The 115,343-nt window shown below is 62.4% G+C and carries 99 protein-coding genes, 2 tRNA genes and 1 pseudogene (2 of these 102 only partly in view); 37 read left to right on the top strand and 65 right to left on the bottom strand.

What is annotated here, in order from left to right; translation table 11 throughout:
* Both ACFQ6Y_RS11985 and ACFQ6Y_RS11980 read right to left on the bottom strand, forming a co-directional pair.
* Positions 1–551, bottom strand: the beginning of a protein-coding gene (locus tag ACFQ6Y_RS11985) for a cystathionine gamma-synthase (RefSeq protein ID WP_378539521.1). The gene continues 622 nt to the left of window position 1, outside the view; the window shows 551 of its 1,173 coding nt (coding positions 1–551); it begins with the start codon at positions 549–551; its stop codon lies beyond the left edge, outside the window.
* Positions 552–595: 44 nt separating this feature from the next.
* Entirely contained in the window at positions 596–1,981 is a 1,386-nt protein-coding gene (locus ACFQ6Y_RS11980) for a cystathionine beta-synthase (protein ID WP_003943292.1), read from the bottom strand.
* A gap of 80 nt (positions 1,982–2,061) precedes the next feature.
* Here ACFQ6Y_RS11980 and ACFQ6Y_RS11975 point away from each other — a divergent pair, with 80 nt between their 5' ends.
* Entirely contained in the window at positions 2,062–3,024 is a 963-nt protein-coding gene (locus ACFQ6Y_RS11975) for an SGNH/GDSL hydrolase family protein (RefSeq protein WP_378450101.1), read from the top strand.
* Positions 3,025–3,145: 121 nt separating this feature from the next.
* Positions 3,146–4,363, top strand: a complete 1,218-nt coding sequence (locus tag ACFQ6Y_RS11970) for an acetyl-CoA C-acetyltransferase (protein WP_019744600.1) — start codon at positions 3,146–3,148, stop codon at positions 4,361–4,363.
* A gap of 66 nt (positions 4,364–4,429) precedes the next feature.
* On the opposite strand, the gene ACFQ6Y_RS11965 is transcribed toward ACFQ6Y_RS11970, so the two are convergent.
* The 8 genes from ACFQ6Y_RS11965 to ACFQ6Y_RS11930 form a co-directional block, all read right to left on the bottom strand.
* Positions 4,430–5,185 (bottom strand): enoyl-CoA hydratase/isomerase family protein, encoded by a 756-nt coding sequence (locus ACFQ6Y_RS11965; protein WP_378632371.1) that lies wholly within the window; start codon positions 5,183–5,185, stop codon positions 4,430–4,432.
* A gap of 120 nt (positions 5,186–5,305) precedes the next feature.
* Positions 5,306–6,157, bottom strand: a complete 852-nt coding sequence (locus tag ACFQ6Y_RS11960) for a Bax inhibitor-1/YccA family protein (RefSeq protein WP_007728810.1) — start codon at positions 6,155–6,157, stop codon at positions 5,306–5,308.
* Between the two features lie 194 nt (positions 6,158–6,351).
* Complete coding sequence (locus tag ACFQ6Y_RS11955; RefSeq protein WP_378632368.1) at positions 6,352–7,488, bottom strand: class I SAM-dependent methyltransferase; 1,137 nt, start codon at positions 7,486–7,488, stop codon at positions 6,352–6,354.
* Between the two features lie 107 nt (positions 7,489–7,595).
* Entirely contained in the window at positions 7,596–8,282 is a 687-nt protein-coding gene (locus tag ACFQ6Y_RS11950) for a nitroreductase (protein ID WP_378632365.1), read from the bottom strand.
* A 68-nt stretch (positions 8,283–8,350) separates the two neighbouring features.
* Entirely contained in the window at positions 8,351–9,256 is a 906-nt protein-coding gene (locus ACFQ6Y_RS11945) for a TIGR03619 family F420-dependent LLM class oxidoreductase (protein WP_378632362.1), read from the bottom strand.
* Between the two features lie 3 nt (positions 9,257–9,259).
* Positions 9,260–10,111 (bottom strand): SDR family NAD(P)-dependent oxidoreductase, encoded by an 852-nt coding sequence (locus ACFQ6Y_RS11940; protein WP_378539514.1) that lies wholly within the window; start codon positions 10,109–10,111, stop codon positions 9,260–9,262.
* A 46-nt stretch (positions 10,112–10,157) separates the two neighbouring features.
* Positions 10,158–12,548 (bottom strand): putative bifunctional diguanylate cyclase/phosphodiesterase, encoded by a 2,391-nt coding sequence (locus tag ACFQ6Y_RS11935; RefSeq protein ID WP_378632360.1) that lies wholly within the window; start codon positions 12,546–12,548, stop codon positions 10,158–10,160.
* A complete protein-coding gene (locus tag ACFQ6Y_RS11930; protein WP_378632356.1) occupies positions 12,541–14,763 on the bottom strand; it encodes a putative bifunctional diguanylate cyclase/phosphodiesterase in 2,223 nt (740 codons plus the stop codon). The genes ACFQ6Y_RS11935 and ACFQ6Y_RS11930 overlap by 8 nt, the downstream gene beginning before the upstream one ends.
* A gap of 380 nt (positions 14,764–15,143) precedes the next feature.
* Between ACFQ6Y_RS11930 and ACFQ6Y_RS11925 the strand changes: the two genes are divergently transcribed.
* The 3 genes from ACFQ6Y_RS11925 to ACFQ6Y_RS11915 all read left to right on the top strand — a co-directional run bounded on the left by ACFQ6Y_RS11925 (position 15,144) and on the right by ACFQ6Y_RS11915 (position 17,917).
* A complete protein-coding gene (locus tag ACFQ6Y_RS11925) occupies positions 15,144–15,821 on the top strand; it encodes a tellurium resistance protein (RefSeq protein ID WP_378632353.1) in 678 nt (225 codons plus the stop codon).
* A gap of 287 nt (positions 15,822–16,108) precedes the next feature.
* The gene (locus tag ACFQ6Y_RS11920; protein ID WP_378539510.1) at positions 16,109–16,303 is read left to right on the top strand and encodes a hypothetical protein; all 195 of its coding nucleotides are present in this window, start codon (positions 16,109–16,111) and stop codon (positions 16,301–16,303) included.
* Positions 16,304–17,230: 927 nt separating this feature from the next.
* Positions 17,231–17,917 (top strand): ammonium transporter, encoded by a 687-nt coding sequence (locus ACFQ6Y_RS11915; RefSeq protein WP_214885212.1) that lies wholly within the window; start codon positions 17,231–17,233, stop codon positions 17,915–17,917.
* A gap of 91 nt (positions 17,918–18,008) precedes the next feature.
* On the opposite strand, the gene ACFQ6Y_RS11910 is transcribed toward ACFQ6Y_RS11915, so the two are convergent.
* From ACFQ6Y_RS11910 to ACFQ6Y_RS11885, 6 genes are all read right to left on the bottom strand, one after another.
* Positions 18,009–18,085: transfer RNA gene (locus ACFQ6Y_RS11910), tRNA-Leu, on the bottom strand.
* A 34-nt stretch (positions 18,086–18,119) separates the two neighbouring features.
* Positions 18,120–19,085, bottom strand: a complete 966-nt coding sequence (locus ACFQ6Y_RS11905) for an exopolyphosphatase (RefSeq protein ID WP_378632349.1) — start codon at positions 19,083–19,085, stop codon at positions 18,120–18,122.
* A complete protein-coding gene (locus ACFQ6Y_RS11900) occupies positions 19,082–19,627 on the bottom strand; it encodes a DUF501 domain-containing protein (protein WP_214885201.1) in 546 nt (181 codons plus the stop codon). The genes ACFQ6Y_RS11905 and ACFQ6Y_RS11900 overlap by 4 nt, the downstream gene beginning before the upstream one ends.
* Entirely contained in the window at positions 19,624–20,349 is a 726-nt protein-coding gene (locus ACFQ6Y_RS11895; protein WP_378539507.1) for a septum formation initiator family protein, read from the bottom strand. The genes ACFQ6Y_RS11900 and ACFQ6Y_RS11895 overlap by 4 nt, the downstream gene beginning before the upstream one ends.
* A gap of 20 nt (positions 20,350–20,369) precedes the next feature.
* Positions 20,370–21,656, bottom strand: a complete 1,287-nt coding sequence (gene eno, locus ACFQ6Y_RS11890) for a phosphopyruvate hydratase (RefSeq protein WP_347874312.1) — start codon at positions 21,654–21,656, stop codon at positions 20,370–20,372.
* 213 nt (positions 21,657–21,869) lie between these two features.
* Complete coding sequence (locus ACFQ6Y_RS11885; protein WP_378632345.1) at positions 21,870–22,682, bottom strand: lytic transglycosylase domain-containing protein; 813 nt, start codon at positions 22,680–22,682, stop codon at positions 21,870–21,872.
* Between the two features lie 140 nt (positions 22,683–22,822).
* Here ACFQ6Y_RS11885 and efeU point away from each other — a divergent pair, with 140 nt between their 5' ends.
* The 4 genes from efeU (at position 22,823) to ACFQ6Y_RS11865 (ending at position 27,105) form a co-directional block, all read left to right on the top strand.
* Positions 22,823–23,725, top strand: coding sequence for an iron uptake transporter permease EfeU (gene efeU / locus ACFQ6Y_RS11880; RefSeq protein ID WP_378543862.1), 903 nt, complete (start codon positions 22,823–22,825; stop codon positions 23,723–23,725).
* Positions 23,726–23,739: 14 nt separating this feature from the next.
* On the top strand, positions 23,740–24,870 hold the full coding sequence (efeO, locus tag ACFQ6Y_RS11875; protein ID WP_378539505.1) for an iron uptake system protein EfeO: 1,131 nt from the start codon (positions 23,740–23,742) through the stop codon (positions 24,868–24,870).
* The gene (gene efeB / locus ACFQ6Y_RS11870) at positions 24,871–26,157 is read left to right on the top strand and encodes an iron uptake transporter deferrochelatase/peroxidase subunit (protein WP_378632342.1); all 1,287 of its coding nucleotides are present in this window, start codon (positions 24,871–24,873) and stop codon (positions 26,155–26,157) included.
* Between the two features lie 120 nt (positions 26,158–26,277).
* Positions 26,278–27,105 carry a glycoside hydrolase family 16 protein gene (locus tag ACFQ6Y_RS11865; protein WP_378539503.1) on the top strand — a complete coding sequence of 276 codons (828 nt, stop codon included), beginning with the start codon at positions 26,278–26,280 and terminating at the stop codon, positions 27,103–27,105.
* A gap of 9 nt (positions 27,106–27,114) precedes the next feature.
* Here the strand turns inward: ACFQ6Y_RS11865 and ACFQ6Y_RS11860 are convergent, their stop codons facing one another.
* The 7 genes from ACFQ6Y_RS11860 to ACFQ6Y_RS11830 form a co-directional block, all read right to left on the bottom strand.
* Positions 27,115–28,359 (bottom strand): hypothetical protein, encoded by a 1,245-nt coding sequence (locus ACFQ6Y_RS11860; RefSeq protein WP_378632339.1) that lies wholly within the window; start codon positions 28,357–28,359, stop codon positions 27,115–27,117.
* Positions 28,360–28,368: 9 nt separating this feature from the next.
* Positions 28,369–29,097 carry a glycoside hydrolase family 16 protein gene (locus ACFQ6Y_RS11855; protein WP_378539501.1) on the bottom strand — a complete coding sequence of 243 codons (729 nt, stop codon included), beginning with the start codon at positions 29,095–29,097 and terminating at the stop codon, positions 28,369–28,371.
* A 107-nt stretch (positions 29,098–29,204) separates the two neighbouring features.
* Complete coding sequence (locus tag ACFQ6Y_RS11850; RefSeq protein WP_378539500.1) at positions 29,205–30,362, bottom strand: glycosyltransferase family 4 protein; 1,158 nt, start codon at positions 30,360–30,362, stop codon at positions 29,205–29,207.
* Positions 30,355–32,130: a hypothetical protein gene (locus tag ACFQ6Y_RS11845; protein WP_378632336.1), complete on the bottom strand. Its 1,776-nt coding sequence runs from the start codon at positions 32,128–32,130 to the stop codon at positions 30,355–30,357. The genes ACFQ6Y_RS11850 and ACFQ6Y_RS11845 overlap by 8 nt, the downstream gene beginning before the upstream one ends.
* On the bottom strand, positions 32,127–33,836 hold the full coding sequence (locus ACFQ6Y_RS11840; RefSeq protein ID WP_378539566.1) for a glycosyltransferase family 2 protein: 1,710 nt from the start codon (positions 33,834–33,836) through the stop codon (positions 32,127–32,129). The genes ACFQ6Y_RS11845 and ACFQ6Y_RS11840 overlap by 4 nt, the downstream gene beginning before the upstream one ends.
* Before the next feature lie 82 nt (positions 33,837–33,918).
* Complete coding sequence (locus tag ACFQ6Y_RS11835) at positions 33,919–35,193, bottom strand: lipopolysaccharide biosynthesis protein (protein ID WP_378539498.1); 1,275 nt, start codon at positions 35,191–35,193, stop codon at positions 33,919–33,921.
* Positions 35,190–36,146 carry a glycosyltransferase gene (locus ACFQ6Y_RS11830; RefSeq protein WP_378632333.1) on the bottom strand — a complete coding sequence of 319 codons (957 nt, stop codon included), beginning with the start codon at positions 36,144–36,146 and terminating at the stop codon, positions 35,190–35,192. The genes ACFQ6Y_RS11835 and ACFQ6Y_RS11830 overlap by 4 nt, the downstream gene beginning before the upstream one ends.
* A gap of 427 nt (positions 36,147–36,573) precedes the next feature.
* Between ACFQ6Y_RS11830 and ACFQ6Y_RS11825 the strand changes: the two genes are divergently transcribed.
* The 3 genes and pseudogenes from ACFQ6Y_RS11825 (at position 36,574) to ACFQ6Y_RS11815 (ending at position 39,283) form a co-directional block, all read left to right on the top strand.
* Complete coding sequence (locus tag ACFQ6Y_RS11825; RefSeq protein WP_378632330.1) at positions 36,574–37,302, top strand: endonuclease/exonuclease/phosphatase family protein; 729 nt, start codon at positions 36,574–36,576, stop codon at positions 37,300–37,302.
* A 136-nt stretch (positions 37,303–37,438) separates the two neighbouring features.
* Positions 37,439–37,999, top strand: a pseudogene (locus ACFQ6Y_RS11820) (serine aminopeptidase domain-containing protein); the annotation flags it as partial.
* A 375-nt stretch (positions 38,000–38,374) separates the two neighbouring features.
* Positions 38,375–39,283, top strand: a complete 909-nt coding sequence (locus ACFQ6Y_RS11815; protein WP_378632893.1) for a hypothetical protein — start codon at positions 38,375–38,377, stop codon at positions 39,281–39,283.
* Positions 39,284–39,523: 240 nt separating this feature from the next.
* Here ACFQ6Y_RS11815 and ACFQ6Y_RS11810 read toward each other — a convergent pair whose 3' ends face one another.
* The 11 genes from ACFQ6Y_RS11810 to ACFQ6Y_RS11760 all read right to left on the bottom strand — a co-directional run bounded on the left by ACFQ6Y_RS11810 (position 39,524) and on the right by ACFQ6Y_RS11760 (position 53,483).
* Positions 39,524–40,309, bottom strand: a complete 786-nt coding sequence (locus tag ACFQ6Y_RS11810; protein ID WP_378539495.1) for a glycosyltransferase family 2 protein — start codon at positions 40,307–40,309, stop codon at positions 39,524–39,526.
* A 276-nt stretch (positions 40,310–40,585) separates the two neighbouring features.
* The gene (locus tag ACFQ6Y_RS11805) at positions 40,586–41,539 is read right to left on the bottom strand and encodes a MazG family protein (RefSeq protein WP_378632327.1); all 954 of its coding nucleotides are present in this window, start codon (positions 41,537–41,539) and stop codon (positions 40,586–40,588) included.
* A gap of 4 nt (positions 41,540–41,543) precedes the next feature.
* On the bottom strand, positions 41,544–45,170 hold the full coding sequence (mfd, locus tag ACFQ6Y_RS11800) for a transcription-repair coupling factor (protein ID WP_378632323.1): 3,627 nt from the start codon (positions 45,168–45,170) through the stop codon (positions 41,544–41,546).
* A gap of 128 nt (positions 45,171–45,298) precedes the next feature.
* The gene (locus ACFQ6Y_RS11795; RefSeq protein ID WP_378632318.1) at positions 45,299–47,902 is read right to left on the bottom strand and encodes a glycosyl hydrolase; all 2,604 of its coding nucleotides are present in this window, start codon (positions 47,900–47,902) and stop codon (positions 45,299–45,301) included.
* A 2-nt stretch (positions 47,903–47,904) separates the two neighbouring features.
* Positions 47,905–48,891, bottom strand: a complete 987-nt coding sequence (locus tag ACFQ6Y_RS11790) for a DUF1839 family protein (RefSeq protein WP_378632315.1) — start codon at positions 48,889–48,891, stop codon at positions 47,905–47,907.
* Positions 48,891–49,847 (bottom strand): amino acid--[acyl-carrier-protein] ligase, encoded by a 957-nt coding sequence (locus ACFQ6Y_RS11785; RefSeq protein WP_378632310.1) that lies wholly within the window; start codon positions 49,845–49,847, stop codon positions 48,891–48,893. Before ACFQ6Y_RS11785 ends, ACFQ6Y_RS11790 begins: the two co-directional genes overlap by 1 nt.
* Positions 49,844–51,034, bottom strand: a complete 1,191-nt coding sequence (locus ACFQ6Y_RS11780; protein ID WP_378632307.1) for an acyl-CoA dehydrogenase family protein — start codon at positions 51,032–51,034, stop codon at positions 49,844–49,846. Before ACFQ6Y_RS11780 ends, ACFQ6Y_RS11785 begins: the two co-directional genes overlap by 4 nt.
* Positions 51,031–51,273, bottom strand: coding sequence for an acyl carrier protein (locus tag ACFQ6Y_RS11775; RefSeq protein ID WP_283301892.1), 243 nt, complete (start codon positions 51,271–51,273; stop codon positions 51,031–51,033). The genes ACFQ6Y_RS11780 and ACFQ6Y_RS11775 overlap by 4 nt, the downstream gene beginning before the upstream one ends.
* Positions 51,266–51,712 carry a holo-ACP synthase gene (locus ACFQ6Y_RS11770; protein ID WP_378539488.1) on the bottom strand — a complete coding sequence of 149 codons (447 nt, stop codon included), beginning with the start codon at positions 51,710–51,712 and terminating at the stop codon, positions 51,266–51,268. Before ACFQ6Y_RS11770 ends, ACFQ6Y_RS11775 begins: the two co-directional genes overlap by 8 nt.
* Before the next feature lie 286 nt (positions 51,713–51,998).
* The gene (locus tag ACFQ6Y_RS11765) at positions 51,999–52,640 is read right to left on the bottom strand and encodes a ScbR family autoregulator-binding transcription factor (RefSeq protein ID WP_378632302.1); all 642 of its coding nucleotides are present in this window, start codon (positions 52,638–52,640) and stop codon (positions 51,999–52,001) included.
* Between the two features lie 189 nt (positions 52,641–52,829).
* Positions 52,830–53,483, bottom strand: coding sequence for a TetR/AcrR family transcriptional regulator (locus ACFQ6Y_RS11760; RefSeq protein ID WP_095972137.1), 654 nt, complete (start codon positions 53,481–53,483; stop codon positions 52,830–52,832).
* A gap of 154 nt (positions 53,484–53,637) precedes the next feature.
* On the opposite strand from ACFQ6Y_RS11760, the gene ACFQ6Y_RS11755 reads away from it, so the two are divergent.
* The 6 genes from ACFQ6Y_RS11755 (at position 53,638) to ACFQ6Y_RS11730 (ending at position 59,709) form a co-directional block, all read left to right on the top strand.
* A tRNA-Gln gene (locus ACFQ6Y_RS11755) sits at positions 53,638–53,708 on the top strand.
* Between the two features lie 90 nt (positions 53,709–53,798).
* Positions 53,799–55,289, top strand: a complete 1,491-nt coding sequence (gene glmU, locus ACFQ6Y_RS11750) for a bifunctional UDP-N-acetylglucosamine diphosphorylase/glucosamine-1-phosphate N-acetyltransferase GlmU (RefSeq protein ID WP_378539487.1) — start codon at positions 53,799–53,801, stop codon at positions 55,287–55,289.
* Positions 55,286–56,266, top strand: coding sequence for a ribose-phosphate diphosphokinase (locus ACFQ6Y_RS11745; protein WP_003946284.1), 981 nt, complete (start codon positions 55,286–55,288; stop codon positions 56,264–56,266). Before glmU ends, ACFQ6Y_RS11745 begins: the two co-directional genes overlap by 4 nt.
* A gap of 239 nt (positions 56,267–56,505) precedes the next feature.
* Positions 56,506–57,162 carry a hypothetical protein gene (locus tag ACFQ6Y_RS11740; RefSeq protein WP_378539486.1) on the top strand — a complete coding sequence of 219 codons (657 nt, stop codon included), beginning with the start codon at positions 56,506–56,508 and terminating at the stop codon, positions 57,160–57,162.
* Between the two features lie 79 nt (positions 57,163–57,241).
* On the top strand, positions 57,242–58,822 hold the full coding sequence (locus tag ACFQ6Y_RS11735) for an SLC13 family permease (protein ID WP_378632299.1): 1,581 nt from the start codon (positions 57,242–57,244) through the stop codon (positions 58,820–58,822).
* Positions 58,822–59,709, top strand: coding sequence for a cyclase family protein (locus tag ACFQ6Y_RS11730; protein WP_378632295.1), 888 nt, complete (start codon positions 58,822–58,824; stop codon positions 59,707–59,709). The genes ACFQ6Y_RS11735 and ACFQ6Y_RS11730 overlap by 1 nt, the downstream gene beginning before the upstream one ends.
* Before the next feature lie 3 nt (positions 59,710–59,712).
* Here the strand turns inward: ACFQ6Y_RS11730 and ACFQ6Y_RS11725 are convergent, their stop codons facing one another.
* The 6 genes from ACFQ6Y_RS11725 to ACFQ6Y_RS11700 form a co-directional block, all read right to left on the bottom strand.
* The gene (locus tag ACFQ6Y_RS11725) at positions 59,713–60,918 is read right to left on the bottom strand and encodes a PQQ-dependent sugar dehydrogenase (RefSeq protein ID WP_378632290.1); all 1,206 of its coding nucleotides are present in this window, start codon (positions 60,916–60,918) and stop codon (positions 59,713–59,715) included.
* Positions 60,919–61,050: 132 nt separating this feature from the next.
* Positions 61,051–62,022, bottom strand: a complete 972-nt coding sequence (gene egtD, locus ACFQ6Y_RS11720) for an L-histidine N(alpha)-methyltransferase (RefSeq protein WP_378632286.1) — start codon at positions 62,020–62,022, stop codon at positions 61,051–61,053.
* Complete coding sequence (gene egtC / locus ACFQ6Y_RS11715; RefSeq protein WP_378543697.1) at positions 62,019–62,765, bottom strand: ergothioneine biosynthesis protein EgtC; 747 nt, start codon at positions 62,763–62,765, stop codon at positions 62,019–62,021. Before egtC ends, egtD begins: the two co-directional genes overlap by 4 nt.
* 1 nt (position 62,766) lies before the next feature.
* Positions 62,767–64,074 (bottom strand): ergothioneine biosynthesis protein EgtB, encoded by a 1,308-nt coding sequence (gene egtB / locus ACFQ6Y_RS11710; protein ID WP_378632282.1) that lies wholly within the window; start codon positions 64,072–64,074, stop codon positions 62,767–62,769.
* Complete coding sequence (gene egtA, locus ACFQ6Y_RS11705) at positions 64,071–65,294, bottom strand: ergothioneine biosynthesis glutamate--cysteine ligase EgtA (RefSeq protein WP_378632278.1); 1,224 nt, start codon at positions 65,292–65,294, stop codon at positions 64,071–64,073. Before egtA ends, egtB begins: the two co-directional genes overlap by 4 nt.
* A gap of 78 nt (positions 65,295–65,372) precedes the next feature.
* A complete protein-coding gene (locus ACFQ6Y_RS11700; protein WP_378632273.1) occupies positions 65,373–66,647 on the bottom strand; it encodes an APC family permease in 1,275 nt (424 codons plus the stop codon).
* A 14-nt stretch (positions 66,648–66,661) separates the two neighbouring features.
* Between ACFQ6Y_RS11700 and ACFQ6Y_RS11695 the strand changes: the two genes are divergently transcribed.
* Entirely contained in the window at positions 66,662–67,843 is a 1,182-nt protein-coding gene (locus ACFQ6Y_RS11695) for an aminotransferase class V-fold PLP-dependent enzyme (protein ID WP_378632270.1), read from the top strand.
* Between the two features lie 82 nt (positions 67,844–67,925).
* Positions 67,926–69,386 carry an FAD-dependent oxidoreductase gene (locus tag ACFQ6Y_RS11690; protein WP_378632267.1) on the top strand — a complete coding sequence of 487 codons (1,461 nt, stop codon included), beginning with the start codon at positions 67,926–67,928 and terminating at the stop codon, positions 69,384–69,386.
* Here ACFQ6Y_RS11690 and ACFQ6Y_RS11685 read toward each other — a convergent pair.
* The gene (locus ACFQ6Y_RS11685; RefSeq protein ID WP_378632264.1) at positions 69,383–70,588 is read right to left on the bottom strand and encodes a GAF domain-containing protein; all 1,206 of its coding nucleotides are present in this window, start codon (positions 70,586–70,588) and stop codon (positions 69,383–69,385) included. The two genes, ACFQ6Y_RS11690 and ACFQ6Y_RS11685, sit on opposite strands and share 4 nt — an antisense overlap.
* Positions 70,589–70,878: 290 nt before the next feature.
* Between ACFQ6Y_RS11685 and ACFQ6Y_RS11680 the strand changes: the two genes are divergently transcribed.
* Positions 70,879–71,487, top strand: coding sequence for a 50S ribosomal protein L25/general stress protein Ctc (locus ACFQ6Y_RS11680; protein WP_230814263.1), 609 nt, complete (start codon positions 70,879–70,881; stop codon positions 71,485–71,487).
* A 108-nt stretch (positions 71,488–71,595) separates the two neighbouring features.
* Positions 71,596–72,168 (top strand): aminoacyl-tRNA hydrolase, encoded by a 573-nt coding sequence (gene pth, locus ACFQ6Y_RS11675; protein WP_317554351.1) that lies wholly within the window; start codon positions 71,596–71,598, stop codon positions 72,166–72,168.
* A gap of 3 nt (positions 72,169–72,171) precedes the next feature.
* On the opposite strand, the gene ACFQ6Y_RS11670 is transcribed toward pth, so the two are convergent.
* Positions 72,172–73,806 carry a fatty acyl-AMP ligase gene (locus ACFQ6Y_RS11670; RefSeq protein ID WP_378543676.1) on the bottom strand — a complete coding sequence of 545 codons (1,635 nt, stop codon included), beginning with the start codon at positions 73,804–73,806 and terminating at the stop codon, positions 72,172–72,174.
* A 352-nt stretch (positions 73,807–74,158) separates the two neighbouring features.
* Between ACFQ6Y_RS11670 and ACFQ6Y_RS11665 the strand changes: the two genes are divergently transcribed.
* Together ACFQ6Y_RS11665 and pnuC are read left to right on the top strand one after the other, a co-directional pair.
* Positions 74,159–75,763: a peptide chain release factor 3 gene (locus ACFQ6Y_RS11665; RefSeq protein WP_378632864.1), complete on the top strand. Its 1,605-nt coding sequence runs from the start codon at positions 74,159–74,161 to the stop codon at positions 75,761–75,763.
* Complete coding sequence (pnuC, locus tag ACFQ6Y_RS11660) at positions 75,763–76,419, top strand: nicotinamide riboside transporter PnuC (RefSeq protein ID WP_378446474.1); 657 nt, start codon at positions 75,763–75,765, stop codon at positions 76,417–76,419. The genes ACFQ6Y_RS11665 and pnuC overlap by 1 nt, the downstream gene beginning before the upstream one ends.
* A gap of 87 nt (positions 76,420–76,506) precedes the next feature.
* Here pnuC and ACFQ6Y_RS11655 read toward each other — a convergent pair whose 3' ends face one another.
* The gene (locus tag ACFQ6Y_RS11655) at positions 76,507–76,683 is read right to left on the bottom strand and encodes a hypothetical protein (protein ID WP_378543673.1); all 177 of its coding nucleotides are present in this window, start codon (positions 76,681–76,683) and stop codon (positions 76,507–76,509) included.
* Positions 76,684–76,738: 55 nt separating this feature from the next.
* Between ACFQ6Y_RS11655 and ACFQ6Y_RS11650 the strand changes: the two genes are divergently transcribed.
* Positions 76,739–77,047, top strand: coding sequence for a hypothetical protein (locus tag ACFQ6Y_RS11650; protein WP_283301934.1), 309 nt, complete (start codon positions 76,739–76,741; stop codon positions 77,045–77,047).
* Positions 77,048–77,077: 30 nt separating this feature from the next.
* Here the strand turns inward: ACFQ6Y_RS11650 and ACFQ6Y_RS11645 are convergent, their stop codons facing one another.
* From ACFQ6Y_RS11645 to ACFQ6Y_RS11615, 7 genes are all read right to left on the bottom strand, one after another.
* On the bottom strand, positions 77,078–77,752 hold the full coding sequence (locus ACFQ6Y_RS11645) for a pyridoxal 5'-phosphate synthase (protein WP_378543670.1): 675 nt from the start codon (positions 77,750–77,752) through the stop codon (positions 77,078–77,080).
* A 25-nt stretch (positions 77,753–77,777) separates the two neighbouring features.
* Positions 77,778–78,278: a nuclear transport factor 2 family protein gene (locus ACFQ6Y_RS11640; protein ID WP_283301938.1), complete on the bottom strand. Its 501-nt coding sequence runs from the start codon at positions 78,276–78,278 to the stop codon at positions 77,778–77,780.
* 97 nt (positions 78,279–78,375) lie between these two features.
* Positions 78,376–79,017, bottom strand: coding sequence for a TetR/AcrR family transcriptional regulator (locus ACFQ6Y_RS11635; protein ID WP_378446472.1), 642 nt, complete (start codon positions 79,015–79,017; stop codon positions 78,376–78,378).
* A gap of 21 nt (positions 79,018–79,038) precedes the next feature.
* Positions 79,039–80,775: an ABC transporter ATP-binding protein gene (locus tag ACFQ6Y_RS11630; protein ID WP_378632252.1), complete on the bottom strand. Its 1,737-nt coding sequence runs from the start codon at positions 80,773–80,775 to the stop codon at positions 79,039–79,041.
* Positions 80,772–82,637: an ABC transporter ATP-binding protein gene (locus ACFQ6Y_RS11625; RefSeq protein WP_378632247.1), complete on the bottom strand. Its 1,866-nt coding sequence runs from the start codon at positions 82,635–82,637 to the stop codon at positions 80,772–80,774. The genes ACFQ6Y_RS11630 and ACFQ6Y_RS11625 overlap by 4 nt, the downstream gene beginning before the upstream one ends.
* Positions 82,634–83,629 carry an ABC transporter substrate-binding protein gene (locus ACFQ6Y_RS11620; RefSeq protein WP_378632242.1) on the bottom strand — a complete coding sequence of 332 codons (996 nt, stop codon included), beginning with the start codon at positions 83,627–83,629 and terminating at the stop codon, positions 82,634–82,636. The genes ACFQ6Y_RS11625 and ACFQ6Y_RS11620 overlap by 4 nt, the downstream gene beginning before the upstream one ends.
* A gap of 51 nt (positions 83,630–83,680) precedes the next feature.
* Entirely contained in the window at positions 83,681–85,063 is a 1,383-nt protein-coding gene (locus ACFQ6Y_RS11615) for an MFS transporter (protein WP_378632237.1), read from the bottom strand.
* An 84-nt stretch (positions 85,064–85,147) separates the two neighbouring features.
* Between ACFQ6Y_RS11615 and ACFQ6Y_RS11610 the strand changes: the two genes are divergently transcribed.
* Together ACFQ6Y_RS11610 and ACFQ6Y_RS11605 are read left to right on the top strand one after the other, a co-directional pair.
* Complete coding sequence (locus tag ACFQ6Y_RS11610) at positions 85,148–85,789, top strand: TetR/AcrR family transcriptional regulator (RefSeq protein WP_378632233.1); 642 nt, start codon at positions 85,148–85,150, stop codon at positions 85,787–85,789.
* A gap of 71 nt (positions 85,790–85,860) precedes the next feature.
* On the top strand, positions 85,861–86,835 hold the full coding sequence (locus ACFQ6Y_RS11605) for an ABC transporter substrate-binding protein (protein ID WP_378632229.1): 975 nt from the start codon (positions 85,861–85,863) through the stop codon (positions 86,833–86,835).
* A gap of 1 nt (position 86,836) precedes the next feature.
* Here ACFQ6Y_RS11605 and ACFQ6Y_RS11600 read toward each other — a convergent pair whose 3' ends face one another.
* From ACFQ6Y_RS11600 to ACFQ6Y_RS11580, 5 genes are all read right to left on the bottom strand, one after another.
* Positions 86,837–87,877 carry an ABC transporter substrate-binding protein gene (locus ACFQ6Y_RS11600; protein WP_378632224.1) on the bottom strand — a complete coding sequence of 347 codons (1,041 nt, stop codon included), beginning with the start codon at positions 87,875–87,877 and terminating at the stop codon, positions 86,837–86,839.
* On the bottom strand, positions 87,874–88,725 hold the full coding sequence (locus tag ACFQ6Y_RS11595; protein WP_378446466.1) for an ABC transporter ATP-binding protein: 852 nt from the start codon (positions 88,723–88,725) through the stop codon (positions 87,874–87,876). The genes ACFQ6Y_RS11600 and ACFQ6Y_RS11595 overlap by 4 nt, the downstream gene beginning before the upstream one ends.
* Before the next feature lie 23 nt (positions 88,726–88,748).
* A complete protein-coding gene (gene fepG / locus ACFQ6Y_RS11590) occupies positions 88,749–89,798 on the bottom strand; it encodes an iron-enterobactin ABC transporter permease (RefSeq protein ID WP_378446465.1) in 1,050 nt (349 codons plus the stop codon).
* The gene (locus tag ACFQ6Y_RS11585) at positions 89,795–90,775 is read right to left on the bottom strand and encodes a Fe(3+)-siderophore ABC transporter permease (protein ID WP_228118027.1); all 981 of its coding nucleotides are present in this window, start codon (positions 90,773–90,775) and stop codon (positions 89,795–89,797) included. Before ACFQ6Y_RS11585 ends, fepG begins: the two co-directional genes overlap by 4 nt.
* A 173-nt stretch (positions 90,776–90,948) precedes the next feature.
* On the bottom strand, positions 90,949–91,836 hold the full coding sequence (locus tag ACFQ6Y_RS11580; protein WP_378543648.1) for a siderophore-interacting protein: 888 nt from the start codon (positions 91,834–91,836) through the stop codon (positions 90,949–90,951).
* 257 nt (positions 91,837–92,093) lie between these two features.
* On the opposite strand from ACFQ6Y_RS11580, the gene ACFQ6Y_RS11575 reads away from it, so the two are divergent.
* The gene (locus ACFQ6Y_RS11575; protein WP_378632219.1) at positions 92,094–93,752 is read left to right on the top strand and encodes an ABC transporter ATP-binding protein; all 1,659 of its coding nucleotides are present in this window, start codon (positions 92,094–92,096) and stop codon (positions 93,750–93,752) included.
* Entirely contained in the window at positions 93,749–95,506 is a 1,758-nt protein-coding gene (locus tag ACFQ6Y_RS11570; protein ID WP_378632217.1) for an ABC transporter ATP-binding protein, read from the top strand. The genes ACFQ6Y_RS11575 and ACFQ6Y_RS11570 overlap by 4 nt, the downstream gene beginning before the upstream one ends.
* Before the next feature lie 43 nt (positions 95,507–95,549).
* On the opposite strand, the gene ACFQ6Y_RS11565 is transcribed toward ACFQ6Y_RS11570, so the two are convergent.
* Positions 95,550–96,374: an AraC family transcriptional regulator gene (locus ACFQ6Y_RS11565; RefSeq protein WP_003946247.1), complete on the bottom strand. Its 825-nt coding sequence runs from the start codon at positions 96,372–96,374 to the stop codon at positions 95,550–95,552.
* 139 nt (positions 96,375–96,513) lie between these two features.
* On the opposite strand from ACFQ6Y_RS11565, the gene ACFQ6Y_RS11560 reads away from it, so the two are divergent.
* Complete coding sequence (locus ACFQ6Y_RS11560) at positions 96,514–98,004, top strand: acetyl-CoA acetyltransferase (protein ID WP_378632213.1); 1,491 nt, start codon at positions 96,514–96,516, stop codon at positions 98,002–98,004.
* An 80-nt stretch (positions 98,005–98,084) separates the two neighbouring features.
* Here the strand turns inward: ACFQ6Y_RS11560 and ACFQ6Y_RS11555 are convergent, their stop codons facing one another.
* Positions 98,085–99,323: a DUF222 domain-containing protein gene (locus tag ACFQ6Y_RS11555; protein ID WP_378632208.1), complete on the bottom strand. Its 1,239-nt coding sequence runs from the start codon at positions 99,321–99,323 to the stop codon at positions 98,085–98,087.
* A gap of 289 nt (positions 99,324–99,612) precedes the next feature.
* Here ACFQ6Y_RS11555 and ACFQ6Y_RS11550 point away from each other — a divergent pair, with 289 nt between their 5' ends.
* Positions 99,613–100,110, top strand: a complete 498-nt coding sequence (locus ACFQ6Y_RS11550) for a TetR/AcrR family transcriptional regulator (RefSeq protein ID WP_378632203.1) — start codon at positions 99,613–99,615, stop codon at positions 100,108–100,110.
* Here ACFQ6Y_RS11550 and ACFQ6Y_RS11545 read toward each other — a convergent pair.
* From ACFQ6Y_RS11545 to ACFQ6Y_RS11530, 4 genes are all read right to left on the bottom strand, one after another.
* The gene (locus tag ACFQ6Y_RS11545) at positions 100,107–101,915 is read right to left on the bottom strand and encodes an ABC-F family ATP-binding cassette domain-containing protein (protein ID WP_003946255.1); all 1,809 of its coding nucleotides are present in this window, start codon (positions 101,913–101,915) and stop codon (positions 100,107–100,109) included. The two genes, ACFQ6Y_RS11550 and ACFQ6Y_RS11545, sit on opposite strands and share 4 nt — an antisense overlap.
* The gene (locus ACFQ6Y_RS11540) at positions 101,915–102,850 is read right to left on the bottom strand and encodes a 4-(cytidine 5'-diphospho)-2-C-methyl-D-erythritol kinase (protein ID WP_378632198.1); all 936 of its coding nucleotides are present in this window, start codon (positions 102,848–102,850) and stop codon (positions 101,915–101,917) included. The genes ACFQ6Y_RS11545 and ACFQ6Y_RS11540 overlap by 1 nt, the downstream gene beginning before the upstream one ends.
* An 81-nt stretch (positions 102,851–102,931) precedes the next feature.
* Positions 102,932–103,708, bottom strand: a complete 777-nt coding sequence (locus tag ACFQ6Y_RS11535; protein ID WP_378632194.1) for an ABC transporter permease — start codon at positions 103,706–103,708, stop codon at positions 102,932–102,934.
* A 37-nt stretch (positions 103,709–103,745) separates the two neighbouring features.
* Positions 103,746–104,726 (bottom strand): ATP-binding cassette domain-containing protein, encoded by a 981-nt coding sequence (locus ACFQ6Y_RS11530; protein WP_378632191.1) that lies wholly within the window; start codon positions 104,724–104,726, stop codon positions 103,746–103,748.
* 97 nt (positions 104,727–104,823) lie between these two features.
* Between ACFQ6Y_RS11530 and ACFQ6Y_RS11525 the strand changes: the two genes are divergently transcribed.
* Positions 104,824–105,792, top strand: coding sequence for a helix-turn-helix transcriptional regulator (locus ACFQ6Y_RS11525; RefSeq protein ID WP_378632187.1), 969 nt, complete (start codon positions 104,824–104,826; stop codon positions 105,790–105,792).
* A 96-nt stretch (positions 105,793–105,888) separates the two neighbouring features.
* Here the strand turns inward: ACFQ6Y_RS11525 and ACFQ6Y_RS11520 are convergent, their stop codons facing one another.
* Positions 105,889–106,092 carry a cold-shock protein gene (locus ACFQ6Y_RS11520; protein ID WP_003946232.1) on the bottom strand — a complete coding sequence of 68 codons (204 nt, stop codon included), beginning with the start codon at positions 106,090–106,092 and terminating at the stop codon, positions 105,889–105,891.
* 314 nt (positions 106,093–106,406) lie between these two features.
* Here ACFQ6Y_RS11520 and ACFQ6Y_RS11515 point away from each other — a divergent pair, with 314 nt between their 5' ends.
* From ACFQ6Y_RS11515 to ACFQ6Y_RS11505, 3 genes are read left to right on the top strand one after another with little or no spacing between them, the layout of a single operon-like run.
* Positions 106,407–106,616 carry a heavy-metal-associated domain-containing protein gene (locus tag ACFQ6Y_RS11515; protein WP_003946267.1) on the top strand — a complete coding sequence of 70 codons (210 nt, stop codon included), beginning with the start codon at positions 106,407–106,409 and terminating at the stop codon, positions 106,614–106,616.
* Between the two features lie 7 nt (positions 106,617–106,623).
* Positions 106,624–107,538: a hypothetical protein gene (locus ACFQ6Y_RS11510; RefSeq protein WP_378632184.1), complete on the top strand. Its 915-nt coding sequence runs from the start codon at positions 106,624–106,626 to the stop codon at positions 107,536–107,538.
* Complete coding sequence (locus tag ACFQ6Y_RS11505) at positions 107,538–109,799, top strand: heavy metal translocating P-type ATPase (protein WP_378632180.1); 2,262 nt, start codon at positions 107,538–107,540, stop codon at positions 109,797–109,799. The genes ACFQ6Y_RS11510 and ACFQ6Y_RS11505 overlap by 1 nt, the downstream gene beginning before the upstream one ends.
* Positions 109,800–109,860: 61 nt before the next feature.
* On the opposite strand, the gene rsmA is transcribed toward ACFQ6Y_RS11505, so the two are convergent.
* From rsmA to ACFQ6Y_RS11490, 3 genes are read right to left on the bottom strand one after another with little or no spacing between them, the layout of a single operon-like run.
* Positions 109,861–110,760, bottom strand: a complete 900-nt coding sequence (rsmA, locus tag ACFQ6Y_RS11500; protein WP_003946263.1) for a 16S rRNA (adenine(1518)-N(6)/adenine(1519)-N(6))-dimethyltransferase RsmA — start codon at positions 110,758–110,760, stop codon at positions 109,861–109,863.
* Between the two features lie 9 nt (positions 110,761–110,769).
* Positions 110,770–111,897 (bottom strand): resuscitation-promoting factor, encoded by a 1,128-nt coding sequence (locus ACFQ6Y_RS11495; protein WP_214885100.1) that lies wholly within the window; start codon positions 111,895–111,897, stop codon positions 110,770–110,772.
* A gap of 33 nt (positions 111,898–111,930) precedes the next feature.
* Positions 111,931–113,055: a transglycosylase family protein gene (locus ACFQ6Y_RS11490; protein ID WP_378632175.1), complete on the bottom strand. Its 1,125-nt coding sequence runs from the start codon at positions 113,053–113,055 to the stop codon at positions 111,931–111,933.
* A 236-nt stretch (positions 113,056–113,291) separates the two neighbouring features.
* Here ACFQ6Y_RS11490 and ACFQ6Y_RS11485 point away from each other — a divergent pair, with 236 nt between their 5' ends.
* Both ACFQ6Y_RS11485 and ACFQ6Y_RS11480 read left to right on the top strand, forming a co-directional pair.
* Positions 113,292–114,740, top strand: coding sequence for an amino acid ABC transporter substrate-binding protein/permease (locus tag ACFQ6Y_RS11485; RefSeq protein ID WP_378632171.1), 1,449 nt, complete (start codon positions 113,292–113,294; stop codon positions 114,738–114,740).
* On the top strand, positions 114,737–115,343 hold the 5' portion of the coding sequence (locus ACFQ6Y_RS11480; protein ID WP_378632167.1) for an amino acid ABC transporter ATP-binding protein. It continues 161 nt past the right edge of the window; the window shows 607 of its 768 coding nt (coding positions 1–607); its start codon is at positions 114,737–114,739; the stop codon falls past the right edge of the window. Before ACFQ6Y_RS11485 ends, ACFQ6Y_RS11480 begins: the two co-directional genes overlap by 4 nt.

The raw sequence follows: 115,343 nt of genomic DNA, 5'->3' as shown, positions 1-115,343 counted from the left end.
ACCACGATCTTTGCGTTGCCTTCGTGGGCGACCTCGGTGAGGAGCTCGATGTCACCGATGTTGAGCAGCGGGTTCGTGGGGGTCTCGACCCAGACCAGCTTGGTGTTGGACTTCATCGCCGCGCGCACCGCATCGACGTCGGACACCGGAGCCGGGGTGTACTCGATCCCCCACTGCGTGAAGACCTTGTCGATGAGACGGAAGGTTCCGCCGTACGCGTCGTCGGGAATGACCAGGTGATCGCCGGGTCGAAGTACCGAACGGAGCAGGCAGTCGGTGGCCGCCATTCCCGAACTGAACGCTCGACCGTAGGTTCCGGATTCGAGCGCGGCGAGGTTCGCCTCGAGTGGGCGACGGGTGGGGTTACCCGTTCGCGCGTACTCGAAGCCACTGCGCATTCCACCGACGCCGTCTTGGGCGAAGGTGGAACTCGCGTAGATCGGCACGTTGACCGCACCGGTCAGCGGATCGGGTTCGTAACCCGCATGCACCGCTTTCGTGGAGAAACCCTGCCAGCTGATGTTGTCGGCCTTGCTGCGTTGCTCACTCATGGTCCCCAGCCTAATGGCGCCGGTGCCGGCGCAGGAATCCGAACTCAGGAATCCGAACTCAGGAAACCCAGGAGATCGTGGCGCGTGATGACACCGACCGGCTTGCCGTCGTCGACCACCATGAGTGCGTCGGTGTCACCGAGCGCCTTCGTGGCCGCCGAGACCGGCTCGCCGGAACCGATGAGCGGGAACGGCTTGCTCATGTGCTTCTCGACGGAATCCGCAAGGTGCGCACGGCCTTCGAACACCGCGCTCAGCAGATCTCGCTCGGACACACTTCCGGCGACCTCGCCTGCCATGACCGGCGGTTCCGCACCGACGACGGGCATCTGGGACACGCCGTACTCGCGCAGGATCTCGATCGCGTCGCGCAGGGTCTCCGACGGGTGGGTGTGAACGAGATCGGGCAGCTCGCCCGACTTGCCGCGCAGGACGTCGCCGACGGTGGGGACGTTGGTCTTGCCGTCGAGTGGGGTGCGCAGGAATCCGTACGACGCCATCCACTGATCGTTGAAGATCTTGGACAGGTAGCCGCGGCCACCGTCCGGGAGGAGGACGACGATCAGGGCGTCGGGGCCCTCGCGCTTGGCTACTTCGAGGGCAGCGACGACGGCCATACCGCAGGAACCGCCGACCAGCAGTCCCTCTTCACGGGCGAGGCGACGCGTCATCTCGAAGGAATCGGCGTCCGAGACGGCGATGATCTCGTCCGGGATGGACGGGTCGTATGCCGACGGCCAGAAGTCTTCGCCGACGCCTTCGACCAGGTACGGGCGACCGGTGCCGCCGGAGTAGACGGAGCCTTCGGGGTCTGCGCCGATGACCTTGACCTTGCCGCCCGAAACTTCCTTGAGGTAGCGGCCGGTGCCGGTGATGGTGCCGCCGGTGCCGACGCCCGCGACGAAGTGCGTGATCTTGCCGTCGGTGTCGGCCCAGATCTCGGGACCGGTGGTCTCGTAGTGGCTCTCCGGTCCGCCCGGGTTGGAGTACTGGTTGGGCTTCCAGGCGCCGGGGATCTCACGGGTGAGGCGGTCGGAGACGCTGTAGTAGCTGTTCGGGTTGTCCGGTGCGACGGCCGTGGGGCACACGACCACCTCGGCGCCGTAGGCACGCAGGACGTTGCGCTTGTCTTCGCTGACCTTGTCGGGGCAGACGAAAACGCACTTGTATCCACGCTTTTGCGCCACGAGTGCCAAGCCGATTCCGGTGTTGCCCGAAGTCGGCTCGACGATGGTGCCGCCGGGCTTCAGTTCACCCGAAGCCTCGGCTGCGTCGATCATCTTGACGGCGATGCGGTCCTTGGAGCTACCGCCAGGGTTGAGGTATTCGACCTTGGCTGCCACCGTGCCGAAGTTTTCGCCCGTGACGGACGTGAGCTTGACGAGTGGGGTGTTGCCGATGAGGTCGACGACGTGTTCCGCGATGCGCATTCGTCCATGTTCCCAGATAGAAGAAAACGGTGCGCGCGGACGTCGGGCGAAGGCGGTGCAATCCGGCTAGATTGGCAAGTGTGAGTCGAACCGGACTGAAAGCGTCGGTGGCCACGGTGGTGGCCGGATCGAGTGCAGGCACGCTCTCCTGGTTGGGCTACAACTATCTGATGTCGCAGGCAGGTGCGGCGCGTGGGGTGATCGGTCGCAATATCGCCAAGCCACCCGAGGCGGACGGGGTGTACGCACCCGGCGCCGACAACCCGGAACTCTGGTGGCGGGCCGTGCCCTTCGATCTCCACTTGATGATCTTCGGCGATTCGTCTGCGGCCGGCGTCGGCGCTCTGACGGCGTCGGAAGTTCCGGGTGTGCAGGTCGCGAAGCAGCTCGCGAGTGAAACCGGGAAACGAATCCGCTTGAGCACCAAGGCTATCGGCGGCGCCACCTCACGCGGGTTGAGTGGGCAGGTCGACGCCATGTTCGTCGCCGGCCCTCCCCCGGATGCTGCCGTGATCCTGATCGGCGCCAACGACGTCACGGCCAAGAACGCAATTCATGCTTCGGCAAAACGCCTCGGCGACGCGGTACGACGGCTCCGCGAGAGCGGCGCCGTCGTTGTTGTCGGCACCTGCCCGGATCTGGGGGTGGTCACGGCAATCCCGCAACCGCTGCGCTCCGTGGTGCGTGAATGGGGCCATCGCCTCGCACTCGCCCAGGCGGCCGCGACCAGAAACGCGGGGGGTCATCCCGTTCCACTAGCTGACCTGCTGGCCAAGGAATTCCTGGCCTCGCCCGACACGATGTTCTCGGCCGACCGTTTCCACCCGTCCGCGGCCGGATACGAACTCGCGGCGAAGCAGATCGTCCCGGTTCTCGCGTCGGCTCTGGGCGAGTGGCAGGGTGGCCCGCTACCTGAACTCCCCCACGTCTCGGAGGCGGCGCAAGCTCGCACCGTCGCGGCCCGACTGACGGCGGCGGCAACCCAATGGAAAGCCTTCGCACGACGCACCAAACCTGCAGGTCAGCGCCACGACGTCAACTGAGTGAGACTGCGTGACCACCATCTGGGAGTGGCAACGTAAATTGTAAGTCGAAGCTGCATTCAACTTGCCCTGCTCGACGGCGTTTCAAGCCGCCCCCGAGCAGTACACAAAAGGAGTTTTCATGCCCGAGGCAGTAATCGTCTCAGCAGTACGGTCGCCCATCGGCCGCGCAATGAAGGGTTCGCTCAAGGACATCCGCCCGGATGACCTCGCAACTCAGATGGTTGCCGCCGCGTTGGCAAAGATCCCCGAGCTCGACCCCACCGAGATCGACGACCTCATGCTCGGTTGCGGCCAGCCCGCCGGTCAGTCGGGCTTCAACATCGCCCGCGTCGTCGCCGTCCAGCTCGGCTACGACTTCCTCCCCGGTGTCACGGTCAACCGTTACTGTTCTTCCTCGCTGCAGACCACCCGCATGGCTCTGCACGCCATCCGCGCAGGCGAGGGCGACGTCTTCATCTCCGCCGGCGTCGAGTCCGTCTCCAGCTTCATCACGGGCAACGCCGACGGCCTCCCCAACACCAAGAACCCGCTCTTCGACGCAGCGCAGGCCCGTAGCGCCAAGCTCGCCGAAGGTGGAGTCGCCTGGACCGATCCTCGCGAAGAGGGCCTGATCCCCGACGTGTACCTGGGCATGGGCCAGACCGCGGAGAACGTCGCTTCCGCCACCGGCATCACCCGCGAAGACCAGGACCGCTGGGCAGTTCGCAGCCAGAACCGCGCCGAGGAAGCCATCGCTCGCGGCTTCTTCGAGCGTGAGATCACCCCCGTCACCCTCGCCGACGGCACCGTCGTCTCCAAGGACGACGGCCCCCGCGCCGGCACCACCTACGAAGGCATCAGCGGCCTCAAGCCCGTCTTCCGCCCCGACGGCACCGTCACAGCGGGCAACGCCTGCCCGCTCAACGACGGCGCAGCCGCACTGGTGATCATGTCCGACACCAAGGCAAAGGCACTCGGCCTGACCCCGCTCGCCCGCATCGTCTCCACCGGCGTTTCGGGCCTGTCCCCCGAGATCATGGGCCTCGGCCCGATTCAGGCCGTCAAGAACGCCCTGAAGATCGCCGGCAAGTCGATCTCCGACATCGACCTGTTCGAGATCAACGAGGCATTCGCCGTGCAGGTCCTCGGATCCGCTCGCGAACTGGGTATCGAAGAAGACAAACTCAACATCTCCGGTGGTGCGATCGCACTGGGCCACCCCTTCGGTATGACCGGTGCCCGCATCACCAACACCCTGATCAACAACCTGCAGGAGCAGGACAAGACCTTCGGCGTCGAGACCATGTGTGTCGGCGGCGGACAGGGCATGGCAATGGTGATCGAGCGCCTCAGCTGATCCCCTGAGCACGTCGAAAGCGGCCGCCCGGCTTCTGCCGGGCGGCCGCTTTCATGTTGTGGTGTTTCAGGTAGTCGTGAACTTCTGAGCAAAACTCCCCAACTCGCGAATCAGCTCTCGCGCAGCATCGTCCTCACGCTGCACGGCGGCGCGAGCCTCTTCTGCCCAACCCTCACGGAGCAGTCGTTTGGCGGCCAAGACTGCCGGACCGACGTTGGCGGCAATCTGCTCGGCACTCTCGCGGGCGCGCGCCTGAACCTCGTCGGCAGCTACGGCCGCGGTCGCCAAGCCGTAGTCAGCCGCCTCGATGCCGCTGAGCCACCGGGCCGACAGGATCAGCTCGCCGGCGCGCTGTGTTCCGATCACCTTGGGCAGCAACCAACTACTGGCAGCTTCGGGTGCCGTGCCCAGCGAGGTGAACGGTGCCCGCAAGCGTGCGTCCTCGGCAACGTAGACGACGTCGCAATAGAGCAGCATGGTCAGGCCGATGCCGACGGCGGCGCCGTGCACCGCGGCGATCAAAGGCTTCGGAAACTCCACCAGCGCAACGATCAGCGGCGCAAATGCGTGGCCGAAGTCGGTATTGTCCGTGCCGGGTTCGGCCAGTGCGCGTAGGTCGACACCACTGGAAAATGCCTTGCCCGCGCCCTCGAGGATCACCACGGCCACGGCATCGTCCGACGCCGCGTCGTCGAGCGCCTTGGTGAGCGCTCGAAAGCCGGCCGCGTTGAAAGCGTTCAGGCGGCTCGGATTGTTGAAGGTCAGCGTCCGCACTGCTCCGGCATCCGCGACCAGGACGGGTTCAGAGGTGTTTGTCGACATTCGCTCCCCTTCGTTCCAAACCAAGCAGTTGCTAGGCATCCAAGCACCGTAACCGCCCACAGACGACAAAAGAAGGGCCCCTCGCGGGGCCCTTCTTCGTGTTCCGGAACGACTCGAGAACTAGTCGTTGTTGAAGTAGCTCAGCAGACGCAGGATCTCGACGTACAGCCAGACCAAGGTGACGGTGAGGCCGAATGCGACGCCCCAGGCTGCCTTCTCCGGCGCCTGTGCACGGATCAGCTGATCAGCTGCGTCGAAGTCGAGCAGGAAGCTGAAGGCTGCGATGCCGATGCAGACGAGGCTGAAGATGATGGCGAGCGTACCGCCGTCACGCAGCCCCAGTCCGCCGTCGACGAAGAAGCTCGCGACGAGGTTACCGAGCGCCAGAACGACAACGCCGATCAATGCGCCGATGATCATTCGCGTCAGACGCGGTGTCACACGGATCGCACCGGTCTTGTAAACGACCAGCATGCCGAAGAACACGCCGAACGTTCCGAGGACTGCTTGCGCGATCAGTGCAGATCCGCCGACGCCACCGAATTGAATATCGGTGAACATGAACGACAGCGCACCGAGGAACAGACCCTCGGCGACGGCGTACGCCAACACGATTGCCGGGTTGTCCATCTTGCGGCCGAACGTCGCGACCAGAACCAGAACGAGGCCGACGAGACCGCCGCCGATGACCAGCGGGGCTGCGAGGTCGGCGTTGTTGTTGACCAGGAAGTACGACACCAATGCCGAGATGGTCAGCACACCGAGCGTGATGCCTGTCTTGGTGACGACGTCGTCGATCGTCATGGCCCGCGAGGTGGGACCGGTCTGGTACGGCTCAGCCGGAGCGTACTGCGGCTGACCGAACTGCTGGGTTGCCTGCGAGGCGCCCGCCGTCGCAGATCCGAACGAGGCGTATCCGTTGCCCTCTTGCTTGGGCAGATTGCGGAACACCGGGTTGCTGGTGGTGCGCACCGTGATCATCCCTTCATCGTGGTGGCCTACGACGGGTGCGTCGCGGGTTCGCCGGACGGATCCGAGTTTCCGACACGGTCCGTGTACCTAACTAAAAGTAAAGCACTCGTAATTTACAACGTCGAAGCATCCGTTGTAGTTCCCGGCGCGTTTCCGGAAGGTCAACACTCTTCGATACTCGTCCCTTTTCGATACTAGGACGGTTTGATCGACTTCATCACGATGAACTTCGCGTTCTTCGCCATCGCCTCACTGGGACCCACCGCGGCTTTCAACGGTTCGCGATAACCCAGATGCGCGTTGTGGACAGTCCACAGCTCCCCGCCGGGGCGCAGGACGCGACCGGCGGCTTCGAACATCTTGAGCGCTCCGCCGGTGTGAACCGCCGCGCCGACGTGGAACGGCGGGTTCAACAGAACCAGATCCGTGCTCGCGTCGGGCAGCGAGCTCATCGCGTCGTCGCGCAGACCGCTCACCCGATCGCCGACGCCGTTTGCGGACGCGGTCGCCAGTGCCGAAGCGACGGCTGCCGAGGACTGATCCGTCGCGATCACGTGCACGTCCGGGAACTTGCGTGCGATCGCCGTCGCGAGAATGCCGCTGCCACAACCCAGATCGATCACATCGCTCAACGGGTCGACCGCTATCTTGCCGAGGTTCTCCAGGAGCAACCGGGTGCCGATGTCCAGGCTCGCACCGGCAAACACTGCGCCGTGAGCAACGACGTCGAGATCGAACTCGTCGAGGCGTTCGGTCAACGGGAACGTGATCGCAACATCGGCCTTGGGTTCCGACGCCTTGAGTACGCGCGACTTCTGACGCCCACGTGAGGCGCTGACGTCGGAAAACGATTCGCCGAGAACCTTGTTCATCGCCGGGGTGATGTGCTTGTCACGCCCACCGGCGAAGACCCGTACTGCCGGGTCGGCATGGAGTGCGATCAGTTGAGCGATCTCGGCGAGTTCGGCGAGACTACGCGGCAATTGCATGAGCACGACGCGGGCGCCGCTGAGCAACTCCTCGTCCAGTCCGTGGGAGGTGAAGGCGTCACTGAAACCTAGTTCGCGCGCATTGTTCGCGAGTGCCAGTTCTCCGGTGAGCGGATCCTGATGAACCCGCACGCCGGCAATTCCGTGAACGAGCGCAACACCGGCGGTCAGCGCACCGTAGTGATCGCCGATCACGACGACGGAGTCCGCCGGCGCGGCGGCCAGAGCGTCGGCGGCCTCGTCGAGGATCAGGCGATCGGCCGCATCGACGGCAAAGAGATTGGGTGCCTCGACATCGGGGAATCGGCGCAGACGATCGAACAGTTCGGGTGTGTCGGACATGCCACCAGTCTTTCAGGTGGAACTACGCAACACTCAATCCCCGGACCAGCAGGTGATCAGTTCGACATCCCGATCAGTTCGACATCCCGATCAGTTCGACATCCCCGTCAGTTCGACATCCACTGCACGACGTTGTCGACGGTTTCGCGTTCGGTGCGGAATCCGTTCACCGGGTGGTCGGTGTCGGCGTATCCGAACGAGATAGCGCAGACGACCTTGCGGGTGTCGTCGATGCCGAAGTGTTGGTGAATGAACTTGGAACTGCCTGCGAGTGCCGCCTGCGGAATGGTGGCCACACCCAGACTCTGGGCCGCGAGCAAGAAGCTGTTCACGTACAACCCGCAGTCGACGGCTCCATAGGTGCCCAATTCCTCGTCGGTGGTGATGATCGCGACGTGGGGAGCGCCGAAGAGCTCGAAATTCTTCATCGTCTGCGCCGCGGACCCGGCGCGGTCACCGTGCTCGATTCCGACGCTCGAATAGAGCGCCATCGCGCAGTCGAACCGACGCGACTTGTAGATGCCCTGGTATTGGCGTGGGAACTCGAAGTCCGACTCCTGGGCGTTGGCGATCACGTACTCACCGAGGCCGGCGCGGAATCGTTCGGTGCCCTCCCCTTCCGTGATCGCAACCTGCCACGGTTGCGTGTTGCACCACGACGGCGTCTTCTGCGCCAGCCGAAGGATCTCCTCGATCACCTCACGCGGCACTTGGCGGTCCTGGTAGGCGCGGCAGCTGATCCGGGCATCGAGCAAGGCTTCCAGGCTCGTATCCACGACGATGCTCTCGGTCATGTGTTCTCTCCTCGATCAGGCTGCACTACAACACTTCGCACGATAGAACTACCGTCTCGACGCGATGGTCAGCGGGTCACCTTTGCGAAGGCCGCCACCAGTTCGCCGAACTCCTCCATCGCCGCATCCGGGTCGGGATCAACCGCTGCCAGCGCGACCAGCACATCGGTAGCTCCGGATTCGAGCAGCTGTTCGGCGCCGAGCATCGTTGCCAGGAGGTCGATCGAGCCGTCAGACCCGCGAACGACGGTCAATCGCCCCCGAATCTGCAGTTCCGCCGGATCGCGTCCGAGATCTGCCATTGCCTTGCCGATGACGTCGATCCCAACACGTAGGTCGTCGTCGACGGCGCCCATGATCGGAATCCATCCGTCGCCCCAGGTTGCGACGCGTCGTACGACTGCTTTGGAGAGCGAACCCGACACCCAGATCGGGATTCCTGCGGACGGCCGGGGCGCGCAGTACACGTCGTCGAATTTCAGTCGAGGAGTGTCGATGCTCGCGGGCGCCGAACTCCACAGGGCCCGGCACGCCGCGAGAGCGTCGTCGAGCAGAGGTCCTCGTTTGCCGAAGTCCATACCGGCAGCTTCGTATTCGCGTTCCTGCCAACCGGTTCCGACGCCCAGGTCGAGGCGGCCGCCGGAGAGCAGGTCGAGTGTCGCGGCAGTTTTAGCCAGTACCGCTCCCCCGCGCAGTGCGGCGATGACGATTCCGGTACCCAGACGAATCGTTTGTGTCTGTCCGGCAACAAAAGCCAGCACGGTCAGCGGTTCGAGCCAGTTGGCGTCAGGCTCGGTGGGAAACGCCGACCACGTGTACGCCGAGTTGTCCGAGCCCATCACCACGTGATCGGTCACGAGGACCCGGTCGAAGCCGGCGGCTTCCGCGCTCTGACAGACCTGGACAAGTTTGCCGTAGGAGCCCTCCGCGAGAGTGGTGCCGAAATTGGGAACGTTCAGACTGAAAGTTGTCATGTGTCAAGCCTTTCGGGGCCGGTTGGTCCAGCCGCCCTCTTCTGTGGGGAACCAACCACCGGCAGCGTGCGAGCCGCCGTCGACGTGGATGACAGTTCCGGTGATGTATCTCGACAGGTCGGAAGCCAGGAACAGTGCGGGACCGGCAATGTCGACCGGCTGGCCTGGTCCACCCAACGGCGCCCACCCCGGCCACTTGTCCCAGTCGTCCGCAGAAACGATCTTGCGATACGGCACCTGTACCGACTCGATCAGATCCGGCGCAATGGCGTTGACGCGCACTCCGGTTCGACCGATCTCGACGCCCAGGCTCCGAGTGAACTGCGTCAGCGCCGCTTTGTATGCCGAGTACATGGTGTGGCCGGGGATCGCTCGATGCGCCTCCACCGTCGTCAGGTTCACGATCGATCCACCGGTTCCGCGGTCGATCATGCCGGGAAGCAGGGCATGGGTCAGGCGCACGACGTGATCGAAATTGATGTTGCCCGCCTCGGACCAGAAACCCGGATCGGTTCCGGTGAACGCTGTCGGCGGATTCAGGAAATGCCCCACATTGTTCACCAGGACATCTGGCGCGAATTCGGTCAACGCGACGGGGACTTCCCGCGCCCGCACGTCGTACTCGAGATGGTTGATCGAACCACCTGCAGCGGAGTCGAATTCGCTCTCGTTCAGCGGAGCCACGTCGACAACCAGAACTGACGCGCCATGCGATGCGAATGACCGAGCTATCGCTGCTCCGATTCCCTGGGAGCCACCTGTGACCACTGCCTTCTTACCCACCAACATCGGCCCTGGGGAGTACGCCGATCCGACCTCCACGAAGACACCCTTCTGCAGTTCGATGTGAATCACTTCGGCGTACCGTCACACATCGATTCGCAAAACGGGCACTACGTTCTCACTCAGTGGTAGCCGCTGCACCCCGCCTGCTGGAACCGCCGAGTCGCCGATTCAAGTAGTCCGGAATTTCGGCTGCTCGTATCGGCACTCCCTCCAGGTACCCCTGGATCACTTCGCATCCACACTCGATCACTATCGCGCGCTGCCGCTCCGTCTCGACACCCTCGGCGACGGTGTCGAGCCCGAGAGATTTGGCAATCGCGATGACGGCTCGCAGGACAGCGAACCTCGAATTCGAGGGATCCGCGTCCAGTGGTGCGACGAACGCCCGGTCAATCTTCAACCGATCGAGTGGCAGGCGGGCCAAGCTGGCAACCGAGGAGAACCCTGTGCCGAAGTCGTCCATCGCAATGGCGATTCCGAGCGCCGACAGCTGTACCAATACGTCTCGGTCCGCGTCGTCGATGACCAGCGATTCGGTCACCTCGATCTCGAGTCGGCTGGGATCGAGCTTCACCTCGTTCAGTGTCCGGCGTACCGATTCGACGTATCGACTCGAACGCAGTTGAACCTGAGAGACATTGACGGCAACCCGAATGTCCTCCGGCCACGTTGTCGCCGCCGTGCAGGCAGCCCGCAAAACGCCTGCACCAATTGGCACGATCAAGCCAGTTTCCTCGGCGACCGAAATGAAGTCTCCCGGCGAGACGAGACCTGAAGTCGGATGGTTCCACCGCAGCAGAGCCTCGAACCCGACGACAACTCCCGTCGCGGCTGAAACCTGCGGTTGATAGACCAACTCGAACTCTTCGTCGATCAGCGCACGACGAAGATCCAGCAGTGCCCTGGCCCTACCGGTCGCACGATCGCGCAAACTCGCATCGAAGGCGCGGATCTGGTTCCGACCGCTCTCCTTTGCGTGGTACAGCGCGAGGTCGGCAACAATCACCAGGTCTTCGAGGCTGTCGGCGTCGTCGGGCATAGAGCCGTAGCCCAGGCTCGCGCGAATGCGAATCTGATTGCCGACCAGTGAAAATGGTCGTTCGAATGCGTCGAGAATTGTTTGGAATCGCTCCTGCACCTCGTCTGCATTCCCGATGTCGTCGAAGGCGATGTCGTCGAAGGCGATGGCAAACTCGTCACCCCCCAGTCGTCCACAGATCTCGTTCGATCGCAGAACGCTGCGCAGTCTGCTCGCTACATCACGAAGCACGTCGTCTCCGACGTGATGGCCCAACCGGTCGTTGATCGACTTGAAGTTGTCCAGATCCAAGATCGCCAACCACACTCTGCGCCCGTCCCGAAGCCGCGACGACAGTTGAGCGTTGAAGCTGTACCGATTTCTGAGCCCGGTCAGCGAATCGACCTCCGCCAGTCGCAAGATGTTCTGACGCTGGTGATAGGAGTGCGTGATATCGGATCCGACACCGCGCCATCCGTAGTCCGACCGCTCACCGCTGCCGGGGTGCCCTGACATCGACCACCAGCGAGTGTCGCCCCGTACGACGACCTGCAGTGTGAGGTCCCGAAACGCCGTCCCTGCTTCGAAATTCGCAGCGAGGAGAGCTAGGGACTTCCTGCCCGCGTCTGTTCGGGATGCGCCGATCCCGATCAGAATCTCGTGCATGGTGCGGCCCCGGATCTTCGCTGCCGGTAGACCGACCTGCTCGGCGAATCGATACGACACGGTACTGGCGATACCGCGCGAATCGGTCTCCCAGAGCCAATCCTGAGCACCGTCTTCGAGATCGTTGAGCAACAACTCCACAAGATCTCGTTCGTCCTCGGCGACGAGCTCGGCACGTAGCCGTCTCTCGAAAAGGTTGGCCAACAGCAATGTTCCGCTGTAGAGCGAACCCAGAAAGATGACCAGCACCCCGATCAGTACGTAACGCGACGTGCCCGGTTCTGTCCAAAACGCTCCGGCCAGACCGGCCCCGACGAGGCTGATCCAGACGACAGTGATTCCGCGAAACATCATCGTGGGAAATACGCCGACCGCGATCCCGCCGATCAACGTCGAGCTCAGTACCAATTCGTCACCAGGGTCGAGCATCGGGAAGAGAACGAGAGCCAAGCATGCCAGGAGCACTCCCCAGACAACGATTTCGACTGTGAGCACCACCAATTCGGTGGTCTGCGACTCGGAGACGCCGAGACGCGCGCGTCGCACCCAATAAACACTGAATCCGGCGCTCGACAACAGCATGACACTCGACCAGGCGAAGCTGAACCATCCGGCATCCACCGGTAGGAGCACCACGATCGCTGACAACGCAACAGCTGCGGTCAGAAACGACCACGGAAGAACCCGCGCGGTGAACCGCAGCCGTCGATCGAGTAGACGACGGCGATCGTAATCCGAAAGGTGTTGTTCCGAGCCGCTTCGACCGAGCTTGCGCACCGACGTCTCGACACGACGCCTACGGAGTGCTGCCGGGTCATCCATGATGGCCTGCTGTCGCCAGTGCAACCTCGTCGACCGACATGACTCCGCCGGCGGCGTATCCCTGGACAGTCCGCACTCCTGCTGCGGCCACGGACTTCAGGTCCTCCTCACTCTCCACTCCCGAGACGACGACTTCCATTCCCAGTGCGCCGACCAGATCCACGACAGCTTCGAGAATCGGCCGGCCGCCGGGCGCCGCACCGGAGATGGAGCGTTCGATCCGGACTCTCGTGAACGGAAGCCCGGACAGTGATGCAAGGGAGGAGAATCCGGCGCCGAACTCGTCCACCGTCAGTGATACTCCCATTTCCGCGATGGCGTGCAACGCGGCCCTGGACTCGTCGGTGATGGCCGAGGATTCGTTGAGTTGGAGTTCGAGTTGGTCGGCACTGGCACCTGATCGTCGAAGCGAATCCCCTATCGAGTCGACGAAGGAATCCGATTCGAGCTGACGCGTCGATACCGCGACTGCTACCCGCAAGTGATCGGGTAGGCGTGACGCCGCCGCGCAGGCCAGCTCGAAAACTGTTGTCCCGAGCGAGTACGCCAAACCGGTGTCGTCGGCGACACTCATGAATTCTGCGGACGTCACAGCCCCGAGCCGCGCGTTGTGCCAGATCACACGCACCTCCACAGCCACGATCTCGCGGGAGACGACGTCGATCCGGGGCAGCATCTCGAGTTCGAGGTCCTTGTCGGACACGGTGTTCCCCAGATCCTCGAGGAGGCGGGCGCGCCGATCTGCCACGGACTTCATCGAGTCTCGATACTCGCGTACAGCGCCACGCCCGGATTCCTTCGCGGCGAACAACGCCAAGTCTGCTGCGCCCATCAACTCGTCGGCGGAGGCCGGGAGAGCGTCAGGGCGGTAGTACCCGATGCTGCACCCGATCTCCAACCGCGTGCCTGCCACTGTGATCGGCTCATGGAGAGCTTCGATGTAGCGGCCGAGCAGAGTTCGCACGTACGAACTGTCACCCACATCGGTGAATAGAATCGCGAACTCGTCTCCGCCCAAGCGCGCGAACAACTGTGACACCCCTCCGGCTTCGGACAGGCGATCCGCGACCTCCCGCAGAACCGCGTCGCCAACGGTGTGTCCCAGTGTGTCGTTGACCGATTTGAAGTTGTCGAGGTCGAGCATGGCTAATGCGAGGCCGCTCTCGCTTGTGTACGGATCGCGCAGCAGTCGTTCCAGCTCGGTCCAGAAGCTGTGCCGATTCGGCATTCCGGTGAGTGCGTCGACCCGACCCATCCGCACGATTTCGTCGCTCTGCAGTTTCACTTCGGTGACGTCGGAACCGACTCCTCGCCAGACGAACTCGTCGGGTGTGCGGCCGGGTCGCGGCCGTCCGGACACCTGCCACCACCGGATTTCTCCGTGCACTCGGACAGGAACGAGGACGTCGACGAATGCAGTTTTCGTGTGACGGGCTTGCTGCAACTCCATGAGCGCATCGATTCCGCCCGGGATCCGCAACGTGCCCAACTCCATGAACAGGTCCTGCCACGCCGTTCCTTGCAGCTCGGTGGAGTCCAGCCCCGCTTCGACCGCGAGCCGAGTCGGGATTCGATTGAACTTGCCTTTCTGGTCCGTCTCCCACACGAAGTCCCCGGCGTTGCCTTCGAAATCTTCGAGAAGCATCTGCACGACCGATCGTTCCGACGCTGCGCTCAGCTCAGCTCGGTAACGCGATTCCAGATTGCCCGAGACCACTATCGTGCCGCCGATCAGAGCGGCTCCGTAGGCGATCATTCCAATAAGTATTCGTTCGAACTCGGGTCCAGGTTGAAGCCAAAATGCCACCCCGAGGATGACGAGATTGGACAGCACCCAGGTGAGCCCCACCACCCGCAACATCGCGGTGGCCACGGCTCCGGCCCCGGTGATGGATGTGGTGACCGCTATCAGGATCAGATCGCCGGAATCGTCCAGGATCGGGTAGAGGACCAGTGCAAGCGAGGAATACAGGATCCCGACGACGGCGAATTCGACGATGAGAAACACGTACGACATCCGGTACGTCGGTGCGATCAGTTCGAAGCGGATAGCGAGTCCGACGAACATACCCACCAACCCGATCACCGCGGAAAGGATCGGCCACAGGCGCGGCAACAGCCCGCTGTCCGGTGGAATCACAAACAGCGCCAACCCAAGTGTGACGACGAGGTGGACAGCTGCAGCCCATGGCAGCACGCCGAAGGTGACGGCCATCTGTTCACGCGTTACGTCATCGCGTTGCGCAGGTGTCAGTCTTTCTCTCGGGTGCGGTTGCAGACGAGAGAGGACCGACATCACTTACCCTCCCTCTCCCACTCGAAAATTGAGTCGGACGTCCGACTGAGCAATTCTCCCGTAAATGGACACTGCCGTGTCAACCAGTACGTCCGACCTGTTTCGGAGCGAGGTCCGCCCATAGACACAGTAATCAGCAAACTGCTGGTCTGCGCGGTGGTTGGCGCAGCGAGTTGCGCGTCCTCGGGTTGAAATCCGGACATGAGGGACAATGGCCGGAGATCGCCGATCACGTCGGTGGAGATTCCTCGACGGGTAACACGATCGGACTCATTCGAGTTCAGACAAGGACTATCACGATGGCAATCGACTACACCCGACGTTCCGGCGAGTCCACACCGTCGCAGGCACCGGTCAGCCTGAGCAAGATCACGCTCACCAAATCAGCGCCGACGGTCAACCTCGCGAAGGCGGGTGAACGACAAGGCAATATGCGCGTGAACCTCAACTGGTCACAGGGAGCGCCACCGAAGAAGACCGGTTTCCTCGCCAAGCTCGCCGGCGCAGGCTCCGGCGCGGTCGACCTGGATCTCGGATGCCTCTACGAACTCGCCGACGGGTCCAAAGGAGTAGTCCAGGCCTTGGGCAACAGTTTCGGTTCACTGACTTCCCCGCCGTACATTTCGCTCGACGGTGACGACCGCAGTGGCGCGAACACCGGCGGCGAGAACATGCACGTCAATCTCGGTGACCCCAGCGCTTTCCGGCGAATCCTCATCTTCGCGATGATCTACGACGGGGCCCCCAACTGGGCGGCCGTGGACGGCGTAGTCACCCTGTATCCCACCAACGGACCTGAGGTGGAAGTGCGACTCGACTCCGCCAGTAACCAGGAGCGACTGTGCGCGATCGCGCTCATCCAAAGTTCAGGTCAGGGCGTGACGGTTACCCGCGAGGTGCGGTACATCAACGGTAGTCAGTCCGATCTCGATCGGGCATACAACTGGGGAATGAAATGGGCAGCCGGACGAAAGTAGGTGTCGCGGCCGGGGCGTCCCCCATCCGATGGACAAAGTCCGAATCGTCCCCAATGTCGCAAATTACTGGATAGTGTCGAGAAGTGGGGTCGGACATGAGGGGTCACGCTCGACACCGATAGTGGGTCGGTGACGCTATGTGCTTGGCGACGCCGACGTTCGACCGGAAAGGCCCTCGATTTCCCCCGAGATCGAGGGTCTTTTCGTATCTTGCGTCACTGTTCGCCGCGCTCGTACTAGTTGATTGTTAAATTAAACGTTCACCACTGCACTGATGGAGAACGTGAATGTCCACGAATTCAGATCGCCGCCCTCGCCTGCCCGTGAGAATCGCCTACCTCGCCGCGGGGATTCTTTTCGTCGCCGCAATGCTCTTACTGGCGAGCGTCGTCAACCCTGACCGGGACCGCGATTTCTCCATGAACCACGTCCCCGCGGGGACGTCGGCGACTTCCGTCGTCGCCACCACTGACCTCGGCTAACGAAGGTACTGGTACGTAAGTGGCGCGCATCACGAAGTGTGGGTACCTTCAACGCCAATGGTTCGCCGTAGGTCGGTATTGAGAGGGACGGCCAACCACTGCCCTGCCTGGTTGCCCCACCCAAGCAGGCAGGGCACCCCCGGTAATTTAAGCCTCAAGTAACTGTTACCCGGGGAAGACTTGTATCGAACCGGGACGAATCGTACATTTCATCCGGCAGTCGGCCTTCGTCCGACGCCTTCGCCGTCAGTGTCGACGGAACTTCTCTGAACACCACCGCAAGTCGGCCACTTGTCGTGACCGCATTCGTCCTCGCGAAAGGCTCGCCCATGTTCGATTTCTTCGGCGCAATCTCCGGCTTCTTCGGTCTACTGTTCGGCACCGGCTCATCGAGCGGGAGCTCGGGAGGAAGCAGCGACACACCCGTCGCGCCGCCTACCTGATCCACCAGCCTCACCCGGCGCCGATCCGCCGGGTGAGGCTCTCCCGAATCTCTTTGAAACACAACGTAACAGCACTTCAACCCCACCGACTTTTCTGCGGATCCACGCCGACACACTCCGGCGTCCGGACAGTTTCACCACATCGCCTGCAGTAATGCGTCCTGTGTCCGCCATTCTCCGTCGAGGCACACCCGCAGACCTCCCAGCCGACAAGGCACGTATTCGCCGTGAGCCGGTGCCCATTCGGGCAGCGGTCCGGGGATCGCTCGGTCAACCGCACCCCCACATTTTCGCACACATGTTCGATAACCTGGTACTGCAAACGGCACATTCGACTACACCGGCAGCTTCCGGTCGGCCCGAGCGCAACTATCCCTTCCGTCACTTCGGTCTGCTTTAATACGAAGGCTTTGTCGGGGGTTTACCAATGTCCGAAGTTGTCGAGTTTCTGCGAGTACACGCAGGCGAACACGGGGTATGAACTATGGGTTTCTTCAAGAAAGCGGCTGTGACTGCTCTGGCGGTCGCTGCAGTCGGAGCATCAACAGGGATCGCATCGGCTGATCCGTCTACCGACGTGAACTACGAAGCGAAGGTCGTCGACAAGTCGATCGTCACCACCATCGACGCCGGGCTGTTCAAGGTCTCCGGCGACGGCAAGTCCGTTGTCTTGCAGGACAGCAAGGGAGCCGACCTGGTTTCCCTGCCTCTCGCATACAACCTCGGAGATCTGCAGTTTCCCTTCGATCGTGCGATCAGCGAAGACGGTAAGACCCTCACGCTGACACCGATCACCGATTCGGCGAAGGCCACCCCTCGGCCCGAGAGTGCGCCTGCGGCAAAGGAATGGACGCCCGTCGCCTCGCCCGAGGAAAATGATCGAGCAATCGCACACTTCCAGAGCCAGCTCGGTCTCGGCACTCAGGTTGGCAGTCTGCTTGGCACCATCGTCGGCGCCGGAATCGGGTGCGCTGTCGGCGCTCCGCTGGGCTTGACCATCGTCGGTCTCCCCGTCGCTGCGGCACTGTGCTTGGGTGGTCTCGCGACAGGAGCCGGCATCGGCGGTGTCGCCGGAACGATCCTCGGCGGCGGCGGCGCGGCAGTCGTGGCCGGTATCGATCTCGTCAACACGCTGAATGCTCCTGCAGGGACGACCGTCTGGGCTCAGTAGCCCCGACAACCAGTCGTTGCTCCACGAAAAACCCCGCCCGTCCGCATGAGGACGAGCGGGGTTTTTCGATTCGTTGTGCAGGCGGATTACTTGGTGCCCCCAGTCGGACTCGAACCGACACTTGACGGATTTTAAGTCCGTTGCCTCTGCCAATTGGGCTATGGGGGCCTTGACGCACCCGACTGGTCGGGTGCGGCAGGGATCAGACTATCGGGTCGGTCTGGGCTATCGACATCGCGATGCCGTCGAGGATGTCGTGTTCGCTGACAATCAGTTCGGTGATCCCGGCTTTGGCCTCGAAGGTCTGAGCCAGCACCGTGGTGATGATCGCTCCGCCGCCGATGACGTCCACCCGCCCCGGATGCATCGGACCGAAGGCAGCACGATCAACCCGCGGCATGGCAATGAGACGCTCACACACGTCGAACAGTTGCTTGAACGGAATCCTCGACAGGTGCACCTTCTCGGCGTCGTACTCCGGAAGATCCTGCGCGATTGCGGCCAGAGTCGTCATGGTTCCAGCGACACCCACCCACGTGTGCGCCTTCTCGACGGGTACGGCCTCGAACGCCTCGGACAATTTCGCGGTCGCAAAAGCCGTCGCCTCGGAAACCTGCTCTGCCGTAGGCGGATCCGACGGTAAGCACCGCTCCGTGACGCGCACACAGCCGATGTCGGTGGAGTACGCAGCCTGGACGCCAGAGGCATCACCGAGGACAACTTCAGTGGATCCGCCGCCGAGATCGACCACCACGAAGGGGCCCTCCGACGGATCGAGTTCTCCCACAGCACCGCTGAACGAGAGGCGCGCCTCTTCGTCGCCGGTGATCACCTCGGCTCCGGATCCGGGAATCACCGCACCGAGCACGTCCCGCGTCATCGTGAAGAAGTCTTCCCGATTCGCAGCGTCGCGAGTAGCCGAGGTAGCGACCATACGAACGGCGGTTGCTCCGGCGTCGGCGATCATCGACGCGTACTCGACCAGCGCAACCCTGGTGCGTTCGATGGCCTCGGGCGCGAACGCCCCTGTTGCATCAACGCCTTGACCGAGTCGCACGACGCGCATCTCGCGTCGGACATCCACCAGACGACCGTCAGCTCCGACGTCGGCGATCAGCAGTCGAATGGAGTTGGTACCGCAATCAACTGCGGCAACACGGCGAGTCACTGGTCGGTGTTGTCGGCATCGTCGATGCCCGGCCAGTCCGCGGGAATTGCAGTGCCGCGGAGCTTTCCGTGACCGGCCAACGCCACGGACTCGTCACCGAGCGGATTCACGCCGGGACCCTTGGCGAGCGAATGCGCCATCAGCACGTGCAGGCACTTGACGCGATCCGGCATCCCACCACCGGCAAAGTCGGTACCGAGAGATTCGATCGCGTCGCGCTCGGCGAGGTACGACTCGTACGCCCGGCGGTAAGCCGCGGCAAGTTCGGGATCCTGCGTCAGACGTTCGGTCATCTCACGCATGACGCCGGCGGATTCCTGACGGCTGGCTTCGGCAGTCAGTCGCGGGTCGGTGAGGTAGTACAACGTCGGGAACGGTGTTCCGTCCGGAAGTTTGGGGGCAGTCTTGACGACGCCCGGCTGACCGTCCGGGCTGCGGTACGCGATCTCGATCACTCCGCGTGGCTCACGGCCCAATTGAGCGGCAACGGCGTCGAGGTCCGCCTGTGAAACCTGTGGGGAATTTTCGGACGTGTTGCTCACCCGGTGGGTACTCCTTGTTCTTCTGGCTCTATCGGCGCCAACGGCATCGGGGCCGGTGTCGTCGTCTCGGGAACCACTGGCGGTTCCGAAATCGTTTGCCACAGATCGCGATACCACGGACCTGTCAGCGGTGTTTCCTTTTCCTGCTTCTTCTCCGGCTCCTTGTAGTCACCGGGAAGCTGAACCTGAAACGGGGTCTCGCCCGGTTTGACGTACCGAAGGCGTTCTCGTGCAAGAGCTTCGATGTACGCAGGGTCGTCGAAGCGTGCGTTCTGCCCTTGCAGCTTTCGCAGCTCTTCCTCGAGCACCTGACGTTCGGCCGCCACCTGCGCGGCGTCCGATCGCTGGCTGATGTAAGTACGCAGCGGCACAGCCAGTGTCAGCGCCAACATGAGTACAACCATCGCGAGCACCACGGCCCGGCTGGTGGACAACCCGAAAATGGTGTTGTCCGACTTGGGAAGCCGAGACCAGAACTTGTTGGTTCCGCTCTTCCCTCGAGCCGACTTCGACCCGCGTGCCGACGCCTTCTCTGTCGAGGCACCCGACTGCGCGGGGTCTGTCACAGCGGAATCAACTGCTGCCGGATCTACCGAAGGTTCCGACGCCCGTGGGCGTCGAGCGCTGTCGCGACGCGCACGAGACGGCGTGTCTCCACGACGGGAACCACGACCCCCCGGACTTCCGCCGGGGGATCGTGGCTTACCGCGCTGTGCAGACACTACTGAATCTTAGATTTCCGTCAGGCCTCGAAAGCGAAGCGCGGGAACGCAACCTCACCGGCGTAACGTGCTGCATCGCCGAGGTTCTCCTCGATACGCAGCAGCTGGTTGTACTTGGCAACGCGCTCGCTGCGGGCCGGAGCACCGGTCTTGATCTGGCCGCTGCCGACGGCAACTGCGAGGTCGGCGATGGTGGTGTCCTCGGTCTCGCCGGACCGGTGGCTCATCATCGTCTTGTAACCGTTGCGGTGAGCGAGATCGACAGCGTCGAGGGTCTCGGTCAGGGTGCCGATCTGGTTGACCTTCACCAGGAGTGCGTTGGCTGCGCCCTTGACGATGCCTTCTTCGAGACGCTCGGGGTTGGTGACGAAAAGGTCGTCGCCGACGAGCTGGATCTTGTTGCCGATCTGATCGGTGAGCGCAACCCAGCCGTCCCAGTCGTCTTCGTCGAGCGGATCCTCGATGGAGACGAGCGGGTATGCGTCGATGAGGTCGGCGTAGAACGCCGCCATCTCGGCCGCCGTGCGGTTCTTGCCCTCGAACTTGTAGCCGGTGCCGTCGGTGTAGAACTCGGTGGCGGCGACGTCGAGAGCGAGCGCGACGTCGGTGCCCAGCTTGAGGCCGGTCTTGTTCACGGCGATCGTGATGAGGTCGAGTGCTTCCTTGGTGCCCGCGACGTCCGGAGCGAATCCGCCTTCGTCACCGAGACCGGTGGAGAGGCCCTTCTCCTTGAGAACCGACTTCAGGGAGTGGTAGACCTCGGTGCCCCAGCGCAGCGATTCCTTGAAGCTCGGTGCGCCGATGGGAGCAACCATGAATTCCTGGACGTCGACACCGGTGTCGGCGTGTGCGCCACCGTTGAGGATGTTCATCATCGGGACGGGGAGTACGTGAGCGTTGGGGCCACCGACGTAACGGAACAGCTCCAGGCCCGAGGACTCGGCAGCGGCGCGAGCGACGGCAAGCGAGGCACCGAGCAAAGCGTTTGCGCCGAGGCGGGACTTGTCCGGGGTGCCGTCTGCGTCGAGCAGCGCCTGGTCGACCGTGCGCTGCTCGGTCGCGTCGATGCCGATGATGGCAGGAGCGATCTCGCCGAGCACAGCCTCTACGGCCTTCTCGACGCCCTTGCCGCCGTAGCGCGCGCCACCGTCGCGCAGTTCGACGGCTTCGTGCTCACCGGTCGAAGCGCCGGACGGCACCGCAGCCCTGGCGAAACTTCCGTCTTCGAGCAGAACCTCGACCTCAACCGTGGGGTTGCCACGGGAATCAAGGATCTCGCGAGCTCCGACCTGCTCAATACTGGCCACTGTGTGGTTCTCCTTCGAATGGGCTTCGCATTGGGGCACGCACTGCGTGCTTGACACTTGGGCTCCGACCCCTCCGGTCGAAAGAGGACCACGATCGCGGCTGGGCCTCTGCAGTGCCAGCACCTCTGTAGTGCCAGCACACAGCCTAACCGCACCGGCCGAAGGCTTCTTTATCGACGCGCGGTCATGGCCCCGACCTGCGGTCGATCACCGTCAGTCCGGCCGAACCCCGACTGAATATGCCGACGCACGATCACGGACCAGCGCGAGATAGTCGCCCGAGAGGTTGTACGCCATCAGCGCCTGCTGCCAGCCGGCTGCGGTAGTGAGGTCGCCCCCGCGTGCGCACAGGTAGCGGGCAGCGGTGAGGGCGGCGTCGTCGATGTTGTCCGGGTCCACGCGGCCGTCGCCGTTGGCGTCGACGCCCCATTTGAGCCAGGTCTCTGGGATGAACTGCATGGGCCCCATGGCACGGTCGTGCACGGGATCGCCGTCCATCGCACCTCCGTCGGTGTCGGGGATCTCGGCAACTCCCGGGCCACCGTCGAGAGGGATTCCCCGAATGATCGGGGTCACCTGGCCCAACGCGTCGACCGACGAACCGTCGTAGGTCCCGTGTCGGCTCTCAACGCTGCCGATACCGGCCAGAGTTGTCCATCCGATTCCGCAGCCGGGAAGCGTCTCGGTCATGACCGCAGCGGCATACCCGTATGCCTCGAGCGCAGTCGTACCGATCCCGATGTCGTCGGACAATCCCGCCGCCCAATCGGCAAGTTGATCGGCACTGCGACCGGGAGCGTTGATGTCGATCGGCGGTGTCGGAGAGCCGCTACCTGGGGGTATGCCCTCCGGAATGGCCACTTTCGGTTCGTTCGATCCACACGCCACTGCGCCAACGCCCAGCAAAGCTGTTCCGGCAGCTACTGCGGCGACGGCTCTCGAAAGACGCCGGGGACTTCTGCGGGCAACGGGGGTTCGGTACACCCTTCCATCATCCACATGCGAGCGAACTACTCCCGAGTCCATTGGTAAAGAACAGTAAAAGCACAGGTCAGGGCATGGTTCCCCGCTGATTGTGGAGTATCTTTTTCTGAGTTAAGGCTGGCCTAGCCTCATGAAGCTGTCCGAACCTGTTTCACCCACTCAGTCAGGAGTCGCCCGTGCCCGTGTCGGTACTCGCTGCCGCGAGCACACCGTCAGTTGCCACTCAGCTATTCGGTAGTGGCCTGATCGGTCTACGCGAAGGCCTCGAAGCGGGCATCGTGGTGATGATTCTCGCTGCCTATCTTGTGAAGGCTCAGCGCAAGGACGCACTCAAATGGGTGTGGCTCGGCGTCGCGATCGCCGTCGCGATGGTGGCGATCATCTTCTTCGCGATCCACTACGGAACATCGACGGTCGACGGCTTGACCGCTGAGATCATCGCAGGCGTTGCCTCCCTGATCGCCGTCGTCATCGTCACGATCATGGTCCTGTGGATGCGCACGGCAGCGAAGAACATTTCCGGGGATCTGAAAGCCGGAATGGAAAAGGCGCTGATCGCGGGCCCCGTCGCCATTCTGTCGCTGTCGTTCTTCGCGGTTGGTCGTGAAGGAGTCGAGACGGCGTTGCTCATGGTCGGATACGCCGAGAACACCGCGGGCAGCTCCTGGCCGCTGGTCGGACTGCTCCTCGGAATTCTGTTGGCCGCCGCCTTGACCGTGGCCATGTACTTCGGCGCCCTCCGCCTCAACCTGACGACGTTCTTCCGGTACACGGCAATCTTCCTCATAGTCGTTGCCGCCGGAATCCTCTCGTACGGCGTTCGCGCTCTACAGACCGGAAACGTCCTGCCGGGCGGATCCTCTCTCGCGTTCAACCTGACGCCCGGCTACGACCCGTCGACCTGGTACGGCACCGTCCTCGCCGGAATCTTCAATTTCCGGCCGGATCCGACTGTCCTGCAAGCCACCGCGTGGGTTGTGTACCTCGTCGTCGTTCTCGCGCTCTTCCTTCGTCCGCTTCCGTCGAAGCCGTCCGAGCCGACGGCCCCGCCTGCGCACGACACACATGTTCCCGAAAAATCCTGAGAGGCATTGCCGACATGCGTAAATCCACCCTCGTACTGGCCACGGCCGCGGTACTTCCCTTCTCCCTCGCCGCATGCACCGAGAAGACGACGGCGAGCGACGGCGACATCGTCGTCACCGCCACCGACGACTCGTGCGAAGTCAGCGCCACGACGGGGACGACCGGCACGTCGACCTTCCAGGTGACGAACAACGGCTCCAAGGTCACCGAGTTCTACGTCTTCGCCGAGGGTGATCGAGCGATGGGCGAGGTCGAGAACATCGGCCCCGGCCTGACCCGTCAGCTGATCGTCTCCCTCCCCGAGGCTGCGACGTATCAGCTCGCATGCAAGCCGGGCATGGTCGGAACCGGAATTCGTCAGGACTTCGTCGTCACCGGTGATTCGCAAGCAGCCACCGACGAGAGCGGCCAGCTCGCCGAGGCAGCCGACGGCTACCGTCGGTATATCCGCAGCCAGATCGTCGCGTTGCAGGACACCGCAGCGCAGTTCGTCGCCGCCGTCCAGTCCGGCAACGTCGATCAGGCAAAGGCACTCTTCCCGATTGCACGTACCTACTACGAGCGCATCGAGCCCGAGGCCGAGAGCTTCGGCGAACTCGATCCCAAGCTGGACCTTCGCGAAGCGGATCTCGAGCCCGGTCAGGTCTGGACCGGATTCCACCGACTCGAGAAGGATCTGTGGGTCACCGGGCTGCAGCCGGACACCAACGCAGTCGCAGATCAGCTACTCGAAGACATCCAGTACCTTGCCGACCAGGTGAACGCAGACGATTACACGATCGATCCCACCAAGATCGCCGGCGATGCCCAAGGACTGCTCGACGAGATCTCGACTTCCAAGATCAGCGGCGAGGAAGACATCTTCTCGCACACCGACCTGTGGGATTTCCAGGCCAACGTCGACGGCTCACAAGCTGCGATCGCGGCACTGAATCCGATTCTGCAGGAACGTAATCCCGAGCTCGCCCAGCGCATCGCCGACCGATTCGCCGACCTCGACGCCGCGCTGGCACAATTCCGCGTCGGCGACGGATTCGTGTACTACGACACCGTTACCGAGGCGCAGCGTCAGGAACTCTCGCGTAAAATCGATGCCCTGTCCGCCGAGGTCAGCCAGGTCCAGGAAGTAGTTGCGGGACAGTAGATGACAGATTCACCAGAAGGCACACCCGCCGCGGAAAACGCAGCACCGCATGCAGTTTCACGACGCCGACTGTTCGGCGCCGTGGGTGCCGGCGCTGTCCTGGCCGGTGCCGGCGCCGTCATCGGACGGGTAACCGCCGACGACAATTCCGGCGCAAATCACGCAGATGTGGTGGCCTTCCGCGGTGAACATCAGGCAGGCATCACGACGCCGGCCCAGGATCGCATGCACTTCGTCGCTTTCGACGTGACGACGCAATCACGTGACGAACTGATCTCGTTGCTGCAGACGTGGACGGCGATGGCCGAACGAATGACTGCGGGTCAGGAAGCAACCGAGGACGGCGCGACCGGCGACGGTCCGTACGCGCCACCGAGTGATACCGGCGAGGCACTCGATCTGGCGCCGTCGCAACTCACCCTGACCATCGGATTCGGACCGTCCCTTTTCGACGACCGTTTCGGGCTCGCTGACAAGAAACCTGCTGCCCTACTGGATCTCCCCCACTTCCGTGCTGACAACCTCGATGCGAATCGCAGCGGGGGTGACATCGCCATCCAGGCGTGCGCCAACGATCCCCAGGTTGCCGTGCATGCGATCCGCAACCTCGCACGAGTCGCTTTCGGGACCGCGTCGGTCAAATGGTCGCAACTCGGGTTCGGACGAACGTCCTCGACTTCGACCACGCAGGCGACACCACGAAATCTGTTCGGGTTCAAGGACGGAACCGCCAATATCAAGGCTGAGGATCCAGGTGCACTCGCCCAGCACGTCTGGGTCGACCCCAACGACGATCAGGCCTGGATGGCAGGCGGATCGTTCCTCGTCGCCAGACGCATTCGGATGCTGATCGAGCAGTGGGATCGCGCAGTTCTCAAGGAGCAGGAAGCCGTCATCGGCCGATCCAAACGCAGCGGAGCGCCGCTCGGTGGCAAGGACGAGTTCGACGAACTCGACCTCGATTCCAAAATGGGGCACGACTTCGTCATCCCGGAGGATTCACACGTGCGCCTGGCCTCGGCCGAGGAACTCGGTGGGATTCAGATCCTGCGCCGCGGATACAACTTCACAGACGGCTCCGACGGCTTCGGCCACCTGGACGCGGGACTGTTCTTCGTCGCATATTGCCGCAATCCAGTCGAGCAGTTTGTTCCGATGCAGCAAAACCTTTCACGACACGATGCGTTGAACGAATACATCCAGCACGTCGGTTCTGCAGTCTTCGCCTGCCCCGGAGGTCTCGCCGACGGACACTATTGGGGCGCAACACTGTTCGACCCCAAATAGTCGATCATTCGGTCCGCTACCACACTTACTACCAAACTTCGAGTTAATTTATATATCGAAGTGATAACAATTCTGGAATCTATGGTCCCAAAGGTGACAACTCGCCCATACGATCTGCGCATGAGAACTTCAGCACTTCTTCGAATTGCCCTTCTTTCAACGACTCTGGCGACGGCGGCGATTACCTTGCCCCCTCTTATATCGCCAGCACGCGCAGCAGATCGTTTCAGTGTCTATGCGTACGACGAGTTCAACGGACCTGCCAATTCAGCCCCCAACCCAGCCATCTGGCGCTACGAAACCGGCGGAGGTTGGGGGAACAACGAAAAGCAGGTGTACACCGACTCACGGTCCAACTCGAGACTGGATGGGCAAGGAAATCTACTCATTCAGGCCCAAAAAGTAGGCAGCACAATCACTTCCGCACGACTTGGAACTTTCGGTAAGGTCGACTTCACCTACGGATTGGTCGAGGCGCGAATAAAACTGCCAGCAGGAAAGGGCATGCATCCGGCATTCTGGACGCTCGGCACGAACCTATATACCGCGGGTTGGCCCGGCTGTGGCGAAATCGACGCAATCGAAACCATCAACGATGCGAAAACATACACGAGTGCCGTGCACGGTCCTACCAAATCCGGAACCCGAGTGACCGGCGTTTGGGACCGCAGTGTCGGCGGCGCCCGACCCGGCACCGATTTCACTGCATTCCACACCTACGGGATACTCAAGCGACCCGGACGAATCGAGACCTACATCGACGGCGTTCGAATGCTATACCTCGATCGGTCACAGGTATCCGGAGCGGAAGCATGGGTGTTCGACGCTCCTGCATACACCTTACTGAATATCGCCGTTGGTGGAACCTGGCCAGGCTTAACCGATTCCACCACACCTTGGCCATCCACGATGACTATCGACTACGTACGTTGGTTCCACGAGAACTGATACGCGGAGTTACCGACATTCATCCAGCAGTGCGATGGGATCGCAAGCGACCGTTCGAAGCACCCTCCTGATCGTTTCGGTATCGAATACGTTGCCGTGGAAGGTGACTGAGAGGTGACGTTGCCCATCGATCTCTGCACCGAGGAACGCGATACCTTCCGCTCCGTATGGATCGGTAGCCGCCACACACAGCTGATCGCCTGTCCATCTGATTTCATCCGAATGGGGAACGCGACCGATGTCTGAGTATGAAACCAAGGCGTGAGGCTTGATACTCACACTCGCCTCGGCGACCGTGGTGTGAGACCTCCCGAGAACCGAAGCGACAGTCGCCTTCACACTGATCGCTGAAAGGGTCAGCAACGGGTGACCCGAGGCGAGTGCCCCCGCGATACCCCGACTGACCTCCGACAGAGTCACGGATTCAGCCACCGGAACATATTGCCCCACAGCAAAATTACCGTTGATCACGGTCGACGGATGCGCATATCTGCGCGCGTCCATCAACACGAGCGCATTGGATGCGGTTTCCACTCCATGACTTCGCAAGGCAGCAAGAAAAACAAACAGTGTTATCGCGCGCAACGACGCCGACGGTGCGTGCTCGTCGCGCCAGCAAACTAGTCGATACGCAACGTGCGGATCCATCGGGAGCGAAAGACTGACCGGATTGGGCCGCCACAGCATTCGGCGAGTCGCCGGAACTGGCTCGATCTCTGTTCCACGCACGTGCGAATGCCATCGAACGGCCGCTCCGAGCCGCCGAGGATCGCTTCCAAACGCACGAATAATTGTGCGCGACAAAGGAAATCTCGACTCCGCCGAATGCAGAGCTGCGGGTAGTTGCCCTGATTGAGCGGTGCTGACAAGGGCGGCCCACAATCGCGAACCACCGATCCCGTCGGAGATGCCGTGCGAACCCAAACATGCAACATACTCCCCCGACACAACGATCCGAATCGACGAGTGAGTCAAATCCGAATTGAATACGGTGGTCGCAAATCTCGAAATGTCAGCCGCGTCGGTGGGCGGAACTTCTTCGACTGCCGCGCCAACGGCATCCGGATCGAACAGCCAACGACGGCGAGAGGAATCCGCGCGCAATCCGAACCTCGCCTGCGGGCCGATCCGAGCAATCTCGATCAGCGCACTACGCAGGTCACTCGGCGAGATGACACCAACGGGTCCGCCGATGACGAGCGCACGATCACGAACCCGCATCTGATCAACTGCAGAAACCTTGTAACTAGACATTGATCACTCTCAAGGCGTGAATCGAATCCAGTCGACGGTCAAGGTCGACACATCCGGGGTGGTTGCATCCGTTGGCCCGGGCCATTCCCCGCCCACTGCTATGTTCATCACGACATAGAACGGCTTGTCGAAAACCCATTTCGAGCCGTCCGGCGCCTCGCTGCGCAAGTACTCGCCCACCATTACACCGTCGATGAAGATCGAGATGGAGTCAGACCTTCTCGTCACCTCGTAAACATGGAAGGTAGTCGAGGCATCACCGCCGAGATAACCATCCGACGACATCTTCCACTTGCCGTCCGTGTGTGCAGAAGGATCGGACCACGGACCGTGTATTGCGTTGTGATACTCGGTGGCGTTGTGCACCAACTCCATTACATCGATCTCGCCGCTCTCCGGATAGCCCACCGTTGCCAGATCCTCGCCTAGTAACCAAAATGCCGGATGGATTCCCTGCGCCATCGGGAACTTTATCCGGGCAGAAATCGTGCCCTCGGTGAACGAAAACTTGTCCCTCGTCACGATCCTCGCCGACGTGAATCCTCCCGGGATGCGACGAGCCTCGAGCACGAGGTTACCGTTTCCATCCAAACGCGCGTTCTCGGCGTTGTCTGTGTAGATCTGCTTCTCCTGATTTCCCCAACCGCCGCCCCCGACATCGAATCCCCACATCGCCGGGTCAGGAGAATCCCCTGCAACACCATCGAATTCGTCTGTGCCGAAATCGCTCGAGACCATTCGCATCACTGGACTCCGGGGTTCACCGGTGGTGCACGAAGTAGCCAATAGTAGTGAGGCCATCGAAAAAATCATCCCGGCCCGAACCACGGCACGCGTACTCCCACTCATTTCACAACCCTTCGATAGACGTCAATCAGTCGATCAGCTCGCACCGACACCTCGTGGTTCTCCATTACCGACCTGCGTGCACGGGCCACCAACCGAGTACGAAGCTGGCTGCCATCCAGGAGAGACAGAATTCTCCCGGCCACGTCTGCCGGATCGCCCGGGACGGACAGCAGTCCGTTCTCCCCATCGACGACGTAATCGAGGAAACCGTCGGTCCGACTGGCCACCACCGGGGTACCAACTGACATCGCTTCGATCGCTATGAGCCCGAATGGTTCCCGCACGGAGGGAACGCACAGGATGTCAACCGATCGCAGAACCGACGCAACATCAGACCTGTGCCCGACAAACCTGATTGCGCCCGGAGCCAGCTCGGCAGCTTTTCTGCGAAGGTTCTCGCCATATTGTTCGTTCCCCGGACTCGGCCTACCAACGATCACCAGATGTAAATCTCGACCGCGCGCACGTATTTGGGACACTGCTTCGATCAAGGTGTCGATTCCTTTGACAGGGTCGACGCGTCCGATGACTGCGACCAAAGCCGAGTCAGGAGCGTCCGTCAGCTCAGCTCGCACAGTTGCTGGTCCGGGCGCAAAGGCCACCGCATCGACGGCCTGAGGCACTACGGTCGTCTTGCCCTGAGCAGAATTCGAAAGTTGCTGCAGTGCAGCATTACTCACTGCGATCGAGGCCGAAGCTCCACGAACAGCTGCACTCAGCAGACTACGACCTCGCCCCGGGTCGAGTATGTCGTGAATTTCGAGTACGACAGGCGTTCGTGCCAGCCTGCCAGCCACAACGCAATCCAGATGCGACAACAGCGAATTCGAATGAACGACATCGGCACGCCGAGCATGTCCGAGCAACCTCGAAATCCACGTGACGGACCGCGGGATCTGAGACAACAACGCCGACGGAGACTGGGAAACACCCGAGGCATCGCGCAGACCCACACGCAGTCCATCTGGCATCGGTATGAATTCGAGTCCCATCTCGTTCCACACCTGTTCAAGCTCACCACCAGAGGGCGCGGCCATGACCATATTCACGCCCTGCTCGCGAAGACGAGGGAGCAACCTGATAACGCTGTGCTCGATGCCCGTGACATCACGAGTCAGCGTCGATGCAAGAACTCGCAACCTGCGATCAGCCATCGTTCCCACCCTCATCCTGACCGGCCGCACGTTCAAAGACTACGAATCCATTACCTTCGAGGAAGACTTTCCACATCGGGTCCAACCTCATTCGGGCCTCCAGATTCGGCAGCGCGTCCCGTGGGGAAAGCCCGAAGTACCAGTTGTAGAAGATCATCTGATCGGAGATTGCGAAGTACGTCGTCCGGCGATCAGCAACAAAGTATTCATTGAACGTCTCATACTCATCGTCAGATGCGAAGTCTGCACCGTAGAAGAGAGTCGCAGCCTCCGGCTGCACGTCAAATTTAGGATCGAGACCGGCCAATCGCAGATACGCCTGGGTGGGTCGATCGGGCCATGCGGGCGACGGAAGCCTCAGTACGCCATAAGGATCGGCCGACTCCAGCACCTCGGAAGCGGCCTTGACCACTGCGGGTTTGGTCAAGTAAGCGAACCACGCGCCGAAGTACGCTTCCGATGAAGACAGCGTGACACCGACAAGCACGATACTCGCGATGAATAGCTTTACCCTCGCGGCATTGGACGCACGGAGCACTGCGGTGACCGGAAATGCAAGAAGCAAGGAACAACCTACCAAGGAGTAAAGATACACACGAAAGATCGCTTCACCGCCGTAGCCTTGCCCTGCCAGAATGGCAAGCGGCGCAAATGCGACGATCACGAGAGCGAAGACGGGCATCTTCCTGCGCCACATAACAAATGCCGTGACTGCGGAGGAAACCAACAGCCCGACAGTTAGGAAACGCATCGTCTTACTTGCAAATGCCTGCCCCGCAGTCGGCGTGAGATTCGCCCCGGCGAGGTTGGACTTCGCGTTCGACGTAACGTCGAACGAAAATTTCGCAAAATCGCCTGCGCTATCCCAGTTGTAGACTAGAAAACCTATCGCGATCGCGGCGAATACGAATGTCAACCACCACGGCCGGAACATTCGGAAGACCATGAGGGTCACCACTATTAATCCCATCCAGTACGGAGTGAGTTGGTGCGTGACTACTATCGCGCTGAAGACAACGATCATGACGATGACAAGGTTGGGTCGATCTCGCGAGGATCCAACGAGAGTTAAGAACGCCAGAACAAGGATCAGAGCCAACGCCTGAGGTGCGTAGTAATCCTGCGCCACCCAATTGAGCACTTCGAAGAGAAACGTCGCGGAAATCGCGGTCGGGACATCCAGACGCCAAGCTCTGGCCATGCAGTAGAACAGAATCACCATGAGTAGATGCGCAGCTGTCGCGAACCAGTTCGCAACCGTCACGTCTGGCACCCCCGTAACGCGAGAGAACCAAGCCGTTGCCGTGAATAGGCCAGGCCACCCGTTATACACGTCGACACCTCGCGCCAGAAAATGGCTTCGTTGGATCAGATCCGTGACCCCAAGATGCTTGTATGTCCAGGTATAGAGCGGCACATCCGACGCAATCAGTGTTGCAGTCCTCTGCACGAGCGCAACTGATATCACCGCAAAGAACGCTGCACGGTTGTTTCGTCGCGACATTGCCACTGCGAAGCCAATCACTGACAAAATGATTGCACCGGCAAAGAAGGGCGATGCCGCGAACAACAGCCCGAAATCCGACGCCTCCGCAGTGGACAGCGAGGGCACAGCGATCCACCAACTCCCAAGAGCTGCAACGAGAATCCCCCACGAAACCCAATCTCGCCTCGTCTTCTCGGCTACCGCAACAATCGTCAGCCGGTCCGTCGGAGCATCAGAGGGCTTCGCCGCCGAACGGTCGATACGCTCTTTCAGACTCGTCATGATCGCCGGAACCCCGACAGGACAGATCCGATACGACGTACGACGTTTCCACGGCCGAAACCATCCGGGCGATGTTCGAGGGTGAAGAGTCGAACTAGAGATGCTCCAACCGTAGCGATACTGGGTATCACGAGCTGCGAAAACGGATAGTACTCCTCGACGGTGGTCATCAGAAATGTCATCAGCACGACGGTCGAAATCCCCAAAGCCGGAACAGCTGCAACCCGTACGTACCCTGGCTGATCTGGCATGTACGACATGATTGCCGCACCCGGGCCTATCGCAACGAAAATTGCCACGGCGATGCCAGTGAGAGTGCCGATCGCGCCCAGGCCGGCACCAATAAGTCCACAGACTCCGCCGACCAAACCCAAGACTGCGAGCCTGTGCTCGCCGGTCGGCCATCGCGCATCAACCGTCGCGATCGCCCGACGAATCGGCCTCGCACCGGGAAATTCAACTGCCACCTGACGGCGCGCCGGGCGCGTTCCCCTCGGGAGCAGTGGTCGCCCTCTCAACCCCCCCATACGCGAGCGCAACAACGCTGCGGGACCCCACAACAAAGCTCGACGCTCTATCCAAGGCAATTTGTCAAGATCGGATGGAAGTCGGACTTGACCTTCTTCAGGTTGCGAGACGCTCCCGAAGTGCGAAAGTCCCTTGACCACACGGGTACCCAGCATGATCGCTATTCGTGGATCCATAGCGAGTTTCGTCAACCAGGCTCCCAAGCCAAGGCCGTAGTCGGCCATCTGTTTGTTCAATCCGGCCGGATCGATGCGATGGCGGTGCCAGACTCGCGCAGCAGGTGCGTAGACCAGTGCACCCCCGTCGAGAATGACCCTAACGAACATGTCGATGTCTTCACCGCCACCTGATGGCGATCCGACCCCAAGCCCTTCATCGAATCCACCGAGTTCGAGCATCTTGGATCGTCTTACCGCGAAGTTGGCGCCCGTCCCGAAATCGCCCACACGGAAAGGAAACAGAGCGTCGTGCTCAGGGGGATCTGACAAGCGGTACGTTGTTCTTTTCAGATTCTTCGACCAACTCACGCGACGATCGAAAAACGCTTGAGCAGGAGTCGATACCTCACCTGTCGGTACGAGGCCTGTGACGAGGTGGACGTCGTCCGCGACTGCGAATCCACCGACCAGCTCACGGAGCCAGTTCTTGTCAATCACGACATCGTCGTCGGTAAATGCCACGAATTCATTTGTAGCCGTTAGTAATCCGACATTTCGCGCCTTGGACAATCCAGGCTCTGGAGCGTCGACGATCCCAACTCCGGCGAAAGCGCCCACTATCGGCGGTGTCAAACCAGACGAAGGATCATTGTCCACCACGAGCACATCGTAGTTTCGGTAGTCGAGAGCGGAGAGCGAGGTCAAGACTTCACGGAGCATGTCAGGGCGATTCTTCGTGCAAATGATCAATGTGACAGACACTTCGGGAATCGACAAGGGAAGCACCGGATCGGAATCCGGCAAGTAGGCGAGCAATTCTTTGGATCTGATCATTCCATTCGCGACTTGAGCTTCCACGAAGGCAAAGGATCCGTTGAGTCGGGAGACTAGCAGGCGAGCCTGTGAGTAGGCAGTTCCGCCGGCCAATTCGATGACACTCGCCGAAAGTAGCTCCCACTCGTCGACCTGACCGATCCAAATGGCCCCTGCCCACAGTTCGATTCCGGCAGTCGGCGTCATCACCGGATCGAGACTGGGAAGTCCATCGCGCCGGATATTCTGTGTGGCCGGCCGATCGGAGCCTTGATTCTCATCATGTTCTTCAAACCTCATACTGAAACACCCGCCTTCTTATTGCATCTCGACGCCGAGCTATCCCGAAGACTGCGGCGATGCTTGCCGCCGTCTGCGCCACACCGACAGCAATCGCCGCACCCACTGCTCCCCAGAGAGAGCATGCGAAGGGCAAGACCACCATGAGAAGTCCAGCGAACAGACCGTTGATGACCACCAACGGTCCGATTTCGCGCCTCGCTCGCTGCAACGCAGACCAAACCACGAACATCGTTCTCATCAAAGACCCGATCGCGAGGATGATCACGACAAGCTCAGCATTCAAATCCAGGTACTCCGGATCGAGTATTCCGAAAACAATCGGTGCGCCCAACGAGATCAGCACACCGCCCACAGCGACCAGAAGAGAAACGCGCACAAACAGCACCAATGCCATCTTCGAACCCTCCCTGGGGTTCTTCGACGCGTGAACCACAAGGGAAGTCCCCATGGCGGAGCCGACGAATTCGAGAGTTTGTGCGATGCTCATCGAAAGCGAGAAAACCGCGCCCTGAACTGGACCGGAATAGGCGGTAACGAGAAAAGGCATCAGAAGGATCACTCCGACGCCCATGGCTTGAGTCGGGACAGCCTGCCTGCACATTCTCACGACCTCTGCCGACGCACTGTCTTCAGTCCACAGGCCACGCGGAGACGTGGACGAACGCCGTTCGACGATGCGGCTGATCATCAACCGCATGAACACAACCGAAACTCCGCCTACTACGACCGTCGACATGACCACCGGTTGCCAATTTGCCAACCACACCAACGCGAGAAGAACTCCAATACGGCCAGCACTGACGAGCCCGTTGATCAAAGGCAGTTTCCGCGACTCGTCCAGGCTGGTCAAGGTGCTGTTCTGCAGGATGAACATGCCCCAGACGACAACGCCCGCAAACACCAGGCAGGCAACCGGAGTCGAGCCTCGTACTCCCGGAATGAATGAAACCGCAGAGACTGCTGCAATGACGCCCACAGGAATTGACAATATGTAGAACACACGAAGACCTCGCCGGTATACGGCGCCGAGGCTTGCACCTGCTGCGGGCATCATCGAATTGAAAACATCACCGACACCCGTACCGATTACCATCGCCGGCGCAGTGACGAGCGCAAGCAGCGCCGTCATGACGCCTAGCTCGGCCGGCGGCAGAACTACAGCCGCAACTGCCCAAAAACCCATGCCGAGTGCGGCATTGATGACCTGAGACGAAGCCATTGATGCTGCATCTGCGTAGATCCGCGCCCCTTTGTTCGTCATCGCGACCCTACAAATTGCCCACGCTTGCACACAATGGCGGACAGGGCGCCCATACCTGCCGAGACGATGCCGGCCACTACAGTCGCGGCCTTGGACAGGGAGACGCTGTCACCGAACACATATCTCCGAAGCCCACTGGTGAGAACACTACGCACGTACTCGCGCTCGTCGTCGAGTTCCTCGGAGCCGTTCCGGTCGTTCCGTAGTTCGATCTTTCCTTTTCCTTCGGAATAGCAGCGCGCTAGAAAGAATTGAAATGTGCTGCGTTCGAATGGAATATCGTGATCGATCACCGAGGCCGGCACATACACCCAATGAAAGTCGTCACCGAGTTCCGCCATTCGAATACACAGGTCAGTGTCCTCGGGTTGCGACCTCTCCCCGCTCTTGCCGAACCCGACTCGAAATCCTCCGACTGCGCGGAACGCCGCCGTTCGAACGGCCATGTTGCCGCTCCAGACGTTGCGAACACGGGAGGTCTCGATCGGCATGCCTTGAAACGATTCTCCGACAACCCAACCGAATTCTTCTGGAAACCAACTGGGCTTTGGCGATCGCCATACTGCCCTGTACCGTCCGCCAGTTCCGACGACCCGATCGTCCGCGAAAGGATGGATGAGCTCGGACAACCAATAACTGTCCGCAATCTCGTCGTCATCGATGAAGGCAGTGTAGGGCGTCGAGACGACCGCAACTCCGGCGTTGCGAGCGCCGGACGCGCCCCGTGGCCCGTCCTCGTAGGAGATCACACAGATGCCCGGCATTTCGCGGCGCAAGGTGTTCGCGAGCGCACGATTGTGGTCGACCGCAACGATGATCTCCGCAGGCTGCAAGGTTTGCGCGGCAATCGAATCAACAGCAGCAACGATCCCCTGCAGCCTCTCCATCGAATAGCAAGCCATCACGACGCTTACCGCATCGCTCTTCGAATTGAGGCCATGTCGTGTGAGCATGATCACGTCTCCAATCATTGCGCTGGCCGGATTCCTGTCCCGCCCGCCTCCAGACCACCCCCTAGACACACGGCACCCAAGCTACTTGGTCGCCATAAAAGCCCAGATCGACAGACTTTCAGTCTGTTTATCGGCCAGTTAACTGACGGTTCACCCGCCAACTGTCGTGAGCCAATGTACCCCAGTAACGTCTCAGCGATCATTTCGCCGATACGGTACAACCGAGGTTGTGACGTTTCTGAAATGGGCATGTTGGGCCACGCTCGTCGTGAGCGCAGGGCTTCTCATCCTTCGATACTTGCCGCTACGCAGTCCTGCGTTGCTCTCACTGGTGATCGCGGTGCCATACCTACCGCTCGTAATGGTGCCTGCAACAGTGACATTGCTCGCCACTCGCGAGTGGGTTGGGTCGACCACCGGACTGGCGATGATCATGCTGGCGATCAGCACACAGATTGCGCTCCCTGCCACACCGTCTCGAACGGGCGAGGCCATGCGAATTATGTCGATCAACGTCGCAAAGGGGGCGGCCGACGTAGATGCGGTCGTCGAAGCAGCGAGACTACACAAAGTCGACGCTGTCGCAGTGCAGGAATTGACCCCCGCATTCGCCGCCGCACTGGAAGCCGCGGGGATGCCCGATATTTTCCCGTTCAACGTCATCCGGCCGGACCACGACGCACGAGGAACCGGACTATGGAGCCGGCTCCCGATCAGCGAACCCCGACAATTGAACGGGTTCGGGTTCGCCTGTGTCGCCGGCACCATCGAATTCAAAAATGCCAAATACGACGTGGTTGCGACACATATCACTGCTCCGATCCAAGACCACGACTCTACAAGCTGGATCACCGACCTCGCACGGGTACGTGCACTTCTCGATACGAATCCCAACCCAGTCATTGTCGCCGGCGACTTCAATGCAACCATCGATCACAGACAATTTCGAGATTTGCTACACGATGGAACACAGGACGCCGCGAGGCAGGCTGGCCGGTCCTACAAAGGCACATTCCCCGCGAACTGGTCATGGCCGCCATTCGCCGCTCTCGACCATATCCTCGTCCCGCCTGAACTGACGACAACGGCGTTCGAAACCGTCGAAATCACTCACTCCGACCACCTCGCTATCGTGAGCACACTAGTAGAGCGCTGACAGGATTCGACTTCTCGCAACTATGTGGCAATTCTCAAAACAGACCTGTATCTTGTTTTTGGGCAGATTAAGTGTCCCGAGGTATGTTCTCGTTTGAGAGCATCCCTTCAGTCCACTCGGATGCATAAGGATTCAGATGCAGTTAGCACGCGGCCACACCGAGCTGGCGAGTTCGACATGCCATATCGGGTCGTCACCGAACGCTGCTGGAAACATGACCAACACCGACATCAGCGCACTCACTTCACATGCTGTCAGCGATGGTGGAAAGTTCACAACTTGGTTCGGTAAAGAGTCGTCGCCATTGTTCGGCACACTGCACGTACCGTCCGGGGGCACAGCACGCGGAGGGGTCGTGCTGTGCCCGCCGATCGGAAAGGAACACGTCGACTCCTATCGCGGCCTCATGCTCCTGGCCCAAAAGCTTTGCTCAGAGGGCATGTTGGTCCTTCGGTTCGACTACCGAGGCACAGGCGACTCGTCGGGAGAACAGACCCGAGAAGACGCTGTAGAAATGTGGGAGTCGTCGGTCTCGGAAGCTGCTGAGTTTCTCCGCTCTTGCGGAGTCAACGAGATCATTTTGATCGGTCTCCGGGTGGGCGCATTGGTCGCAACTTCCGCGGCGTCGCGGATACAAGCGGTAACCACGCTGGTTCTTTGGGACCCGGTCATCCGTGGGCGCGCTTTCGTACAGCAGCAGAAGGCTTTGAATCGGCTCACGGCCATCGCTGATCCAGACGATCCACTCGTCCCGCTCGTCGGCATGTCGATTCACCCATCGGCTGCACAACGTCTTTCAGGCATGAATCTCGCTGGGCTACCAATCGACCCTTCAATAAGGGTCCTGGTTGCTTCCCGGCCAGAGCACGCCGAAACCGCGCAAGTAGTAGAACTCGTGGAATCGCTGTCAGCCGAACACGTGGTCGTCGACGGCCAAATCCCCTTCATCGAGCCAGTCGACTTCGCAATCCAAATACCATGGCGTACAGTGTCTTCCCTGGCGAAATGGGTTGACAATTCGACACACTCGCGAAGGACAAGTGTCACTGCAAATTTCCGTCATTCCGCGACGATGTTGGACAGCCGGTTCAAGATCCCGATCACCGAATACATCTCCCATGTCGGCTCGAACAATATGCTGACTGTCCACACAGCACCCATCACAGGTGCCCCAGGCGGCCCGACATTGGTTCTGTACGGCACCGCATCCGAGCACCGGATCGGTCCCAGTCGCCTATGGGTCGAGTTGGCACGGGAGTTGGCTGTCTACGGGATCACGACCATCCGCTTCGACCGAACTTCAACTGGTGAGACGACCGTGGCGCAGGATCAGGAAATAAGCACCATCTACACACCCGAGCAGCGCGCCGATGCAGTAGACGTAGCCAGAAACGTCTGCGTACGCCCAGAAAATCTGGTTGTTGCGGGTCTGTGCTCCGGATCATGGAGCGCTGCGATCGCTGCCGCAGATCTCGGAGCAAATCGAGCAATACTCATCAATCCGCTTCGGTGGACTACCCGACAACTCGAGTTCACGCGAAGCCAGTCCCTCGAGCATGCAGAAAGCGCAAAGGCAAACGTCGCGCTCCGAGTACACAACTGGGCTGTCAAGTCCAAGGACAAGATTCGTGACCGATTGCCATATCGGGTCTGGCTCGCCTTGGGACAAATCGGTCTCGTGCAAGTACCAGAGGTGCTCCTCGCGCCGTTGGCTGAAGCAGGCGTCGCAACTACAGTGCTTGTGTCACCGACCGACGAAGAATGGTTTAACGAGAATCGCGGTCCCAGCGGGGTCCAACGCCTACGGAATGCGTCCGGCAGTATTGAGATTGGACAGCTCGCGCAGGGCGATCACGCTCTTATCGGTCCGAGGATTCGCGCCTCTGTACGCGAGGAAATGACGCATTCGATTTTGTCCACATTTGGAATACCTCATTCGCGAGCTTACGACTACCTCAACGCCGCAGCAAGCGGTGAGTGACTCGACTCAGGAGACTACTGCTGCGCCGATATCGCCTGCATTCGCACAACCCGCAATCGCTCCCCGGACGCAGGTGATGGTGGGCGTCATTTGCGTGTCCGCAGCGACACTGCAGATCGGAACCGGTGGGACGAGATGTAGACATTCAACAATGTTGACACATCCGGATCGTCTCGTAGGACGATTGGACGTGTGAAGGCCCTCCCGCCTCGCAGACGGAAGGGCCTTCGTAGGTGCCGACTACTTTGCGCGAGCTGTCTCTCTCAGCGGGACCCGACGCTCGCTCCGGATGGTCCTCAGTACTCGAAATCCGTCACGTACTGCATTGAGATTGCTCTCGCCAAAGATGCGGTCACGCTCGTAGCTCGGTACTTCGGATATTTTCAATCCCGCGTTGGCTACCCGAACATTGATCAGAGTTTCGATCTCGAACCCGTCTCCCCACTGCGCCTCGGCAGTACCCGTCTCTGGCAGGTTCATTACGGGGATGTGGCGGCGCCAGAATGCGTTGTAGCCGTAGCAAAGGTCGCTGAATGACGCACGGAACTTGATGTTTACGATTCCATTCAACGCTTTGTTTCCGAGTTTGCGAGAGAAAGTGATGTCATCGCTTCCCCCTCCTTGCGCAAACCGTGTCCCCTTGGCGAAGTCGGCTCCCCGCACCAGCGCCTCGACGAACAATGGAATTTCCGCAGGATCCGTCGAACCGTCGGCATCGATCATGACGACAATGTCACTCGTTGCCGCCCGAAATCCGCATGCAAGTGCGTTTCCCTTGCCTCGTCTCGTCTGGGTTACGATCGTCGCCTGCGGCCACAATCGCCTGGCAACATCTACCGAATCGTCGACCGAATGACCGTCGACGAAAACGATCTCATCGATTCCGTCAGGCATCCGTTCTGCGACGTATGGCAGGTTTTTCGCCTCATTCATCGCTGGCACGACAACCGTCACAGAGGGTCGCTCTGAAGCCGGTGCGTGCTCCTGCTCGGATATCTGGATGCGGTCAGTTGTGTCCACGCTCATTGGTCCTCTGTCTCCCCGGTTGCGTCCCCCGCCAGATCTCAACAACGGCGAACGATAGCTTCAAGCAAATAGTTGGCGAATCGCCGAACGCCCCGTCGTCCGACAGTGACTGGCTCGCCACTCGCTCGACTTGTACCGAACCAACGGTTGGTACTCCTAACCGCACCCTCAGAGCAGTACGGTTCGCTTGTCTGGAGATAAACATACCTTGAGTTTGTTTATTTCGCAGCCTCAAGAGCAGGTGATGTTCCCCTCAGCTACAAAATGGCAATCGGCTCAATTGAATCGTCGAGATCGCCATGCGTCAGCCCACCCTGCAGTCGAGCGAGCCGAAGACTCCTCGCCCCGCACTTTCACCGGTTCACTCGCCGCCGCCCGCAACATCGACTCAGCAGCGCGGAAGTGTTCAGCGAAGCGCTGAGCCTCGCGGCGAAGAGCCTCGTCAGCCTCGAGTGACCGAGCAACCGCTTCCGACAACTCAACTGGAACCAAGTCCTCAGGAAACCCGCCACGAACAGCCCTCTTCACATACTGTTCAGCCAACATCACTGCGGGCTGACTCTGCGCGATGCCGTCGAGTTCGGAGGCACGCAACTTTTCCTCTGCCTTTCGCTGATCCCAGGCGCGCTCCTGCGCTGCAATGTCGACCGACTCCGAAGGTTCGCCGGACAGGTGTGGACTCCGGTGGCAAAGTTTGGCCACCAGTGCTCTGGCAATTGTGTCAATGTCAACTGTCCCTGCAGTTGGCCCGCACTCCGCTATCCGAGCATGGAACAACACCTGCAGCAGGAGATCCCCAAGCTCTTCGTTCAATGCCTCACTGTCGCCGGCCAGAATCGCATCGAGCACCTCGTACGTCTCTTCCAGAAGATATCTGGACAAGCTCTCATGAGTCTGAGCAACCTCCCAGCCTCCAAAGCTCCACATCCGATCCATCAACGCAGTCGCTGCGACAAGTGCGTCGCCCTTGACTGGTTCGCTGGTAATCAAACGGGCACCAAGTTGGAGCCTGGTGCGCGCCGCCTCACATTCGAGGTCGGTCGTCACCAACACCCGCGCACCCGAGAACGAGTCGGTAAATCGGATCCGAATGTGCGCCGGCACATCTTCGGCAATCTCGACCGGACCGCTGAGAGCAGTCAAAGCCTCGATTGGAACGGACATAGGACGGAACGGATCGAGCACGACCACGATCGCACGTTCGTCGTCATCTGATGTTGCCTTCATCATGCCCTCACGCCTCGACAAGGACTGCACCCGCGGCTCGGCCGTCTATCGCAAGGATGAAGTCCGCGATGTACTGCAGCAGTTCGACGTCGCGGAGGCGATCAGAGCCGACTCCGCCGGTACGTGGCAGCGGGAGTTGCACGAGCCCGGTCGTTGCCCGGTACTGCGCGCTCGGATAGATCCGCTTGAGCCTGATCTGTTTGGAATCAGGCAGTGCCATGGGCGAGATCTTGAGCTGAGTTCCGGTGACGGCGACTTCCTCCAGCTGGTACTCGCGACAGAGCAGTCGAAGTTTGGCCACCGAGATCAGCCGTCGAACCTCTTCCGGCAGTGGACCGTAACGATCGACCAGTTCTTCGACGACGGCAGCGATACCGTCGGAATCCGTCGCGGCCGCGAGCTTGCGGTACCCCTCCAACCTGAGTCTGTCGCTGGTGACGTAATCGGGCGGGATGTGTGCGTCCACAGGCAGGTCGATCCGGACCTCCTTCGTGCCCTCGTCCATCGTGATCGGTTTGCCGTCAGCTGCCGCCCGGAAGGCCTCGACTGCCTCTCCCACGAGCCTGACGTACAGATCGAACCCGACGCCCGCCACGTGGCCGGACTGCTCGGCGCCGAGGACATTTCCGGCTCCACGAATTTCGAGGTCCTTCATCGCGACTGCCATACCTGCGCCGAGGTCGGAGTTCTGCGAGATCGTTGCCAGTCGGTCGTACGCCGTTTCCGTCAAAGGCTTTTCGGCCGGGTACAGGAAATAGGCATATCCACGTTCGCGACTACGCCCGACTCGGCCGCGCAGCTGATGCAACTGCGAAAGCCCCAGTGAATCCGCACGTTCGACGATCAGCGTGTTCGCGTTCGATATGTCGAGGCCGGTTTCGATGATCGTGGTACAGACCAACACGTCGAAGTCGCGCTCCCAGAAGCCCTGCACGGTCTTTTCGAGAGTGTCCTCGTTCATCTGACCGTGTGCGACGACGACGCGAGCCTCCGGAACGAGTTCGCGGATCTTCTTGGCTGCCTTGTCGATCGAGCTGACGCGGTTGTGCACGTAGAAGACTTGGCCGTCGCGCAGAAGTTCACGCCGAATGGCCGCGGCTACCTGCTTGTCCGCATACGCACCGACGTAGGTGAGGATCGGGTGACGTTCTTCCGGCGGCGTGAGGATCGTGGACATCTCGCGGATCCCGGCCATGCTCATCTCGAGAGTACGAGGAATCGGGGTAGCCGACATCGTCAGGACGTCGACGTGGGTGCGAAGTGCCTTGATGTGTTCCTTGTGCTCGACTCCGAATCGCTGTTCCTCGTCGACGATCACAAGCCCGAGGTCCTTCCAGCGGATACCGGTCTGCAGCAGCCGGTGAGTGCCGACGACGATGTCGATCTCACCTTCGGCCATGCCTGCGATGATTTCCTTCGAGTCCTTGGCATCGGTGAAACGCGACAGCCCTCGCACCTTCACCGGGAACGACGCCATTCGTTCGGTGAACGTCTGAAGATGTTGCTGTGCAAGCAGAGTCGTGGGCACCAGCACCGCTACCTGCTTACCGTCCTGTACTGCCTTGAACGCGGCGCGAACGGCGATCTCCGTCTTGCCGTAACCGACGTCGCCGATCACCACCCGGTCCATCGGAACCGGCTTCTCCATGTCGGCCTTGACCTCACTGATAACGGTCAACTGGTCGATGGTCTCGGTGAACGCGAATGCGTCTTCGAGTTCCTTCTGCCACGGTGTGTCCGGGCCGAACGCATGCCCGGGGGCCGCCTGACGCGCCGCGTAGAGCTGAACCAACTCACCCGCGATCTCACGAACCGCCTTGCGGGCCTTGCGCTTGGTGTTTGCCCAGTCGGATCCACCGAGCTTGCTCAGCGCCGGCAACTCTCCACCGACGTACCGGGAGAGTTGATCGAGCGATTCCATCGGGACGAACAGACGATCACCCGGGTGACCACGCTTGCTCGGCGCGTACTCGATGACCAGGTATTCACGACGCGCCCCGCCGATGGTGCGTTCGACCATCTCGACGAACCGGCCGATACCGTGCTGATCGTGCACGACCATGTCCCCTGCCGACAGCGCGAGGGGGTCGACCTGATTGCGGCGCTTGGCCGGCAAACGCTTACCGTCGCCGACCGCGGCAACACGGTTGCCCGTCAGATCCGACTCGGTGACGATCACCATCCCGGGCGTCGAGTCGTCGCCGGCGAGTACCAAGCCGTCATGCAGTGATCCGCGTAGCACCGCGACCTGTCCACGCGCGGGGGTAGCGCCTGCGTCGAGCATCTTGGCGGGCACTTCGGCTTCACCGAGTCGCTCCACGACGCGGCTTGCCGTTCCGGCACCTGCCACCACGATCGCCGCGCGTCCGCCCGTGCTCACATGCGCCCGGAGGCTGACGAACAGTTCGGCCAACAGGTCGTCGGAACCACGCACCTGCGGTGCCGCCTGAACCGGAAGTTCGAGTTCTTCACCGTTTCCCGACGCCAGCGGGCTGACCGTCCACCAGGGTCGGCCGGCAGCTTCGGCAGATTCGCGAACATGGCGAAGCGACCGGTACGCGGAGGCGCCGAGATCGACTCCGCCGCCGTTGAGGATCGACGTGTCGAGCGGTGCGGCGCCGCCGATCGACGCCGCCGTCCACGACGCTTCCAAGAACTCCTGGCCGGTGCGCACCAGGTCGGTGGCGCGGGTGCGCACCTTCTCCGGATCGCACAGAAGGATGTGCGCCCCTTCGGGAAGTACATCGGAAAGTAGTTGCAGTTCACCGGGTTTGAGAACCGGGAGCAGAGCTTCCATGCCTTCGACGGGGATGCCTGCCGAGATCTTGTCCAGCATCTCGACCAACGACGCGTCAGCCTGGTTCTCAGCAGCGAGTGCCGCAGCTCGATCGCGAACATCAGCTGTCAGAATCAGCTCACGACACGGCGGCGCGATCACGGAATCGACGTCGACGTCCGGTAGCGAACGCTGATCGGCAACCGAGAAGTACCGCAGCTCCGATACCTCGTCACCCCAGAATTCGATGCGTACCGGATGATCCGCCGTCGGCGAGAACAGGTCGAGAATGCCGCCGCGGACCGCGAACTCACCACGCTTTCCCACCATGTCGACACGGCTGTACGCCATCTCCACCAGACGTACGAGAACGGAATCGAAATCGATCTCGGTGCCGACGCGCAACGTTATCGGCTCGATCTCGCCCAGACCTGGTGCCATCGGCTGAACGAGAGAGCGCACCGTGGTGACGATCACCCGAAGAGGCGAACCGTACGAGGCGTCGTCTGGTCTGGCGAGTCTGCGCAGTACCTCCACCCGTCGCCCGACGGTATCCGCGCTCGGCGACAGTCGCTCGTGCGGCAATGTTTCCCACGACGGGAACTGTGCGACACCTCCGCCGAGCATCTCGGTGAGTTCTGACGTCAGATCGTCGGCTTCGCGACCGGTGGCCGTCACCAGCAGCACTGGCGTGCGAGCGGCAAGTGCAGCGGCGATGAATGGCCGAGCCGCCTTCGGGGCCACGATGTCCAAGGCCGCCGCGCCGATGGCGTCGATCACCGAAGTGAATGCGGCGTCTGCGAGGGCGACCTCGGCGAGTCCAGCGAGCGCAGTCTGGGCAGAGGACAAGGAAGTCAACGAACGCGCTCCTGAACAGTGATGACGGGTTGCGGACGCACAGCCCGAGCGCAAGATCCCCACCGAGGCAGAGTTGTGCGCCGGTTCGATTCTATCGGTGCGCGATCTCGAAGCGCAGTCCGATCCGTTCAGTTTCCCCTAGCACTCGTCTTCTTCGACGTCCGCTTGGCCGGAGAGGATTGCGTGGCCGGTGCACTCGGCGGCGTCACGGCCACGCTGGTGTGAGAGTTCAGCGCCCGAACCCGGCCGATCACCTTCGTTGCCTTGCCGGTTCTCCGTAGACGTACGGTTCTGCGACCGTTCGGCGCGAGGTGAAACCAGGAGTCTTCGGGCTCGAAGCCCTGCAGTTCGAGGGCTACGTATTGGGCGGCAGCATCCGTCGTGACGTCGACGACCCACTCTTCGTCCCCGAGGCCTCGAGGCCGGCCGACGCTACGAGCAGTAGCGAAAAGCCCGACCGACCGCTCGAGGGGCCGCGCCGGACCCCCCAGGAGATGCACCACTTCGTCCACCAAACCGCCGTCCTCGTCTTCGAGTGTGACGGTGACGGCGTCGTACGTCCGCGCCCCGAACCGAAAGACGTGGGTGAGGTCGGTGAAACGGCCGACAAGACTGTCCACGGACCAGGTCAGACTTGAATGCGCTTCCACCTTGACCGGTATCGCGACGTCGACCGGGACGACACCTGACCGACTGTGTGCTCGAAACCTGATCTCGCCGACGACAGGATTCGCGGTCTCGTTGATCGAGTCGAGCCTCAATCCATCCATACCGTCGTCCGTGACAAGAAGCGCAATCGGTTTGGCGCTCCGACGGAGCACGAACCACGGAGCCTTGGGACTGCCGCTCCAATCGAGGACCCCCCATCCCGGTCCGGGCTCCAGGTCTCGCAGTGCGAGTGTCAAGGCGCCGTCGCACCGAGAGTCCGGGCGACGCCAGTAGCCGAGCGTCGATGCGAACGCCTCACATACAGCTGCGCGTCCCAGGTCGAGATAGCGTTCCGGGTCTGACCACCTGAGTTCACGAGGGCCTTCGCCGAAAAGGGTGTGGACGTAGTGGTCCCGAACATCCTCGAAATCCCACGACGATCCGTTGTCCCGCGGCACCGCGGCTTTCCATGCCGGGTGGTGCCCTGCGACGGCGATCGAACCGAATTCGTTCTCGATCACCGCATTCGACGGTGGAATCGAAAATGCCAGTGATTCGGTCGCAAAACGAACTCGCGCGCTGAGCACGTCGGCCAGAGGACGACGATAGGCACCCACCCCGAAGTAGTGAGCGACCCCGCTTCCGACGTGCGTAGCCAATTGCTCCACCCCGGGAGGCGCCGAGGGCGACGACGTCACGTACTCGAGTTCAGGTGCCAGCGTCGAGATCAGCTCCGGCAGTCTCGAATGAATGAGCGGAATGTGTTGATCGACCAAGCCCAACATGGTGGGCTGTTGTTCGGTCTCGCTGCCCCCGCAGAAGACTGCCAATGCTGGATTTCCACGCACCCTGCGCAGGAACGCGGTGACCTCGGCGGCAACAAGTTCGAAGAATTCGTCGGTATCAGGCGGATCAAGCGTCGCCAACATCATGTCCTGCCACACCAGAATGCCCAGACGCGCGCATTCGTCCCAGAAGTGGTCGCTCTCGTAGACCATCGTTCCCGGGATTCGAATCATGTTCAGACCGGCCTCGGCCAGCCGTTCCAACACAAGTGTGGTGTCGGTGTCGCCTTGAAGCGAGATCGGGTCGGTCGGCGCCCACACCGAACCACGGCAGTACACCCCGATACCGTTAACACTCAACCGAAATCCACCATCGGATCTGTCGACTTCCACCGTCCGGAAGCCAACCGAACCGAGGTGCTCGGCGACTCCGTCCGTTTCTATCGTCACCGGATAAGTGCGCGGGGCGCCATGAGTGTGCGGCCACCACAACTGCGCGTCCGGCACTTCGACGATGCCGGACACCTCGAGGAATCCGTCCGGCCCGGTAGCCGTAGCGAATTGTTCCGAGTGTTCGCCGACGCGCACGGTGACGTACTCCAGCGCGACCGGCAATCCGGTGAGCCGAGCACTGACGGCAACGCGACCGGTTGTGCCGTGGACACTCGCCTGCTTGACAGCAGAGACGACGGCCGCAACTCCCCTGTCCAACAACCGGATACCTCGCCACGGACCCACTGGCACCGGCACACCACTGAATACGGAAGCCATACCGAGCATCGTGGTTCGAATCCACCGAAGACCCTGTTCGCGGACCATCGACGAGCGCCAACGACCTCGTGGGCGCCTCGATCTCAAAGTCGCGGAGAGAGAATGAAAATGAACAGCCACCTGGACACGTTTGCCTACACCGTCTCCGCCCGGAATGCTCACTTCCCCAGGCGTGAACATGGATTCGGTGGACGCGACGAGGACACCGTCGATCCAGACGTCGGCAAACGCCGTCACACCGTCGAACTGGAGCAACCACGGCCCCTCACCGGTCGTAACCACGGTAGTCACAAACCACCAGTCCGACGATGCAGCAGACGAGGTTGCAACAGACGACGATGCAACAGGCTTTGCGCGTCCGGCGTCGGATTGCGCCTCACGCAACGCGCCGGCGACCGTTCCCGGCACGGGCGCTGCGACCCACTCGGTCACGGTTCCGAGGGCATCCGGATCGGTCACGGATCCGGGTTCGGTTGCAGCGCATCGCCATATCGCGCCGGCCAGCAGGTCTGCTGACGAGCGAGGCACTGCTAAACCAACCTCAGGTGTCGATGCGAGTCGACGCCGACTGTGTCGGCAACGATTTCCATCGCCCTCTTCCACGACACGGCCATCTCGTCGAGTTGCTCACGTGGGTCCACCGCGCGGCCCCTCGCGGCGCGCGCCATCTGAAACTGCACGCTCTTGGCCCCGGACGCCACTTTGCGGAAATCCGGCGCAGCTTCGACCATCCCGGAGAAACCTGCAGTGTCCAGGAACTCGCTGGCGTCCGCCGCCAGCTCCGCGCTGGCACCGCATTGACGAAGAAGCCCGAAGGACCAGAGGTGAAAGGCATCCATACCAGCCCCCTGCACCCATTCGAGGTCGTCGATCACCCTGCGGCCCAGCTCTCGCACGGGATTACCCGCCGCTCGAACCGCCACGTTCCGTCGAGCCACTTCGGCGATGTTTCCGGCATTGGTCGCGTGAACCGGATTGAGCCGGATCTGCTCGACGTACGGTACGAACGAAGGAAGTGAGGAACGATCGAGATCGAAGACGCCGGAAAAGTCTTCACCTCGCAACATGTAGTACCCGCTGTTGTGGAAGTACTCGAGTTCGCCGGCAACGCGATCGATCCGATTGGGCACGATCGTGGTCTTGGTGTGCCCCTCGTGATAGCTCGTTCCGAGAGTGTCGGGAAGCCAGTATCCGTCCACCTCGACCGTCGACAGCATCCCGACCGCGAGGTTGTCCTCGACATGGATCAGCGGTGCCCGCCAAACGTTCATCTCGGCGACTTCGATTCCGTACAACGCGTAGATGTCCTCCGCCTTGAGCTTGAGGAACGTCCACTGAGTCCCGTCGAACCGCGACGAGAAGGCACATGCCAATGCCGGGACGGGGTCCAATCCCAGCGAATGCAACACTTCGATCCACAGATCCGTGTAGCAGTTGGTCTGTGCCCACACCCGGTCGTCCTGATGCAACGCGTGTGGCCGGTAGCGATCAGGTGAAATATCGACGAGACGTGACATCAGATGCCCATTCGTTCACGAACGGAAGTTGGCCACGCAGCCACATCAAGACCATGAGTCCGCAACAGTGACAACGCGATTCGCTCCATCCCGAACCCGACGCACGAGCTGTGCGCCGCCTCCCCCTCGGCTGTTCGGATGTCGAAGTTGACCCCGAAATGGTCGAGATGGTTGTTCGAGGACACGATGGCCGTGCCCTCGTCGAGATCTCCGTAGAGCCGAACTGTCAGTTCTGTCTTGAGATTCTCTTCACGCTGGTTGGCTGCAAGCATCTTTCCGGCGCGCCCGAAGAAAGGATCATTGGCGATCACCGGGGCGGCGTCCAGCTCGAGTAGGCCGAGCACCTCGAGTCCCCGCTCGATCCAGTGCGCTCGATGCGCTCGCGCTGCTGCGGCGTCACCGATCGTCACGAACTCGTGCATCCGAAACGCTTGCATACGAGCCGGATCGATCGCCGGTTCGTGCCGGAAGCAAAAACCGTAGATGTCCAGCAATACCCCACCTTCGGGGAGAACTCCGGTGTACCGCGCATAGGCGGGATGGCACGCTGCGGACACGAGCATGGTCTCGGTCGGTTCGAGATGGCGATCCCACGATTGCCCATCGGCGCGATCGGCCAGCAATCGCGCGTGATCGCGATTGGAACCGGCGAAGGTGGTGATGGCGCCGGTGAGGTTGGGAAACGAAGCGATGTAGTCGGTGCGCTCGAAACTGCTCCGCGGGAACACCGGCGGGAACCGCAGACGGGTCGCAGCTGCGCCTGGCCCCGCTGCAACCACCACTCGATCGATGCCGTCGACGATGTCCTCGAACACACCGGAGCGCCCGTATAGTCCCGGTACTTCCGTCTCTACGAGAAGTCCTTCGACAAGCAATTCGCGCTGGAACGCAGCTCGGGCCCGATCCAGATCGGTTTCGGCTGTCGCTGTTTCGGTTGTCACAGTCTCGGTTGTCATAGCGTTCCCCGGTATCCGATAGCCATGTGAGCTGAACCTGCCATGATTCGATCGTTGTTCACCATCACCGCTGCGCCGTGCGCATCACGAAGGTGGCGGCCGAGCGAGAATTCGGTGTCCTCGCGATATCCGGAGATTCCGCAGATCAACATTGTCTGCCCCACGATTTCCACCACCGCAGTGGAGGCTGTGACTTTCAGGTTGTTCATCGCGAGCGAAAAGCCCACCGCGCCCGTCGCCTCGAAATCGGCAGCGCCTTCCTCAGCGTGGACTGCGCGGTCGTACCTACGCGCAGAAGCGTCGACGAGATCGGCGAATTGTTGTGCCGAAGCAGCAACTTCGGCGAGACGCAGCGCTCCGGGGGACGTGACTCCGGGCTGCTTGCGGGCGGCGGCACGCACGTACTTGCGCGCCTTCTCGACTGCCGCGTCGGCGATTCCCAACCACACCGAACTCCAGACGACGTGCGAGACCGGGAGCATCGTGTGGGTGGAGATATCGGAATACGGTACGTCGGCGACCATCTCAGGCGTCGAGGTGGCCCGAAGGATGTAACCGAGACTGCAAGTTCCCCTCAGCCCCAGCGTGTTCCACTCGGTGGTGCGTTCGAGCGTCAGGTCTGGGGTACGGCACACCACGAGAACCTGATCGTTGGGCTGACTCTCGGGTGTTCGCCGAGCCGTCACGACTATCGCGTCGGAATGCTCACCGTACGAAATGACGGGCGCATTCTTGATCAGTAGTAGATGGCCACCCAAATCTTCTACAGCGCAGTAACTCCGGCTGACATCGCCACCGATTCCCAGCTCGGTAGTCGCCGATGCCAACAGCAATTGCTTGTCGACAGTTTCTTCGACGAACTCGCGGAGCGCTTCGGTATTGCCATGCTTGACCAGCGAGTAGATCTGCGTCTGATGCATCGCAAAAATCATTCCGCTTGCAGCACAGCGTGTTCCGATCACGCGGGCGATCTGCGACACCTCCTGCAGCGAGAGACCTTCGCCGCCGAGTTCCCTCGGTACCGCGACGGACAGCAGCCTTTCGCTTCGCATGGCGTCGACGGCTTCACGCGGAAACCTCGCCTCTGTATCAACTTCGTCGGCCCACACCGCTGCAACTTCGTCGGCTAACCGTACGGCCCGCTCGAGAGCCGTCCCGGTGGAGCACTGCGCTTGCGGAGCGTTCATGCAGCACCCAACTCTGCCAACGCGCCCTCTATCGCCTTGACACTCGCGAAGGTGCTCTTCCGCAACAACTCGTCCGGAAACTCGATGTCGAACGAGTCCTCCAGCGCCAACATGACATTCACGCTCGCGTGCGATGTCAAACCCAACTCGTAAAGATCGGCCTCGCCGTCGATCGTGCTCACGTCGACTGCTAGCCGACCGTGCTCGACGAGCACTTTCCGAATTGCCTGATCAATCATCAGCGATGTCGTCCTTCTTTTCGATGCGAGCGCCCGAGCGTGTTGCGATCACCATTGCGATGGCCACGTCTGCTTCGTGCGAGATAGATACTTGAAAGTCGTTCAGATCCTGAGCCCACGCGAGTTCCGCGGCATTGCCGGACAGAGTCACCCCACAACCACCCCACTCGGCCCGAGTGATTTCTATGGAGTTCCACGGAACGGGAACGTCACCCGGCCTGAGCACCTTCACAACGGCCTCTTTGGCAGCAAAACGCGCAGCCAGTCGTTGATCCCGGGCCGGCCCGGCGCACGTCTGCAATTCATGAGGAGTGAAGGTCCGATCGAGATACCTTCGCCCGAAGAGGTCGATACTTCGAGTGACATCCACGACGTTCACGACGTCACAGCCGATCCGCGGACCGATGTCGAGCATCGGCGTCGGTGCAGTGTCACCCATCTTCTGACTCCCCCTTTTGGGGTCGTACACGCCGGGCAGCCCCCTATGCTGCCCGGTGCGTCGACGCCGTCACCCTGCCCTGACAAACCTGCAAACTCAGCAATTCTTCAGCTACCGGTAGAACATACCGCAATCCGAAGATTGTCGGCAAGATCGGACCTACAGATTCCCATCAACACTATAAACATACTCTCAGTTTGTTTCGAATGCAGAACAAAGAGAACAATCTCCCTACCAGGACATTTGCAACAAATTCACCAATGAACTGCGCGGAGATCCAGTGCTTTCAGTGATCGCTGGCGAGACGCCTAGCTGCGAATTGTCTGAAATACTCCACTTTGGATTCCGGGACCACGATCGGAAGTATCAGGTTCCACGATGCCTTCATGGAGTCCGAAAGCTCACGAACAGTCCCGGTCGCCGCTGCCATCAGCCGAACTCCGGACGCCACTTCCAACAGGAAACGAGCGATATCGGCAGAATCCGCGTCCGAACGCAGATCACCTTCGTCGGCCGCGCGGCTGGCAAGTTCGCGGTAAATGTCGAGCCAGACGTCCAGCGTTGCCGGCCCGGATCCCCGATAGTCCCCGATCTCGACCAGCAAGCGGAAGGTCGCACGAACCATTGCGTCGTGCGCACCGATGTCGACGATGACGGACGAAATACCGATCAACGACTCGAGTGCGGGAGTGCGACGGTCCAACCAGAGTTCACATTTCGCGTCGAAACGTGCCGAACCCTCGTCGATCACCGCCCGCGCGAGTTCTTCCTTGGACCCGAAATGGAAGTACAGGGCACCTTTGGTCACCTGTGATTCGGCGATGATCTCGCTCAAGCTGGCATTGGCATAGCCCAGGCGCAAGAACACCGCCGCGGCTCCGCGCAGCACCGAATCACGGGTGGCTTCTGCCCGCTCTTGCCTCACCATCGATCCGGCCTCCAATCACCACACATCGAACGAATCCTTGGTCTTACCCGTTCACAGCGTCAAAATGGAAGGCACGGTTCGGCATTCAACCCACCCTGCAAACAAATGAGACATTTGCCCATCAAACGATCGTGATACAGCGAACACAGCTTAGACCGCGATCCATCTCTGCGTGGCAGGCGCGCCTGGTTAACCCTCCAATTGTGGGTCGGCTTCCAGATTCGTCAGGCCATTCCAGCACAAATTTACGAGGTGAGCCGCGACAACTTCCTTCGACGGAGTCCGTTCGTCGAGCCACCACGTAGCCGTCGTGGACACCATGCCGACGAGCGCCTGGGCGTACATCGTTGCTAGTCCGGGGTCGAAACCGCGTCTGGAGAAGTCCCCCGCCAGCAGGTAACCCACCTGACTGATCGCGTCGTTGAGCAAGCTCGAATACGTCCCACTCGGAGCGACAACGGACGAATCGCGCACGAGTATTCGAAATCCGTCAGTGTGCTCTTCCACATAGGTGAGCAAAGCCAACGCAACCCGCTCGACTCGAACTCTCGAGCGATTCTGTGAGAGCGAAGACGTGATCATTTCGAGGAGCCGCGACATCTCCCGGTCAACTACGACGGCGTACAACCCCTCCTTGCCGCCGAAGTGCTCGTACACGACCGGCTTGGACACGTTCGCTCGCTGGGCGATCTCCTCGATCGAGGTCGCCTCGTATCCCCGTTCGGCGAACAGTGCCCGCCCGATCTCGATCAGTTGTTGCCGACGTTGGGTACCGGTCATCCGGATCCGTGTCGCTCGTTCGGGAACTGGATCCCCGCCACCCGAACCGGACACCGTCGCCATTGTCTTCCTCTCGCCGACACACAAATTACTGCTGTGGACGCTCAGCCTATCGGGACTTCGGGGGCCAAATCGGAGGAGCGGTTCGACCTACGGCGGGTCGGCATGCGATTATTCTTTCGCGCGTTCGGCCGCAAGGCTCGGCAATGCGTGGCAATCCGCCGTGGTGTAATGGCAGCACCTCTGATTTTGGTTCAGATAGTTCAGGTTCGAGTCCTGGCGGCGGAGCTGGTGAACAACATGCGTTTTCCGAGCGGAAATGCATGTCGTGATCGACAGCTTGATCGACAGCTTGATCGACAGAGGGAGCTCAAACCAGTGCAGACCGCCGTGATCGTTCTCGCAGCGGGTGCCGGTACACGAATGAAGTCGAAGACTCCCAAGGTCCTCCACACTCTCGCCGGACGCAGCATGCTGGCACATTCGCTTCACGCGGCAACCTCACTGAACCCCACGCACCTGGTGACCGTCGTCGGTCACGATCGTGAGCGTGTCACCGAAGCGGTCAGCGCAGTCGCGGGTGAACTGGGCCGCCCCGTCACCGTCGCCGTTCAGGACGAGCAGAAGGGCACCGGGCACGCCGTCAGTTGCGGACTCGAGGGACTGCCTGCCGACTTCGCCGGAACCGTACTCGTCACAGCCGCCGACGTACCGCTGCTCGACGGCAAGACAATCGCAGACCTCCTCGCTCAGCACACTGCCGCCCCCGCGGCTGCAGTCACGGTGCTGACGTCGACGGCGCTCGACCCCACCGGCTACGGACGGATCCTTCGTACGACGGACGGCGAAGTCAACGCCATCGTCGAGGAGAAGGAAGCCACCGATTCGCAGCGCTCGATCACCGAGGTCAATTCAGGTGTCTATGCCTTCGACTTCGAGACTCTGCGCGACGCGCTGGCGTCTCTCGACTCCAACAACGCACAGCACGAGTTCTATCTCACCGATGTGATCATGATCGCCCGCCGCGCAGGCAAGCGTGTTCGTGCGCAGCACATCGCGGATTCGGTTCTCGTCGCGGGCGCCAACGACCGCGTGCAGCTCTCGACACTTGCCCGCGAGATGAACCGTCGGATCCTCGAGACGTGGATGCGTGCCGGCGTCACCGTCGTCGATCCCGCGAGCACGTGGATCGATTGCGGCGTGCGAATCGCACAGGACGTGACGCTACTGCCCGGAGTTCAGTTGACCGGCACGACGTCGGTGGGCGAAGACGCCGTGATCGGCCCGGACACCACCTTGGACAACGTCAGCGTCGGGGAGCGTGCGGCTGTCGTCCGCTCGCACGGGACCGACTCCGTGATCGGCGCGGACGCAACCGTCGGCCCGTTCGCCTACCTCCGGCCGAATACTCGCCTCGGCGACCACGGCAAGATCGGCGCCTACGTGGAAACCAAGAACGCCGACATCGGCGAACATTCGAAGATTCCGCATCTTACCTACGTCGGCGACGCCACCATCGGCCATCACAGCAATATCGGAGCTTCGAGCGTCTTCGTCAATTACGACGGGGTGAACAAGAGCCGTACTGTGGTGGGGTCGCACGTCCGAACAGGCTCCGACACCATGTTCGTCGCCCCTCTCGTCGTGGGAGACGGCGCTTACACGGGTGCGGGCACGGTCTTGAAGAACGACGTACCGCCTGGGGCGCTTGCCGTCTCGGGTGGAGCGCAGCGCAACATCGAGGGTTGGGTCCAGAAAAATCGACCCGGAACTCCTGCAGCCGACGCCGCTGCAGCGGCTGCACAACCTGACAGCACAGATCACCACCAGATCGACCGGCAAGTACAAAAGGATGGCATGAACCAGTGACTGCGAATTGGATCGACAACCAGAAGAACCTGATGTTGTTCTCGGGTCGCGCACATCCCGAGTTGGCGGAGCAGGTGGCGAAGGAACTCGACATCCGCGTCACCCCGCAGACCGCGCGCGACTTCGCGAACGGTGAGATCTTCGTTCGATTCGAAGAGTCGGTTCGCGGCTCCGACGCGTTTGTCCTGCAGAGTCATCCGGCACCGCTGAACACGTGGGTGATGGAGCAGCTCATCATGATCGACGCGCTCAAGCGTGGATCGGCGAAGCGCATCACTGCCGTTCTTCCGTTCTACCCGTACGCCCGCCAGGACAAGAAGCACCGCGGACGCGAGCCGATCTCCGCTCGCCTGATCGCGGACCTGCTCAAGACCGCCGGCGCCGATCGCATCATCACGGTCGACCTGCATACCGACCAGATCCAGGGCTTTTTCGACGGTCCCGTCGATCACATGCACGCACACAGCCAGTTGGCCAACCACATTCGCGCGGGATACAACCTCGAGAACATCACGGTGGTCTCCCCCGACTCGGGCCGCGTTCGTGTCGCCGAGAAGTGGGCCGACTCGCTCGGCGGAGCACCGCTGGCGTTCATTCACAAGACGCGCGATCCGTTGGTGCCCAACCAGGTCAAGTCCAACCGCGTCGTCGGTGAGGTCGAAGGTCGCACCTGCATCCTGATCGACGACATGATCGACACCGGCGGAACCATCGCCGGCGCGGTCAAGGTGCTCAAGGAGGCCGGTGCGGGTGACGTCGTCATCGCTGCAACCCACGGCGTCCTCTCCGACCCTGCGGCCGAGCGTTTGTCGACGTGTGGCGCGAAGGAAGTTGTTGTCACAAATACACTTCCGATCGACGAGTCGAAGAAGTTTCCGACGCTGACGGTGCTGTCCATCGCACCGCTGCTGGCTCGCACCATCAAGGAAGTTTTCGAGAACGGTTCTGTGACTTCGCTGTTCAACGGCAGCGCCTAGTCTTCCGCTGCACTACGGGCGCGTACCTGTGACTTCACGGTCACCGGTACGCGCCCGTAGTCGTCTTCGCGAACCCCACGAAAACAGACCACCCGGTCATCATGAAACCACCTGTGCGACACACGAATACCAGCAAATGCGGCGAAGAGCATGATCTTGATCACGCCCGCGTCGAGAAACCCAGGTCGATGTTGGGGTGGTGTTCACCGCGCCGCAATCTTCGCCTAGTGTGGCTCGTCGTGATCGACGCGCAAACCCTGGAATCCCGGCCCGAATCTCATTCCCTGAATTCATCAGTTCCGACGATCCGGCGGTGGCGCCCAGGATCTTGTGTCTGGTGCGGAGACGACAACTCCGTGGACATGTTCCGCAACGAACCTCGCTGTGGAAAATGCCGTGAAAACGAAGGCATCATCGACGACGCCAAGCGCTTCCTCGGGATGTACGGTCTGCGCCCGCTCGGCGGCACGCTGCAGTCCGACGACGACGAAGAGCGCGAGTACCGCGTCAACGCACGCGAGGCACGCCGAGTCCTGAACGAGATCCGCATGGACGTCCTTCCCGATGCGGCCGCTGTTCGCAAGGCAATTCGGCCCCGCGCCGCAACGGTTGTCGCCGACACGTCACCCGCGCGGGCTTCTCGCCCCTCCAGCACGGGCACAGCGACGCGCGTTGCCGCTCCGGTCAAGACAGACACCGTGGACATCGACACGCTCCAGACGCGCGTTCTGGGGCTTCTCGATCAGCTCGGTTCGATCGACGAGCAGATCAAGGTCGCCGAACTCGCACAAGGGTTGCCGGCTCGCGCACGACTGAGCGATCTGAACAAGCAGAAGGCCACGGTTCTTCGCACGCTGGCCGCTCTCGAGAAGGCCCGCATCGCCGCCTCCAACTAATTCTCCTCGCGTCCATCCCACGGCCCCGTCTCACTTGCGAGACGGGGCCGTTCTGTCTGAGCAGGTACCTTTACGAATCGTGAATGACATCACCATCACTTTTGTCGTGCTTGCACTGGTCGTGGCGCTGTTCGTGATCGGCCGAATCCCGGTCGGCATCATCGCGATCGGCACTGCCCTGGCGCTGTACGCCACCGGTGTGATCACAATGGAGCAGGCGCTCGCCGGATTCGGCGATCCCACGGTGGTGTTCATCGCCGCGCTTTTTGTCGTCAGCGAAGCCCTCGACGCCACCGGTGTCACCACGTGGGCGGGCGAGAAACTGCTGGCGAAAGTCGGCGAATCCCGAGTCCGTCTCGTGAGTGCGATCATGTTGCTGGTTGCCGCGTTGACCGCATTGATCAGCGTCAACGGGGCCGTAGCCGCGTTGGTACCGATGGTGGTCGTCTTGGCGGTTCGTCTCGGCAAATCGACGTCACAACTGCTTCTCCCGTTGGCATTTGCCGCCCATGCCGGATCGATGCTCACCCTGACCGGAACACCGGTCAACATCATCGTTTCCGAAGCCGCCGAGGAATCCGGGGCCGGTGCTTTCGGGTTCTTCAGCTTCACCTTGGTCGGTGCGCCGCTCGTATTGGGAACGATTGCGATCGCCGTACTTCTCGGTCCTCACGTTCTCCCCCATCGTGCGGGGACGTCGATGTCGCCTGACCTGAGCCGGCATGCCAAGACCCTCGCGAAGCAGTATCAGCTCATGGGAAAGGATGCGCCGTCCGCAGAGCCCTTGATCACCAAGCACGACGGCGTGGTCGAAGTGATCATCCCGCCGCGCTCGGAAATGATCGGCGACAGGGCTTTTCCGGGCATGGTGACCGACAGCGGAGATCTGGTGATACTCGCAGTCCAGCGCGCCGGTGAGGACTGCGGCCCCAAGGGCGTCAAGTTGGCGGCCGGTGACACGCTTCTCCTGCAAGGCAGCTGGGACGATCTCGACACCCACACCGCGGTCGATCCGAACGTCCTCGTGGTCGACGCACCTGCCCAGATCCGTAAGCAGGCAGCCCCGTTGGGAATCCGCGCGGTCATCGCTCTCGTCGTCGTCGCAGCGATGGTCGTGTTGTTGACCTTCGGATTGGTGCCGTCGGCGATAGCCGGACTCCTCGCTGCGTGTGCGATGGTGCTGCTACGAGTCATCAGCGTGGAGCAGGCGCATCGGTCCATCTCGTGGACCACGTTGATTCTCGTCGGCGGAATGATCCCGCTCTCGACCGCGATCCAGCAGACCGGCGCAGCCGAAAAACTCGCTCATGCCTTCGTCGACGTCGTCGGCGGTGCAAGCCCCTATGTCGTTGTCGCCGGACTCTTTGTCGTGACGGCGACTCTGGGTCAGCTGATCAGCAACACCGCGACCGCGCTGATCATCACGCCGATCGCCATCTCGGTTGCCGGCGAACTCGACATCTCGGTGCTGCCCCTTCTGATGACGGTCACCGTCGCTGCCGCGGCCTCCTTCCTGACGCCCGTAGCCACCCCCGCGAACATGATGGTGATGGGACCTGGTGGGTACAAGTTCGGCGACTACTGGAAGCTCGGGCTCCCGATGTTGTTGTGGTTCCTGGTAGTTGCGACCGTGTTGATCCCAGTGATCTGGAGTTTCTGATGTGCTCACCGAAGGTGCTGTCGGAAGTCTACGAATCGATCGGACGAGAAGGCAGGAAAGTCAGCCGACGATCGATGTTCGCGGCGCTTGGCACTACGGCGCTAGGCGCAACCGTCGTGGCCTGCGCGGTGCAGCCCACTGCGTCGGCAGCGCCGGCGGGTCAGACCATCGTCGATCTGACGCACGTACTGACGTCCGATTTCCCGGTGTGGCCGGGCGCGCGCTCGTTCGAGATGAGGAACCTAGCGAAGATCGCCGACGCCGGCGGGTCTCTGGGCTCGCTCGGGTCCGCTGGTTTCGGCGGAAACTTCTACCTCAACGAACTCCGCCTCGAGGAACACACCGGCACTCACATCGACGCGCCTGCTCACGCCAGTGCGGACGGAATCACTGTCGAGAAGATTCCGGTCACCGACCTCGTCGTACCGATTGCGGTGATCGATATCAGCGCCCGAGCCTCCGCCGACCCGGACACACTGCTCACCCGCCAGGACGTCCTCGACTGGGAGACCCTCCACGGGACTATCGCTCCCCGCAGCCTGGTGGCGATGAACTCGGGCTGGGATACCCGGGCCGGCGCCGGCGGGGCCTTCACGAATCGAGATGCACTCGGAGTGCAACACACACCGGGATTCAACCCCGAGGCGATCGACTTTTTGATATCCGAGCGCGACATCGTCGCCGTGGGATCGGACACCCTCAGTATCGACGCGGGCCGAAGCACGACCCACGGGGCCCACCGAAGCGCCTTGGGCTCAGGAAAGTACGCGGTCGAAGCCCTTGCAAACCTGTCCACACTTCCAGCCGTCGGCGCTACCGTGATGGTGGGAGCGCCGACGCATGCTGGCGGATCCGGTGGTCCGTGCCGGGTTATCGCCTGGTACTGAAGATCAGGGCGTGGGTGTCACCCGCAGCACCTTGTCGCCTGTTCCGTTGTCCGTGGTCACCAGGAGCGAGCCGTCCGCCGTCGGAGTCACCGAGCGCAAGCGCCCGAACTGGTTCACCAATCCGAAGGTCTGAGCGTCGACCGAACGGCCGTCGGCACTGAGGCGGAGGAAGATCAATTCCTTGCTCTTGAGACCACCCATCACGAGTGCACCGTCCCAGGCACCCCACGCGGCTCCGCCGGTGAAGGCAGCGCTGGCGGTAGCCAACGTGGAGCTACCTGAACGCCACACTGCCCCAATTGCTCCCGGCACGCGCACGGGATCTGTCATCGGCACGGATTCGTCGTACGTTCCGGGAAGACGATCCGGACGGTAGCCGTAGTTTCCGCCGGGGGTAAGCAGGTTGACTTCGTCGTCGACGCTCGTGCCCTGCTCAACCGAGTACACCCGGCCGGTTCCGGGTTGCACGGCCAAACCTTGGACGTTGCGGTGCCCGAGCGTGTAGACGGGGCTGCCTGCATTCGGATTTCCCGCCGCCGGAGTTCCGTCCGCGTTGATGTGCAAGACCTTGCCGCCCAGCGAATTCGGATCCTGCGGAACGCTCGGCGTCGCGGTGTCACCTGTCCCGACGAACAGCGTTCCGTCCTGGGCCGCAAGAATTCGGCAACCCCCATGGCGCCCGGACGAGACCGGGATTCCTGGCAACACAGTTCCGGTTCTAGTGAGCGCGGTCCATCCGGCGTCGACGGTCCACGAGATCACTCGAACGTCCGTGACTCCCCCAGCGCTGAACCCCTGGCAGGTGTACAAGGTGCGCGACTGAGCGAAGTCGCGGGCAAGCGCGATGCCCATGAGGCCGGTTTCGGACTGAGCGTAGAGATCCGAAAGATCTGCAGCGACTGGACCTGTCGTGTTGTCGCTTCGGCGCACGAAGAATCCGCCGGACCGTTGTCCCGTCAGGATTGCGCCGTCCGGGGCCGCCACGACGTCCCAGGGGTGAGCGAGTCCGTCGACGAGTGTGGTGACCGACAGTTGCGGGAGGGTGTTCTCGATGGGAATGTCCGGATCTTCGCCGCCCAGTGACCCTGTACTTCCGTTGCCGAAACTACCGGGGTCGAAGGGGAATGGTTGGGCCACGCTCTGCGTTACCGGCATCACCAGTACTGCAGTCAGGGCCACGGTCAATGCGGCGAGCTTCGGATGACGCACGCGTTCTCCTCGGGTCGGAAACCGTTCTGCGCCTCACTATAAACAGACAAATCGGTCTGCGCTGCCGGAACTGAGCGCACAGAAGTCGTTCCCGGACGCGGAAACCCGCGTTTCGAGTCGACTAGTGAACGCTCACGCCCGCTGCGCGCACACGAGCGCGAAGCGCTGATCCTGATCCGTCCACACCTTCCGTACGCCGAAGCCCGCGGATGCCAGCTCCGCGGCAATCCCGTCCTCGGTGAACTTCGCCGAGATCTCGGTGCGCAGCTGCTCGCCCGCTGCGAAGGTGATCTCCAGATCCAGGTCGTCGATCCGGACCGAGAGTTCACGAAGTGCTTCCAGCCGCATTTCGATCCACTCGTTCTCGGCATCCCAGAGCGCGACGTGACGGAAGTCCTCCAAGGGAAAGTTCGCTCTCAGTTGCTTGTTCAGGACCGAGAGAACATTTAGATTGAACTGCGCGGTCACACCGGCAGCGTCGTCGTAGGCGGGCACGAGGACTGCGGGATCGATCACCAATCCCACGCCCAGGATCAGGTTCTCACCGGGATCGAGTACCGCTGCAATGCCCGAGAGGAACTCGGCACGTTCTGCCGGAACGAGATTGCCGAGAGTTCCACCGAGAAACGCGACCGCCCGCCGTCCACCACCGGGCAGATGATGCAGCGAGCCGGTGAAGTCACTGACCACCCCGACCACATCGATGCCAGGGAATTCGGCACCGACCTGCCGCGCCGCGCCTTCCAGTGCCGTCACCGAAACATCCTGCGGTACATACGTTCGCAGAGTTCCGCGCGCAGTCATCGCATCGAGCAGCAACCGAGTCTTCTCCGAGGAACCGGAACCCAGTTCGATCAGGATCTCAGGTTCGGTCAACGCAGCGATCTCGTCGGCGTACTGCGCGAGCAGGCCGCGCTCGGTGCGGGTGGGGTAATACTCGGGCAAGGCCGTGATCTCCTCGAACAGTTCACTTCCACGCGCGTCGTAAAACCATTTGGGCGAGAGCCACTTCGGCGTAGCGGTCAGACCCTCCTTGGCCTCGGCTCGCAATGCGTCGACCGATTCGGCCGGTGTCAGATAAACCTCGAGCGTAGGGGTTTTCATTGTTCTCCCATCGGTATCGGGGTGATGATCAAGTGGCCGGGACGCGCGCAGACGATGTGCCGGTCCGGCACCTGCTCCCAGTCCGGCGATCGATCGAACGGTTCGGAAACGATCAGGGCCCGCGATTCGTCGACCCGCGTGTACAACGTGTGGCCCCAGGCCGTGGCCCACAGTTCCTGCCCGTCGCCGAACAGGAGGTTCAGTCGTGAATCCGGTGCCGCCGCAGCCACATCGTGAACGAGGCTCGTCACGGCGGCCTCCGCGGGCTTCGAGGTCAACCGATGCCGAAGCACTGTCCACAACAAGGCAGCATCCGTCGGGGCGGGCATCTTCAGCAGTTCGACGGCCGGAAGTTCTGCCGCCAATTCGGCAAGTGAACCAGGCCAACCGGATACCGCTCCGTTGTGGCTGAAAGCGTAGGTTCCGTCGACGAACGGTGCGCAGGCACCGATCTCGACGGCCATCCCCTCCGTCGCGGAACGGACGGCGGCGAGAACGGATCCGGAAACGATGTGGGACAACGTCTCGTCGACGGTCGGGTCCGACCAGATCGGCGAAATGCTGCGATACCGCCCCTGCCTTCCGTCGTTCCACCACACCGCGCCGAATCCGTCGGCATTGATGGTCCCGCCGCCACGCATCTCGCGAGGCGCCCACGACTGTCGCATCAGTGAGTTCTCGCCGTCGTGGATGAGTTCACGAACCGAACGCGGCGGCCCGAGATACCCGAGGTGTCGACACATGTCAGGATCTACCCGAAATCGTTCTGGCGCAGCGAAAACCCGAGAAGATCTGGCGTCTGATCGGATGGTCCCAGTTGCGGAACGTCCCCCGGCAGGCAACGCTGTCGGTCCCGAACGATCCCCCTCGCAACACTTTGTAGTCGCCGCCGAAGAACACCTCCGAATACTCCCGGTACGGGAAGGCCCGGAAACCCGGATACGGATGGAAACCCGAAGATGTCCACTCCCACACGTCGCCGATCAACTGCTCGACACCTGCTGCCGACGCACCCGCCGGGTACGAGCCGACGCCCGCTGGACCGAGATGGCGCTGACCGAGATTGGCAAGTTTCTCGTCTGCGGACACGTCCCCCCACGGGAACCGTCGTGATCTCCCGGTTTCCGGATCCCACCGGGCGGCCTTTTCCCATTCCGCCTCGGTGGGAAGCCGTTTGCCTGCCCAGCACGCGTAGGCCTCGGCTTCGTAGAAGCTCACGTGCACAACCGGCTTGTCGGGTGGGACCGGAGCCTCGACGCCGAAAGTCTCGTGCCACCAACCCGAACTGTCATGTTCCCAGAACAGAGGCGCACGAAGTTTCGCGTCGACGCGATGCCGCCAACCGTCACGGGACCACAGTTCCGGTCGGGAATAGCCGCCGTCCTCGATGAATTCGACGAACTGCCCGTTGGTGACCGGGAATCTGTCGATTGCGAAGTCGGTGAGATAGACCTGATGTGCAGTGCGCTCGTTGTCGAGTGCCCACGGCTCGTCGTCGGTCCCCATGACGAAGGAGCCGGCCGCGATGGTGACCTCGTCGAGTTCCGGCATGCGGGCAGCTTGCGGAGCGGGTGTCGCAACGAGTGCCGTGGGCCCCGAACGTAATTGGTGTGTCGCGAGCATGGTCTCGGCGTGTTGCTGTTCGTGCTGCGCGATCATCCCGAACGCAAAGCCGTCCACGTCGAGTTCTGTGCGCCCGAACGTGCTGGCTTCGAGCACATCCCAGACCTTCCCACGAACCGTACGTACGTATTCGCGCGCCTCGGCCGGGTTGAGCAGGGGAAGTGTCGGTCTCGACGATCTCGAATGCTTGAAAGCGTCGTACAGCTCGTCTATGTCGCTACGCACCGGATCACGGCCACCGACATCGCGCACCAGCCAGAGTTCCTCTTGATTGCCGATGTGCGCCAGGTCCCACACCAGCGGACTCATCAACGGAGAATGCTGAGCGATCAATTCGGTATCGTCGACGCAGTCGGTGAGCAGCGTCGACCGCTCACGCGCTCGCAGAAGTACGGCCTCGACCGCTTCCTTGGTGATCTCCCCCGTCATGTGTCGCTCTCACCGGGCACAATTGCGCGACAACACCGTTCGGCTGCGGCATCGAGAAGACGGACAAACTGTGGCTCCGGCGCATAAGACGCGGCAAGCGACATCAGAGATGTTGCCGCCGAACGCAGGTCGACGTCGTCCAGACCGTACTCTGCCGCATCCCGCCACCTCCCGGCCGTCGACGCTGCAGCATCACTCGCCTCGCGCATCACGGCTGGCCCGGACAGCAACGCGTCGACCGCTGCTATCGGCACTCGCCACAAATCTCCCGGTTGTGCGTCGATGTAGCGAACCTCCAGATGGCCGACAGCGCGAACCGGCGGGAACAGCGTGGACAGGTGATAGTCCAAGTCCGCCCAGACGGGGCGACGTTCGATCTCGGCATCCAGGGCGCCGGCGATCCAGTCCGCGAAAGTCGCGCCCCGCGGAGCCGTCCAATCATCGCCTTCGTTTCGCACACACATGAGCGGAACGTCGAGCGCCCAGGCTGCGTAGTCCTGCGCTTCCGGGATTGCGGCGGTGCGCCAGGAATCGAGTTCGAGCCACGTCCGCATGCGTTGAGAAGCCCAATCTCCCCTCGGAACCCCTTGCAAGCGTGGAGAACACGCAAACGCCGCGACGAGAGCCGGACCCATGTCCCCGAGGAGCCGCCAACGCTGAGCGATCGACTCCGGACTCCCGCCGGCATCGACACTGACCTGCACTGCTGCGGTATTGCACATCATCAAGGTGCCGTACGGGCCTATCCTGGCGAAGCGGGATTCCATTGCGCAGTAACGCGGCAACCGGAGAATGCGGGAAGGGGGGCGGGCGACGTCGGCGGCAGCCGAACTGATTTCGATCGAGTACGACGCGAGGAGAGATTCGAGAGTCCGACGGTCTTCGTCGAGACAGTCACACAGTTCGCGGGCGGACGTGCGCGGAGCGGACGAGAGTTCGATCTGTCCGCCGGGTTCTACGGTGACCAGGCTGCCACGAGGAAGCGGAACCGCCGGTGAATCCGGGTCGATGCTGGTGGGTGCGTGCCGCCCGAGTGCTCTTGCCAGCGTCGCGGCGGATGGCCGCTCCCCACCGGGATCTTGCCTGGTCAGCCACTCGATCTCGGCTCCGACCAAGCGGGGTGGCCCCTGTTTGAAGCACACACCACCGACGTACGCCTCGGCCGCAGGACGCGAATCCACCTGCGTGGTCTGTGCTGCTGTCAACGCTGCTGTCACCATTCGACTTCCCCTTCGGGCGGTCTTCGCGGTCGTTACCGACGATAGAACGCCTACGTCCGAGATGCACCCATTGTGGTGTTACGTGTCGTTGAATTTCTTCAGTCGTATCCACCGGTACCCACAACCGGCCAGAACCACACCTACCCCGGAAACAACCGCGATCCACGGAAGTGTGACCACCAGAACGACACAACCGGCCGCCCCGACTGCCTGCAGCCACTTCGGATACATCCGGTCCACTCCGCGCTGGCTGTACGCGCTCACGTTCGCAACGCAGTAGTAGAGCAGCACTCCGAACGACGAAAAGCCGATCACGCCACGAAGATCGGTTGTCGAGACCAAAGCGATCACAACGGCTCCGACCACAAGTTCGGCATGGTGAGGGACTGCGAACCGTGGATGGACGGCAGCGAGAGCAACGGGCAGATCACTCTCGCGGGCCATTGCCATCGCCGTGCGACTCACCCCGGCGATCAGAGCCAGCAGCGCCCCCGCCGACGCCGCCGCGGCACCGATCACCACCACGGGGACGGCCCAATTCCACCCGGCGGCGCCCACTGCATCGGCCAGTGGCCGCGCCGAATTCGCCAGCCGATCAGGCCCCAACGTCACCAACAGCACCACCGCTACCAGCGCATAGAGAACAACCGCGGCGGTGAGTGCAATCAGAATCGCCCGCGGAATCGTGCGGCGCGGATCACGCACTTCCTCCCCCAGCGTCGCGATCCTGGCGTAACCGGCGAAGGCGAAGAAAAGCAGCCCCGCCGATTGCAGAATTCCGTACCACGACCCGAACACGAGGTCGGGGAGCTCACGCACTGCACCAGGTCCCACGACGGCAACCAGCAATGCCACACCCAATGCCGTCGTCGACACGGCGACGATAGCCCTGGCCATCTGCGCCGTCCGCGTCACTCCGCGGTAGTTGACTGCTACCAGGGCCACGACCACCAGGACGGCGGCGGGAACACGCCAGGCCGCAGGAGCGACGTACGTCGCGAAGGTCAGAGCCATTGCCGCGCAACTCGCGATCTTCCCGATCACGAACGACCAGCCTGCGGCAAACCCCCACCAGGGTCCGAGCTGCTCACGTCCGTAGACGTAGGTCCCACCTGACGTGGGGTATCTGGCCGCAAGCTGCGCCGACGACGTCGCATTGCAGTAGGCGACGAACGCTGCGATCGCCAGGCCGAGCAGCAACCCGGTACCCGCTACTGCGGCAGCGGGCGCGAACACCACGAAGACTCCGGCGCCGATCATCGCGCCGAGGCCGATCACCACGGCGTCGGCCGTGCCCAGTCTTCGCTCCATCGGGACAGCTTCGTTCACAGGTAGTTTGAACCACACCGACATGAACGGAAGGTGCCATGTTCGATCTCGACACGATCCGCCGCGACACTCCCGGATGCCTCGACAAGGTGTTCCTCGACAGCGCGGGATCCTCGCTCCCGCCCGAGCCGGTGCTGACCACCATGATCGAGCACCTGCGACGTGAAGCCGACGTCGGCGGGTACGTCGCCGCTGCTCGCCAGAGCGGCGCACTGGCTGCTGTTCCGCATTCACTCGCCCGCGTCATCGGCGCCCAGGCAACCGATATCGCGTTGACGGACAGTGCAACCCGCGCGTGGAACGACTTCTACGCTGCCGTTCCACTCGGACCTGGTGATCGAATCCTGATCAGCGGAGTCGAATACGCGAGCAACGCAATCGCCGCTCTGGGGCGGGCGCGTTCCACCGGCGCCGGCGTCGAGGTCATTCCGAGTGATCAGTACGGATGCATCGACCTCGAGGCACTCGAGAACATGCTCGACGATCGGGTTCGACTCGTCTCCGTCGTACACGTCCCCACCAACGGCGGCTTGATCAACCCGGTCCGTGAGGTAGTCGAATTGGCCAGAGCCCACGGCTCTCTCGTCCTGCTCGACGCGTGCCAGTCCGTCGGCCAGTTGCCCATCGACGTCACCGAACTCGGCGTCGACGCGCTCAGCGCCACTGGCCGCAAGTGGCTCCGCGGGCCACGCGGAACCGGATTCCTGTACGTCCGCCCCGGACTCGTCGACGCGCTCGAACCCGCTGCAATGGACCTGCACGGAGCGGAATGGACCAGCGAGAACAGCTTCGTCCCTGCGCCGGACGCAACACGATTCGAACTCTGGGAAACGAGTGTCGCTGCGCGCCTGGGTCTCGGCGTCGCCGCCGACTATCTGCTCTCGATCGGCACCGACACGGTGTGGGAGCAGATCGAATCCCGAGCCTGCGCATTGAGGGAAGGTCTGGCAGCGATTTCCGGGGTCGAAGTCCGCGATCGAGGAACCCAACTGAGCGGCATCGTTTCCTTCACCGTCGACGGTATCTCCGAGCACCTGGTTCGGGATCAGCTTGCAGCACAGAACATCACCGTCACCGTCAGCGGTCGCGGGTCCACACTCCTCGACATGGATGCCCGCGGACTCGACGCCGTGGTTCGCGCATCGCCGCACTACTTCGTCGACGAAGCCGACCTGGACACATTTCTGGGCGCGGTCAGGAGTTTGCAAACCTCCCGTTGACCGGGACCATGCCTGATCTGCGGAAGTCGAAACTGCAACTGTGTGGTGACCAGTAGTTTCGCCTTCCGAGAGGACGCTTCGCATGGCCGACCCCACCGTCAAACCGATCTCCGCTGCCGACATCACCACCTGGGACTACGAGGCCGACGTCGTCGTCGCGGGATACGGCATCGCCGGCGTCACCGCTGCGATCGAAGCGGCGCGGTCCGGCGCCGAGGTTCTCGTCCTGGAGCGAACGGGCGGCTGGGGTGGAGCAGCTTCGCTGGCGGGTGGATTCATCTATCTGGGCGGTGGAACGCCACTGCAGAAGGCGTGTGGGTTCGAGGATTCGGTCGAGAACATGAAGACGTTCATGAAGGCAGCGCTCGGCCCCGGAACCGACGACGCAAAGATCGACGCGTATTGCGAGGGCAGTGTCGATCACTACAACTGGCTCGTCGATGCCGGCGTTCCGTTCAAGGAGTCCTTCTGGGGCCAGCCCGGCTGGGAACCGCCGTACGACGACGGCCTGATGTACTCGGGAGGCGAGAACGCCGCGCCGTTCAACACCCTCGTCGATCCCGCGCCCCGCGGACACGTTCCGCAGATGTCCGAGAAGAACACCGGCGAGAAGGGCGGTGGCTACATGCTGATGAAGCCACTCGTCGAGACGGCCGAAAAGCTCGGTGTCCGAGCAGAATACGATCTGCGCGTCCAAACTCTGGTGGTAGACGGCGATCGGGTTGTCGGCGTCGTCGCCAAGCGTTACGGCAAAGACGTCGCGATTCGCGCACGCAAGGGCGTCGTGCTGGCGATGGGCAGCTTCGCGTACAACAACGAGATGGTGCGCTCGAATGCACCGCGTATCTTCGGCCACCCGGCGGCCTCCATCGAGGCGCACGACGGCCGCGCAATCCAGATCGGTCAGGCACTCGGCGCCGACACCGCGCACATGGACGCCACCGAGGTCGCGTTCTTCTGCGACCCGCAGTTGATGGTGCGCGGCATTCTTGTCAACGGCCGCGGTCAGCGATACATCCCCGAGGACACCTACCCCGGCCGCATCGGCCAGGCAACGCTGTTCCAGCAGGACAACCAGGCATTCCTCGTCATCGACGAAGCTGCATACGAGGAAGGCATGAATGCCGAGTCGTCCAGTGCGCAGTTGCGGGCGCAGCCGAGCTGGGTGGCGGAAACCGTCGAGGAACTCGAAGCCGAGATGGGGTTGCCCGCCGGATCGTTGCAATCGACCGTCGACCTCTACAACCGGCACGCGGCTGAAGGGTCGGACCCGGTGCTGGAGAAGAAGGGCGAGTGGGTGAAGCCGATTGTCGGCCCGTTCGCGGCAATCGATCTGCGCGGACGCACCGGCGGATTCACGCTCGGCGGGTTGAAGACCACCGTCGACTCCGAGGTCCTGCACGTCTCCGGTGTGCCGATTCCAGGATTGTTCGCGGCGGGCCGGTGCACTTCCGGTGTGTGCGCCGGCGGTTACGCCAGCGGAACCAGCCTCGGCGACGGCAGCTTCTTCGGACGGCGCGCCGGAATCACCGCGGCGCGCTAGATCACTACGACCCGCACGCCGTCGGCAAAGCGGTACGGCTGAGTCTGCAGGACCGCGCCGAGGTGTTTCCGCAGTCTGGACACCTCGGCGCGCACTGCCACCACATGCTCGCGATCACCGAAGAGCACTTCGCTCAGGCCTGCGGCATCCACGCCCGCTGAACCGACCGCTGCCAGGGCCCTCAAGATCTGGGCGTGCCGCGGGGAGAGCGCTCGCGTCCAGTTGGCGTCACCACGCACCGTCACCTGCGGCGATACGCCGAGGGACAGCTCCAGCTCGATCACCGGCCCGCCGACGCCGGTGCGCAACAGCCAGCCGTCCCCGAGGGGCTCGGGTAGACACATCCCCAGCCCTGGCACGATGACGGGCTTTCCCGCGCTCGGCGCCGCAACTCGGTCGGGCGCGGCTATCCCGCTGGCGCCGGCCACCCAACCGAACTCGTCGACCACCAATGCCGGACCGGTCCCGGCCGCGAACAACGGTGCTGCCCGCGAACGAAGGCGCTCGAGCTGAGCTGCGTGCTCGCGCCACAGCGTCGCCTCCGCGAGGCGAACCTCGGTGCGGACCAGCGCGACGGTCGTGGGATGCACCGAGGCTGCAGACCCACTGATATCCACCACTCCCAGGATCTCGCCCGTCCGCGGATCGTGCACAGGTGAACCGGTACACGACCAATTGTGGTGAGTCGGCGCATAGTGCTCGGCCGAGAAGAGTTGCACCGCAGAATCTTCGATCAGCGCGGTACCTATCGCATTGGTACCCACCGACTGCTCCGACCATCGCGCACCTTCGGCGAATCCGAGTGTGTCGGCCGCCCGCTTGACCGCCTTCGACCCCTCGCGCCAGAGCAGGACACCGTCGGCGTCGGCAACGACCACGATGAAGCCCGCGTCCTCGGCCACCTCGGTCAGAGTGGTTCGCAACTCGGGCAGAACCGAGCGCAGTGCGGTACGCGAACGCCTCGACTCCAACTCGGAGAAATCAGCGACAGCAGACGCGCCGCAGTGATCCGGCGTGAGCCCGCCCGCAGCCACTCTCGACCACGACCGTGCCACGACGGTCCGCGGCTGCGCCGGTGGTTCCTGCCCGGAGAGAACTGCGTCGTGCACCCGACTGAGTAGGCGAGCATGCTGCGACAGATCGGTACCCGGCACGACGGCACCGAGCCGACTGCCTTCGGGAGCGTTCCCCAGGGTGGTCACTCCGTCAGGCTACCGCTTCCGATGTGACGCGAACCACGTCCACACGGCCAGGTCGCCGCCACCTGCGATTAGCGGCGAGGAGCAAACTCCGGTAACGTATCCAAAGTTGTCTCGGCGAGGGTGAATCGCAGCAGTTCCACACGTTGCAGGTTTACCGTGATCGACGCGGCTACGGCTCAGCTCGAGCGTTTCGCTCCTGGCCGTGTGCGCGCCTGTCCCCCTTTTCGCAGGCAAAACCACACGTCAGTAAACCGAGCACGAACCCCGTGAGTTGTAGGAGCCGTTTCATCATGTCTGAAGAAAACAACCTCGTCGCCGTCGTCCGCACCGAATTCGGCAAGGGCGCAGCTCGCCGCGCGCGTCGCGACGGCCAGGTCCCCACGGTTCTGTACGGCCACGGCGAAGATCCCCGCCACCTCAACGTGCCGGCTCGCGACTTCGCTCGCATCCTCCGCGCGCAGGGCACCAACGCCATCCTCACCCTCGACATCGAGGGCACGGAGCAGGTTGCACTGACCAAGTCGGTCGTCGTGCACCCCATCCGCAGCTACATCGAGCACGCTGACCTCCTCGTCATCAAGAAGGGCGAGAAGGTCACCATCGACGTTCACGTCGTAGTCGTCGGTGACGCTGCTGCAGGCACCATGGTCGCGCAGGATGCATCCACCATCTCCATCGAGGCAGACGCCCTCCACATCCCCGAGCAGATCGAGGTTTCGGTCGAGGGCCTCGAAATCGGCACCCAGATCCTCGCAAGCCAGCTCGAACTGCCCACCGGCTCCGTCCTGCAGGCTGACGCTGACACCCTGATCGTCAACGTCGTTGCTGCACCGACCGAGGCTGACCTCGAAGAGGGCGCAGAAGCTCCCGCCGCCGACGAGGCTGCAGAAGAGGCCTGATCCTCTCGGTTCCTACAGAACTCACTGCGCGCGGCGCGTCATTCCGATTCGGAGTGACGCGCCGTTCGCGCGTAGCAGGAAAAAGAACAAGCCAGAAAGTAGCGTCCGTTGAGCACAGATACCGCCCTCGTCATCGGCCTGGGTAACCCCGGCCCGCAGTACGAGAAGACCCGGCACAACGTCGGTTTCATGGTCGCGGGCACCCTTGCCGGACGCATGGGCGGAAAGTTCAACGTACACAAGAAGAGTGGCGCCGAGATCGTCGAAGGTCGCCTCGCCGGCCGACGCGTGATCCTCGGAAAGCCGCGCTCGTACATGAATCTCTCGGGCGGCGCGGTCGCCGGTCTCGCACGATTCTTCTCGGTCGATGCCGCGAACATCATCGTCGTTCACGACGAACTGGATCTCGATTTCGGGACCGTCAGGCTCAAACTCGGTGGTGGCGAAGGCGGCCACAACGGGCTGCGGTCCATTTCGAGTTCGTTGACCACCAAGGACTACCTGCGCACGCGCGTCGGGATCGGTCGCCCGCCGGGCCGCATGGACCCGGCGGACTACGTTCTCAAGCCGTTCTCGTCCACGGAGCGAAAAGAACTCGATCTCGTGTGCGAAGAAGCTGCGGATGCAGTGGAGCTACTGCTCGAACTCGGGCTCGAGGCAGCCCAGAACCGTCTGCACTGACAATCAGTTACCCAGCAGGGCAGCTGAATTGGCGCGGCGAAGCTTTCCCGACGACGTCTTCGGGATACTGCCGGGACCAAGGACCGCAACGGCACGAGGGCGCACGCCGACGTCGGCGACCACGGCGTGGACCACTTCGCGCTCGATGCGCTTGACCTCTTCCGGATCCTCGAAAGCGTTGGTCTCGACCGCGACGGCAAAGCTCTCACGCTTCTGGCCGGCATCCAGGCGAATGGCGACTGCATTTCCCGGGCGCACACCCGCAACGCTTCCGGCCGCCCGCTCGATGTCGGTCGGATACACGTTCCGGCCGCCCATGATGATGACGTCCTTGACTCGCCCGCACACCACAACCAGGCCTTCTTCGGTGAAATAACCGACGTCACCGGTGTCGAGCCAACCGTCGGCGTCCTGGGCCGGCTTGTGTCCGTCGACTGTGACATATCCGGGGGTGACTGCCTTGCCGCGAACCTCGATGATTCCGACGCCTCGGGCCGGGAGCACCTGGCCGTCACGGTCGACGATGCGTCCCTCGAGGTCAGGCACCATCTTTCCGAGCGTCGCAAGGGCGCGCGCATTGGGACGATTAGACGGCACCGCGCGAGACATCGACTCGAGGAAATCGGGATCGACGTAGTCGAGAACCTGGCCCTGATCGGGATCCGGAATCGACACCGCCAGGGTGGTTTCCGCCATTCCGTACACGGGAGCCAGCGCAGTCGGGTTCAAACCGAATCGCGCGCCGGCCTCGGCGAGGGCATCCATCGTGTCGGGATCCACCGGCTCGGCACCGTTCCACATGTACCGGACGCTGGACAGGTCGACCGCCCCGTCCTCTGCCTGTGCGAGTCGACGCGCCAAGAGGGAGTATGCGAAGTTCGGTGCGGCCGTGACAGTTCCGCCGTATTTGCCCATCAGTTCCGCCCACAGCACCGGGGTGCGGAGGAAATCCATCGGCGTGATGCTGATGACCTCGGCGCCCACCTGCATCGGAACCGTCAAGAACCCGACCATGCCCATGTCGTGGAACAGCGGAAGCCAGCTCACCATCACGTCGTCTTCGATGGAGAACTTGATGCGGTTGATCATCGCGTAGGCATTTGTGTAGAAGTTCTCGTGCGTGATCTGCACGGCCTTGGGTGAACCGGTGGAACCGGACGTCAACTGCTGGAGTGCGATATCCGATTCGACCGTCTCCACGGGATCGATCGACGTTCCGCCACGAAGCTCGTCCACCGTCACGACGGTGATGCCGCGCTCTTCGAGGAGCGGCTTGGCCGCATCGAAGGGCGCGCCCAGAATCACGGCTTTTGCCGAGATCATGTCGATCACCGTCTCGGTGTCCTGAGCCCAGACACCCAGATCCGTTCGGGGGGTCGGCTGATGCAGCATCGTCACCGACGCACCGCGCATCCACGTCGCCTGGCAGGCAGGCGCGATGTCGACGGGCTGTCCAGCAAGAATGCCGATCGCAACGCCACGGTCGATACCGACCTCGGCCAGGCCGCCGGCCATGCGCCGCGCCTCCTGGTGGATGTCGCCCCAGGTCTGACGGAAAGCGTTGTCCGGCTCTCCCGTCACCAGGCCGCGGTCGGTGACTGCGGCGGTCGCATACATCTCTTCGGTGAACTTGCTCAACGCAACTCCTCGGTCAGTGTCACTCTTCGATCAGTGCAACTCTTCGCAGGACACAAATGGCTGTGTGTTCGAACACACACATACTTGGATAATCAGCGATCGTTCGCCGAGTGTTACGCCGCAGTGGTTATTGCATCGTGGTCTGCGAGTATCCTTTCTCTGTTGTGCTGCCGCACTCTCCACCTGTCCGCGCACCGGCACGTCGCCGGCACTGACGCCCACTTCGAGAGGTTCTTCGTTGACTACCCCGTCCGACTCGACCGTCCCTTCCGACTCGACTGTCCAGTCCGACACCGAAGGCCCCGATTCCACCGAGAGCGGGTCGGTTGCGGTCACGACGACCACCAAGGGTTTGTCAGCCGAGGCGGAGCGTCGCCGCACCTTCGCCGTCATCTCGCATCCCGACGCCGGAAAGTCGACGCTCACCGAAGCGCTGGCACTGCACGCGAAGAAGATCTCCGAGGCAGGAGCCGTCCACGGCAAGGCAGGCCGCAAGTCGACAGTCTCGGACTGGATGGAGATGGAGAAGGCCCGCGGCATCTCCGTCAGTTCCACCGCACTGCAGTTCAACTACCACTCGTCCGAGACGCCCGACGATCAGATCAACGTCATCAATCTCGTCGACACCCCCGGCCACTCCGACTTCTCCGAGGACACGTACCGCGTCCTGACTGCCGTCGACGCGGCCGTCATGCTCATCGACGCCGCCAAGGGCCTCGAACCGCAGACACTCAAGCTCTTCCAGGTGTGTCGTCACCGCGGCATCCCGGTTATCACGGTCATCAACAAGTGGGACCGTCCCGGCCAGACCCCGCTCGAATTGTTGGACGAGATCAGTGAGCGCATCGGCCTCACACCTACTCCCCTGTACTGGCCCGTCGGCATCGCCGGCGACTTCCGCGGACTGCTGCGACGCGGCGAAGACGGTGCGGCTCGCGAGTACGTCCGCTTCACCCGTACCGCCGGCGGCGCGAAGATCGCCCCCGAAGAGGTCATGGACGCCGACGCCGCACTCGCCAAGGAAGGCTCCGAGTGGGAGACCGCGGCCGAGGAGAGTGAACTGCTCTCCGCTACCGGCCAGGACCACGATCAGGAGATGTTCCTCGCCGGTCAGACGTCCCCGGTGATCTTCGCGTCCGCGATGCTCAACTTCGGCGTCCGCCAGATCCTCGACACCCTCGTCGAATTGGCGCCGCCGCCGCGAGGCCGCGAAGACGTCAGCGGCAAGCCGCGCGAGGTCACCGATCCGTTCAGTGCGGTCGTCTTCAAGGTGCAGGCCGGTATGGACACCGCGCACCGTGACCGTCTGGCATTCATGCGCATCGTCTCCGGCGTGTTCGAGCGCGGCATGGTCGTCACGCACGCACAAACCGGCAAGCCCTTCACGACCAAGTACGCGCAAACGGTGTTCGGCCGCGAACGTTCCACTGTCGAGTCCGCGTTCCCCGGCGACGTCGTCGGCCTCGTCAACGCCACCGCCCTCGCGCCCGGCCACACGCTGTACACCGAGAAGAAGGTGGAGTTCCCGCCGATTCCGTCGTTCGCGCCGGAACACTTCTCGATCCTGCGCGCCGAAAGCGCAGGCAAGTACAAGCAGTTCCGCCGCGCCGTCGACCAACTCGACTCCGAGGGCGTCGTCCAGATTCTTCGCAACGACATCCGCGGCGACGCCTCCCCCGTCATGGCGGCCGTCGGCCCGATGCAGTTCGAAGTTGTCGCGGCACGCATGAAGGCCGAGTTCAACGTCGAGGCCAAGATGGAACCCCTCGGCTATGCATTGGCCCGTCGTACCGACGCCGCGTCCGAGGCCGAGCTGAACCGTCAGCGCGGTGTGGAGGTCTTCACCCGATCCGACGGTGTTCTGCTCGCTCTTGTCAGCGACAAGTGGCGCCTGCAGTACATCCAGAAGGAACTTCCGGATCTGACGCTCGAACCCCTCGTCGCTGCTGCGGACTGATGAGCCTGATCGAGGCGCTGTTCGACGCCGAACTGCACATCGGCAGCGCCACGATTCTCTGGCGAGAGATCATCGGAAACGCGTTCGGAATAGGCTCCGCGATCGCCGGCGCACGACGCTCGGTATGGGCGTGGCCTGTCGGTATAGCCGGAAATGCCTTGTTGTTCACGGTGTTCATGGGCGCGCTTTTCCACACGCCGCAAGAGCTCAATCTCTACGGCCAAGCCGGCCGTCAGTTGTTGTTCATCACTGTCAGCGTCTACGGATGGACTCAGTGGCGACGTGGGGCACGCGACTCCGGTCGCGCAGTCCTGCCGCACTGGGCGACAACTCGCGAGCGCTTCGCCATGATCGCCGTCATGGCAAGCGGCACAATCGCTTTCGCCTGGATCTTCGACCTTCTCGGCTCGTACGGGGCGTGGGCGGAGGCCTGGATTTTCACCGGCTCCATCCTCGCGACGTACGGCATGGCACGCGGCTGGACCGAGTTCTGGCTCATCTGGATCGGCGTCGACGCCGTCGGTGTTCCCCTTCTTTTCCGGGCCGGGTACTACCCGTCGGCAATCCTCTATCTGGTCTACGCATTCTTCGTACTGTGGGGTTTCGCGATGTGGCTGCGCATTCAACGTCGAACTCCACAAGGGGTGCGACCGTAAACGAACTCCTGGTATGTTTGCGTCGATTAAGCAAACCAGCGGTCTGTTTACGGGCATCAGGAGCGAAACAATGGAAGACAAGAATTCTCACGGAATAACGGGTCCCAACGGTTCCGGAAACGGATCGAGAGCCAGTAGTTCCGCGAGTAATGGTTCCGCGGGTAATGGTTCTGCGAGCAGCGTTTCCACTGGCAACGGTTCCGGCAGCGCCACCGCCACAGCTGATTTTCTGTCGACCGCACCCAAGCAGTCGGATGCATTCACGTTTCCGCTCCCCTCCCGGACCACGGCCGCACACAGCAGCGGAGAGGACCTTTCAGTGCCAGCTTCAACACGTGAATCATCGAGGACGCTCGAAACTCGGAGTCGTACCGTCGTACGGCGCGACGCGATGGGCGTAGCCGCAGTTCGAGTGGCCGGGCGTCTCACCCACACCGAACTGATCGCGAATCAGGCCTCACCCTCGAGCACGCATTCCTCCGATCCCACGATGGATCTGGACGAGTTGCTCACGATGCTCGGCAGCTACCTGTTGTCCTCGGGGTTCGAACATCCCGAAATCCACGCCAAGCTCGGTGGACAGTCGATCGTCGTCAACCTCGTGTCGCCGGAAATCAGCGCCAGCTGAGCTCGACCCAGCTGTTCAGGGCCCCGCTATTCAGGGCCACAGCACTGCGCGTGTCCATGCTCGGTTCGAGCCACGCCGGTACAACCACCGCTGATGCCGACGCCCGGAGTCTGCCTGCCAGAACTCGACAGACTCCGGCTCGAGGCACCACGCACGCCAGTCCTTCGACACGAACCCTGGGTCGTCGCCGATTCTTGCTTCCGCAGCGGCCACCGACATGTCGTACGCGTCGAAGTCTTCGAGCACTTCACTCTGCTTACTTGCCGTCGCCACCGCTCTCGCCGTGACGGAGCGTTCGACGAAGTCTCGGCGCCGAAGTGCGTCGTCACCCTCGCGTACCAATCCGCGAATCCGGACCTGCTGGCCCGTCTCACGCCAGTAGAACGCCAACGATGCCCGCGGATTTTCTTTCAGCTCAACACCTTTCGGCGATGCAGCCGAACTGGAGAACCAGAACCCACGCTCAGTCACGTCCTTGAGGATGAGGAAGCGGGAATCGGGCATGCCGTCGCCGTCCACGGTCGAGAGCGCACACACGTGCGGCTCGACGACACCGAAGGCCACGGCCGCACGGAGCCAGTCGAGGAACAACTCTCCTGGGTTCTCCGGAAAACGTTCAGGCGCCGGCGGCGGAGTTCCGGTCAGTGCGGGAATACCGCGAATCCATGCCCGGACGTCCGGCAGCGAGAAATCTGCGTCAACCATGAGCCGACTCTAATCGCGGGCGGCTTCAGGAGACGTTGCGAACGATCGAGTCACCGAACGAGGGTTGCTGCAGCAGTGCCCACTTGTTGGACGTCAATCGAAAACTCGGCATGTCGGCGAGCGCCACCACCGATTCCCAGGTGCGCTCGTAGCTCGTGTGGGAGATTCGCCATTCACCGTCGCTGCAGCGGGTGTATCTGTCGTGATAGAAAGCCGATCCACGAAGCAGCATGCCGTCCTCGGGGATGACCACCGTGTCCGCAAGGCACCAGATCCCGGTTGCGGTGTCTCCGTCTACGTCGATCTCGGGTTGCCCACATTGATGTTCGGTGATGATGTGCGAGCCGAGAGTGTTCTCGAGGAAGGAGACGAACGAATCTCGGGAATCGAAACTGAGTTGCTCTCCGTAGATCGCGGTGGCGTCGACGGTCAGAGTGTCGGCGAATTCGACCCACGATTTGGTGTCCAAGGCGCGTGCGTATCGGTACTTGAGTCTTTGGATGAGAACAATCGCTTCGAGATCCATGATCCCCGCCTCCCGGTGCAGCAACCACCCGTCCTATGTGTGCACATTAGCCTGTATCACGCATAAACGGGCATTACTCTCAAAGCTAGTAGAAATGTCAGCCGATAACACGCTTTTCCAGGCCGTCGAGCATGATCGTGATCTTCTCGTCCAACCAACCGCGTCCGTGCCACGTCGATTCGTCGCCGATCCCCTCGATCAACGACTCCGACGCATTCCAACTCTCCTGATACGCCTGGCGTGCAGAACGCGAATCCGCAGAACTGACGGTCTTGTCCAGTGCCGCCATCATCGCGAACTGAGTCATCGTCACCTCGGAGATGAAGTCAACCGCCAGTACCGCGTCGTGTGGTGTGAAGCCTTGCGCAGTCAACGAACCGACCAGTTTCTCCACGATCTCGATTATCGCCGGCGGCGTGCCCGGAACAGCGAGACCGACCTGGGCGAGACCAGGGTAGCGCTCGAACGAGGACCACAGAACGTCGCAGAGGTCCTTCAGAAATTCACGCCACGGACGATCCGTGTCCGGCCACACAGTCTGACGCACAACGTGATCCGAGCAGGCCCGCAGCAGCGCTTCACGGTCGGCGAAGTAGCGATAAAGAGCAGAATGACTGACGCCCAGACGCTTTGCCACACTCGGCATGGTCAATTCACTCAGATCACCAGCCAGGGCGGCCTCGACGATGTCCACTCTCGACAACGTCGGCGGCCGCCCTGTCTTCTTTCCGGTCTGCATTCTGCTCAGCCTGCCACCTGCTCAGCCTGCTACCAACCGCCATCCCGACGCACGGTGGCGCTGATTCCAGAACGCGGCGTAGTTCCCACCGGCGGCAAGGAGAACTTCGTGAGTTCCCACTTCGACGATTGATCCGTCGTCACCGAGCACGATGATCTGGTCTGCGGCCACGACGGTCGACAGTTTGTGAGCGATCACGAGCAGTGTGCTTTCGCTGGCGAGTTCCTGCATCGCACGCTGAACGTGTGCCTCGTTCTCGGGATCGAGCGCGGCCGTCGCCTCGTCGAGCAGCACGATGGGTGCACGTTTGAGGAGTGCACGCGCAATGGAGACTCGCTGCCGCTCTCCACCGGACAGTGCCGTCCCGCCCTCACCGACGCGGGTGTCCCAACCCCGCGGAAGTCGCTCGACGATTTCCGCGACGCCGGCGATCCGAGCGACGTCGAAGACTTCCTCGTCCGTGGCTTCGGGGCGGCCGAGGCGGATGTTCGCGATCAACGTGTCGTCGAAGAGATACACGTCCTGGAAGACCAAGGACAACTGCGACATCAGATCGGCACTCGTGAGGTCACGCACGTCGACGCCGCCGACGCGCACTACCCCGGAGTCGACGTCGTAGAAGCGCGAGATCAGCCGGGTGACGGTGGTTTTGCCAGAACCCGACGGACCGACCAACGCCGTCAGCGACTTCCGCGGCACGTCGAAGGAGATGTTCCGCAGAACCCGCCCGCCGTCGGTGTAACCGAAGTCGACGGCGTCGAACTGCACTGCCGTCTCCCCCGTCGCCGTCCCGCTGGTTTCGGGTTCGACCAGTGGTTCCACTTCGAGGATCTCGGACATCCGACGGATTTCGTTGCGTGCCATTCTGATTGCGCCGCCGAACTCACCGATCTCACCCAGCGGTTGGATGAACCGTGCGGTGAGCCCCAGTAGCGCGATCAACGTGACCGGGTCGATGTCGCCGCCGAGCGCGAGGAACGCACCCAGGATGATCACTGCCGAGAACACGAACTGCAGGGCGATCCCGTTGACCACGGAACCGATCACCACGAACCACAGTTGTGAACGACCCGCGGTGTGCTGAGCTTCGATCGCGTCGTCGAGCGGTTCGTACACCCCGTGGGTGCGTCCGAAAGCACGCAGGACCGGTTGGCAACGCGCGTATTCGAGCACCCGATTGTTCGATTCGACCGCCGCGGCATGGGCCTGATCGTCGGCTTTGGCGGTCATCGCCGAGGCAAAGCGTGCTGCTGCGAACAGAATCGGAACGCCGACCACCAGGGCGAGCCCGAGCCGCCAGTCGAAGAACAGCATGCACACGACAATGGTTGCCGGGCTGGCGATTCCGGAGATGATCGGTGTCATCAAATGCGCGGCCGCCCCCATCACCGAAATGGTGCCCTTGCTGGCGACCTGCGATACCTGGCCGAGTCGGCCGGCACCGAACCAACCGAGCGGGAGCGTGACGAGGTGATCACCGAGGCGCAGATGCATCGTCCGCAGCAAGGTGAGCGCCGACTCGAATCCCTTGATGGCCTGCAGGTAATGCGCAATCGAACTGATCACCGCGCACACAGCCATGGCGGCGAGCCACCGAACGAAACTTCCCCAGTCCTGCTCGAACAGTGCCCGCACGGTAGGCACCAGCAATGCCACTGCCAAACCCTGCATCACGCCGTACAACACAGCCCACACCAGGAACTCTCGATAGCGTCCCTGATTCTGCGGGCCGAGGATCCGGAAGAGATCGCGAATCATGAGTTGGCCTTTCCTGCTGCGTCAGACGTACCTGCGATGCTGTCGGCTCGACTGTGGCTCGCCCACATCCGGGCATACGTCGAACCATTCGCCACCAGCTGATCGTGCGTGCCCTTCTCCACGATCCGCCCGGCGTCGAGGACCACGATCTGATCGGCACTCACGATCGAAGCCAACCGGTGCGCGATCACCAGCACGGTGCGCCCCACCGTCAAACGCGACAATGCTTCCTGGATATCGGCTTCGGACTCCGGGTCCGCAAACGCGGTCGCCTCGTCGAGCACGAGAACGGGAGTGTCCGCGAGAATCGCCCGCGCGATCGAGACTCGTTGCGCCTCACCGCCCGAGAACCTGGCGTCGACCCCGACCACAGAGTCGTACCCTCTCGGGAGGGCTTCGATTCGGGTGTCGATCTGCGCGGCTGCGGCAGCAGCCTGCACCTCGGCCTGCGACGCCTGAGGGCGGGCAAGCCGAATGTTGTCGAGAACAGTTGCTTCGACCAGCTGCACGTCCTGCAGAACGAATCCGACGTGGCGGTACAGCTCGTCGGTGGCGACGTCCCGGACGTCGACACCACCGATGGCCACGGATCCGGTACGCACGTCATGGAATCGGGGAACGAGCGTCGCCAGTGTCGACTTACCCGAACCTGAAGGTCCGACCAACGCCGTCACCGTGCCCTCCGGCAGCGTCAGATCGATGTCGGACAGAACGTCGGCCCCGTCGTCGTAGGCGAAAGAGACTCCGGAAAATCGAACTTCGTTCCCCGCGGGCTTTTTCGGATGATCGGTTTCCGGCAGTGCGTCGGTTGCGAACAGCGCGATCAGCCGTGCCGCAGCGGCGGCAGCCTCACGGCGGGCCTGCATGCCGAAACCGATGGTCGTCACCGATACCGGAATCACCATCGCTACCAGAGAACTGGTCAGGACGTCGATGGGTGACACCCACCCGGAGTGGACGAACCACGAGCCGAGACCAAGGTTCACCACCAGAACTACCGGCGCGCTCAAGGCAATCGAGGCCAGCGCCTCGGTCCGAAGCATCGGGCGAACCCAACCCTCGTACGAAACGGCAAAAGCCTTGGCGGCATCACGGTATCGAGAATGTGACTGCTTGTCCTGACCGAAAGTCTTGACCACTGCGATGCCGGTGACGAACTCGACGATCGTATTGCTGATGGCCGCGATGCCCTCATTCATCCGGCTCATCTTGACGGCCATGTCCTTGGTCATCGACGCATAGGCGATCATGTAGATCGGGAGCGTGGCAATCGCGACCAAACCCAGACGCCAGTCGATCGAAATCACGTAGCCGAGTCCGACGAGCGGCACCGCGATGGCTCCGGTGGTCTCGACGGCGCTGTGCGCAACCAGGTAGTGGAGATCGGAGATGTCGTTCTGCGCAGCTTTGCGCACGGTTCCGGACGAGTGGGAGGTGAACCAGCCCAGAGGAAGTCGACCGAGCGTCGCTGCGATTCGGCGTCGAAGCACAGCTTGGAGATTCACATCGGCGAAGTGCGTCACGATCAACGCGCCGCCACCGAAGAACGCACGCACACCCAGGCCGAAGACGACCACCCACACGATCGTCCAGACGCGAGACGAGTCGATGTCGCCGCCCACGATCAGCGTCTTGCCCAGTTCGGCGATGGCAACGTACGGGACGACGGCAGCAACCGCGGCAATCACCTGCATCACCATCGCGATGGTCGTCCGTGTCCGAACTGGCGCAAGGAGTTCGCGTAACGCGCTCTTGTGCGCCGCCGCTTCAGCCTTGGCCTGTGAGGCTTCGGCCGCAGATCCATGCGGCGCGTTTGCCTCCTCGGGTGGAACGTCTGCTGACTTTTCCTGTGTTGTCGTCATTTCGAGAACGCCTTCCATCGGGTGACTGCGTCGGCGTCGGATGCGATACGGCCCTGGAGTTCCGCGCCGGTGAGAGTGCGATCGGCAAGTGCCTCGAGATCTTCGAGGATCCAGTAGACCGCGAAGGGATAACTGCCGAACCAGAGTTCACCGCTCACGTCCGCGGTGCGTCCGGCCTGCACGGCGGCAACCTCGTTGAACAGCGGATTTGCGTGAACAAGGGCGCCGTCGTAGATGTTTCCCGACGTCACGATCATCGCGTCCGCTGCGTGTTGCCCGACCGCCTCGCTCGAAACGGAGGACGTGGCAACCCCCGTGTTGGGGCCGACCTTCGCTTCGAGTTCGGCTTGGGGGCGCCCGAACCCTGCTTCTCCGATGATCGAGGACATCGGCGACTGTGGGATGACGGTGTAGATGCCGCCCGAATATCCGACCAACACGGACAAGGTTTGTGGCTGCTCCTCGACCCTTCCGGACACCTCTGCGAATTTCTCCTCGAGCCTCGAGACGATCTGCCGAGCTTCGGACTCCCGGCCCAGTGCAATGGCAGCAGTATCGAGAACCTCGCGCCACGGCGCCGCATAGGCGAGCACCGTCGTCGGCGCAATCTCATTGGCCTGCGCGGTGATCGAGGTCAACGAGCCGACGTCACTGAGAAGGATCCTGTCCGGATCGACGGCCGCGATCTGTTCCACGTCGGGTGACTGGAAGAACGTCGGTTTGTCGATGACCTCGATACCCTCGCTCTGCAAGATCTCCTTCGCCGCCTGTGATTGCAGGGTGGCGAAGACCGTATCGGGCTTGACCCCGAGCGTGAGCGCGTTGAGTGCTGCAAATTCGTCCAGTGCGAGCAATTTCTGTGGTGCAGGCACGGCCGACGACCCGCCTACTTCCGATGCATCCGCGTCATCGCTGCCCGACGAGCAACCGACAAGGGTCGTTGCCGTCGCTGCGAGTGCCACTGCTCGTAGGCCCCACTGCTGCCGCATCATCTCTCCCCGCTTTAGTTACATGCTGTCTCGATTAGGGGAGCCTACAATAACTCAAGCCGTTTGTGCGGCCCTCGTCACGGGAAGTGCAATCGCCGGCAGACATGCAACAACACTGATGACGGCGCCCATCACGAACGCCACCGCGAACGAGTCGCCGGAAACGCCGATCGCCAGGACCGCTGTGGTCACCGGGGCACCCACCGCCGAACCGACGGTTCTGATCACACTGTTGACACCGCTGGCCGCTGCCATTTCCGATGGCGGGACGATCGAAGCAACCAGCAGAGCACAGACCGCGAACCCCACGCCGTTCCCCAATCCGACGAGGGAGAAGAACAGCACGATCGCAACCACCGAGCTCGGCCAGATCGCGAGTCCGACCGCGCCCGTCGCCATGAGTGCCAGCGCTAGGACTGCCGGCACTCGCGGCCCGTATCGCCGCGCGAGAGCCGGCGTCAAACGGCCACCGAGGAAGACGAGGACAGCGGCAGGCAAGAGGGCCAACCCGGTCTGCACAACGGTGAATCCACTTCCATACGTGGAGGTTTCCGGCGCCTGGAGGATCCGCGGCAGGCAAAGGTAGAAGATGTACGGCACGAACCCGAACACCAGGGTCAGTGCGCTGGTGATCAGCATCGGCCTGTCCCGAAAAACTCGCATGTCGACGATCGGAGCGTCGTGGCGGGAATCGACGGCAATCAGAGTTGCGAACGAGACGAACGCGACAACCACCAGACCCCAGAATCCGAGCGACAGAACTCCCCACTCGGAGGCTTTGGTGATCGCCAGGAGCAGGCTCACCAACCCGGACGCCAGAGCGCCGGCACCGGCCCAGTCCGTCGGCATACCCGGCCGGCGATGCGAACCCGGAACCACAGCCACCACTGCGACCAATGCAAGCACGATCAGGATCCCGGTGATCACGAACAACCACTGCCAGCTGAGGTACTCGAGAATGACACCACCGATCACCAGTGCACTTCCGGCACCGATTCCCAAAGTCCCAGCGAGCCAACCTATCCCCGAAGACAACTCCGGACCGGCCACCGTTCTTCGCAGCACTGCCATCGCGAGCGGGAAGCTCGCCATACTCACTCCTTGGACAGCTCGAACGACAAGCAGCACCCCGATATTCGGGGCGGCCGCCGCGGCAAATGTCGCGAGAGCGAAGATGATCAGGACGATCACGAGGACTCGCTTGTCGCCGAATCGATCCCCCATCGCCCCGACGATCGGAGCCATCACCGCGGCCGCCAACAGGTACGCCGTCAGGATCCAGCCGGTCACCGCCACGGACGTATCAAAATGTTCACCCAACACCGGCAACGCCGGCACCAACATGGTCTGCATGAGCGAGTAGACGAGCACCGCCCCCGCAAGTGCGGCGATCACCCGACTCCCGGATCGCGTGGGCGCCTCCGCCAAGGTTGTCATCGACACCTTCCTCCAATCATGATTTCAACCGGAACGGAGCACTCCGTTCCGATTGAGAAAACCACGCATTGCTAGCCTGTGGGAATGGCGAAAGAGAATGCGAGCCTCCCCGGACGCGCCCGAGAAGCCGCAGACAACGACGTCACCGTACTGCGAGCAGCGCGCGAGATCTTCGCCGAACAGGGTTGGAATGCACCGGTATCGGCGATCGCCACCCGGGCCGGGGTAGGCGTCGGCAGCATCTATCGCCGCTACCGCGGCAAAGAGGAACTGGCGCAATCGCTGCGCGTCTGGGCGATCGACCACCTCGCCACCCTGGCACGAGAGTGCGTGTGCAACGCAGACACCGATGAAGCCGTACTGAAGACGTTCTTCTCGCGATACCTTGCCGAATCGGTGGGACCCCTCATTCCCGTCCTCGGCGGCAGGTTGCCCGAACACACCGAAGTCACCCGCGCCGCAGAAGAATTGGAGGCCGCGCTGCAATCGATGGTCGACATCTGCATCGATACTGGCGAAGTCCCGGCCGACTTCACTTCTGCAGACGTCATGCTCATGACGGTGCATCTACGACCGACCCTGCCGATCGAGGGGGTCCGCGCCACCGAAATACACACGCGCTATCTCGAGTTCATGCTCGACGGACTTCGTCACGGAAGACCTCAACCGTCGACCACTCCCCCGTCCTGGAGCGAATGGCTTCAGATGTGGCAGGGCAGCAACTGACCCTGAGGACACCCGAACAACATGTCAGGTTAGCCTTACCTAGCTTAGTTCGCCATGTTCGGAAGGTTCTCATGAAAATCACTCGCAGGCTCGCAGGCTTCGCCGCACTACCCGCCGTTGCCGCACTCCTACTCACCGGCTGCGGCAGCAGCGACGCATCAACTTCTACCGAGGCCAGTTCGACGGACCAGTCCTGGAGCTACACAACGGGATACGGAAACACGATCACCCTCGATCACGCCCCGGAGCGGATCGTCGTCGACGCGTACTCCGCTGCTGCGCTGTGGGACTACGGCATTCGGCCGGTCGGCATCTTCGGTTACGGCGTCGGCAATCCCGACGTCACCGATCACGCTGACGAGTCGACGATGACCGTCGTCGGTCGTGAAGGTGAACTCAGCGCGGAAGCTCTTGCGGCGCTGGACCCAGACCTGGTCATCGGGTACGGAAACAGCGACGACCCGACCCGATGGACTTGGTGGGACGAGCCGATGGGCAAGACCGTCAACGATGTTGCACCGTTTGTCGGTGTCAAGTTCTCCGGCTCTTCGACGCCGGACGTGTTGAACGAATACGCCTCACTCGCCGAAGCTCTCGGCGGAGACACCGACACAGCAACTGCGCGCGAAGGCAAGGAAGCATTCGAATCCGGGGCAGCGCGCATCCGAGCCGCCGCGGGCAAGGTTGACGACATCGAAGTACTCGCTCTGAACGGCGACGGCTCCGAGTTGTACGCAGGCACAACCGCACTCGCTCAGTTCGGCTACCTGAAGGAACTCGGCGTGAAGTTCACCGGCCCGGGAGGTGACAAAGGCTGGGCCGACCTCAGCTGGGAGCAGGTCCCAGATTATCCGGCGGACATCGTCTTCCAGTTCGCGAAGTCGGCGGAAGCGTTCGCAGCATCACCCGTGTTCGTCAAGCTGCCCGCGGTGACCGCGAACCAGATGATCGACTTCGACGACAAGCGTCCCAACACCTACGCCAATTACGGTGCCTGGTTCGAGGGGGTTGCACAACTACTCGACCAGGCCCGCAACGTCGCCTGAATTACTCTCCAGCGGTGATTCGCCCGGCCGCTTCCTCGAGAACGTCGAGGAAGATGGCCGCGGTCAGCGCAAATCCTTGGTTGTATCGCGCGTCGCTGGTCAACACGTTGCCCGCTTGGACTGCAGGCAACCGCTGCCACGTCGGCTGCGTCTTGATCGCGTCGAGTGCTTCCTGATCGCGTGCTTGCGCGATGATCACATCCGCCGGAGCCAAGGTGTCGAGTTGCTCGAAAGACAACTCGAACGAGTTCTCTGCATTGTCGTCATCACGGAAAAGCACGTCGAGGCCGGCATCGATTGCGACGCTGATCCGCAGATTCCGCTGATGCACCAGGAATCCGGTCGGCGTCTGAACGCCGAACACGATCTTCTTTCCGCCGAGCTTCTCCTGCAACATCGGACGCAGTCTCGCGAGCTTGTCGTCGTACTCCGCGATGGAAGCCTCGGCGATCGACACCCGGTCGAGTTGGCTCGCCTGCGCCATCAGTGCACCTCGCCAGTCGACCGGGTGTCCGGCGATCGGTTCGACGTCGTCGCCCACGACCAACAGCGGCGCGATGGAAGACAAGCGCTCAGTGCCGTACCAGTCACTGGTGTATCCGATCGCAGTGATGACGATCAGATCGGGCTCGAGAGCGAGCAACGCCTCGAAGTTGGTGGAGAAGTCGCCGGCGACGTTGACGAAGCTCGCGTCCTCGATGGTGCGGCCGGGAAACTGGAATCCCGCCTTGGCGTCGGGGAACCAGAAGTTGCCCGAACCGACGATCGGGTAGTCCATCATCATCGCGAATTCGAGGTCGACGCGGCCGTCGAGCACCACCACACGCTTGGGATCGCGTGGAACGTCGCCACTGAACTCGGCCCACGTGTACGGGAGAGTGTCACTGGCAGAGTCGGATTCGCCATTGGAGCTTCCGCAGGCGCTCAGCGCCAGTGCTGCAGCCACACCGGCAGCGCCACCGAAGAATCGGCGTCGTGAAATGCGGTCGACGATCTGAGCCCAATCCGTGTCGGTAACCTGCGTATCCAGAACGAGTGTCATACCTTTGCTCCTTCGATGTTTCGCTGACGCTCGCGTCCCAGTGGAATGACCAGCGGTGTGTGGGAAACCGGATCGTCGATGATGCGGCACGCCATGCCGAACACCTCCTGCACCAGTTCTTCGGTGATGATCTCCGCGGGCGGGCCCTCGGCGACCACCGCGCCGTCCTTCATCGCGATGATGTGAGTTCCGTAGCGGCACGCGTGGTTGAGATCGTGAAGCACGGCCACCAACGTGTGTCCGTCGTTCTCGTTCAGATCGCGGCACAGCTCCAACAGCTCGATCTGATGCGCAATGTCGAGGAAGGTCGTCGGTTCGTCCAGCAGCACCAACGGGGTCTGCTGCGCGAGAACCATAGCGACCCAGACGCGTTGGCGCTGACCTCCGGACAGTTCGTCGACCGGCCTGGCCGACAGATCCGTGACCTTGGTTGCCTCCATCGCCTTGATGACGGCGGCCTCGTCCTCTCGGGACCACTGGCGGATCAGCTTCTGGTGCGGATAACGTCCGCGCGCAACCAGATCGGCGACTTTGATGCCGTCCGGAGCGATCGACGTCTGCGGCAGAAGCCCGAGTCGCCTCGCAACTTCCTTGGCCGGGTACGACGTTATCGCCTTGCCGTCGAGGAGGACCTTGCCGGTCGTCGGCTTGAGCAACCGCGACAATGCACGCAGAAGCGTCGACTTGCCGCAGGCGTTGGGACCCACGATGACGGTGAAGCCGCCGTCGGGGATCTCGACGTCGAGGTGCTCCGAGATGACGCGCTTGTCGTAACCGATCGTGACGTCCTCGGCGCGAAGCCGATTCGTCCTTTCAGGCACGACGGCGGCCGCACTGGTCTCGTTCACACTGTTCCTCGTTCCTTCACCGATCACTGCTTACGTGCCTCTCGCGCGAGAAGCCAAACAAAATAGATGCCACCGATGGAGACGGTGACGACGCCGACCGGCAACTGCGTCGGTGCAAAAGCTCGCTGCGCCACCCAGTCACTGACCATCAGCAGTGCTCCACCCATCGCCGCCGACGGCAGCAGGGTCACTCCGGCGCTACCGGTCAATCGTCTGACCAACTGCGGAGCGGCCAGCGAGACGAACCCGATGGGCCCGGCCGCGGCTGTCACCATGGCTGTCAACGCAACACCGAGAACAACCAGGGAAAGCCGGGTCGGTTCGGCGCGGACGCCGAGCGCCTTGGCGGCGTCGTCGCCCATCTCGAGCATCTGCATCCGCCTGCCCAACACCAGGATCAGCGGTATGAGGATGGCCAGCACGACAACCACCGGCCACACCTGAGTCCAGCCGAGACCGTTCAACGAACCGGCACCCCACACTGCGGCAGCCATGGCGTCGTCGAGCTTCGCCTTGAGGATCATCCAGGTATTGACCGAGCCCAACATCGCACTGATGGCGATACCGACGATGATCAGCCGGAATCCCTGCACGCCACGTTTGTACGCAAGAAGGTAAACGACTGCTGCAGTAGCGATACCGCCCACCAAAGCGCCGACTGCGATCTCGTAGTAAGTGCCACCGATGAGGAGGATGACCACCAGAGCGCCCGTGTACGCACCGGAGTTGAAGCCGATGATGTCCGGGCTACCGAGCGGATTCCTGGTGAGCGACTGGAAGATCGCACCACTCATGCCCAGTGCCGCACCGAGCATCAGCGCCAACAGAACTCGGGGCAGACGCCATTCCACGACGACCATGTGGATGCGCGCGGGGGCTTCACCGAACAAGGCGCCGAGGACGTCCCCGATCGGCACTTGGTAATCACCACTGCCGAGGGCGATGACACCGATCGCCAGTGCAAGCGCAACGAGGATGAGGCAGACAGTGACCGTACGGACGTCGATCCGCGCGGACCAGCCTTCTTTGGGTGAGCGCACCACCGTGGTGGGGCGCCCGAAGTCGATGCTCACAGACCGCTCACCTTGCTTCGACGCACCAGCATGATCAGCACCGGAGCACCGATGAAGGCCGTGACGATGCCGACCTGAAGTTCACCCGGGCGCAGCACGATTCGGCCGACGACGTCCGAGAAGAGAAGAAGAATCGGTGAGCACACCAAGGTGTACGGGAGAATCCATCGCTGATCTGGCCCGACGAACCATCGCGCGACGTGGGGAACCATCAGACCGACAAATCCGATCGGGCCGGCCGCAGCTGTCGCCGCGCCGCACAGCAAGGTCACCGCAATGACGCCGAGGATACGAGTGCGGGTGATGTTGGCACCGAGCGAACGTGCCAGATCGTCACCCAAGGCCACGGCGTTGAGTTGGCGCGCTAACGCGAGCGCCAAGAAGAGTCCGATGAGAATGAAGGGGGCAACGGCCAGAACGATTTCCAACGAACGTCCACTGAGTGAGCCGGCATTCCACTGACGCATCTGGTCGAAGGCGGTCGGGTTGAGCAGGGTGATGCCGGACGAGATGCCGCCGAGCACCGAGCCGATGGCAACGCCGGCCAGGGTCAGCCGAATGGGCGTCGCACCACCTCGGCCGATAGACCCCAACGTGTAGACGATCGCCGTGGCTATCACCGCTCCGAGGAAAGCGAACCAGATGTAAGACCAGATGCTGGTCAATCCGAAGACCGCGACGGCAACAACCATCGCGAACCCCGCGCCGGCATTGACACCGAGAATGCCGGGATCAGCCAAGGGATTTCGCGTCATCGCCTGGATGAGGCCGCCGGCCACACCGAGCGCCATGCCGACTATCAGTCCGAGCAGAGTTCGCGGTAGCCGCAGGTCACGGATGATCACGTGATCATTGGAGTCGTCGTAGTTCACCAGCGCATCGATCACGGTGCCGAACGGAATGGTCTTCGAACCCACCGCGATGCTCAGAAGGAGCACGGCGGCGAGCACTACCAGGCACACCAGAAGACCTGCCATACGACGAGAGTTGGTCGATACCAGCCCGTCGGGTTGCTTCTGCTTCTCTTGCAGCGACTCGTCGATCAGCTCTTCGGTGTGTTTGTCGACGGCGCTCTTGTCGACTGCACTTTTGTCTACAGCACTTTTGTCGCCAGCACTCTTGTCGACAGCACTCTTGTCGAATCCAACGGTCACAAGCCGGCGCTCTCTAGAGTCTTCTCGACCTCGTCGCGGATCTCTTCCTCGTCGCGGTCCGATTCCCAGGCCGCATCGAGTGCCGCACGGACACTTTCGTCGAGGGCCTCGTACTTCGCGTTCCACACCTCGGCCTTGTAGGTCCAGTAACCGATGACCTTGTACTGCTCACCCGGCAACTTCAGTTCGTGGCGAAGGTACTTGCGGATGTCACGGAGCATCGTGCTTTCGCCGGCCACCCACACGTATCCGAGATCGGTGGGCAGGTTCATCGCCCGGACCGCGTCCGGGAGCTTCGACGGTGCAACACCGTTGCCGCTGCCGACAAGCCAGATGAACTCGACGTCGGCCGCGGAGGTGATCTGCTGCTTGTGAGACTCGTCCACCACCTCGACGATTGCCTTCGCCGAGATGCCGGCGGGCAACTGTTCGATCAGGCGCCCGAGTGCGGGGAGTCCAGTCGCGTCGGCGACGAATACCTGCCAGCGTGCGTCGGCCGGCGGCTCGTAGAGCCCGCGAGATTCGCCGATCGCCAACTTGTCGCCGATCTCGGCTTTCTGTGCCCAGTCGCTGGCGATGCCGCCCTCGTGAACGACGAAGTCGATCGTCATACGGCTGGCTTCGGTATCGAACCGTCGCACGGTGTACGGCTGGCACGGGGACGGTTCCTCGCCCTCCGGGTACCGCCAACCGCGCGGAGCGTCCGGATCTTCGGCCGGCAGAACGAACTTGCCCGTGGCCGGGACCGGGAAGTGCAGACGCAGGTATTCGTCGCCGGTGCCGGTGGTTTCGAACGCGGTCAGCTCCTCCCCACCGAACACGATACGAACCATTCCCGGGGTCACGTACTCCTTGTGAAGTACCTCGCCGAACACAAGACTCACAACAATCTCCAACATCGATGGAACATGAACCGGACCCGAACACGAGGATCAATCCGACTTCCGGACATAGTTAACCCGCGCTAAGTAAGGTAGACCTTAATTTATTGCAGTGTTGTCGATGAGTCGATGCCTTCCCCGCCGCAACGGGGCCAACTACTATCGCGATTCGGCCACCGCCAGACGTATGGCCTGTTCACGACAAGTATTGGCACCTGTGTGACTTCTGACTACCGGCCACGGTCCCTAGCGTGGACCCAGTGCCTTCGACACCACTTCTTTCGGCCGATACAAACGGCCCCCCAACCAGCCCGGCGATCACGCCGCGCCAGGTAATCACACGCGCGATCGCCTCCGACGGACGCGGAGCCAAGCTGGCGGCAGCGTCCGTCGGCTTCACGGGCCACCAGGTCGCGGAAGCGTTGGTGCCGGTGGTGATCGGTGCGGTCATCGACCGAGCTGTGGCGACCAGCGATGCGGCAGCACTGGGAAAGTGGATCCTCGTTCTCGGAATTCTCTTCACCGGCTTGTTGCTCAGTTGGCGCTTTGCGGCGCGCATCTCCGATTCCGTCACCGAGCACGGAGCACACCGCTTGCGGATGGACATCGCGCGCCGAGGCCTCGATCCGCACGGCATGTCACCGCGGCGCATGCCCGGCGAGGTCTACTCGATCGCAACATCCGACGCGGGTTCGGTGGCCGGATTCACGCACACACTGAGCACAAAACTCGCCGCGGCCTGCGGAGTACTGACCGCAGCGATCTCGCTACTCGTGATCTCGGTACCGCTCGGCCTCCTCGTCATCCTCGGCACTCCCCCGGTACTCGCCCTCATGCAGGTGGTCAGCCGACCGCTCGAACGCCGAGCCGAAACCGATCAATGGCAGGGAGCCAAAGCCGGTGCACTGGCCGCAGACCTCCTGTCGGGGCTCCGGATCCTGTCCGGAATCGGCGCCGGAGACGCTGCAGCGCAGCGTTATCGGGGAGCCAGCCGGACTTCGCTGGAAGCAACCCTTCGCGCACAGCGATACCAAGCTATGTACTCCGCCGCGAACGTGGCGATCGCCGGCGCTTTCCTGGCCGTCATCGCGTACGTCGGTGGGCGGATGGCAGCATCCGGGAGCATCTCGGTCGGTGAATTCGTCGCTGTGGTGGGTCTGGCACAGTTCCTTCGAGGTCCGTTGATCGACATCATCTACTTCGGCGCCGGCCTGGCACGGGCCCGCGCTTCCGCCAACCGCGTCGCAGCGCTTCTCGGGACCGGCGAGGCTGTCACTCCCGCGAGTGATCCTGCACCTCTGAACCACTCGGAGTTCCTGACGCTGCGTGACGTCGTGTTGGCCGGAGCGTCACCAGTCGACCTGGATGTCAAACGCGGCGAGATCATCGGCATCGTCACCGAGAATGCGGCCTGGGCGGATGCGTTGGTCGACGCGTTGGCTCGTCGAATCGAGCCTTCGAGCGGAACGATTCATCTCGGCGACAACGCCATTCACGAACTGCACATCGACGAGCTCCGGACTCATGTTCTGGCTGCGCCGCACGACGCGGCACTGTTCATCGGCACAGTCGGTGACAACATCGAGGCACTCGCACCGATCGGCAGCCGCAGTGACGAGGCAATCGCTGCCGCCGCCGCAGATCAGGTGATCTCGGTCCTTCCACTCGGCCTCGCCACTCGAGTCACCGAGCAGGGAAATTCGCTCTCCGGCGGTCAGCGACAACGCATCGCCTTGGCAAGGGCACTGGCGAGCGAAGCTCCGGTCCTGGTGCTGCACGACCCCACGACTGCCGTCGACTCCGTCACCGAAGCGCGAATTGCACGCGGGATCGCCGAGGTACGCGGTGCTCACGCGACTCTTCTTCTGACCAGCAGCCCCGTGCTGCTCGATATCTGCGATCGGGTGATCGAGCTGTGAACGAACTACTCCCCACCGCGACACCGAAACAGGCACGCCGCGCAGCACTTCGGTTGATGGGTCCGCACCGGATATCCGCCGTCGCCGCCGTCGTCACTCTGACTGCTGCGACCGCGATCGGCCTGCTCACGCCGCTGGTCCTCGGCGCGATGGTCGACGCTGTGACGGACGGAGACGGCGACGCTGTCTCGCGCATCGGCACGCTGACTCTCGCGTTGGTCGCCATCGCGGTTGCCTCCTCCCTTCTCGTCGGAGTCAGCAACTACCTGCTCGCCGGTGTCGGCGAAAGGGTTGTCGCCGACCTGCGCGAAGAAGTCGTCGTCCGGGTTCTCGACCTTCCGCAGAGCGACGTCGAACGCGCCGGGCGCGGAGATCTCGTCTCCCGTATCACCGGGGACGTCCGCTTGGTGACCCGCGCTGTATCCGAAGCACTCCCGGTTTTTGCCACGGCGGCTCTGACCATCGTGTTGACCCTGATCGGATTGGGCAGCCTCGATTGGCGATTCGCCATTGCCGCGGTGATCGCGGCGCCCATCCAGATCCAGGCGCTGCGCTGGTATCTCTCGAGGTCGGCACCGGTCTACCGCGAGGAGCGGGAGGCGGAAGGTGCACGTGCGCAACAACTCCTGGACTCACTGAGCAACTCCGACACCGTCGGATCACTACGTCTGGCTCAGCCACACCTGGAACAGATCGAATCTCGATCGATGACGGCCGTCCGGCTGAGCTTGTTGACCACGCGTCTACGCACCAGGTTCTTCGGCCGGCTCAACATCGCCGAATTCATCGGCCTGTCCGCCGTGCTGATCACAGGCTTCTGGCTGGTGCGAGACGGTCAGATCAGCATCGGCGCCGCCACCGCCGCAGCATTGTTCTTCCACCGGCTCTTCGATCCGGTCGGCGCGGTTCTCAGCGTGTTCGACGAATTGCAGGAAGGCACAATCGCATTGGCTCGGCTGGTCGGAGTCACCCTTGCGCCCGTGCCACCCGCGCCGTCCGATCCACATGAACCCGTCGACAGTTCAGCGTCTTTGGAGGAGGTGACGTTCTCTTACCGCAGCGGCGACGCTCCTGTTCTGCGAGACATCGACATCACCATTCCGGCCGGGACCGTCACGGCACTCGTGGGCGCAACCGGAGCCGGAAAATCGACGGTCGCAAAACTGATCGCGGGTACCTACGAGCCGACCGAAGGCACCGTGAAGATCGGGACGGTGCCCCGGAACGAATTGCCACGGTCGACTTCTCGGAGCGCGGTGGCCCTCGTGACTCAGGAGGTCCACGTCTTTGCCGGCACGTTGGCCGAGGATCTACGGCTGGCTGACCCGTCGGCAACCGACGACGACATCACCGCGGCGCTCGATACCGTCGGTGCGTCGGATTGGCTGCGGGCCCTGCCGGACGGGCTCGAAACCGTAATCGGGGACGGTGGACACCGGCTGACCGCGACTCAGGCACAGCAACTCGCGTTGGCAAGAATCGAATTGCTGGATCCGCCGCTGCTGATTCTCGACGAGGCGACCGCCGAAGCGGGTAGCGCCGGAGCCAGGGTCCTCGACGATGCCGCTCTGGCCCTGACCCGGGGTCGCACTGCTGTCACAGTGGCACACCGACTCTCACAGGCCGTCGACGCCGACCAAATCCTGGTCATGAACGACGGCCGCGTCGTCGAGCAAGGCTCTCACGACGAGTTGGTCAACCTCGGGGGTCGGTACGCGGAACTGTGGGAAGCGTGGTCCGCTCCGCGGCGGTGACCGCGACGGTTGCACCGGGCACTACCGCCCGGTGCGACCTACCTCAAGCGTGCAGAAGGTACGGCACCGATTCGGGCGCCACACTCCCCTTGTTCATCATGCTGCCGGGCGTACGGCCGGTGACCCGACGGAACACTGCGACAAACGCACTCGGAGTTTCGTACCCGACTCGCCTACTGACAACCGAAACCGGCACTCCAGCAGCCAGATACGTCAGGGCTGCGCGGACTCGAACCTGAATTCGCCACTGTGCAAAAGTCATTCCCGTGCCCTGAGCGAACACTCGCGTCAACGTACGGACGCTGCCGCCAGCCGTCAGTGCCCATTCCGACAGCGACCGCTGGTCTGCCGGATTGGCGACCAATGCTTCGGCAACGAACAGCGCCCGCGGATCGGTCGGCATCGGAACCTCCACCGCAGCAACTTCGAGCGGCTGCAGCATGTCGAATGCCACCCGCTCGGCGCGACTACGCGCCTCGTCGGGCATGTTCCGCCGATGCATGTGCAGGAGTACCTCACGTAGGAGAGCACTGACTCCGAACAAGCCCGGAACGCCAGAGGGCGCAGCGTGAGCCTCGGGCCGGAAATAGGTGCAGAAGAACTCGGTACCTGGGCCCGCCTTCACGGCATGCAACGCGCCGGCGGGCAGCCACAGCCCTGCCGAAGGCGGAACCTCCCAGGTGATGCCGTCAGCGACAACCGTGAGCATTCCGCCGGAGTTCCCCCAGATCAGCTCGTGCTCAGGGTGACGGTGCGGTGCCCACTGCCGCTGGTGAGAGAGCTTCAGAGTCACCGTTGTCATCGAGTAGGGGTGATCGATGGAACGCGGCCCCACGGGCACCGAAATTCTCTCTGCCACAGCTGTCATGATGACGAGTATAGGACTTTCGTTAGGCATACCTAAATAGGAACCTGAAAAATGTTGACTGTGACCCGCGAGTTACACATACCAGGATCCCCGATATCGTGACTGCAACTCCCGGCTACGGGTCGGCAACGAGAGGTACATGATGGTTGACGCATCACGAATCCCGGTCATCGTCGGCGTCGGCGATCTGCGCTGGAACCCAGCCGACGGGCACCGCGAACCTCTCGATCTGATTCACGACGCCACCGTTGCCGCCTTGAACGACAGTGGACGCACTGAGCTGGGAACACAGATCGATTCCGTGTACGCGGTCAAGACCGTCAGCTGGTCGTACGACGACCTCCCCGGACTGCTCGCCTCGCGACTGGGCGCGACTCCCACGATCACCTCGACCTCTCCGATCGGTGGCCACTGGCCCGCGGCGCTCCTCGATCGGATCGGCGCGTCCATCGCCCGCGGTGAATCTTCGGTTGCTCTGCTCGTGGGCGGAGAATCGCACGCCAGCAGCACCGCGCTGCGAAAGTCCGGAGTCACCCCCGACTCGATCGGGTGGACGGCAGCGCCCGGAGGGCCTCCCGGATTCGATCCGACCGACCTGGGAAGCCCCGAAATGCAGCGCGCCGGCTTCATCGTGCCTACGCGCGTCTACCCGCTCTTCGAGAACTGCTTCAGTGCAGCCGAGGGCCACGGCGCCCGCGAATCGCTCGCCTGGTCCGCGAGGATGTACGCCGCGTTCTCTGAGCTGGCATCGAAGAATCCCGCCTCCTGGACGTCGGAGATCCGATCGGCGGAAGAGATCGGCACCGTCGGCCCCGGCAATCGGATGGTCTCCGAGCCGTACCCACTGATGCTCAATGCCATGCCCTTCGTCAATCAGGCTGCGGCCGTTGTCGTCTGCTCGTTGTCGACGGCCCTCGAATTCGGTATCGACGAAGGCAAACTGGTCTACCTCTGGGGCGGCGCGGGTGCCAGTGATCCATTGGACATCCTCAGCCGCAACGGCTTCGACAGCTCAGCCGCGATGCACGACGCCGTGCATCGCACACTCGATGGTGCCGGAGTCGGTGCCGACGCACTCGACATCGTGGATGCCTACAGCTGCTTCCCGATCGTGCCCAAGCTGTTGATCCGCGAACTCGGGCTCCCGGATACCGCGATCCCGAGTGTCACCGGAGGTCACTCGTTCTTCGGTGGGCCCCTCAACAGCTACACCCTGCATTCCGTCGCCGAGGTCACCAGGCAAATTCGTGACGGCGCCAACCTTGCCCTCGTCCACGGCAACGGTGGATTCCTCACCTACCAGCACTGCGTACTGTTGTCCGCCGCTGCTCATGCTGACGGGTACGTCGGCGATCCCGACGCACGCGCGCTAACTGCGGAGGTTCCGGAACTGATCACTGGTTACACAGGCGCGGCGGAAATAGTCACGGCCTCTGTCGAATACGGCCGCACCGGCGAGCCTGAGATCGGGTTCGTGATCGCGACGACGCAGGACGGCCGCCGAGTCGCCGGTCACACTGGTCCCGAGAATGCCGCCGAACTGACGCAGCTTCGCGGTGACAACCCGCCGGCGATCGGGCGAACTGTTCACATCAGCGACGAGAACGGGCGACTCACGCTCACGTTCTGACAGTAGCGTTCTGACAGTAGACAGCGGTGAGCACCGGGGCATGGTGATGCCCCGGTGCTCGAGCCTTCAGTTGTGGAGGTTCACGCCGCTGTCGGTGGACTGTTCCCACCGATCGGCTGTTGATACGGATCGATCGACATCGGCGGATAGAACACCGATTTGCGATCCGGCCCGATCTCCACCCGCCACTCCGTGTGGTGCAGCGTCCGGTGATGATGGCCACACAACAAGATCAGATTGTCGAGATCCGTTGGGCCGCCATCATTCCAGTGAACAATATGATGAGCATCGCACCACCCCGACGGTGTCCCGCACCCCGGAAACGCACACCCACCATCACGCACAGCCAACGCCCGCCGCTGGGGTACCGTCGCCGTTCTCGCTTCCTTGCCGCACTCGAGCGGAACACCATTCTCATCCAACAAAATCCGGGTCACGGTGCAGTCGCACGCCAACATCCGCGCGGTATCGATGCTGATCGGGCCCACCCAATCCGTCCACGCGAACCCCAGTTCCTGAGTCGACGGCAGTAGATCCTTCAAGGCTTTGAGGTCGGTCATGTCTTTTGCGCTGGCCGTGACCGTGATGTGCGGTTTCACCCCGCCCTCGATCGGACCCAACCCCGCCCGCTCGTACCGCCGCAACAACTCGCAAAACCCGTCCGCCCGCCGCAGCGCCGGAGTGCGAGTGTCCTTCACGCCATCCTTCTCCGGCGTCGGCGCCGACAAACTCGACAACAACGTGATCAGACGGGCACCGTTCACCGCATCCAAATCGCCCTTCACCGACACGCGCCCATACAAACCTTTCGAGGCGTAGAACTCGTTACGCTCCGAATCCTCCCCGACAGGGACGCCGTCTTCGCGTTTGCCGTACTGCTTTTCGATCCGCCGGATCGCTGCCCGCACCGCATCACAATCGGCAATGTTCTTCGACGCCAGGTCGAGCAGGATCCTGCGGGCCTTGTCCACATCCGTCGGGGTCATGTTCTTCGGCGGATGCTGACAAAACGACGCCACCTGACGGGCCTTCAACGCATCAACGTCACCCCGGTGAAAAGCATCGGCGACAACAGGTTCGAGCAACAGCAACCGCGCCAGACTGACCAACAGACTGCACTCACCGATCTCCAAATTCGTCGAACCGTGCAACCACTGCGCGATCGCCCGAAAACCCTTCCCGACCACAGTCTCCCGGGAAAACATCTCCACGATCAGCAACACCATCCGCGACTGCAACTCGTGCCGGGCACGCACCAGATCCAGAACCTCACACTTGAGGCCCTCACCATCCAGCTGCCACGCATCCCGACTGTCCATGCTCAAAGTTTAATCGAACATACTTTCGATAACCAGAGACATAACGGACAACTTCAAAAGCAAAGAACACCCGAGACCCGTTGAAGTACATCAACATTCAGCTAGTCGTCAAAGACGACGCGATAGAGGACGTATCCCGCGAAACACACAATCGCAACAACGCACAGCACAAGCAGGATGTCGAAAAAGATGACCACGCTTCACCCCCAATCAGTTCGACCCACCGGCCACTTCTCCGTGCGGAGAAATTCTCCAAGTGGAGAAGAGGCTAGCACGGTATCTTCTCTGCGTGGAGAAATCGACGCGAGAAGCGCTTCTGGACGCTGGGCTCGAACTACTGGGCCGGGTTGGGTTTCGGGCTTGGTCGACGAGAGGCGTCGAGGACGAAGCCGGCGTGCCACACGGCAGCGCACGGCACTACTTCGCAAACCAACGTGGACTGATAGTCGAAGTGGTGCGACATCTTCTGGACGGTGATCTTCCTCGCCCGGGCGAGACACCGAAGCAACAGGTGGCCCGATGGCTGGGACCCGAGTCCGGTCGCACTCGTGCTCGCTACGAACTGATCATCGCGTCATTCCACGATCCCGACCTCGCAGTGGAACTGGTACGTGGTCGGGATCGATTTGTTGCCATCTTGATCGAACGCGGCATGACCTCGTCCGATGCAGCGGAATTGGTCGCAGCACTGGACGGGCTCGTTCTGGACGCACTGCTGCGCAGGCAGGCGCCGGAAACCCTGGATCCAGAGCGAACCTTCAAGAAGTTCGGGGCGAAGTTCCCCTAGCCGTCCAGCTCCGCGAAGAGCTCCATCCACTGCTCTTCGGCGGCTTCCTTGTCGGCGATGACCTGCTTGAGTTCTGCGCCGAGCTTCTGCAGCTTGTCCGGGTCGGTGGCCGCGTCGGCCAGTGATGCGTGCAGCTTCTTCTCACGGTCGTCGAACTTCGCGATGGACCGCTCGAGCTTCGAAAGCTCCTTGCGCGCAGCGCGATCCGCGGCACCGTCGCGAACCTGCTTGCTCTTCGACGCACCACTCGCGGTCGAGGCAACTGACGGGTTGTCGCCATCCCCCATCGCGGCGCGTCGACGCAGGTAGTCCTCGATACCGCCGGGCAGGTTGGTGAGCTTGCGATCACCGAAGAGCGCCCAGGTGGTGTCACAGATTCGCTCGATCAGGTACCGGTCGTGCGAGATCACCACCATGGTGCCTGCCCAGCCGTCGAGCAGATCCTCGAGTTGCTGAAGCGTGTCGATGTCGAGATCGTTGGTGGGCTCGTCGAGAAGCAAGACGTTGGGCTCGGCCATGAGAACACGCGTCAACTGCAGACGTCGGCGCTCACCACCGGACAGGTCACCGACGGGGGTGCGTTGACGCGCCGGTGTGAAGCCCAGCCGCTCAGCGAGCTGACCAGCCGATACTTCCTTGTCACCCAGGGTGATTCGCTCGGCTACGTCCTTGACCGCGTCGAGTACGCGCATGTCGGTCGGAAGATCGTCTAGTTCCTGCTTGAGCCAACCGATGTGGACGGTTTGTCCCTGAATGCGCTTTCCGGCTGCAGGCTCGAGTTCGCCGGCCAGCGTCCGCAGCAGCGTCGTCTTGCCCGAGCCGTTGACGCCGACCAGGCCGACACGCTCGCCCGGCGCCAGACGCCAGGTCAGATCCTCGACGAGTACGCGGCCGTCCGGGGTTTCCAGACGCGCGTCTTCGAGTTCGATGACTACCTTGCCGAGCCGACGCTGCGCGAACGACGCGAGCGCCACCGCGTCACGAGGTGCCGGAACGTCGGCGATCAAGGCTTCTGCTGCTTCGATGCGGTACTTCGGCTTGGACGTACGGGCAGGAGCACCGCGGCGCAGCCACGCCAGTTCCTTGCGCGCAAGGTTGCGGCGACGCTCTTCGGAAGCGTCGGCCTGACGGGAACGCTCGGCACGGGCGAACACCCAGTCGTTGTAGCCACCCTCGTAGCTTTCGACGCCGCCACCGACAACCTCCCAGGTACGGGTGGCGACAGTGTCGAGGAACCAGCGATCGTGGGTCACGACAACAAGCGCACTGCGACGTGAGACGAGGTGCTCGGCCAACCACTGAACACCTTCGACGTCGAGGTGGTTGGTGGGCTCGTCGAGCACCAGCAGATCGAGGTCCTGAACAAGAGCTGCAGCCAGCGCGACGCGACGACGCTCGCCGCCGGACAGGCCGTCGACCTTGGCGTCCAATGCAGACCGCTCGCCGCCGGCGCCCAGGTTGTCGATGCCGATACCCGAGAGCACCGAACGGATGCGCGCATCGCCGGCCCACTCGTGCTGAGCTACTCCGAGCGGCCCCAGGACCACTTCACCGACCGTGGAGCCGGGAGGCAGTACACCGCGCTGCGTCACGACGGCCATCCGCAATCCGCCGACGCGGCTCACTCGTCCCGAATCCGGCTGCTCCACACCCGCGAGGACCTCGAGCATCGTTGTCTTGCCGCCACCGTTGAGACCGACGACGCCGATGCGCTCGCCTTCCTCGACGCCCAGGGAGACCCCGTCGAGCAACGGCTTGACGCCGAAAGACTTCGACACGTTTTCCAGATTGATCAGATTCGCCATCAGTGCTGTCCCTTTGCCGCATTGTCGAGTATTCGTGCTCCGGGAACAGGTCCGCTCGCCACGCGAACGGTGCGGCACACCCCCGCTCCCGCAAGTTCTGCGCTCACTTCCACCGCGGACTGTGCGTCGGCGCAGAGAAACGCGCATGTCGGTCCGGAGCCGGAGACGATGCCGGCCAAAGCTCCGGCTTCGACGCCCGCTCGCAGCGTCCGTCGTAGGTCCGGGTTGAGTGAGAGTGCTGCCGCCTGCAGATCGTTGCCGAGGAGCGGCGCAAGCAGATGAGCGTCACCGGTGGTGAGCGCCTGAATCAACGCATCGGCGCTGCCCAGCCGTTTCGGGGAACCTTCGGCCCGCAGCTTGTCCAGTTCGCGGAATACGACCGGTGTGCTCAAGCCGCCCTTGGCCAGCGCCAGCACCCAGTGGAAGGTGTGGCGGGTCAAGACGGGCACAAGTTGTTCGCCGCGGCCGGTCCCGAGGGCGGTGCCACCGTGCAGGGAGAACGGAACGTCGCTCCCGAGGCGTGCGGCGAAGGCGTCGAGATCAGGTCGTGAGAAGTCGAGCTTCCACAACGAGTTGAGCGCAACCAACGCAGCGGCCGCGTCGGCGCTCCCACCGGCCATTCCGCCTGCGACGGGAATGCCTTTCTCGATGACGATCTCGACGTTCGGGGCCACGCCACCCTCGACCGCGAGCATCTCGGCGGCACGCCACACGAGATTGGTGCGATCGGTAGGCACGGCCGCGGCGTCGTCGCCGATAACCCGCACGGTCAGGGTGTCCGCAGGCGCCACCGTGACGGCGTCTGCCAGGGACAATGCCTGAAACACCGTCGTCAGTTCGTGATAGCCGTCCTCGCGCAGGTCCCCGACGGCAAGGTGGAGATTCACCTTGGACGGGGCCCGGACGACTACGGGGCGAGGAACGACGGAGAGCACAAGGAACAACAATAGGCGCTGCGAACACCTGGGCGAAAACCTGCGACCGCCACACCCCGTCCGACAGCCAGTACACCCACGCTATTTCACCGCGCGCACACCCACGCCCAGACCGACAACCGCAACGCCCACAGCGGCCACGATTCCTGCCAGAACGCTGCCCGACGCGAAGTCACCGGCAAACAGTGCCCGCTCGGCATCGACGACATAGCCCAGCGGATTGACGTTCACGAGGACCTTCATCCAACCTGGCGCATCATCGAGTGGAAGCATGGTTCCGGACAGGATCAGGAGCGGGAACATCAGCGTCTGCTGAACGACCCAGAACATCCAATCCTGCTCCCGCACAGCCAGAGCGAGAGCGTACGAGAGCGCACCGAGTCCGACGCCGAACACTCCGAGCAGGACGATCCCGAGCGCGGCGCCCGCTGCGTTGACGTCCAGTCCGAGCGGAAGTGCAACCAGAATGATCAAAATCGCCTGCGCGGCAAGCGGAACCATCTCCTTGCACGCTCGCCCGATCAACAAGGACGAGCGTCTGAGCGGAGTCACCAACATTCGCTCGTGCGATCCCTGCTGCATCTCCATCAGGAGGTTGGACCCGGTCATCGTCGTTCCGAAGATCGCGATCATCACCAACACACCGGGAATGAACCAATTCCATACGCCGTCACCGGTACCCGGGACCCCTTTGAGCAAAGGCCCGAACAACGCCAACAGGATCAGCGGCTGAATCAAGCTGAAGATGACGCTGACCGGGTCGCGCAACATCGGTCGCAGTTCACGACCCATCACGACGGCGCTGTCTCGAACGATGTTGCCGTGCACGGTACGTGGGGTATCGAGCGTGATTGTCATGGCAGATTCCTGTTCTTCGAAGTACTTTGTCGTGGTTTCAGGAAGCGACCGCGGCGGCGCTCTCGCGCAGGCTGCGACCGGTGAGGGTGAGGAAGACATCGTCAAGAGTCGGCCTGGTGATGTCGGCGGTGAGAGCGCGGGCACCTCGGGCATCCGCTTCACGCAGCAATACCGGTAGCGTCGAATCACCCTCGCCGGCACGGATACTCACCGTGCTTGCGTCGACAGTGACTTCACGGACAGTGACAAGTTGCTCGGCCACCGACGCTGCGACACCGGCCGCCTCGATGCTGTCGAAGGTGAGCAGAAGATGATCTCCCGCAAGATCCGCCTTGAGCGCGGCAGCGGTATTGTCCGCGATGACAGTGCCCTCGTCGATGACGATGACCCGCTCTGCCATCGAATCCGCTTCTTCGAGGTAATGCGTGGTCAGCACGATCGTCGTGCCCATCTCGCGCCGCAACCGAAGGATGTGGTCCCAGAGGTTGGCCCGACTCTGCGGGTCCATTCCCGTGGTCGGCTCGTCGAGGAACAGAAGAGGTGGGCGATGGACCAGACCCAGAGCGATATCGAGCCGCCTGCGCTGCCCGCCCGACAGAGTGCTGACCTTCCGAGTGCCCAGATCGGTGAGTTCGAGATCACCCAGCAACTCGTCGGCTCGAACCTGCGAATCGGCCTTGGACATTCCGTAGCACAACCCCTGCGTCACCAACTCGTCGCGAACCCGCTGGTTGTGGCCGGCGCCGTTCCCCTGTCCGACGTATCCAAGGCTCGAGCGCACCTCGTTTCGTGCCGCGGAGATGTCGAACCCTGCGATTCGCGCGCTGCCGGAGGTGGGCTCGAGCAAGGTGGTCAACATTCGCAACGTCGTCGATTTTCCGGCACCGTTCGGCCCCAGCAAGGCGACCAACTCGCCCTCCGCTACGTCGAGCGTGACTCCCTTGACTGCTTCCACGAGCTTCTTGCCCTGAGCGAAGTGCTTGGTGAGCGCCTTCGTCTCGATCATCGGTCTGCTCATGATGTGGCCCCAATTTCTGCTCGACTGGTCGGATATGGACCAACCTAAATTCAATTGAGGACTCATACGGTCCTAAATGTTTGGCAGACTTCGTGCCATGAAGGAGACATCGGCTCGCCTACTGCGGTTGCTGTCACTGCTCCAGACGCGTCGAGACTGGTCCGGTGCCGAACTCGCAGACAAACTCGCGATCACCCCGCGCACGGTTCGACGTGACGTGGACCGCCTCCGCGATCTCGGTTACCCCGTCGACGCAACGGTCGGCGTCGGCGGCGGATATCGCCTGGGTGCCGGCGCGGAGATGCCTCCGCTACAGCTCGATGACGAGGAAGTGCTCGCGGTTGCGCTCTCCTTGCAGTCCGGAGCGACCGGCTCCGTAGTCGGCATCGGCGAGGCCTCGATGCGCGCGCTGGCGAAACTGCGTCAGATCATGCCGTCGAGGCTGCGGCACCGTCTGGAGTCACTGTCGATCGACGTCGTGCCGCGCGAACCGGCAGCTAGCGCGGTCGATGCGTCGGTCCTGTCCGCCATCGCGTCCGTGTGCCACAACCACGAACGCTTGAGATTCGACTACAGCACACACGACGGCACGCAGAGCCGGCGCGAAGTGGAACCGTATCGGCTCGTACGGTCGGGTGTTCGGTGGTACCTGGTGGCCTGGGATCTCGCTCGCGAAGACTGGCGGTCATTTCGCGTCGACAGGATGGAACCCAAGATCCCCACCGGTCCGCGGTTTACGCCTCGGGAACTACCTGCGGGCGGTGCAGCAGACTTCGTTTCCCGCGGTGTCACTCGAGCCTATTCCTCCACGCGCGCAACAGTTCTACTGCATGCACCCATCGAGCAGGTAGCACCCATGGTCAGCGAACAGTGGGGATCAGTGGAGTCCACCGACGAAGGGCGTTGCGTCATAGCGCTTTCGGGCACTTCCCTACGGTCGATCGCACAGTGGCTCAGGGCTTTCGACGTCGATTTCACCGTTGTCAATCCACCTGAACTCCGCGAAGAATGCCGGACCATCGCGGCGGAAACGGCAGTCACCACTCAGCGGTATCTCGATGCGTGACAGCGCTTTTCACCCAAACGCAACAAGACCCCAACTCCGAAGAGTTGGGGTCTTGTCAGTACGTCATGCGTCGGTTGCCCGACTTACATGGACGTCTTAGACGATGGTAACGCCGGTGGCCTGCGGGCCCTTGTTGCCCTGACCGATCTCGAACGCCACGCGCTGGTTCTCCTCGAGAGTGCGGAAGCCGCCACTCTGGATCTCGGAGTAGTGAACGAAGACGTCAGCACTGCCGTCTTCGGGAGCGATGAAGCCGAACCCCTTCTCGGAGTTGAACCACTTCACGATGCCCTCTGCCATGTAAATCTCCTCTAACACAGTGTCAACAGGCAGTCGCTTCGACCGCCCGGGTCACTTACTACGACCGTTCTGAGACAAATCCGTGGAGGATGTCCAAACGCTCGCAACCTAACCATTTGCGAGCGTGGAAACACAAACACAAACACTTACGACCAACACAAGTAGACCACACATCCGCCGTGTTGTCTTCCCTGAGGCCTTCATCACTGCCCAACCCGTTGACAGGCATACCCCCTGGGGGTACCTTCGATTGCAGAGCGATACCTACACCGGGTATCCGTAAAATGAGTTTTCCACAACCGAAGGGATCTGCGATGACCACCGCCGAATACACCGTTTCCGGAATGACCTGCGGACACTGCGTCGGATCCGTCAAGGAAGAGATCGGCAACATCGCGGGCGTAACCGCGGTGGATGTCGAATTGGCGAGCGGACGCGTCGTTGTCACCAGCGACGCTCCCGTCTCCGCAGCCGACGTCGTCGCAGCAGTCGACGAAGCCGGCTACGCAGTCGTACCAAGCTGAGTCAGCTGTGCGCACCTCGACAACACTTGCCGCCTACGCCGTAGGGCTGGTCGCCGTCTTCGGCGCCGCCCTCGGTGTGGGGGCCGCAATCGGAAGCCCGATAGACATGTCCACTACCCAGCACAGCACCCACGAATCAACCACCGGATCGATGCCAGGCATGGATTCGGCAACACCCGCAGGGCTCGAAGTCTCCTCCGGCGGTTACACACTCACCGAAGTAACCGCACCCGATCGAGCTGGGGAGCCGGGAACCTTGACCTTCCGGATTCTCGACAGCAACAACGAGCCCGTCGTCGATTTCGACCTTCTGCACGAGAAGAAGCTCCACCTCATCGTCGTCAGAAACGACACCAGCGAGTTCCGCCACGTGCATCCTTCGCTCGCCGCAGACGGCACCTGGTCGATCGACTGGACCTGGCCTGTCGCCGGTACCTACCGAGTCTTCGCGGACTTCGACCCCACCGACGGCACCCAACTGACACTCGGCCGAAACTTCGACGTGGCAGGCGAATTCGCTCCTGCTCCGCTGCCGGCGAAGAGTGCGACCGCAACTGTCGACGGATACACCGTGACTCTCGACGGTGATCTGACCACTGCCGGCGGCCCGATCACGCTGAGCGTTGCTCGCGACGGAGCCCCGGTCACCGATCTCGATCCGTACCTCGGTGCCTACGGTCACCTTGTCGCTCTGCGCACCGGCGACCTCGCCTACCTGCACGTTCACCCCGAGGGTGAGCCGGGCGACGGCGTCACTGCTCCCGGTCCGGACATTTCCTTCCATGCACAGGCGCCGAGCGAAGGAACGTATCGCCTCTTCCTCGACTTCCAACACGAAGGAGTGGTTCGCACCGCCGAATTCACGGTTGATGCAGGCACTTCCGCAGCTTCAGTTCCAGACAATCACGAGGGAGGGCACTGATGACGTCACCGACTGCGGTCGACAATGCTGCCAACTCGAGTAGCGTCGAACTCGCGATCACCGGAATGACGTGCGCTTCCTGCGCGTCACGAATCGAGAAGAAGCTCAACAAGATCGACGGCGTCACAGCCACCGTCAACTACGCGACGGAAAAGGCCAAGGTCACTTTCCCGGACGGGGTACCCGTCGAAGATTTGGTCACTGCCGTCGAGAATGCCGGCTACGCCGCCGCGCTCCCCAAGCCGCCGAGCGCGCCCGACACCGTCGACCCGGACGCGGAAACCCCGCAGGATCGCGATCTGCGCGAGCTTCGCACCCGCCTGATCATCTCGACTCTGCTCTCCGTACCGGTCATCGCGATGGCGATGGTTCCTGCGCTGCAGTTCGACAACTGGCAGTGGCTCTCCCTCACGCTGGCCGCACCGGTCATCGTGTGGGCGGCCCTTCCCTTCCACCGTGCCGCCTGGGTGAACCTGCGTCACGGCGCCGCCACGATGGACACGCTCATCTCCCTGGGCACCATCTCGGCATTCGTCTGGTCGCTCTACGCACTGTTCTTCGGCACCGCGGGCGAAGCCGGTATGAAGCACGCCTTCCGGCTGACGGTCGACCGGATGGACGGCAGCGCCAACATCTACCTCGAAGTTGCCGCGGGCGTCATCACGTTCGTACTGGCCGGACGCTACTTCGAGCACAAGTCCAAGCGCACGTCCGGCGCCGCACTACGCGCACTCATGGAGCTCGGTGCGAAAGACGTCGCGGTATTGCGCAACGGCGTCGAAGTACGAATCCCCGCCGAAGAACTGGCAGCGGGCGACTCCTTCATCGTTCGGCCCGGCGAGAAGATCGCCACCGACGGCATCATCACCGAGGGCCGCTCAGCCGTCGACATGAGCATGTTGACGGGTGAATCCGTGCCGGAGGAAGTCGGTGTCGGGGACACCGTAGTCGGCGCCACCGTCAACGTCGGTGGAACCTTGACCGTCCAGGCCACCCGCGTCGGGAGCGACACCCAACTCGCCCAGATGGCGGCACTGGTCGAAGACGCCCAGAACGGCAAGGCCGAAGTTCAGCGCCTCGCCGATCGGATCGCCGGTATCTTCGTGCCGGTCGTCATCGCGATTGCCGTTGCGACACTGGGCTACTGGCTCGGTACCGGTAACCCTATCGAGATGGCCTTCACCGCTGCGGTCGCCGTGCTGATCATCGCGTGCCCCTGTGCCCTCGGATTGGCAACGCCCACAGCCCTGTTGGTGGGCACGGGTCGCGGAGCTCAGATGGGAATCCTCATCAAGGGACCCGAGGTGCTCGAATCGACGCGCGCAGTCGACACCGTCGTGCTCGACAAGACGGGAACCGTCACTACCGGTCAGATGACATTGCTGGACACAGTGGTGGGCGAAGGAACAACCGTCGACGAGGTCCTTCGGCTGGCGGGCGCACTCGAACATCGCTCCGAGCACCCCATCGCCGCAGCGATCGCGAAGGGTGCGACCGAAGCCGTGGGCGAATTGCCTACGGTCGAGGATTTCGTGAACGTCGCCGGGCGCGGCGTACAGGGAATGGTCGACGGTCACGCCGTCGTCGCCGGCCGAGACGCGCTGCTCGCCGACTGGTCGATGCCGTTGCCGGAAAATCTCCGCGAGGCGAAGGCTGCAGCAGAGAAGGCCGGGCGCACCGCAATCGCGGTGGGCTGGGACGGCAAGGCGCACGGCATCCTCGTGATCGCCGACGCGGTCAAGGACACGAGCGCCGAAGCAATCGCGCAGTTGAAAGCACTCGGCCTCGAACCGGTTCTGCTGACCGGTGACAACGCCACCGTTGCTCGCACTGTCGCGGATCAGGTCGGGATCAGCACCGTCTTCGCCGAGGTCATGCCTGCGGACAAGGTCGACGCCGTCAAGAAACTGCAAGCGGAAGGACGCGTCGTGGCCATGGTCGGCGACGGCGTGAACGACGCGGCAGCCCTGGCTCAGGCCGATCTCGGCCTGGCGATGGGCACGGGTACCGACGTTGCGATCGAGGCCAGCGACATCACCCTGGTGCGCGGTGACCTGCGGTCGGCAGCCGATGCAATTCGACTGTCCCGCAAGACGCTCAAGACCATCAAGGGCAACCTGTTCTGGGCATTCGCCTACAACACGGCAGCGATCCCGCTGGCTGCGGCCGGCCTGCTCAACCCGATGCTCGCCGGTGCCGCAATGGCATTCAGCAGTGTGTTCGTGGTGAGCAACAGCCTGAGGTTGCGGCGGTTCAAATAGCAGGGGGCAAAGCCCTTGTGCGCGGTTAGGGAGTCCCTGCACTCCTTAACCGCGCACGGGGCTATTCGCCTCCAGCCAGCCGAACGAAGGCTGCTGCGTCGAGCATCTCGCCACGCGTCTGTGGCTCGATGCCCGCAGCGAGGAGCCGTCGTTCGGCTTCGGCAGGCGAACCCGCCCAACCACTGAGCGCGGCACGCAAAGTCTTGCGGCGCTGCGCGAATGCGGCGTCGATCGCAGCAAAGACCTGCTTGCGGTGCTTCTCGTCCATCGGCCACGGCGGCTCCGCATACCGGTCGATACGAACCAGACCTGATTCCACCTTGGGTACCGGCCAGAAGACGTTGCGTCCGACGGCGCCGGCGCGGCGAACCTCGCCGAAGAAGTTGGCCTTGACGCTGGGAACGCCGTAGATCTTGCTTCCCGGATCAGCCGCCAGTCGATCGGCAACCTCGGCTTGCACCATCACGAGTGCGGTCCGCAGACTCGGCAACGATGCAAACAGGTGCAGCAGTACCGGCACCGCGACGTTGTACGGAAGGTTCGCGACCAGCGCGGTCGGCTCGCCGGGTATCTGCGAAGGCAACACACGCATTGCATCGGCTTCGACGACGGTCAGGCGATCGGCCAGTTCCGGCGCTCGCTCGGCCACCGTCTTGGGGAGGCGGGCCGCGAGGTTGGGATCGATCTCGACCGCGATGACACGATCGACCACGTCCATCAGCGCCATCGTCAGCGAACCGAGACCGGGCCCTACTTCGAGGACGACGTCGTCACGAGTGACGCCTGCGGTGGTGACGATGCGTCGCACGGTGTTGGCGTCGTGAACGAAGTTCTGCCCCAACTGTTTCGTGGGTCGGACACCGAATTCCTCGGCAAGAGCGCGCACCTCGACCGGACCGAGCAGGGCTGCCTGCCCGCGCGGAGTAGCGATGGGTTCGTTCGATTGTTCGGCGTCTGACACCAGTAGAACTTATCCCAGTCCGAGACGACCCGAGCACGACGGCCATGCGCCCCAGCCCTGAGTGCGCTGCGTCTGGGTCGCAATCGCGATCTGCTCTTCACGGGTGGCGAGGTCGGCGCGGGGCGCATATTTCAACCCGCCCTGTCGTTCCCAGGTGTTCTGATCGAACTGCACGCCGCCGTAGAAACCGTTGCCGGTGTTGATAGCCCAGTTACCGGTGGCCTCGCACTGTGCGAGCGCATCCCACGTCGAACCGTTCTCCACGGGCGGCACCTCGGTGCCCGGCTTCGTTCCGACACGCACGACCTTCGGCTGAGCCGGTGTGGTGATCGTCTCCGACACCTGTGTGCGTCCGGCCTCGACACCGTTGACGAGATTGACGGCGAACGTCACGTCGCGCACGCCGGGAACGCCCGGGTTCTCGACGGTCGTACGGCTCTGGTTCATCGTCGGATCCTCGATGCGCTGATCCGGCGGATCGAGCGGCAAGGTCTCGATCTTGTTCTCGGTGCGGTTACGCGTCACCGTGACCTCGAGGCCCTCGGTCAGCGGAGCATCGGCGGCGGGAACAACCGTGTCCGACTGCTCGAGCGGCGTTCCGTTTGCGGTGAGGAACTCCCCTACCGTCGGAGCCGCGATACGCACGTCTGCTGCCGCGTTTGCGCCGTCGACCAGTTTTGCGACAACCGGTGTCAGCACGTCCAGCGCGGCGCCGTCGAGCGGAAGACGCTGCGAGCGCGAAGCCGACACGTGCACATCTGCTGCGACATCCAACTGCTTCAACGCGTCGTCGACGGTCAAAGCGGTGGTCCAGAGCTTCTGCGGCTGACCGTCGACCGTCAGCGTGATCTCTCGCGCGCGACGGAGCACCACGGTGTCGCCGTCGGACAGTGAAGCGTCGGCCGCGGGAGCAACTGCGTCCTTGTCACCGATCGGGTAACCCGCATCCTCGAGAGCTCCGTCGACGTTGGTCGACATGGTGCTCAGGCGAATCTGCTCACCGTCGACGTCGAGGGTGATGGTCTTGTGCCGGACTACAGCGAGAACACCGCCCACGAGGACGGTCAGAAGGAGCGCGGCGATCGCCGAGTACAACAACGGCGACCTGGTCGAGTTGATCTTGGCGAACGGTGACATCGGTTCCTGAGTTCTGTGTGGAGTGAGGGCGGGTCAGCGCAGGCCCAATTTGCTGGTGCAGGACGGCCACGCACCCCAGCCCTGACCGGCGCGGACCTTCTCGCCGATCGCGATCTGCTGTTCACGTGATGCGAGGTCGGCGCGAGCCGCGTACTGACCGCCGCCGAATGCCTCCCACGTGCTCTGGGTGAACTGAAGTCCGCCGTAGAAACCGTTGCCGGTGTTGATGGCCCAGTTTCCGGTCGCTTCGCACTGAGCAATGGAGTCCCACGTCGACGCGTTGGACACGGCGGGCGCGGAAGTCTGCTTGGTGCCGACCTTCACTACTGCTGCGACCGGTTCCTTGATCACGGTCGCGGAAAGTTCGGTTCGTCCGGCCTCGACGCCGTTGACAGTCTTGACCTCGACGGTGGCCGTGCGCTCGCCCGCAACACCCGGGTTCTCGACGACGGTCTTGTCCTTCTCGAGCTCGGGATCTTCGACCTTGTTCTCGGGCGGCGCGATCGGCTGCGTCTCGACGCGAGTGTCCGTGCGGTCGCGGGTGACCTGGATGGTCAGGCCGTTGGTGACAGGTGTGTCAGCGGTGGGAACAACCGAGTCGGCCTGCTCGAGCGGCGCATTCTTCGCCGCGAGAAGATCACCGACGGTCACGGCGGCGAGCTTGATCTCCGATGCGGGAGCGCCGCCGTCGCTGACGCTGACGGTCTTCGGGCTGACGACGTCGAGTTCGGTCCGTTCGAGGGGCAGACGATGCGAGCGTGAAGCCGAGACTGCGAAGTCGTCGGAAACATCTACTTGCTTCAATGCCTCGTCGACCGTCAATGCGGTGGTCCAGATGGTGGTCGGCTGACCGTCGACGGTCAGCGCCAACTCACGGGCACGGCGCAGTACGACGGTATCGCCGTCGGACAGGGAGGAATCGGCGCTGGGAGCGAGAGCGTCCTTGGGATCGGCCGGGTATCCGGCGTCCTCGAGAGCTGTCCCGACGCTGCTCGACATCGTGGACAGCGAAATCATGTCACCGTCGACATCAAGGGTGATCGTCTTGTGCCGAACTACGGCGAGCGCACCCCCGACGATCAGCGTCAAAAGCAACGCACCCACCACTGAGTAGAGAAGTGGTGACTTCGTGGAGTTGATCTTGGCAAAAGGCGACACAGGAAATCCCAAGGCAGACGACGTTCGATCACAATACGGTAACGACCAAGCGTTGTATCGGCAACCAAATCACAACGAAATGCGACTTTTGTCACGGAACGGCAACGGCGTGTCGTGTGTTCTGCACTTTCCGGCTCCGATACCCGTGTATCGATTCAGCTCTGGGCGCAGTATGTTCTCGTCTGGTTCAAAGCAGTCCGGCGATCCCGGGCGCGACAGAAGAAAGCTGGGCGATAGTGCGAAGAAGATTCGACAGACCACGTAATGCCAGGTGGCCGATCCTGGCCATCCTGCTGGCGCTGATCGCAGCGCTGTTCGCCCCCGGAATCGCGAGCGCGCAACCCGGTCGCACCTACACGATCGCCACCGATCTGACATTCGCCCCGTTCGAATTCGAGAACGAAGACGGCAAACTCGTCGGCATCGACATCGACCTGCTCAATGCGATCGCCGAGGACCAAGGTTTCAAGGTCGACATCAAGCAGCTCGGCTTCGACGCGGCCCTTCAGGCCGTGCAGGCGGGGCAGGCCGACGGCGTCATCGCCGGCATGTCCATCACCGACGCCCGCAAGCAGGTCTTCGACTTCTCCGACCCGTACTTCGAGTCGGGCGTGCAGATGGCCGTCCTCGAGACCGACAACGACGTGAAGTCGTACGAAGACCTGAAGGGCAAGCGCGTCGCCGTGAAGAACGGCACCGAGGGCGCCAGCTTCGCCGAGTCCATCAAGGACCAATACGGTTTCACCACTGTCTATTTCGCTGACTCCGCCAGCATGTACGACGAGGTCCGAACCGGAAACTCCGTCGCCGTCTTCGACGACTATCCCGTCCTCGCCTACGGCATCACGCAGGGCAACGGCCTCAAGACCGTCACCGAAAAAGAGGTGGGCGCGAGCTACGGCTTCGCCGTCAACAAGGGCCAGAACGCCGAACTCCTCGAGATGTTCAACGCCGGTCTTCAGAACCTGCGCGACGACGGCCAGTACGACGAAATCGTCTCGACCTACCTCGGTCAGGGTGCATCGACGTCGGACAACTCGATCATCGGCTTGATCAAGAGCACCTACCCCCAGCTCCTCAAGGGTCTGTGGCTGACCATCGTCCTCTCGGTCGTCTCGATCGCGATCGCTCTGGTCCTAGGCGCGATCTTCGGTCTCTGCCGCGTGTCCACCAACGTGTTCGTCCGAGGTATAGGCACGACCTACGTCGACATCTTCCGCGGCACACCGCTGTTGGTGCAGGCATTCTTCATCTACTTCGGCATCCCGGCAGCCCTGCATTTCCAGATGTCCGCCTTCACCGCAGGCATCATCACGCTTTCGCTCAACGCCGGCGCGTACATGGCTGAAATCGTCCGCGGCGGCATCCTGTCCGTCGACAAGGGACAGATGGAGGCGTCACGAAGCCTGGGCATCAGCTACATGAAGTCGATGCGAAAAGTCATCATGCCGCAGGCAATTCGCACGATGATCCCGTCGTACATCAACCAGTTCGTCATCACCCTCAAGGACACGTCGATCCTGTCGGTCATCGGACTTGCCGAGCTCACTCAGACGGGGCGCATCATCATCGCGCGCAACTTCCAGTCGTTCAACATGTGGCTGATCATCGGCGTCATGTACTTCATCATCATCATGGCGCTCACCAAGCTGTCGAACCGCCTCGAGAAGAGGATCAACAAGTGACCGAAACAGCCGTCAACATGGGCAAGCCCGACACCGAGGTCAAGATTTCGGTCCAGGGACTGAAGAAGTCGTTCGGCGACAACGAGGTTCTCAAAGGCCTCGACGTCGACATCAAGAGCGGTGAAGTGGTCTGCGTCATCGGACCTTCCGGTTCGGGCAAGTCCACCTTCCTGCGCTGCCTCAACCGCCTCGAAGACATCACCGCAGGTTCCGTGCGCGTCGACCAGTTCGATCTCACGAACAAGGACGTCGACATCGACAAGGTGCGCCAGCACATCGGGATGGTGTTCCAGCACTTCAACCTGTTCCCACACATGAGCGTCGTCGAAAACGTGATGCTCGCCCCGGTGCAGACCGGCCGATCGACCAAGGAACAGGCTCGCGAGATCGCCGTCAAACTGCTCGGCCAGGTCGGACTCGCAGAGAAGGCAGATGCCAAGCCCGCCAGCCTGTCCGGTGGGCAGAAGCAACGTGTCGCCATCGCCCGCGCGCTGGCGATGAGCCCCGACATCATGCTGTTCGACGAGGCCACCAGTGCCCTCGACCCCGAAATGGTGGGCGAGGTTCTGCAGGTTCTTCGCGACCTCGCCAAGCAGGGCATGA

The organism is Rhodococcus sp. NPDC056516, assembly GCF_042794655.1.
GTDB lineage: Bacteria > Actinomycetota > Actinomycetes > Mycobacteriales > Mycobacteriaceae > Rhodococcus_F.
This window is presented reverse-complemented; position numbering and strand designations above follow the sequence as displayed.

Excerpts from the sequence above, each read along its gene's own strand:
- ACFQ6Y_RS11980 (WP_003943292.1), bottom strand. The coding sequence starts at position 1,981 with ATGCGCATCGCGGAACACGTCGTCGACCTCATCGGCAACACCCCACTC.
- ACFQ6Y_RS11970 (WP_019744600.1), top strand. The coding sequence starts at position 3,146 with ATGCCCGAGGCAGTAATCGTCTCAGCAGTACGGTCGCCCATCGGCCGC.
- ACFQ6Y_RS11965 (WP_378632371.1), bottom strand. The coding sequence starts at position 5,185 with ATGTCGACAAACACCTCTGAACCCGTCCTGGTCGCGGATGCCGGAGCA.
- ACFQ6Y_RS11955 (WP_378632368.1), bottom strand. The coding sequence starts at position 7,488 with ATGTCCGACACACCCGAACTGTTCGATCGTCTGCGCCGATTCCCCGAT.
- ACFQ6Y_RS11950 (WP_378632365.1), bottom strand. The coding sequence starts at position 8,282 with ATGACCGAGAGCATCGTCGTGGATACGAGCCTGGAAGCCTTGCTCGAT.
- ACFQ6Y_RS11945 (WP_378632362.1), bottom strand. The coding sequence starts at position 9,256 with ATGACAACTTTCAGTCTGAACGTTCCCAATTTCGGCACCACTCTCGCG.
- ACFQ6Y_RS11935 (WP_378632360.1), bottom strand. The coding sequence starts at position 12,548 with ATGGATGACCCGGCAGCACTCCGTAGGCGTCGTGTCGAGACGTCGGTG.
- ACFQ6Y_RS11930 (WP_378632356.1), bottom strand. The coding sequence starts at position 14,763 with ATGGCCGTCACCTTCGGCGTGCTGCCATGGGCTGCAGCTGTCCACCTC.
- ACFQ6Y_RS11925 (WP_378632353.1), top strand. The coding sequence starts at position 15,144 with ATGGCAATCGACTACACCCGACGTTCCGGCGAGTCCACACCGTCGCAG.
- ACFQ6Y_RS11920 (WP_378539510.1), top strand. The coding sequence starts at position 16,109 with ATGTCCACGAATTCAGATCGCCGCCCTCGCCTGCCCGTGAGAATCGCC.
- ACFQ6Y_RS11915 (WP_214885212.1), top strand. The coding sequence starts at position 17,231 with ATGGGTTTCTTCAAGAAAGCGGCTGTGACTGCTCTGGCGGTCGCTGCA.
- ACFQ6Y_RS11885 (WP_378632345.1), bottom strand. The coding sequence starts at position 22,682 with ATGGACTCGGGAGTAGTTCGCTCGCATGTGGATGATGGAAGGGTGTAC.
- efeO (WP_378539505.1), top strand. The coding sequence starts at position 23,740 with ATGCGTAAATCCACCCTCGTACTGGCCACGGCCGCGGTACTTCCCTTC.
- efeB (WP_378632342.1), top strand. The coding sequence starts at position 24,871 with ATGACAGATTCACCAGAAGGCACACCCGCCGCGGAAAACGCAGCACCG.
- ACFQ6Y_RS11865 (WP_378539503.1), top strand. The coding sequence starts at position 26,278 with ATGAGAACTTCAGCACTTCTTCGAATTGCCCTTCTTTCAACGACTCTG.
- ACFQ6Y_RS11860 (WP_378632339.1), bottom strand. The coding sequence starts at position 28,359 with ATGTCTAGTTACAAGGTTTCTGCAGTTGATCAGATGCGGGTTCGTGAT.
- ACFQ6Y_RS11855 (WP_378539501.1), bottom strand. The coding sequence starts at position 29,097 with ATGGTCTCGAGCGATTTCGGCACAGACGAATTCGATGGTGTTGCAGGG.
- ACFQ6Y_RS11850 (WP_378539500.1), bottom strand. The coding sequence starts at position 30,362 with ATGGCTGATCGCAGGTTGCGAGTTCTTGCATCGACGCTGACTCGTGAT.
- ACFQ6Y_RS11845 (WP_378632336.1), bottom strand. The coding sequence starts at position 32,130 with ATGACGAGTCTGAAAGAGCGTATCGACCGTTCGGCGGCGAAGCCCTCT.
- ACFQ6Y_RS11840 (WP_378539566.1), bottom strand. The coding sequence starts at position 33,836 with ATGACGCCGACTGCCGGAATCGAACTGTGGGCAGGGGCCATTTGGATC.
- ACFQ6Y_RS11835 (WP_378539498.1), bottom strand. The coding sequence starts at position 35,193 with ATGACGAACAAAGGGGCGCGGATCTACGCAGATGCAGCATCAATGGCT.
- ACFQ6Y_RS11830 (WP_378632333.1), bottom strand. The coding sequence starts at position 36,146 with ATGCTCACACGACATGGCCTCAATTCGAAGAGCGATGCGGTAAGCGTC.
- ACFQ6Y_RS11825 (WP_378632330.1), top strand. The coding sequence starts at position 36,574 with ATGATCATGCTGGCGATCAGCACACAGATTGCGCTCCCTGCCACACCG.
- ACFQ6Y_RS11815 (WP_378632893.1), top strand. The coding sequence starts at position 38,375 with ATGTTGGACAGCCGGTTCAAGATCCCGATCACCGAATACATCTCCCAT.
- ACFQ6Y_RS11810 (WP_378539495.1), bottom strand. The coding sequence starts at position 40,309 with ATGAGCGTGGACACAACTGACCGCATCCAGATATCCGAGCAGGAGCAC.
- ACFQ6Y_RS11805 (WP_378632327.1), bottom strand. The coding sequence starts at position 41,539 with ATGATGAAGGCAACATCAGATGACGACGAACGTGCGATCGTGGTCGTG.
- ACFQ6Y_RS11790 (WP_378632315.1), bottom strand. The coding sequence starts at position 48,891 with ATGTCACGTCTCGTCGATATTTCACCTGATCGCTACCGGCCACACGCG.
- ACFQ6Y_RS11785 (WP_378632310.1), bottom strand. The coding sequence starts at position 49,847 with ATGACAACCGAGACTGTGACAACCGAAACAGCGACAGCCGAAACCGAT.
- ACFQ6Y_RS11780 (WP_378632307.1), bottom strand. The coding sequence starts at position 51,034 with ATGAACGCTCCGCAAGCGCAGTGCTCCACCGGGACGGCTCTCGAGCGG.
- ACFQ6Y_RS11775 (WP_283301892.1), bottom strand. The coding sequence starts at position 51,273 with ATGATTGATCAGGCAATTCGGAAAGTGCTCGTCGAGCACGGTCGGCTA.
- ACFQ6Y_RS11770 (WP_378539488.1), bottom strand. The coding sequence starts at position 51,712 with ATGGGTGACACTGCACCGACGCCGATGCTCGACATCGGTCCGCGGATC.
- ACFQ6Y_RS11765 (WP_378632302.1), bottom strand. The coding sequence starts at position 52,640 with ATGGTGAGGCAAGAGCGGGCAGAAGCCACCCGTGATTCGGTGCTGCGC.
- ACFQ6Y_RS11760 (WP_095972137.1), bottom strand. The coding sequence starts at position 53,483 with ATGGCGACGGTGTCCGGTTCGGGTGGCGGGGATCCAGTTCCCGAACGA.
- ACFQ6Y_RS11730 (WP_378632295.1), top strand. The coding sequence starts at position 58,822 with ATGTGCTCACCGAAGGTGCTGTCGGAAGTCTACGAATCGATCGGACGA.
- egtD (WP_378632286.1), bottom strand. The coding sequence starts at position 62,022 with ATGAAAACCCCTACGCTCGAGGTTTATCTGACACCGGCCGAATCGGTC.
- egtC (WP_378543697.1), bottom strand. The coding sequence starts at position 62,765 with ATGTGTCGACACCTCGGGTATCTCGGGCCGCCGCGTTCGGTTCGTGAA.
- egtB (WP_378632282.1), bottom strand. The coding sequence starts at position 64,074 with ATGACGGGGGAGATCACCAAGGAAGCGGTCGAGGCCGTACTTCTGCGA.
- egtA (WP_378632278.1), bottom strand. The coding sequence starts at position 65,294 with ATGGTGACAGCAGCGTTGACAGCAGCACAGACCACGCAGGTGGATTCG.
- ACFQ6Y_RS11700 (WP_378632273.1), bottom strand. The coding sequence starts at position 66,647 with ATGTCGGTGTGGTTCAAACTACCTGTGAACGAAGCTGTCCCGATGGAG.
- ACFQ6Y_RS11695 (WP_378632270.1), top strand. The coding sequence starts at position 66,662 with ATGTTCGATCTCGACACGATCCGCCGCGACACTCCCGGATGCCTCGAC.
- ACFQ6Y_RS11690 (WP_378632267.1), top strand. The coding sequence starts at position 67,926 with ATGGCCGACCCCACCGTCAAACCGATCTCCGCTGCCGACATCACCACC.
- ACFQ6Y_RS11680 (WP_230814263.1), top strand. The coding sequence starts at position 70,879 with ATGTCTGAAGAAAACAACCTCGTCGCCGTCGTCCGCACCGAATTCGGC.
- pnuC (WP_378446474.1), top strand. The coding sequence starts at position 75,763 with ATGAGCCTGATCGAGGCGCTGTTCGACGCCGAACTGCACATCGGCAGC.
- ACFQ6Y_RS11645 (WP_378543670.1), bottom strand. The coding sequence starts at position 77,752 with ATGGTTGACGCAGATTTCTCGCTGCCGGACGTCCGGGCATGGATTCGC.
- ACFQ6Y_RS11640 (WP_283301938.1), bottom strand. The coding sequence starts at position 78,278 with ATGGATCTCGAAGCGATTGTTCTCATCCAAAGACTCAAGTACCGATAC.
- ACFQ6Y_RS11635 (WP_378446472.1), bottom strand. The coding sequence starts at position 79,017 with ATGCAGACCGGAAAGAAGACAGGGCGGCCGCCGACGTTGTCGAGAGTG.
- ACFQ6Y_RS11630 (WP_378632252.1), bottom strand. The coding sequence starts at position 80,775 with ATGATTCGCGATCTCTTCCGGATCCTCGGCCCGCAGAATCAGGGACGC.
- ACFQ6Y_RS11625 (WP_378632247.1), bottom strand. The coding sequence starts at position 82,637 with ATGACGACAACACAGGAAAAGTCAGCAGACGTTCCACCCGAGGAGGCA.
- ACFQ6Y_RS11620 (WP_378632242.1), bottom strand. The coding sequence starts at position 83,629 with ATGATGCGGCAGCAGTGGGGCCTACGAGCAGTGGCACTCGCAGCGACG.
- ACFQ6Y_RS11615 (WP_378632237.1), bottom strand. The coding sequence starts at position 85,063 with ATGACAACCTTGGCGGAGGCGCCCACGCGATCCGGGAGTCGGGTGATC.
- ACFQ6Y_RS11610 (WP_378632233.1), top strand. The coding sequence starts at position 85,148 with ATGGCGAAAGAGAATGCGAGCCTCCCCGGACGCGCCCGAGAAGCCGCA.
- ACFQ6Y_RS11605 (WP_378632229.1), top strand. The coding sequence starts at position 85,861 with ATGAAAATCACTCGCAGGCTCGCAGGCTTCGCCGCACTACCCGCCGTT.
- ACFQ6Y_RS11600 (WP_378632224.1), bottom strand. The coding sequence starts at position 87,877 with ATGACACTCGTTCTGGATACGCAGGTTACCGACACGGATTGGGCTCAG.
- ACFQ6Y_RS11585 (WP_228118027.1), bottom strand. The coding sequence starts at position 90,775 with ATGGCAGGTCTTCTGGTGTGCCTGGTAGTGCTCGCCGCCGTGCTCCTT.
- ACFQ6Y_RS11565 (WP_003946247.1), bottom strand. The coding sequence starts at position 96,374 with ATGACAGCTGTGGCAGAGAGAATTTCGGTGCCCGTGGGGCCGCGTTCC.
- ACFQ6Y_RS11560 (WP_378632213.1), top strand. The coding sequence starts at position 96,514 with ATGATGGTTGACGCATCACGAATCCCGGTCATCGTCGGCGTCGGCGAT.
- ACFQ6Y_RS11555 (WP_378632208.1), bottom strand. The coding sequence starts at position 99,323 with ATGGACAGTCGGGATGCGTGGCAGCTGGATGGTGAGGGCCTCAAGTGT.
- ACFQ6Y_RS11545 (WP_003946255.1), bottom strand. The coding sequence starts at position 101,915 with ATGGCGAATCTGATCAATCTGGAAAACGTGTCGAAGTCTTTCGGCGTC.
- ACFQ6Y_RS11535 (WP_378632194.1), bottom strand. The coding sequence starts at position 103,708 with ATGACAATCACGCTCGATACCCCACGTACCGTGCACGGCAACATCGTT.
- ACFQ6Y_RS11530 (WP_378632191.1), bottom strand. The coding sequence starts at position 104,726 with ATGAGCAGACCGATGATCGAGACGAAGGCGCTCACCAAGCACTTCGCT.
- ACFQ6Y_RS11525 (WP_378632187.1), top strand. The coding sequence starts at position 104,824 with ATGAAGGAGACATCGGCTCGCCTACTGCGGTTGCTGTCACTGCTCCAG.
- ACFQ6Y_RS11520 (WP_003946232.1), bottom strand. The coding sequence starts at position 106,092 with ATGGCAGAGGGCATCGTGAAGTGGTTCAACTCCGAGAAGGGGTTCGGC.
- ACFQ6Y_RS11515 (WP_003946267.1), top strand. The coding sequence starts at position 106,407 with ATGACCACCGCCGAATACACCGTTTCCGGAATGACCTGCGGACACTGC.
- ACFQ6Y_RS11505 (WP_378632180.1), top strand. The coding sequence starts at position 107,538 with ATGACGTCACCGACTGCGGTCGACAATGCTGCCAACTCGAGTAGCGTC.
- ACFQ6Y_RS11495 (WP_214885100.1), bottom strand. The coding sequence starts at position 111,897 with ATGTCACCGTTCGCCAAGATCAACTCGACCAGGTCGCCGTTGTTGTAC.